Here is a 115,343-nt window from a genome sequence, read left to right as displayed (position 1 = left end):
GCGCCGATCAGCATCTCCGGCGAGACGGCCCACGCCGCGAGCACCGAGGCGACGCCGAAGCCTGCGGCGCCGATGAGCAGCAGCCTGCGGCGGCCGATCCGGTCGCCCAGGTTGCCCATCATCACCAGCAGGCCGGCCAGCACGAACGAGTACACGTCGATGATCCACAGCAGCTGCGGTGTGGTCGGCGCCAGATCGGCGCTGATCGCGGGCACGGCCAGGTCGAGCACGGTGGCGTCGACGGCGAGCAGCAGCAGGGCGAGGGCGAGCACGGCGAGGCCAGCCCAGTCGCGCGCGGTCGCGCGGGGCGGGGCTTCGGTTGTCGTCCCGGTTTTCCGGGGGTTCTGCACGGTTGATGGGGTCATTGGCTTTCTCGACTTCCGTCGCACTCTTTCTTACCGTCCGGACGGTACAGTACCAGACCTTACCGTCCAGCCGGTATAGTTCGGCCGGTGACGGTGAACACCCGCGACCGCATCCTGGACGCCCTCGAATCCCTGCTCCTGGAAAAAGGCATGTCGCATGTGACATTGGAGAGCGTCGCGACGAAGGCAGGCGTCTCCAAGGGCGGCCTGCTCTATCACTTCAAGAGCAAGGACGCGCTGCTCGCCGGGCTGGTCCGGCGGCTCACCGAACGCGCGAACCAGCAGCTGACCGACGCCACCGCCCGTGGCCAGTCGGTCGCCGGGTGGTATCTGCAGACCCCGAATCCGGACGACGCGACCGACGCGGTGGAGCTGGAGCTCTACCGCTCCATGCTGGCCACCATGCGCACCATCGACGCCGCGACCGACGCGGACACCGACGAGGTGCAGCAGGCGCTGATGGACATGATGAGCTCCTGGTCCGACGACCTGGACACCGAGATCGCGGACCCGGTGCAGGCCGACCTCATCCGGCTGGTCGGCGACGGTGTGTACCTGCGGGCCCTGCTCGGTCTGCCGCAGATCGACCCGGCCCGCTACCGCCGCGTGGTGCAACGCCTGCTGGCCCCGCCGAGCGCCGAGTAACCGCGAAGGCGCTGCACCGACCGCGAATCGGGCGCTGACCGTTAGACTCGGCCCGTGCTACCTGCCGCCGACCCGGCCGGTGCCGTCGGGGCGGGAGCAGATCCGGTACCAGGGTCCCCTGGCACGACGGTGCCGATCCGTCCGATGACCTTCCGCGAACTCCTCGATGTGCCGTTCGCGCTCATCCAGGCGAATCTGCTCGCGCTGGCCTGGTCCAGCGTGCTCGCCCTGGTCGCCGCCGAGCTGCTGGTCGTGGCGATCACCGCGGGGACCTCGACGCTGACCGACGGCTCGGACGCCGCGGTCGCCTGGGCCGCCATCCTGTCGACCATGGCCTGCGCATGGCTACTGCGATTCGTGCTGCGCGGCACCACCGTTGCGATCGGCCTCGCGAGCGTGGCGGGTGCCCCGATCGGCTGGCGCACCGCGCTGCGCCGGGCCGGCGCGACGGCCGGGCCGTTGCTGATGTTCCAGGTGCTCTACACCCTGGTCGGGGTCGGTGTGCTCGCCTTGTCCAGCCTGCTGATCATCACCTTTCCGTTCGGCGTGGCCTGGCTGGGGCAGCTGCGGGCCAAGCGCTTCGTCGCGGTGCCGGTCATGTTCGTCGAGCGGGCCGCGCATCGACCGGCGGTGGAGCGCTCGAAACTCCTTGTCGCCGGCGCCGAATGGCAGACGGCCGCGCTGTGGTTCGCGCAGCGCTGTCTGCTGGTCCTGTTGTCCGTGCCGCTGCTGGGGATTCCGTGGTATCTCTCGGATTTCTCCGGCACCCACCGGTGGCAGGTGATCGTGCTGCTCACCACGGGCGTGCTGATGATCGTCGCGTTCGGCGAGGTCGTCGAGGCGGCGACCAGGGTGGTGTCCTACATCGACCGCCGCTGCCGCCGTGAGGGATTGGACATTCACGTCCCGGGTCGCGAGGTGCGATGAACGAGCACGACCCAGCGCCCCCGGCTCAGCCGCGCCTCGGTGCCGCGGCCGAGCATCGCGCGGCGGCCGAAAACGCCGCACAGCACCGCGATTTCGACAGCGCGCTGCGCGAACGCTTCCGCGCCGTGCTGCGCGGGCTGGAACAGCGCGGCGTGCTGGAGGTGCGGCGGTCGCGCACCGCACGCGAGACCGCCGACGACGTAACCACCGCACTACCGCTCGAGGTCGCCGCCGAATTCCACCCGGCGGCACACAGTTTCGACGAGGTCGTCTACGGCGGACGGCGGGCGACCGAAGACGAGTACCGCAGACTCGAATACGCCGACCGGTTCTCCGCGGCGGCACCACCGCCCGCACCGGAACCCACCGAGATCACCGCCACGGAGAAGGCACCGCGCACCCGCCGGAAGCTGCCGCCGCTGCCCGCGCTGTTGCGCAACCCCAAGTTCTGGGCCGGCCTCGCCGGCGCGGCGGTGCTACTCCTGCTGCTCTACGGCGCGTTGCAGTCGTGCAGTGCGCCGACGGCGCCGAAACCACCGCCACCACCACCGGACATCCCGAACCCCGAGCCGCCGCGCGACTTCGACGTACCCGGCTTCGGCACCGGTGACGATCCGATCTGGGACCGGCTGCCCGCTCCCGTCTTCTTCGGCGGGCTGCAATTCCTGATCGCCGCCGCACTGGTGGTGTGGTGGCGGGCGCGGCGCCGCGGCGCGCTGGTGCGCGAACCACGCCCGGTCGAGGTCGCGGCGAACGAGCTGCTCGCCGGGCAGGCGGCGCTGTATCGGCGCTCGAAGGACCACGAACATGTCGCGGCAAAGCTGCGGGCGGCGACCCTGCGCCGGATCCGCCCGCCGCTCGGGATGACCGCGGACACCCCACCCGACCGGCTCGTCGCCGCCGTGGCGGGCCGCACCGGTGCGCCACCCGAGCAGATCGGCCTCGCCCTCTTCGGCGCGGTACCGGACGCGCACACCCTGGAACTCGTTGCCACCCAACTCGACTGGATCGAATCGGAGGTCGGATGACCATCCCCACCACCAACACCAACCACACCCCCACTGCCGAGGAGGCGGGGGCGGCGTTCGCGGCGTTGCGCGGCGAGATCGGCAAGGCGGTGGTCGGCAACGACAACGCGGTCATCTTCCTGGTGCTCGCGCTGCTGTGCCGGGGCCACGTGCTGCTGGAAGGTGTTCCCGGCGTGGCGAAGACACTGCTGGTGCGGGCCTTGGCGACAGCACTGGAGCTGGATCATGCCCGGGTGCAGTTCACCCCGGACCTGATGCCGGGCGATGTCACCGGGTCGCAGATCTACGACCCGCACTCGGCCGAATTCACCTTCCGGCACGGCCCGGTGTTCACCAATCTGCTGCTGGCCGACGAGATCAACCGCACGCCACCGAAAACTCAATCGGCCCTGTTGGAATCGATGGAGGAGCGACAGGTCTCGGTCGATGGTCAACCACGGCCGCTGCCCGATCCGTTCGTCGTGATCGCCACCCAGAACCCGATCGAACAGGAAGGCACCTATCCGCTGCCGGAGGCGCAGCTGGACCGGTTCCTGTTCAAGGTCGACATCCAACTGCCAAGTCGCGACGACGAATTCCGCGTACTGCAGCGGCACGCCGCAGGTTTCGATCCGCGCGACCTGGCCGCGGCGGGCCTGCGCCCGGTGGCGGGTCCCGCGCACATCGCCGCGGCGCGGGCCGCGATCGGCAAGGTGACGATCAGCCCCGAGGTGCTCGCCTACGTGGTCGACCTGTGCCGGGCCACCCGCGTGTCCCCCGCTGTCCAGCACGGCGCGTCCACCCGCGGCGCCACCGCGCTGATGGCGGCTTCGCGCGCGTTCGCGTGGTTGAACGGGCGCGGCTTCGTGACCCCGGACGACGTCAAAACCCTTGCCGTGGCGGTCCTTCGGCACCGACTGCAGCTGCGGCCGGAGGCGGAGCTGGACGGGGTGACCACCGAGAGCGTCATGACGTCGCTGCTGCTTTCGGTCCCGGTCCCGGTGTAGCCCGTGGTCGTCACCGGTCGGCTGGCCGCCGTCGCAGGGCTGCTCGCGCTGCTGGTCACCTTCGTCGTCCCGTCGTTGCCCGGCGTGCTGATCGCGACCGCCGTGCTGGCCGCCGCCCTGCTGTTCGACCTCGGTTCGGTCGGCGGGGCAGGCGACCTCACGCTGTCCAGGCAGCCATTGACCACGGTTCGGCTCGGCCGGTCCACCGAGGTGGAACTCGTCGCAACCAACACCGGTGCGCGCATCATGCGCGGCACCGTGTGGGACGACTGGCCCGACAGCGCCCACGCCGAAAACCGCACGCACCACCTGGATCTGGCGCCCGCCACCCTGGTCCGCTTCCGCACCACGCTGACACCGGCGTATCGCGGCGACCGGGTGGCCGGGCAGGTCACCGTGCGGCTGATCGGCCCACTCGGCCTGGCGGGCAGGCAGACTCGCCACACTGTCGCGGCCCGCGTGCGCGCACTGCCACCGTTCCGCAGCGAGCGGCTGCTGCGCTCGAAAGTCAAACGCCTGCAACACCTCGAGGGCCGCAACGTGGCGAATATGCGGGGCCAGGGCACCGAGTTCGACTCGTTCCGCGAATACGTCGCGGGTGACGACGTGCGCGCCATCGACTGGCGCGCCACCGCACGCGCCACCGACGTGCTGGTGCGCACCTGGCGCCCGGAACGGCACCGGCACATGCTGATGCTGCTGGACACCGGCCGGGTCAGCGCGGGCCGGGTCGGTGCGGGCACCCGCCTGGACGCGAGCATCGAAGCCGCGCTGCTGCTCGGCGGTCTGGCCGCCGCCGCGGGCGACTCGGTCGACCTGCTCGCCTACGACCGCGAACCACGCGCCGAGGTCCGCGGGATCAGCGGAAAAAGCTTGCAGCTGAAGCTGATGCACGCGATGGCGGGCATCACCCCCGCCCTCGTCGACACCGACAGCGCGGCCCTGGTGCGCGCCGCCATCCAGCGCACCCGCCGGCGCAGCCTGGTCGTCTGGTTCACCAGCCTGGACGGCGCCGCCGTGGAGGAGAACCTGCTCCCGGTGCTGCCCACCCTGGCCCAGCGCCACCGCGTGCTGATCGTCTCGGTCACCGACCCCGAGGTCGCCGAGGCCGCCACCCGGCGCGGCACCCGCGCCGACCTCTACCCCGCGGCCGCCGCCGAGTCCATCCTCGCCGAACGGGCTTTGGTGCAGGAGTCCTTGCGGCGCAAAGGCATCGCGGTGGTCGCCGCAGCCCCGGACCGCCTGCCCGAAGCCCTCGCGGACGAATACCTCGAACTCAAACAGTCCGGCACGATGTAGTCCCGCCAAGTGCCCTTGTGGAAGTGGGCCGCGGAGGACTATGGAGCACATGTCTGATCTCGACGCATTTGTCCGTGGGCTGCCCAAGGCCGAGTTGCATCTGCACCTGGAAGGGACGCTGGAACCGGAGTTGAAGTTCCGGCTGGCCCAGCGCAATGGGATCGAGCTGGCGGAGAAGACGGTGGACGAGGTCAAGCAGACCTACCGGTTCCACGATCTGACCTCGTTCCTGCAGGTCTACTACCCCGCCATGCGAGTGCTGCTGGAGCCCGCGGACTTCCATGATCTGGCGTTCGACTATCTGACCAGGGCACACGCCCAGGGCATCCGGCATGTCGAGATGTTCTTCGACCCGCAGGCGCACACCGGTCGCGGTGTCCCGTTCGCCACCGTGCTGGACGGGTATCGGTCGGCGATCGTGCGGGCGCGGCGGGAGTTCGGGATCTCGGCCGAGCTGATCCTTTGTTTCCTGCGCGACCACTCCGCGGAATACGCCATGGCAACGCTGCTGGAAGCGCTCCCCTACCGCGACTGGATCATCGGCGTCGGGCTCGACTCGGATGAGCGCGGCAATCCGCCGAGCAAGTTCGCGGCCGTCTTCGCGCGGGCCCGCCGCGAAGGCTTCCTGCTGACCATGCACTGCGATATCGATCAACCGGACTCGATCGAGCACATTCGGCAGGCCCTGGAGGACATCGGGGTAGACCGGCTCGACCACGGCACGAACATCGTGGCGGACGACCGGCTGGTCGAGCTGGCCAAGGCCAAGGGCATCGCGTTCACCTGCTGTCCGGTCTCGAACTCGTTCGTCACCAGCCAGATGAAATCGGACGAGATCGTCGGGCTACTGGCGCGCGGGCTCACCGTGACCGTCAACAGTGACGATCCCGCGTACTTCGGCGCGTACGCGGCGGACAACTACCTTGCACTCGCCGAGCACGCAGGCCTCGACCTCGATCAGTTGGTGGCACTGGCGAAGAACTCGTTCCGCGCCTCGTGGATCACCCCGGCGCGCCTCGACCTGTTCCTTCGGGAGATCGACGACTACGTCGCCGCCAACCGTTACGGCGCCGAAGCCCGTGCACAGGACTAAGGACCCACCTGCATCGGCACCTGCCGGAAGACCGGGAACATCGGCGGCGGCAGCACCCGGCGTTGCCGCTCGGCGATGACCGCACCGAGTACCTGCAGCGGCGGATACCCCGTCGGCACCGGCACCTGCAGCCGCGCGCACACCGCGTCCACCAACGCGGTGCCCAGCTCGTGCTGCACCACGGGGGTGAGAGTGCGGAACCGGCTCAGATACTGGCGCACCGCGAGCGCCAGGTCGTCCGGCAGCATGGCCAGCGGCAGTGGCCCGGCCCAGCCCGCGAGCCACGGCGGCGCGACCGCGAGCAGCGGCGCGGGCAGCGGTCGCTGGGCATGCACGACCACGGTGCCCGCGAGCACATCACCGATCCGCCGCGCGTTCGGCGAGCACACCGAGGTGAGCACCGCGACAGCGCCGAACGCGCCGAGCATCCAGAAGTCGACGATCGCACCGGCCAGCCCGCGGGTGAGTGCGTGCCGGAAGTCGATCGGGCCACCGTCCGCGCGCACCACCCGCAGACCCAGCAGCAACTTGCCGAACGTGCGACCACGCCACACGGTTTCGCACGCCACCGGATAGCCCACCAGCACGCCGACGATGGTGACCATTACGGCCACGTCCAGCCACGCCGTGTCCGCGCCGCCGGGCAGCAGGACACTGATGGTCAGCACGAACAGCACGGCGGCCAGCATGAACTGCACCACCACGTCGATGAGGAAGGCGGTAGCCCTGGTGGGAATCCGGGCGATCGGCAACTCCAGCGCGACCGCTTCCCCGGTGGTGAATTCAGCCATGTCGATAGCATTCTCCCGAGCGGCGGTAGTGGGAGGCAAGCCTGTGGATGTTGACGCATACAGCTATGCACACCGGAGGGCCTGGGAACGCCTCGATTACCTGTCGACGCGGCGCAAGCTCACCGGTGCCGAGGCGGACGAGCTCGTCACCCTGTACCGGCGCACGTCGCAGCAGTTGGCCCGGTTGCAATCGCACAGCCCCGATCCGGAGCTGATCGCCGGGTTGAGCGCGCTGCTGGCCAGGGCGCGCGGCCGGGTGCTCGGCGGCCGGACCGACACCTGGCAGGAGATCGGCCGGTTCTTCACGCACCGGTTCCCGGCGGCCCTGTATCGGACGTGGCCGTGGTGGGCCGGGGTGGCGGCGGTGTTCCTGCTGGTGTCCACCGGACTGGCCGGCTGGGTGGCCCGATTCGATTCGGCCCGTACGGTTCTCGGTATTCCGCGGGACACCGGTGCGCTGACGGAGCGGGGCGGCGCCTTCGAGACCTATTACTCCGAACATCCCCAGGGTGCGTTCGCCGCGCAGGTGTGGACAAACAACGCCTGGGTGACCGCGATCGCCTTGTTCACCGGGGTGCTGATCCTGCCCGCGGTGTATCTGCTGTTCATGAACGCGCTCAATCTCGGTGTCTCGGCAGGCTTGATGGCGGAGGCGGGGCGGCTGGATTCGTTCTTCGGGTTCATCCTGCCGCACGGCACGCTCGAGCTGACCGCGATCTTCGTGGCCGGTGGCGTCGGCCTGAAACTCGGTTGGACGCTGATAGATCCGGGTCGGCTGAGCCGGGTGGAGGCGGTGGCGCGGCAGGGCCGGGCGACCGCGACGGTCGCGCTCGGGTTGGTCGCGGTGTTGCTGGTGTGCGGCTGCATCGAGGGGTTTGTGACGCCGAGCGCGCTGCCCGCGCCGGTGCGGATCGCCATCGGGTTCACCGCCGAGGCGTTGTTCCTGGTCTATGTGTTCGGCGTGGGCCGCCGTGTGGTATCGGCTCGGGCCGAGGGCGCACCGGGAGCGACCGGAGTTGTGTCGGGTGAGGGTCGGTAGACAACCTCGAGCACACACTGAGCGACACGGGTTCGGACACGCGACAGCAACGCTGTGTCACAGAGCGGTTTCGGTGTCCCCCAATTGAGTTCCGCTGGCCGCAGCGAGTCGAGCTCAGCTGCGGCCAGCGTTACCGTTGACTCTACACAATCGTTATCCCGATGCAACCCTCCTCGCTCGTGTCAAGCGTATAAAGCAGCACGCCAGCAAACCCTGGTGGCGGCATCGTTTTTCACCGTTCCAGCTAACTCGCAGCTGCGACTTCGAAGCGGTTTCGAAGGACTCGGAAGTACGCGCTCGGGCGAATCCGCAGGTCTGCCCATATCCACTTCGTGGCGATACAAACATTCTTCGAACCATTAGCTGCGCCCTCGACATAGACCTCTCCATCCCCCGGCCGCACGGGGGATGACCTGCGAGTTCGTCGCGAAAAATCAAGGTAGCCAGACAACGGATGAACGGAAAGCGACCATAGGTTTGTTTACAGCGTAATTAACACGATGCATACCCGGTAGGACCATCCGTACACGTGCATGTGTCTTGTCAAGATCAGGAATAACCAGACACCGAAAGGCGACGAGCGGAGCGTCGCGAGCGGGCCGGTTCAGCACCTCGGCCGCAACCTCAAGACGGGATGTGATCTTCGCCTCACCGGTCGCGGTACCTCCGGCGAAAACGGCGAAAACGACACTGCGGCAAGCGTTCCCCACTTCGGACACACCGGGACAACACGCCGATCAGGACGCCAACTGGGGCTGCACAACCACCGTGTTCGGGTATCGCTCCGGAACGTGCGGCGCGGTCGTCCACAGCCTGGGAGTCGCGCACGCTCCACCGTTGTGGACAGGATCGGCACGGTCCACACCCGCCCGCCACGCCGCCGACCACCGCCATCGATGTCCACACCTGGGCACCACCTCGTCATCCACAGCGACGGCGTTATCGCGAGTGCTTGCCCACAGGATTGTCCCCATCCATTCGGACGCTCATACACAGGCCGCAGCCAGGCGCTTCGGAGTCGATAGCGCCCACATCGCTCGAGGTCGGGCCGGCAACGCGCAGATGAACGGCGTTCGGCCATCCCGAAACAACACACAGCATCATCCACAGCCGCGAGCGCCCACCGCCAAACCTGGTGCACCGCAATAATGCGCCCACGACAGGGCGCGACACAGGTTGGCTCGCATCCGTGCTCCTCGAGCAGCGCACAGATCTATCCACAAGGTGCTCACTCCTCATCAGCTTGTGCATAAACCGCGAACTCGACTGAGCGGCAGCGATATCCAGCGCCCGAAATGGCCGGGTGAAACCCCGGTGGCTCACCCGACGCGCAGAATCCCGGTGATCGTGCCCTGCAACACCTGACGGCCGTGGGTGATCAACGGCGAGGTCTGCAGCGGATCATCGACGAGGGTGCCCGGCAACGGACGACTGGCGGTCACCGCGCCGGTGTCCGGATCGACCACGATGAACGCATAACCGTCCAGCGGCGTCGTCGTCTCGAGCCCGACCCTGGCCACTGTGTACAGCGCTGCGTCGGCTGTGGATAAATGCGGCACCGCCGCACTGCGCACCGTGTTCTCCCACACTGTGCGGCAACCGTTCTCGTCCACATCCACCCTGGTCATGCCACCGGTGAACACCGCGGACGCGGGCACCGCCGGTCCCGCGCCTTCGGGCACGGCCGGATACGGATAGCCGTAGGTGCTCGCCACGAACAGCGAGCGGCCGATGCCGACCGGTGAATTCTCGCTCCCCGCACCGCCCTTCGTGAGGACTGGTTGCGAACATACGAATTGTCCGCTTCCGGAACGGAATACCAGCGCATTGACCTGACCGTCGGCGTTGTCGACAATGGCTAGAAAGTCGGCACCGGAGTCCGGTCCGAAGTAGGTGGGTGTCGATCCGGTACCCCAGCTGAGCTGCCCCGGCTTTCGGGCCGGGCCGCGTTCGTACGCCGCGCGCCAGAGCACCTCGGGCCGGCCCGACGAATCGGCCCGCAGTTCGTAGAGCGCATGCGTGGTCGCCACGGCGATCCGCCCGCTCGGTGCCGCCGAAATGCTGTTGGCCACTTGCTCGCCGGCGGGCAACGCCACCGTCGCCGCTGCCCCGGACGGCGCGACCGCCCCGACAACGCCCTTACCGGTGGCAAACCAGATGGTGCCCGCCCAATCCGGCACCAACCCGGTCACGTTGTCGCCCAGCGGAATCACCGCCGACAGATCGGCCACCTGTTCGCTGACCAACCGCCACTTACCCGCCGCATCGCGGGCATGCCCCACCCGAAGCAGCCGGTTGTCCCCGTCTACGACGACGAGCCGGTCGTTGTTGTCCAGATACGCGTACACGCCACCGAGCAGACTGCCCTTGCTGAGCGGGAGCGCCGCCAGCGAATGCCCGATCGGTCCTGGCGCAGCGGGGTCGATCAGGTGCACGGTCGGCACCTGACCGACGATCGCCGTGCACAACGCGACCACCAGATTGTCCGAGCCCTGCAGCAGCGTCGGGCACGCCGAGGCGAGTGGATAGGCCGAGACCGACACGGCACCCGCGCCGGGCCCGGCCAGCGGAGTTGCGTCCGACGAACCGGCGTCCCCATGCATCGTCGCGGTGCCGAGCGGCCCGAGATGCGGATTGGGCGGTGCTAGTGGCCCCCACGGTCCGGTCGCCGAGGCGGGTGTCGCGGGCAGCAGCGCCATCGAACAGGCGGCGAGGAAAATCAGCGGTGCGCGCATGGCGGACTTTCGGGTCGACAACACAGCATCCGATCGAACCGAAACGAACGCCTTCGGCACAGTATTCGAAACGTCGATGATCCAAATGCCACCGGGCTCCCCGCACCTTCGCGGGCCCGAGGCGACAACGCGAGTGCGCCTACGATTGCGCCATGAACGGTCTGCGTGCCCGGTTGTTGTCCACCTTGGCCGGTCAGCTCGGCAATCCACACGGACTGCTCGGCAAGGGTGTGGCGTTCATGCTCAATCGCGGCAACAAGCGCGCCATCGCCGCCGCGGTGACGGCTGCCGCGATCACCGAGGGCGAGACCGCGGCCGACCTCGGATTCGGTGGTGGCGCCGGGCTTTCCCTGCTGCTCGACCGCGTCGGGGCCGACGGCATCGTGCATGGGATAGAGCTCTCCGCCGACATGCTCGCCCGCGCCCGCGCCGGCTACCCGCGTGAAACCGCCTCGGGCCGACTGCGTCTCACCGAGGGTTCGCTCACCGCGCTGCCGCTCGCCGACGACAGCCTCGACGCCGCGATCACGGTCAACACCGTCTACTTCGTGCCGGAGCTGGACGCGGTCTGCACCGAGCTCGCCCGCGTCATCCGGCCCGGCGGCAGGCTGGTCATCGGCATCGGCGACCCGGACGCCATGGCGAAGCTGCCGTTCACGCAGTACGGCTTCACGCTGCGCCCGGTCGCCGACGTCGTTGCCGCGCTGGAGCAGTCGGGCTGCACCGTCACCCACCAGCAGCTGCCGAACCCGCCGATTCCGCATCATCTGCTGATCGCGACGAAGCCCGCGTAACTCCGTGCCCAACTACATCAACGCGCCGCCGTCGATCCGGATCTCGGTACCGGTCATGTAGCGGCCGTCGTCCGAGGCGACCATCGCGACCACACCGGCGATGTCCTCCGGACTACCGAGCGCACCGCCGTTGAGCCAGCCGGTCATCCGCGCGAACAGCTTCGGATCGAAACCTTCCGGCTGATCCAGAATCGATTTCGTGGTGATACCGCTGGTGATCCCCGCGGGCACGATGTTCACCGCGCGCAGACCCTGCTTGGCGTACTCCAGTGCGATCGCGTGGGTGAACGCGTTGACGCCGCCCTTCGACGCCGCATACGCCGCGAGGTAGGGCGCGGCGCTGAAGGCCGCGGTCGAAGACACGTTGACGACCACCCCGTGCCCGGAGTCGACCAGCGCGGGCAGCGCGGCCTGGGTCATCAGGAAGGTACCGGTGAGATTCACCGAGATCACTTGATTCCAGGCGTCGAGCGGCATCTCGTGGGTGCGGGCCGGGCGCAGGATGCCCGCGGCGTTCACCAGCACGTCGAGTCCGCCGAGGAACTCGAGCGCCGTCGCGGTCGCGGTACCGACCGACGCCGGGTCCGCGATGTTCACCGCGACCGTTCGCAATCGCTCGGCGGCATCGCCCGCCTTCTCCGCCGTGGCCGCCAGCCCCGGTTCATCGATGTCGGCGGCGACCAGCTGGGCCCCCTCGTCCAGCAGCCGCAGGGCGATGCCCTGTCCGATGCCGGAGCCTGCTCCCGTCACCACCACGCGGCGGCCGTCATATCTGCGCATGCCAAGAATTAGAACAGGTTCTCATTGTGAGTCAAGACACTTCCGCAGTCTCGTTTCGCCGACACCGAACTGGAACACGTTCTAGTGTGAGCGGATGCCGCACGACGCGTTCCAACCGGCCATGCTCGGACCGGTTCAGCTGCGCAACCGGATCATCAAGGCCGCGACCTTCGAGGGACGCACGCCCGACGCCTTGGTCACCGACGAGCTCATCGACTTCCATCGCGCGGTCGCCGCGGGCGGTGCCGGCCTGACCACGGTCGCCTACTGCGCCGTCGCGCCCGAGGGCAGAACCGACCGGCACCAGATCTGGATGCGGCCCGAAGCGGTGCCCGGGTTGCGGCGGCTCACCGACGCGGTGCACAGCGAGGGCGGCGCGGTATCGGCGCAATTGGGCCACGCCGGCCCGGTGGCGAACGCCGCCTCCAATCGCGCGCCCGCCCTCGCGCCGAGCAAGCAGTTCAGTCCGATCAGCCTGCGACTCACCCACGCGGCGACCTCGGCCGACCTCCGGCGGATCATCGCCGCCCACGCCCGCGCCGCCCGGCTCGCGGTGGACGCCGGATTCGACGCCGTGGAACTGCATTTCGGGCACAACTATCTGATCAGCTCGTTCCTCAGCCCGGCCTTGAACAAGCGCTCGGACGAGTTCGGCGGCACCCTGGCCCACCGCGCCGAGCTGGCCAGGCAGACCGCGGACGCGGTGCGGCAGGAGGTCGGCGACGAGATCGCGGTACTCGCCAAGTTCAATATGGACGACGGCGTGCGCGGCGGCTTCGGCGGCGACGAAAGCCTGTCCGTCGCACGGTGGCTCGCACGCGACGGCAACCTCGACGCGCTCGAGCTCACCGTCGGCAGTTCGCTGCGCAATCCGATGTATCTGTTCCGCGGCGACGTGCCGCTGCGCGAGTTCGCCGACCAGTTCCCACCGCCGCAGCGCTGGGGTATTCGCTTCGCGGGCCGCCGATTTCTGCGCACCTATCCATACCAGGAGGCCTACTTGCTCGAGCAGGCGCTGCGCTTCCGAGCGGAACTGGACCTGCCGCTGGTGTTGCTCGGCGGCATCGCCTCGCGCGGCGCCGTCGAGACCGCGATGTCGCACGGCTTCGAGTTCGTCGCCATGGCTCGCGCGCTCCTGCACGATCCGGAGTTGGTCAACCGCCTGCGCGCCGACGCGGCGAGCGTGTCCGGGTGCACCCATTGCAATCGCTGCATGCCGACGATCTATCGGGGCACGCATTGTGTGCTGACCTCGCCCGTGCCGGATCCGGCGATCTAGTCCGAGACAGCGAGAAGGCCCGGTCCTGGTGGACCGGGCCTTCTTTCGGCGGGTCGAACCACAACGGTCGGCGATGTGGTTCACGGCGTCCGGTCGAAATGATCAGCCCGACACCGATTTCGCCATCCTCACCTGTCGTGCAATCAGGCGGGCTTGGCCGCGGAAGCAGTCAGCTCCGGACCGACGATCGACACCCATTCGTTCATCTCCGGGGAATCGTCCTTCGCGATTGCCGCGACATCCTGCCTATTGCAGCCGCTGCCGACGGGAACACCGTCGAAACGCTCCTGCAGCCACTGATATGTGCCCGGCACCGACAAGAATGCCTGCGAGTAGGCCTCGCCGATCTGGATGCGCCGGTAGGTGATCTGCCCGTCGTTCTGGCAGTAGGTATCCACCAGTCGGTCGGTCGCGTAGGCGGGCATGATCCAGTCACCCATCGACTGGAAGATATATGTCGGCCGATCGGGAGTCGCATTTCCCATCTTGACCTGATCGAGTACCTTGCTCGGCAGCGGCTCACGCGTCACATCCGGTGTATCGAACAGTCCCTTGATGTTCAGGTTGGGGAAACTCGAAACCGACCAGCCCTGGCACACATTGCTGTGTACGGTCCGCAGGCCCTGGCCCAGCGGATTCATGTGCTGATCCAGATACGTCTGCAATTCCGGGTATTCGCGACTCAGGCCGATGATGCCCGCGAACACCGTTCCGGCGGCGGGACCATTGTTCTGATAGTCGACCAGGTCCCGCAGGTCCGCGGCGGTGGAGCCGGAGACGGTGCCGACCAGGTTGACGTCCGGTGCGTAGGTCGCGCGCTGCTCAGCGGCGTGCATCGTCGGGATGGAACCACCCGAGTCGCCCCACAGGCCGACCTTGGTGTCGCGGCCCTGATGCAACTCCATCGGCTTGAAGTTCTCCGCAGCCCGGATGCCGTCGAGGGTGATCCGGCCCGCCAGCGGGCCCGCGGCGAAGGCGGAGAGCAGGCCTTCGTGATCGGGAATGGAGACGCCCCAACCCTTCGTGACCGCGTAAAGAGCCATCGGCAGCATGAAATTCGGGCCCATCGTGCCCGCGTAGTTCGGTGGCAGCGCCAACAGCTGGCTGGTGTAGGACGGCGCGCAGTGCGCCGCGACCGCGTCCTCCGGGATCTGCACCGACACCAAGTTCGTCGGCGCCTTGCCGCGCGGCTTCATCACCGTGGTGACCGCCGCGATCGGCTCGTCGCGACTGTTGTTCGACCGGTAGGACAGCTGCCACGCGTCCACGTCCGGCTGAATGATCGACTGGAACGCGGGATGCACTTCGCGCGCGGCGATGATCTCGCCCGGCTGCTTGGCCGCGACAACATCGCGCGGCGGATTGAGAAACACCTGATCCTCGGCGGGCATTGCCGGCGGAGTCAGTGCGGGCTGAATCGGTACATAGTCATCCGACGCGCACGGGCACGCCGCGGCAAAACCTGCGGTGGCCACTTGAATCACGACCGCGGCCCCCGCGGCCAACATCGTTGCCCGCCCATATCGGCGGTGCCGTGTTTTGAACATGTTCATACCTGATCCTTCAGCTGAGGGAGAGGTGCATGACAAGCCGCAACCGGAAGTCGCAGCACCAAATCCCCGACGAATGCAGGTATTTGCGAAGTGACCACTCCGGTGTGAGCCGCCGCAATCGTAGATGAACATTTGAATAATCCAGCGCGAAACGCGAGAGAGAACGCATTCAAATCGCCTCTACCACCCACAACACCGCTCCCCCCAACCCCCAATTAACTTCCGCCCGATACCTTTTCCGCACCTATCCGGCCCGAAATGTCCGATGTGAAAACACGTCACCGAACAAAGAGAACAGTCACGTACACAATCCGAAATAACCGAAAATAACGCCCACTGGGCGGATTTCACCTCGGACAAACCTGTGGATACCAGCAGTTGTGCACAGCTTGTGGATATGCCTCCGCACGTCGACCGCACGTGCCGACGAGAACCCAACTCCACCAACCCGAGTCACCAGCACCCCCACCGATCCCGGTACACCGAAACGAAACAACGCGGCCCTCGGACTCGAGTTCCCCCGAGAACACACCCGGCAGACCGACGATCGTGAAACTCACGAACAGCCGCGAAGGCGGTACAACTCACACCAGACGCAGCATCCTGGCACTCACGCACGTCGAGGCAATGTCCGCGCTCCACCGGTCACACGTTCACCTGCAGCGCCGACCACCCCACTCACGCAACCACACGCGGGGTAACCCATCGACCTGGGGGGTTCGGGGGGCGAAGCCCCGCCGAGCGGGTGTGGGGCTGCGCCCCACAAAGACAAAAGGACGAAACGAGAAAAGCTCGTGCTCTTGCGAGCACGAGCTTCCCCGAGTGAAGTGGGCGAAGGGGGACTTGAACCCCCACGTCCCGAAGGACACTGGCACCTGAAGCCAGCGCGTCTGCCATTCCGCCACTCGCCCGAGCGACTCGCAAGACAGTATCACGCAGTCCGCGCCGACACGAAATCGGCTGTGTGGGGCCGTGACGCGGGGGCTGGACAGGCGCGGGAACCCGCTGATCGTTCCAAGAGTTACAGGTGTGGACGATCGTGGATATCATGCAATGAACGTGCTCGATGGGCGACACGCCATATGCGTGTGTCGTTGTTACGTATCAGCAGAAGAGACGCTCACCGAAGGGAGGCCGGAATGGGCATCGTTTCACGGTTCGAGCGTCGTCTTCAGGGCGCCGTCGGTGATGTGTTCGCCAGGGTGTTCGGCGGCAACGTCGTGCCCCAGGAGGTGGAGGCGGCGCTGCAACGTGAGGCCGCTGATCATGTCCAAGAGCTCGACGGCGGGCACCTGTTGGCACCCAACAGCTATGTGATCACTATCAATTCCTCCGATCACCAGCAGTTGGACGCCGATCACGACCTCACCACCCGCGCGTTCGCCAAACACCTGCAGGATTACATCCGCGAGCAAGGCTGGCAGACCTACGGCGAAGTACACGTGGCGTTCGAGGCATCCCCTACGCTGCACACCGGACAGTTCAGGGCTAGCGGCCGGGTCGATCCGGACGTCGGCCGCGGAGCTACACCAGCTCACAGCCCTGAACGCACGCCACAACGACCTGCAAACCCGCAACCAGGAGCTGGCCCCATGACGCAGAACTCAGGCTACGACCCGAGCCGTGAGCCCGCGGAGTCCGATCCACGCAACCGCGGGTACGCCCCACCGCCTGCCGGTCGCGGCGGCGCGCAGAACGGCGCGTACCGCGAGGACTACGGTCGCGGCGCGGCGCCCTACGGCGCCGACTATCCGGCGCCGGAGGGTCAGCAGGGTTACGGCGACTACCAGAACGGCTACGACTACCAACAGGGTGGCCAGGCCTACGGGCAGCCGGGGTATCAGGAGCCGGGCTACGCCGCCCAGCAGCCGGGCTACGCCGATCGCGGTTACGGGCAGCCGGGTTATCAGGAGCCCGCGTACGGCCAGCCGGGCTATCAGGAACCGCCGGCCTACGGTCAGCCGGGCTACCAGGAGCCGGGCTACGGCCAGCAGGGTTACGCCCAGCAAGGTTACGGCGATCAGGCGTACGCGGATCCGGCCTACGGCCAGCAAGGCGCGGGCTACGCCCAGCCGGGCTACGGCCAGCAGGGTTACCAGGAGCCCGGTTACGGCGAGCAGGCCTACGCCGAGCCGGGTGCCTACGGCCAGGATGACCAGGGTGGTTACGGCCAGGCCTACTCGCAGCAGCCCGGCTACGGCGCGCAGCCGGGCTATGGCGCCGCGCCCGCGTATGCCGCTCCCCCACAGGCGGGTTCGGGCTACTCCGCGACTCTTCAGCTCGACGACGGCAGCGGCCGCACGTACCAGTTGCGTGAGGGCAGCAACATCATCGGGCGTGGCCAGGACGCGCATTTCCGGCTGCCCGACACCGGTGTCTCGCGCAGGCACATCGAGGTCCGCTGGGACGGGCAGACCGCCATGCTCTCGGATCTGGGTTCCACCAACGGCACGCTGGTCAACGGTTCTCCCGTGCAAGACTGGCAGCTCGCCGACGGGGACGTGATCCGCGCCGGGCACTCCGAGATCCTGATCCGTATCGTCTGATCCCGTAAGCTCGCGATGCAGGTCACGACTTGGCCATCAAGGATTCGTCGGTCGTATCGTGATCGAACTCGACCTACGGCCCTATGATGCTGCCAACACACGCACGGCACCGGAACCCGGGGTCGGCAAGACCAGCATGCTGGTGGGGGTGGTCGAACCGCACCTACGGCACCGACATACACGGTCGAACAGGAGGTGGAACGCCGTGCAGGGACTGATCCTGCAACTGACCCGTGCGGGGTTCCTGCTGCTGTTGTGGTTGTTCGTGTGGGCGGTGCTGCGCACCTTGCGCAGCGACATCTACGCGGCATCCGGCATACGGATACAGCCCAGGGCCGCACGCGGTTCCGCGGTGCTGCCCTCCTTCAGCCGGGGCCAGAAGGGCGCCAAATTTCTTGTGGTGACTCAAGGTTCACTCGCCGGCACCCGCATCTCGCTAGGCACCCAACCGGTGCTCATCGGGCGTGCGGACGACTCCACGCTGGTGCTCACCGATGATTACGCCTCGACCAGACATGCGCGACTGTCCCCGCGTGGCGATGATTGGTACGTCGAAGACCTCGGCTCGACGAACGGCACCTACCTCGATCGCGCGAAAGTCACCACTGCCGTGCGGGTTCCGCTCGGCACGCCTGTCCGGGTCGGCAAAACAGTGATCGAGTTGCGATCGTGACACTCGTTCTCCGCTACGCAGCGCGTAGCGACCGCGGTCTCGTCCGGGGCAACAACGAAGACTCCGTCTACGCCGGCGCGCGATTACTCGCGCTCGCCGACGGCATGGGTGGCCATGCCGCGGGCGAGGTGGCGTCGCAGTTGATGATCGCCGCCCTGGCCCATCTGGACGACGACGAGCCTGGCGACGATCTGCTCGGCAAGCTGGATTCGGCGACCAGGGAGGGCAACGCCGCCATCGCCGATCAGGTCGAGGAGGAGCCCGAACTCGACGGGATGGGCACCACGCTCACCGCAATCCTGTTCGCGGGCAAGAAGCTCGGCCTGGTGCACATCGGTGACTCCCGTGCCTATCTGCTGCGCGGCGGCGAACTGGCGCAGATCACCAGGGACGACACGTTCGTCCAGTCACTGGTGGACGAGGGCCGGATCACGCCCGAGCAGGCGCACACGCACCCGCAGCGCTCGCTGATCATGCGCGCGCTCACCGGCAACGAGATCGAGCCGACGCTGATCATGCGCGAGGCCCGCGCCGGGGACCGCTATCTGCTGTGCTCGGATGGTCTGTCCGATGTGGTGAGCGATGAGACCATCGCGAACACCATGCGCGAGGGCACCACCGACGAATGTGCCGACCGGCTCATCGAACTCGCGTTGCGCAGCGGCGGACCCGACAATGTCACCGTCGTCGTCGCGGACGTGATCGATCTCGACTACGGCCAGAGTCACCCGATCGTGGCCGGTGCCGCGTCCGGGGTGGACGAGGACACACCACCGCCGAACACCGCGGCCGGACGCGCGGCGGCCATGCGCCCGCCGCGGGCCGCGCCGCGCCGGGCCGCCGCGACACCCGAGCCGGAACCGAAGGGCAAGGCGCGCAAACTGCGCTGGTTCGTCCTCGCGTTCGCGCTGGTGCTGGCCGTCGGTGTCGGACTGCTGGTCGGCTACAAGATGATTCGCAGCAACTACTACGTCGGGGCCGACAACGGCTCCGTGGTGATCCTGCGCGGGCTACCCGGCTCGGTGCTCGGGTACTCGATCCACGACGTGAATCTCGTCGGCTGCGTCACCAAGACCGGGGAACTGTCCCTGGTCGACCCCGGCGGGGATCTGCCGTCGTCGTGCAAGCAGCTGAAGGTCACCGATCTCAAGCAGACCGGCCGCGAACAGGTCGGCAAGGGCCTGCCGCCCGGCTCGCTGGACCGGGCCAAGGACCAGATGCGCTCGATCGCGCAGGGCGAGCTGCTGCCGCCGTGCCCGGCGAAGACCTCGGTCCCCCAGCCCGGCGTGCTGCCGACCACCGAGCCGCCGCCGCCCGGGCCGGCCGCCCCGAGTACCGCGGCCGCCCCGACCTCCGAGCCCGCACCGCCGGCTCCGCCCGTCCCCGGCAACGGTGATGCGGGCACCGATCTCAAGACACCGACGAAGTCGGAAGCACCGGTTCCGCCGAACCCCCAGATCGCGGGGGAGAACTGCCGGGTGACGGACTGATGTCCGCGCCGGCACCGCCGTCCGCTGGGGCCTTTCCCAGTCCCCCGGCGGCTTCGCTCCCGCGCCACCGCCGAGCACCAGACGCAATGCCGAGCTGTTGCTGCTGGCCGGCGCGGCGGTGATCACCACGGCCTCACTGTTTTTGGTGGAGGCCAGCCAAGAGCAGTCGGTCACCTGGGATATCGCCAAGTACGGCCTGGCTTTTCTGGCGTTGTTCGGCGTCGCCCACCTCGCGGTGCGCCGGTTCGCGCCCTTCGCCGACCCGCTGCTGCTGCCGATCGTCGCGCTGCTCAACGGACTCGGACTGGTGCTGATCCACCGGCTCGACCTGGCCGATGAGCAGAACGCGGTCTACAACTCCTGGCCGATGCCGTCGCCCGACGCCAACCAGCAGATCCTGTGGACCACCCTCGGCATGATCGTGTTCATCGGGCTGCTGATCGCGCTGCGCGACTACCGCACGCTGGCCCGCTACGGCTACACCCTTGGTCTGATCGGATTGATCGCCTTGGCGCTGCCCGCCGTGCTGCCCAGCCGCTTCTCCGAGATCAACGGCTCCAAGAACTGGATCAAGATCACCGGATTCAGCATCCAGCCCGCGGAGTTCTCGAAGATCCTGCTGATCATCTTCTTCGCCTCGGTGCTGGTGGCCAAGCGCGATCTGTTCACCGCCGCCGGCAAGCACCTGCTCGGCATGGAGTTCCCACGCGGACGCGACCTCGGCCCGATCGTGGTGGTCTGGATCGTCTGTGTCGGCGTGCTCGTCTTCGAGAAGGACCTCGGCACCTCGCTGCTGATCTTCAGCACGGTGCTGGTGATGCTCTACATCGCCACCGAGCGGGTGGGCTGGCTGGTGATCGGCGGCGCGCTGCTCACCCTCGGATTCTTCTTCGCCTACCAGACTTTCGGGCACGTGAAGATCCGCACCCAGACCTGGCTGCATCCGTTCGACGACTACAACAACACCGGCTATCAGATCTCCCAGTCGCTGTTCGGGCTGGCGACCGGCGGACTCGCGGGGACCGGCCTCGGCAGCGGACGCCCGAACCAGGTGCCCTTCGCCAAGACCGACTTCATCATCACCACGATCGGTGAGGAGCTCGGCCTGATCGGGCTCACCGCGGTGCTGGTGCTGTTCCTGGTGTTCATCGTGCGCGGCCTGCGCACCGCCCTGGCCGTGCGCGACAGTTTCGGCAAGCTGCTGGCCGCAGGCCTCGCGTTCACCGTCGCGATCCAGCTGTTCGTCGTGGTCGGCGGTGTCACCAAACTGATTCCGCTGACCGGTCTCACCACACCCTTCATGTCCTACGGCGGCTCGTCGCTGCTGGCCAACTACGCGCTGCTCGCGCTGCTGATCAAGGTCTCGGACGCGGCACGCGCGCCGGCACCGGCCCGCAAGAGCGTGCCCGCAGCCCCGATCGCGGAGGCGGCCACCGAGCTGCTGCGCAAGCCCGACGCGGGCCGACCGGAAGCAGGGCCCGCCACATGAACACACCACTACGCCGGGTCGCGATCGCGGTGATGCTGATGATCGTCGCGTTGCTGGTCAACGCGACCTACGTCCAGGTGATCAAGGCCGACGACTACCGCACCGACCCGCGCAACTCCCGGGTGCTGCTCGACGAGTACTCGCGCCAGCGCGGGCAGATCTCCGCGGGCGGCACGGTGCTCGCCAACTCGGTGGCCACCGAGGACCGCTACAAGTACCTGCGCACCTACCCGAGCTCCCCCGAGGCGTTCGCACCTGTCACCGGCTTCTACTCGATGCAGTACGGCAGCAACGGGCTGGAGCGGGCCGAAGATTCGGTGCTCAACGGTTCCGACAGCCACCTGTTCGGCTCGCGGCTGGTCGACATGGTGTCCGGACGCGATCCGCGCGGCGGCAACGTGATCACCACCCTCGACCCGGCCATGCAGCAGGTGGCCTACGACCAGCTCACCAGCAAGGGCTACACCGGTTCGGTGGTGGCGATCGAGCCGAGCACCGGCCGGATCCTCACCATGGTGTCCACCCCGAGCTACGATCCGAACCAGCTGTCCGGCCACGACGGCGCCCGCGGCACCCAGACCTGGGAGGCGCTCAGCGCCGACGAGAAGCAGCCGATGCTGAATCGGGCTGTCTCGCAGACCTATCCGCCCGGCTCCACCTTCAAGGTGGTGGTCACCGCGGCCGCGCTGGCGAACAACATCGCGACGCCGGAGGATCAGTTCACCGCGGCGCCGAACATCACCCTGCCCGGCACGAGCACCACGCTGGAGAACTACAACGGCTCCAACTGTGGTGGCGGCCAGAGCGCCTCGCTCTACGAAGCGTTCCGGCTCTCCTGCAACACCGCGTTCGCCGAACTCGGTGTCAAGGTGGGGGCTGCGAAACTCAAGGACCAGGCCGCCGCCTTCGGCATCGGCGAGAACCGGGGCATCCCGGTCCCGGTCGCCGAGAGCACGGTCGGCACCATGCCGGACAACGCCGCGCTGGCCCAGAGCAGCATCGGACAGCGCGACGTGGCGCTGACTCCGCTGGACAACGCCGTGATCGCGGCGACGGTCGCCAACGGCGGCGTCCGGATGGAGCCGCATTTGGTCGACCAACTGCAGGGGCCCGACCTCAGTGAGTTGTCCAAGACCAAGCCGGTCTCGCTGGGCCAAGCGTTCAATGCCCAGGTAGCGTCATCGCTGACGAATCTGATGATCGCGTCGGAGGAGAACACCGGCGGTAGCAGGTCTTCCCGCTATCAGATCGCGTCCAAGACCGGCACCGCCGAGCACGGCAGCAATCCCCGCAATACCCCACCGCACGCCTGGTACATCGCCTTCGCGCCCGCGCAGAACCCGAAGATCGCCATCGCGGTGATCGTGGAGAACGGCGGCGACCGGGCACTCGGCGCGACGGGTGGCAAGGTGGCCGCGCCGATCGCACGCGCGGTCTTGGACGCCGGTCTGCGAGGGGGCTGAACGATATGGATGTGCGAGTGAAGGTACGGGGATGCTGAACAACGGTGCGATGATCGCCGACCGGTACCGGCTGCAGCGCCTGATCGCGACCGGCGGCATGGGCCAGGTCTGGGAGGCGCTGGACACCCGGCTGGACCGCCGGGTGGCGGTCAAGGTGCTCAAGTCGGAGTTCTCCGCCGACCCGACGTTCCGGCAACGGTTCCGCACCGAGGCAAGGACCACCGCCCAGCTGAACCACCCCGGCATCGCGGGGATCTACGACTACGGCGAGACCACCGACCCGCAGGGCAGCGAAACCGCCTATCTGGTCATGGAATTGGTGCAGGGCGAGCCGCTGAACACGGTGCTGAACCGGCTCGGCAGGCTCTCCGTTGGCCAGGGTCTCGACATGCTCGAGCAGACCGGTCGCGCGCTGGACGTGGCGCACCGGGCCGGGGTCGTGCACCGCGACGTGAAGCCGGGCAACATCCTGGTGACGCCGACCGGTCAGGTGAAGATCACCGACTTCGGCATCGCCAAGGCGGTCGACGCCTCGCCGGTGACCAAGACCGGCATGGTGATGGGCACCGCCCAGTACATCGCGCCGGAGCAGGCGGTCGGCGAGGACGCCACCGCCGCCAGCGATGTGTATTCACTCGGCGTGGTCGGCTACGAGGCGCTCGCCGGGACCAGGCCGTTCAGCGGCGACGGCGCGATCACCGTGGCGATGAAGCACGTGCGCGAAACGCCGCCGCCGATGCCGGGCGACCTGCCTGCCAACGTGCGTGAGCTCATCGAGATCACCATGGGCAAGGATCCGAAGGGCCGCTACTCGCGCGGCGGCGAATTCGCCGACGCGGTCGCCGCGGTGCGCGCGGGCCGCAGGCCGCCGACCCCGACCGGGGCCAACCCGTCCATGTCGATGACCGGCGCCACCCGGGTGCTGCCGCCGGGACCGACCGTCGCATTGCCCTCCACGCCATCGGAGTTCGACGGCGCGACCGTGCACTACTCCACGCCCGCAGGCGCGGCCCTCAACGACGCGGGCTACGCCAACGGCACCGGTGCGCCCGCGACCATGCTCAACAACGGGACCGGCGGCAATCAGCTGCCGCCGGAGAACGGCAAGAAGTACACCACCACGCAGAAGTGGATGGCCGCGCTCGGCGCGGGCGCGGTGCTGCTGCTCGCCATCGTGCTCTACCTGATGTTCGGTGGCGATACGAACCCGGATTCGAAGGTCCCGCCCGCCACCACGACCACGCAGGCGCCGAAGCCGCCACCGCCGCCGGTGACCAGCACGACGACGCCCAAACCCGTTCCGCCGCCGGTGGTGACCACGGAGCCGACCACCACCGAACCGACCACCACCACGCCGGAACCGACGACGACCACGCCGTCGCCGACCACCACGCCGCCGAGCAGTACCAAGCCGACGACGACAACACCGGCGACGACCCTGCCCCGAATCCCCACTATCGACATACCATTTCCGGGGAACAGTGCTCGAAGCTCCGCCACCCCCAGCGCGCCCAAAACCTCTTCGCAAGGACAACAATGACGACCCCGAAGAATCTCTCCTCCCGCTATGAGCTGGGCGAGATCATCGGGTTCGGCGGCATGTCCGAGGTGCACAAGGCGCGCGATCTGCGGCTCAGCCGGGACGTGGCGATCAAGGTGCTGCGGGCCGACCTGGCCCGCGACCCCACCTTCTATCTGCGGTTCAAGCGCGAGGCCCAGAACGCCGCCGCGCTGAATCATCCGGCCATCGTCGCGGTGTACGACACCGGCGAGGCCAAGGTCGACGACGGCCCGCTGCCCTACATCGTGATGGAGTACGTCGACGGCGACACGCTGCGCGACATCGTGCGCGGCCAAGGTCCGCTGCCGCCGCGCCGCGCCATGGAAGTCGTCGCGGACGTGTGTGCCGCATTGGATTTCAGCCATAAGGCCGGCATCGTGCACCGCGACATGAAGCCGGCCAACATCATGATCAACCGGGCCGGCGCGGTGAAGGTGATGGACTTCGGCATCGCCAGGGCGCTCGCCGACAGCTCCAACCCGATGACCCAGACGGCCGCGGTAATCGGTACCGCACAGTATCTTTCGCCCGAGCAGGCGCGCGGCGAGACGGTGGACGCCCGTTCGGACGTCTACTCCGTCGGTTGCGTGCTGTTCGAAATCCTCACCGGTGAGCCGCCTTTCACCGGTGACTCGCCGGTCGCGGTCGCCTACCAGCACGTCCGGGAGGACCCGCGGCTGCCGTCGCACGTGCATCCCGGGGTGCCGCGCGAGCTGGACTCGGTGATCCTCAAGGCGATGAGCAAGAACCCGGCCAACCGCTACCAGAGCGCGGCCGAGATGCGGGCCGACCTGATCCGGGTGCTCGGCGGGCAGAAGCCCATCGCGCCGATGGTGATGACCGACGAGGACCGCACCACCGTCTTCGGCTCGAACGAGCCCGCGCCGCGCAGCTACCGCACCGTCGAGCGCAACGACGACACCGCCGAGCAGGGTCCGCCCGAATCCGGCGGTCCGCGCCGCTCCATCTATGTCGCCGTCGCCGCGGCCGCCGGTGTCGCCGTGCTGCTCGCCTTGTTCTGGGTGTGGGTCGGACCGGGCAGCAAGCCGGAACAGGTTGCCGTACCCGACCTTTCGGGCAAGTCCGCGCAGCAGGCGGCCGATACGCTCCAGCAGGCCGGTTTCGCCGTCTCCATCCAGCAGAAACCGGACAGCAAGGTGGCCACCGGGAACGTCATCTCCACCGCACCGCTCGGCGGTGCGCGGGCGGACAAGGGCAGCAACGTCACCATTCAGGTGTCCACCGGCCCGGCCCAGGTGCAGGTGCCGAAGCTCGACGGGATGAGCCAGCAGGAGGCCGAAGCCGCATTGCGCAACGGCAACCTGCAAATGGATCCGAATGTGGTGCGTAAGCCGTCCAGCACGCAGGACACCGACAAGGTCATCGGGCAGGACCCGTCGGCGGGTTCTCGGGTGGATGTGGACCGGGCCATCGTCGTCACCATCGGCTCCGGCCCGGAATCGGTCCGGGTGCCGAACGTGATCGGTCAGGACATCGACGTTGCCCGGCCGAACCTGGTGGACAGCGCCGGATTCAAGATCTCGATCCAGGAGGTGCCGTCGTCGCGGCCCAAGGGCGAGGTGCTCTCGACCAGCCCCGCGGGCGGCGCGACGGCGGAGAAGGGCTCGACGGTCACCGTGCAGGTGTCCAGCGATCAGATCAAGATGCCGTCGCTGGTGGGTCTCACGGTCGCGCAGGCGGTGGACAAGCTGCGTGCGGAAGGCTGGACCGGCACGCAGAGCCAGATCAGCCAGTCCCCGCAGGGCACCTTCGACACGAGCAGCGTGGGCCGGATCCTCAGCCAGCAGCCGTCGGCCAGCGGTTCCATCCCGAAGAACGGGACCGTGTCGGTCGGTGTGGGCGTCCTCGGCCCGCCGTGAGGTAGCGGTATCGCCGAAACACCGACCGGTCGGTGTGATCGGCGGCAGAATTGGGTGTGCTCCATCCGGATCAGCAGTGCTGAGCAACGAGGAGGAAGCCTTATGACTACCGCCAGGGACATCATGAAACCCGGTGCGCAGTGGATCTCCAAGGAGGAGACCGTCGGGAAGGCCGCCCGGGTGATGGCCGAACTCGGCGTCGGATCACTGGTCATCGCCGACGACAACGATCGCATGTGCGGCATCATCACCGACCGCGACATTGTCGTGAAATGCGTTGCGCAGGGTCGTTCGCCGGCCACCACACGGGCCGAGGAACTCTGCGAGTCCACGCCACGCTGGGTCGCCGCCGACGCCGACGTCGAGGAGGTGCTCGACGAGATGGAGAGTCATCGGGTCAAGCGGATGCCGGTGATCGACAACAAGCGGCTGGTCGGCATGATCAGCGAGGCCGACCTGGCCAGGCACCTCGACGACAACCAGCTCGGTGAGTTCGTGACGGCGGTCTACGGGCGACCCTAGAACCCGGAGGTGAACTTCGACACCGGGCCCAGGCTTCTCGGCGGGTCGTGCACTCGGGTGGGCGTGCTGAGCACGAGGCCTCCGGTGTGCGGATTCTGCTCGGTCGCAAAACTCGCTGCCGGAGGCCTCGCCCGCGGCGGCGTATCGACGCGGCCGCGTGGGCCGCACTCGCACCGTCGCGATGTTTCGGTATCAAAGAGCCGCAGATGTCCGGTGATTTCGGTTCCACCTAACGCATTGCGGCGCCGGTTGTTTCACCGAAACAGCTGAATGCTGCTCAGTAGTGCTGGTAATCGGACCCGGGACCGGCCATGCAGGTCACTTCACCGATCGGCACCCAGCCTGTTATGTGCGCAAGGTGCACTATGTAGTAGTAGGTGTTTCCATCCTTTTTGTACAACTGGTACCCGTAGGGATAGCCATCTTCTTTGATTTCGGTGAACTGTCCGTTCTGCCCGCAGTGCAAGGGGGGCTTGAGCAGGCTTTGCGCCGAAGCAGTGCCGGCAGCCATGCTGCTCAACATAATGGCGGCGGCGGACGCGCCGACGACACTCGCGGCGAGCCTCCGAAGGTTTATCATGGCAGTGTTCCAATCTGTGTTGTGAACTGTGAATTGCTGCATGCGTGCAGCTCCGGGTGTTGGGGAGTGGCAGCTCCCCAACACCAGGTTCTATAAGATCTTGTGTTCTATAGGATCTGACGCGTCGATCCCGGAATCGGTTCCATCGAAGTCGGAAGTTTTCTCGACAGCTCAGAGTTGGCAGTCATCGACGTTCGATCACGAATCTCCAGCCGCCGCAACGACGGAGAACGTTGCGTGCTGAACCTTGGTTCGCCTCAGGACAACTCGAGGTGACCGTTCATCGACATCGCCTCCGCCGCCAGCTCGGTCAGCTCGATCACCTCGACGCCCTGCTCGCGCAGCTTCTCCACGCCGACACAGTTCGTCACGAACGTCGCCGGCTCGCGGCAGGCCAGCACGACCCGGGGAATTCCCGCCCGCAGGATCCGGTCGGTACACGGCGGCCGGGTCGCGGTGGCCCGCTGCGAACACGGTTCCAGCGTGGTGTAGATCGTCGCCCTGGCCAGCCGCGGATCGTCCGCGTCGAGCTTGTCCAGCGCCGACTCCTCGGCATGCACCTTCGCATCGCTCTCGCGCGAGTAGCCGGTGGCGATCTCCACATCGTCGGCCACGATCACCGCACCGACGGAGAACGCGGTCTCGCTCGGCGGGCACCGCCACGCGAGTTCGATGGCCCGCCGCATGTACCGAGTGTCGCGCTCGGCCATGGGTTCGGACTTCGGGCGGTAGCGCAAGACCGCGACGTCGCCGAACAGGGCGATGTCGATCAGCCGCATGCGGCGGTGCGGGGCGCCGGGATAGCTTGCGGCGTCGAGGAATCGCGGGGCTTCGGGGTCACCGACCAACAGTGGTGCGACCGCCAGGTGCAGTTCGTCGGCGAGGTCGTCGGCAAGAAAGGTGGTGTGGATGCGGGTGCCACCCTCGACCATGAGGCGGGCGATGCCGCGGCGACCGAGATCGTCCAGGAGGGCGCCGAAGTCGAGTTCGGCGCCGAGCGAGACGATTTCGGCAAGGTCGGACAGGCGATCGGCGAGCCGCGTTGCGCCCGCCTCGGTCGTGTACACCAGCTTGTCGCCGCCGTGCTGCCAGAACCGCAGGTCCGGGTCGAGGTCACCGCTCGCCGTGACGGTGATCTTCAGCGGGTACTCCGGTTTGCCCGCCTCGACCCGTGCGGTCCTGCGCTCGGCGCTGTCGACCAACAGCCGAGGGTTGTCGCGGCGCAGTGTTTCAGCGCCGATCAGGATCGCGTCGGAATCCGCACGCACCTGATCCACCCGGTCGAAATCCGCCGGGTCCGACAGCCGCAGACGCTCAGGGCTCGCGTCGTCGATGTATCCGTCGACGCTCACCGCGACCGACAGCAGCACATATGGACGGGTCACTGCCGCACCTCCGGTCGCTGACTGCGTCCCACATCTCCCGGTCGCCCACCGCGTCCGTTCACTGCACGCCTCCCGGTCGCTGACCACGTCCGCTCACTGCCACGCCTCCGGTCGCACACTGCGTCCGATCTACTGCAGCACCAGCGCGGCGACCTCCGCCTCGAGCATCTCCACCAGGCCCTCGGCCGGGCGCTCGCCACAGACGCCGAGCCAGTTGGCCAGCATCCGGTGCCCGCCCTGGGTCAGCACCGATTCGGGGTGGAACTGCACACCGTGGATCGGCAGGGTGCGATGCCGCATGGCCATCACGATGCCGGATTCGGTGCGTCCGAGCACCTCGAGCTCGTCGGGCAGCGTGTCTTCGGGGACGGTGAGCGAGTGGTAGCGCGTCGCGGTGAACGGGTCGGGCAGGCCGGCCAGCACACCGGCGCCGATGTGGAACACCGAACTGGTCTTGCCGTGCAGCAGCTCGGGCGCGCGGGTCACCGTCGCGCCGAAGGCTTCGCCGATGGCCTGATGGCCGAGGCACACGCCGAGCAGCGGCACGGTGTGGCGGGCGCAGGCTCGCACCAGGTCGATGCTGGCGCCCGCGCGATCGGGGGAACCGGGCCCGGGGCTGATCAGGATGCCGTCGAATTCGGCCACGACGGCGTCGACATCGGCCAGGTTCGGGTCGTCGTTGCGCCACACCACGGCCTCGGCACCCAGCTGCCCGAGGTACTGGACCAGGTTGAAGACGAAGCTGTCGTAATTGTCGACGACCAGAACACGCATGATCCGAGATTACGTCCCCGCACGGCACCGCGTCGCATCCAATACCAGTTGGGATAGCCTAGAGGCACACCGGAGGGCGCCAGAGCCTCGTCCACCGTGGCGAGCGAGCTCCGCACCACCACCCGCGCCTGCCCCGCCGGTACCGACCTGCACGCCGAATACGAGGACGTCATGCCCAAGTCGAAGGTCCGGAAGAAGACCGACTACACGATCAACCCTGCCAGCCGGACGCCGGTGAAGGTGAAAGCCGGGCCGTCGCCGGTCTGGTACGTCACCATCATGCTCGGTTTCATGCTCGCTGGGCTGGTGTGGCTGCTCGTCTATTACCTCGCCGCCGATCACATCAGCTGGATGAGTGATCTGAACGCGTGGAACTTCCTGATCGGATTCGGCCTCATGGTGGTCGGTCTGATCATGACCATGCGGTGGCGCTGACACCACATCTGGGCTGTTCCAGGTAACGCAGGCACCACATCTAGATTACAGACGTGTCATTCATGCACACCTGTGGATGAACCTGTGGACAACTCGAGGAGTGCTTGGGGAAAGTGACCCGTGACACCTGATTCTCCCGATCCACAGCCCCGCGAGGCCACGCCTCGGCTCGCCTGGACCACGCCGACACCGGCCCTCGTCGCGGTGACCGGTGGTGGCATCGTGCTGGCCGTCGCCGCGATCTTGTCCAACGAGGCCGCGAGCCGCCTGCTCATCGGACTGGCGGCGGCCGGGCTCCTGGTGCTGGCCGGGCTCGGCTTCCGGCAGCGACCACGGCTGACCGCCGTCGCGGGCACCGACCCGCGGTTGGTCGTGCGCACGCTGCTCGGCGCCGACGAATACACCCGCGACCAGATCATCCGCGCCAGGGTGGTCGACTACCGCCGCCTCGGCCGCAAGATGCCGATGCTGGAGATCGACGTCGACAACGACGGCACCGAGCGGCTACTGATCTTCGGCCGCTGGGATCTGGGTGCCCGCCCCGACGACGTCTACGACACCTTGGTACGCACCCTCCGGTTGTCCGGCGAGACCACCCGCTGACCCCATCTGCCCGCAAGCAGCAGCGACGCGGTCGTTGTGCTTCGCCACGCTATCCGGCTATCCCGTGTTTCACGTGAAGCCACACCACGAATGCCGGGTCACGCCAACGACATAGCGGTAGCGCCGATCACCCCGCACGACACCAGCGCGAGAACCGCGACAGCGACCCAGCCGACGAGCCGTGCGGTCTCTTGCGATTTCACGCGCAACCAGCCCGGCAGGAAGAGAATGCCCAGTGTCGCGAGCGTGCCCGCGGCCAGCCCGCCGAGATGTCCCCACAGGGAGATGCCCGGCAGCGAGAAACTGATGAAGACGTTGATGCCGATCAGGATCAGCATCTGATTCGGGTTCTGCCGCAGCCGGATCAGGATGACGGTGATCGCTCCGAACAGGCCGTATACCGCGCCCGATGCGCCTGCGGTGAAGCTGTCCTGCGCGAACACCATGACGGCGGCGGAACCGCCGAGCAGCGACACGAGATAGACCGCGAGGTAGCGCAGCCGCCCGAGCACCAGCTCGCCGTCCCGGCCGATCACATACAGCGCGAACATGTTGAGCAGTAGATGGATCGGACCGTAGTGCAGGAAGCCGGAGCCGATCACCCGCCACCACTCGCCGCCGGCCACCGCAGGTGGATAGAGCATCCAGTCGATGAACAGCGCCGAGGCCCGGTTCGCCATCAGGCTTTGCGCCTGCACCGCGGTGATCGCGTAGATCGCCACGTTGATCGCGATCAACGCGTAGGTCACGTAGGGCAGCGAGGCCCTGGCCACCGGTGCGCCTGCGACGGTGCGCACCGGCGCCACGTCACGCTGGCCTTGCCGCAGGCAGTCGACACAGTGCTGGCCGACCGCCGCGGGGTGCAGACATTCCGGGCAGGAGGGCCGTCCGCAGCGCGTGCACGCCAGGCCGGTCGGACGATTGGGATGGCGAACGCACGTCGGCGCAGGCGGCTGGGCGGTCATAAGCTCATTCGATCGTGATCTTGGTGATTTCGACAGGTTCCAGGGGGCGGTCATTGCGATCGGTCGCCGTCTTGGCGATGGCGTCGACGACCTTGCGCGACTCCGGATCGACGACCTCGCCGAAGATGCTGTGCTTGCGGTTGAGGTGTGGCTGCGGGCCGACGGTGATGAAGAACTGCGACCCGTTGGTACCCGGTCCGGCGTTGGCCATGGCCAGCAGATAGCCGCGGTCGAAGCGCAGTTCCGGGTGGAACTCGTCGCCGAACTCGTAGCCGGGTCCGCCGCGTCCGGTGCCGGTGGGGTCGCCGCCCTGAATCATGAACCCGTCCATCACCCGGTGGAACACGGCGCCGTCGTAGAACGGGCCGGTGCTGCCGCCGCTCGCGTTCGCGGTGGTGTACGGCGCCGAACCGTCGGCGAGCCCGATGAAGTTGCGGACCGTCTTGGGGGCGTGGTTACCGAAGAGCGAGATCTTGATGTCGCCGCGATTCGTGTGGAGCGTCGCCACAGCGGTCTGATTCGGTGAGGTCACGCCGCAATGCTACGGTCCCGCCGCCTGGGAACCGCAGCGCACCGGCCGGTACCACCCGTGTCGGGTTGCGTCGGTAGTCGAGTTCCGGTGCGCCAGGAGAAGTTACCGACGACGCAACGGTGGTCGTCCGCGCCGCAGGGTAAGTCGCCGTCTGGCCCGCCACCTGAGCCGATGGGTAGTCGCCACGGCGTACCCGGGCGAGCCGCTGAGCTGGAGCTACTGCATGAACGGCGCGGTTGTGCCAGCATGGGCCAATGACCATGGGGCCCCTACATGTATCCGCACGTACTCGTAACCGGCTCATTGTCGCGGCGGCCGTCGCGCTCGCGGGTGGCGTGGCCTGGCTGGTACGCAGCAAGCGGCCGCAGCCGCCCGCACCCGCCCCGGCGCCGCCGCGCATCGGCTACTCCCGCAACGGCTCCGCGCCCACACCGGTAGCCGGAGCAGGCGCGGAGAACGGCCGCTAAAAGGTTCAGCGACTGACGGTCTTCTTGTACTGCCGGACCGCCAGCGGTACGAAGATCGCCATGATCACCACCACCCAGATCAGCGTGGTCACCTCCGGATTGCGCAGCGACCACGCGGTGGGCGTGGGTGCCACCGCACTGGTGTTGCCGAAGAGATCGCGCGTCGCCTGGGTGAGTGCGGAGACGGGATTCCACTCGGCGATCACCCGCAGCACCGTCGGCAGCTTGTCGCTCGGCACGAAGGTGTTGCCGATGAAGGTCAGCGGGAACACCACGATGAAACTGGCGTTGTTGAAGACCTCCGGTGCCCGCACCAGCAGCCCGACGTAGGCCATGATCCAGGACACCGCGTAGGCGAACAGCAACAGCAACAGGAACGCCAGCACCGCGTCCAGGAACGAGCCACGGATCCGCCAGCCGATCGCCAGACCGGTCAGCGACATCACCGTCAGGCTGACCACGTTGATCACCACGTCGCTGAGTGTGCGCCCGATCAGCACGGCCGACGGCGCCATCGGCAGCGAACGGAAACGGTCGATGATGCCCTTCTGCATGTCCTCAGCCAGCGCCGCACCGGTGAACGACGCGCCGAACACCACGGTCTGCGCGAAGATGCCGCCGATCATGAACTCCCGGTAGCTCACCCCGGGGATCTCGATCGCCGAGCCGAAGATGTAGGCGAACAACAGCACGAACATGATCGGCGAGAGCGTGGAGAAGATCAGCACGTCGGGCACGCGCCTGATCTTGATGACCCCGCGCTTGGCGATGGTCAGGCTGTCGCTCACCACCATCGACAATTTGTCGCCGAGCGAGAGCCGCTCGTGCACCGGAGCCATGGTGGTCATCGGGTCGTTCCTTCCACTGCGGTCTGCCGCTCTGCCGCGGCGCGGCCGTTGTCGTTGATCAGTTCCTCGGCCTCGTGCCCGGTGAGGGTCAGGAAGACATCGTCGAGCGAGGGCCTGCGCAGGCCGACGTCGTTGATCCGCACGTCGTGTTCGGCGAGCTTGCCGATCGCCGCGACCAGCGCCTGCGATCCGTCGGCCACCGGGACGGTGAGGCGGCGCAGCCCGGGCTCGACGTGAATCTCGCCGTCGGCCAGGCCTTTCAGCGCCTGCATCGCGGTACCGAGGTTGTCGGCGTGGTCCACGGTGAGCTCGATCCGGTCACCGCCCACCAGGGTCTTGAGCTCGTCGGCGGTGCCGCGGGCGATGACCTTGCCGTGGTCGATCACCGCGATGGCGTCGGCCAGCCGGTCGGCCTCGTCCATGTACTGGGTGGTGAGCAGCAGCGTGGTGCCGCCCGCCACCAACTCCTCGATGACGTCCCACAGCGCGAGCCTGGCGCGTGGATCCAGGCCGGTGGTCGGCTCGTCGAGGAACAGCACCGGTGGGTTCGCCACCAGCGCACCCGCCAGATCGAGTCGCCTGCGCATACCGCCGGAGTACGTTTTCACCGGCCGGTCGGCGGCGTCGCTGAGCCGGAACCGCTCGAGCAGTTCGCGTGCGCGCTCCTTACTGCGCTGCACCCCCATGTGATACAGCCGGCCCACCATTTCCAAATTCTCGAAGCCGGTGAGATATTCGTCCACCGCGGCGTATTGGCCGGACGCGCCGATGCGGGAGCGCAGGGTTCGTGGCTCGCGCAGCACGTCGATGCCCGCGACGGTCGCCCGCCCGGCGTCCGGCACGAGCAGGGTGGTGAGCACCCGGACCGTGGTGGTCTTACCTGCGCCGTTGGGTCCGAGCAGCGCGGTGACGGTCCCCGCCGGGACCGAGAGGTCGAGTCCATCGAGGGCGACCAGATCGCCATATCGTTTGACCAGACCCTCGGCGACTATTGCGTCGGGCATGATTCTCCTGAGTTCGTGAGTTTTCGTGGGATGTATTTGCACGACGCCAGTGATCTGGTGCCGACCGAATTCGCTGGGCCAGGGAAAAGGCCGATACCCGAGTCAGTATTGCGCCACCCACCGACAATTTCATCCGATTTGCGCCGGTTTGCGATCTTGAAAAGGCGCGAGCCCGCCACCATCGAGCATCCGCCGGTGCCGCGGTTGCCCGATGTTGCCCTCAGAGTGCGCCGAGAGCGAGGGCGAGGTGTACGACACGGTGCGCAATCGCTCGTTCCTTCCGTTGGACGCGTGGCGAATTTTTCTCTCTACAATGTACAGAGTTCAGGGTGGGTTGCCCACCCCCGATTCGGCCCGGACGCGCCTCCCACAAACGAAGGCCGCACCTCGATCCAGGCGGTGCTCGGGGGTGCCGGATCGAAGTGCGACCGGTTCGATACTCCCGCGCGCGGCCCACCGAGTCGTGCGTAGCGGACTACCCGAATCGTCGTCGCGCGGTACTCGTGCACCGGGTTGCGCCCACGCGAAAGCGCCCGAGCCCCTTGCTCGCTCGGACCGTTCGATCGACCGGGACCCGCTGAACACGAACACATGTTCGCATCGGGGTACGACAGATTCCGACCGACGAATTACCGACGCACATCGCGTCGGTCGCCCACCGTGGGCGAATCGTCCTCGCGGGGCAGCGATTCTCCCCACACAGCGACCGGTCGGCTTGTTTTATCCGGCCGTAACCGGCCCGGGTCACAGCGCGTAACGAGCGGGTATCGACCTGCGCAACAGCGGTTTTGGCAAACACCAGGCCACCGCCGAACAGTGGCCCCCAGGAGGGCCCCACCTACCCGAAACGGTCACGAACTAGCAGAAAGTAAGCGGACCCAAAAAATCTTCAAAAGTGGCACTCCCCACGCGCACACAATCGGGAATCATCGCGTAGGATCATTCAAGTCGGCCCCTCCCCCCCGGGCCGACCTTACGCGGGCCTCGGCTAACTCCCCCCCTTCGCCGAGGCCCGCTCCCCATTTCCGGACCAGGTCAGACGGCCTGATTCTCCTCGGGTAACACCGATCGCCAGGCCGTAGCCAGACGCTGATCGCGCACCCGTCCGGCGATCCCGAGCAGCGGACGATCTCGCTCCCAGCGCTGTCCGGTCACCGAATCCACGGACGCCCACAGCGAATCCAGCTCCGCCAGCAACCGCTCGACGGACTCGAAGATGCCACCCAGCGCGATGTGCACGCCCGGCGAACTCGGCGCATCGAGATCGAGTCCACGTACCGCCGCTACCACGGTGAGCAGTCGCTCCAGCACGGAGCGCGACCAGCCCGCTCCGCGCGCCACCCGCACCAGCCAGCCGAGCGCGGCGGCCAGCACATGAATGTCCTCGATCGTGCGGAACGGCTTGAGGTAATCCAGGTAGCCGTCACCTGGTAACACCTCTGCCGCAACATCTGTCAGCGTGACCATGGCATGCGGGATCTCCGGGGCAAACGGAGTCTCGGGCAGACTCGTCACGTGCACCCCGGTCGCACGGGCGTCGACCACGGTGGCGCGCAACCGATTCCGGCCGTCCTCGGTCGCTCCCACGCTGGCCAGCACCACCAACCGCTGCGCCAGCTTGCCCAGCGTGGCAAAGGTTTTGGTCCCGTTGAGCCGGAACTCGCCGCCGTCCTCGGTCAGCGTGGTCCGGATCGCCGCGGGATGCCCGCCGCCCGCTTCGGTCGCACACAACGCGACCAGTTCGTCAGCGGGCAGATCCGGGATCAGCGTGCGTACCGCCTCCTGATACCCGGACAGGAACGCGTAACCGAGCCGGTCGGCCCCGAAGCCGCCCGCGATGGCGACATCGACCGGTTTGCCGAATCGGTTCGCGGCCACCCGATGTCGTGTCCAGGCCGCGCCGGCATCATCGAGCGGCGTCGAGGCGAGCGGTTCGGTCAGCAGGAAATCGAGCACGGAGTCCACCCGTGCACGGTAACCGTCAGGGCGAGGGAGAGCGGCGTGGTCACCCGGCGGCGCGTGCGGCCTCGGACCGGGCCTGCCAGATCCGGCTGCGCAGATCCCGGCCCCGAATCACCTGGATCCGCCACGGGTCCAGCCGCAGGATCTGCAGCTTCGGGTCCTGCGGTGAGTGCCAGAACTGGCCGAGGTCGTAGCCGGCGCCCGGCGGGCTGGTCTGCCGATACAGCTGCCACACCCGCTCTCTGATCTCGGGCGCGTCGGCCCACTCGGCCGTCGCGTCCACCGCCACCGAATTGTTGCCCGGTGCCCAGTAGGAGAAGTTCACATGTGGATTGGCGGCGATGTGTGCCGCTTTGACGGGGGTCTTGTAGGTGGCAAGCCAGCCGAGCGGCGTGCCGTCCGCGTGCTCCCAGACCGGGATCAGCACCCGCGTCCTCGGCCGATGCTGCTTGTCCACGGTCACCATGGTGGCGTAGCCGATCTGCCCGACGTAGGTGTCGAACTCCGTCTCGATGTCCGCGAAGACCGTCACCTTGCTCGTCATGCTGCCATTCCTTTCGTGCGACCGATCACAACGGACCGGCTACCTGTCGACGTGCGCACGTTCCGTTCGCTGCTGTCCCGAGCCGGTCCATTCGGTTACCTTTAGTAACTGACATCATCATGCGTCACCAATGGTGAACAGGGAAGACGGCACATTGAAGTCACTCGGTTACTCCGCGGATACCGACAACTCGATCGACCCGACCATCGGACGAACACCCGAATCGACGCCGGTGACCATCCGGCAACCTACGGCGCTGCACATGCGCGTTCCGCCGGCGAGCGGTAACACTGAGGAGGACCATCCGCCCCGAAAGGAGCCCGACCTGTGCCGAAACCGGACGAAGCTCGCAAGAGGGCACTTTTCGACAACGAGGCGCGACTGTCCTGGGTGCTGGCCGCACTGGCCGGATTGATCGGCGCGGCGGCGTTCATGCACACCGCTGGCTACTTCGTCACGTTCATGACCGGCAATACCGAGCGCGCCATCCTCGGCCACTTCAGTGATCAGAAGGACACGGCGGCCGCGGCGGCGGGGCTGCTCGCGTCGTTCGTCTCCGGCGTCGTGGTCGCCTCCTGGTGCCGCAGACGCTATTGGTCCGGGCATCCGCACGGGCCGACCCTGCTGACCACGTTCAGTTTGGCCACCGCGTCGATCATCGACATCGTCCGATTCCAGAACCCGGAGACCGCCGACATCGATTTCGTGCCGATCCTGTTCGTCGCGTTCGGCGTCGGCGCGCTGAACACCTCGTTCGTGAAGGACGGCGAGGTGTCGGTGCCGCTGAGCTATGTCACCGGGACCTTGGTCAAGCTGGCCCAGGGCATCGAACGCCATATGAGCGGCGGCGACTACGCCGACTGGCTCGGCTATTTCCTGCTCTATCTGAGCTTCGCGCTCGGCGCCCTGTTAGGTGGCCTGTTGAGCATGCTGGTCGCCGGCTGGGCGATGCTGATCACCGCCACCGTGGTCTGCCTGATCGTCACCGGCTACACCTACCTGCACCTCGACCGGCACGGGCCGCTGTCGGGCCGCTGACTCCTGTGCACTCGTCGGTCGGTCCGGTTACGGTTGCCGCGTGGAGGAGAAATTCGGGGTCGACGCCGATCAGTTCGCGGCGCTCGTCCTGCAGCAACTGACCGAGGCCGGCGAGCACGACGCGAAGTACGATCCGGACGAGTTCACGATCACCGTCGGCGACCTGGAGCTGTACCTGGGCAATGTCTTTCGGGAGGCCGCCCACCTCCCGGCCGACGATCGGGACGCCCGGATAGCCCGCTACATCGCGGGTGCCCAGGACGCCGACGCGCCGGAAACCTGGCTCGAGTGCCGCGCCTTGCTGCGACCCATCCTGCGCCCCAACGGCTTCGGGCTCAACACCCCCACCAAGGAGATGCTGCCGATCTCCCGCCCCGTATTCCCGTTCCTCGACGAACTGGTCGCGATCGACAAGCCCCATTCCCGCTCGATCGTCTCCGGCACGACACTGGAACGCTGGGGTATCGCCGCCGACGAGGTCTTCGCCGCGGCGCGCGAAAACCTCACGGCCCTAGTCGGTTCCCACGGCATCAAGGAAGCAGGCCTGCTGCATTTCGCCGACAACGGCGACGGCTACTGCACCTCCTGGCCGCTGATCCCCGGCTGGCTCGCCGGCTCCGGTGACGGCACCCACCGCCCCATCGCCTTCATGCCCGACGTCGACACCTTGCTCATCGCCCCCGACGACGGCGACCTCACGCCCCTCTTCGAGCATGTCGAGCAGCAGTACCGCGCCGCCGTCCGCCCCATCTCCCCGCAGGGATACACCGTCGACGACAACGGCACCGTCATCCCCCTCGACCAGGTACCCGACCACCGCCACCACGCCCTCGCCCTCCGTGCCCGATGCGGTTTGGCCATCACCGAATACGACGCCCAAACCGAGGCCTTAAAAACCGCGATGGAGCGCGACTTCGTCTACCCCCACCACGACGACCTCGACCCCGCCTTCGTCGCCTCGGTCCTCTACGTAGCCTCCGACGAAGGCCCCCACACCGTGACCGTCTGGGGCGAAGACGTCGAATACCTACTCCCCGAAGCCGACCGCATCCTCTTCTGCACCGAGGAGAACGGCGAAATGCAAACCCTCTTCGAAGTCCCCTTCGCCGCAGCAGCCGAAATCACCGGCCTGACACCGATTCCCGGCATGTCCCCCCGCCGCTACGAAATCCGCCACTGGCCCAACCCCGAAATCCTCACCCGCCTAGAGGCCGCCGCAGTACCGCACTGAGCCTCCGACCCCGGCGGCACGTAACCGCGTGCCCGCCCTGAGGGGTTCGGCGATTGGTAGCGGCTCGGCAAAACAGTCGGCTGCCAAACGGTTCAAACTGACGCCGGCTCGCTTACTTGCCCACGCCGTATTCGAGCGACCTAAGCGTCAGCGAGCCAAGGAAGTTACGTCAGATACGCGACCAGGAGCAGGGGTGCGGGGCGAAGCCCCGCAAACACCAATCCAGTGCACAACCCGAGAAGGCGCACCTGAGAAGGGGGGTCAGGGGGGCGAAGCCCCGCCGGACGGGGTGTGGGGGGCTCCGCCCCCACAAGACACGCGGAACAGAAAAGGCCCACGCCCTCCGTGGGCATGGGCCTGGTATCTGTGGAGCCTAGGGGAATCGAACCCCTAACCCCTGCCTTGCAAAGGCAGTGCTCTGCCAATTGAGCTAAGGCCCCGAGTCAGCGGGTGGTGACTTCGTGCCACAGGTCGGCGTCGGTGCGCTGGCGCAGCTTGGAGATGCCGATGAGAACCGCGACCACGGCGCCTACCGTGACAAGAAACTTCATGGTTCCCACCCTACTGTGATGTTCGGGAGTGGGCCTAGGAGGACTTGAACCTCCGACCTCTTCGTTATCAGCGAAGCGCTCTAACCGCCTGAGCTATAGGCCCGTATCGACTCTTGTTTTCTTCCACCTGAGCCGAGGCTAGAGATTACCCGACTTGCCCGCGAACGACCAAAACGGCTGGTAGCAGGGGTGCCGATCAACGAAAACGGCCGGCGCCGTCCCCGGTGGAGGGACGACGCCGGCCGCTGGGTGTTCGAAGCGCTAGTCGGGATCGGCGAGCGTCACCTGGATGCCGCCGACCAGATCACAGCACTGGTTGTAGATGAACGTGCCGACGGTGCCGAGCGCGGTGAACAGCACCACGTTGATCAGCCCGATGACGCCCGCATAGCCGAAGACCGTGCCCGCGTCGATGAGCCCGACCGACCCGCTGTCCTGGGACACCATGTCGGTGAAGGTGTTGTTCAACCGTTCCCACACGCCCATGCCCTCGAGCACGATGTACAGCAGGCCGACCGCGAGCATCCACACGAAGAACATGGCCACGCTGATCACCAGCGAGATCTTCAGGGTGGACCAGGGGTCGATCCGGCGGATCTGCACGGTGGCCCGCAGCGGCTCGCCGGTGGCGACGGCCGCGGCGACCGCGACCGGCACCGCGGGCGAGATGGGCGGCTGCTGGCCGGTGTGGTGTTCGGCCGACGGCGGCAGCGGGTGCCTGATCTCGGACAGGTCCGGCATGTCCTTGATCAGCTCGGGGCGCGCGATGCTGCGGGTCGGTCCGTCGATGCCGACGGACTTCACCATCGCCGCTTCCTTGCGGGCCGCCTTGGCGGCGAGGTCGGCGGTGGTGCGCGCGTTGGTCACGCCACCGCCCAGGCCGCCGCCCGAACTGCCTTGGCCCCCTGAGCCGCTCGGCCGTCCGGTGACCGGCGCCTGGCCCGGCCGGTACAGGTTGGACTGTGGTTCCCGCTGCGGCAGCTGCGCCCAGCCGTCCTGGAACGGCGATTGGCCACCGCCGTTGCCACCGGACTGATCCCCCGACTCGGGCGCACCGGGCTCTGAGTTGTTCATGCGGACAGTCTGATCGAACGGATCTTGGCCGCCGTGACCGGGAGCCTGCTCCGACCCCGATTGCTTGCCCGCGAAATCGCCTTGCTGGTCCTGCATTTCGCGTTGCTGCCCGCCCTGCTGGCCGCCGGATCGGTCGCCACCTTGCTGGCCACCGCCCTGCGGGCCACCGTGCTGCTGCTGGCTGCCGTGTTGCTGCCCGCCCTGCTGGCCAGCGGCGGACTGCCCACCACCCGCTTGGCCACCGTTCGGCTGGCCGCCTCCTGGCTGCCCGCCACCCGGTTGGCCGTTCTCGGCCGACGAGTTCGGCCGGGGGATCGGCCGCGGCGGAATCGGTGACGGTGCGATCCGCTCGGTCACACCGTTCGTCGGGTGCCGCTCGTCATTCGGCTGATTCGGAGTGGTCAATGGGAATCCTTAGATCCGTTCGTTGCCGCCGCTGTTGGGTTACTACTCAGAGGAACCGGTGTCGCTGTTTTCGCCGGCGAGCAGATCGGGATCGGGCTCATCGGCATTGCGCGCGATAGCAAGCAACGTATCGCCCTCACCGAGGTTCATCAATCGCACGCCCTTGGTCTGTCGTCCAGCCTTGCGAACCTGCTTGGCCACCGTCCGGATGACACCACCACCGGACGTGATCGCATACAACTCATCCTCGTCCTCGACGATGAGTGCACCGACCAGGGTGCCACGCTTGGGGTCGTACTGGATGGTCAATACGCCTTTACCACCCCGACCCTGCGCGGTGTACTCCTCGATCGCAGTCCGCTTAGCGTAACCGCCGGCGGTGGCCACCAGCAGATATGTATCCGGCCGCACAACGTTCAACGACAAGAGTTCATCGGAGGCGTTGAACCGCATGCCCTGCACACCGGAGGTGGCGCGGCCCATCGGACGCAACGCCTCGTCGGTGGCGGAGAAGCGGATGGACTGGCCGAGCGCCGAGACCAGCAGCAGGTCGTCGTCGGACGAGCACAGCACGGCGCCGACCAGTTCGTCTTCGTCGCGCAGGTTCACCGCGACGATGCCGCCGGTGCGGTTGGAGTCGAAATCGGTCAGCTTCGACTTCTTCACCAGGCCGTTCTTGGTGGCGAGCACCAGGTACGGCGAGTCCTCGTAGGACTTGAGCTGGATGATCTGGGCGATCTTCTCGTCCGGCTGGAAGGCGAGCAGGTTCGCCACGTGCTGGCCGCGCGCGGTGCGGCTGGCCTCGGGCAGCTCGTAGGCCTTGGCGCGGTACACCCGGCCCTTGTTCGTGAAGAACAGCAGCCAGTCGTGGGTCGAGGAGATGAAGAAGTGCTTGACCAGGTCGTCCTGCTTGAGCCCGGCGCCCTGCACGCCCTTGCCGCCGCGCTTCTGGCTGCGGTAGAGGTCGGTCTTGGTGCGCTTGGCGTAGCCGGTCTCGGTGATCGTGACGACCACGTCCTCGCGGGCGATCAGATCTTCGTCGGCCACGTCACCGTCGGCGGCGATGATCCTGGTGCGCCGGTCGTCGCCGTACTTCTCGACGATCTCGGCCAGCTCGTCGCGCACGATGGCGCGCTGACGCTCCGGCTTGGCGAGGATGTCCTTCAAATCCGCGATCTCGAGTTCGATCTTGGCCAACTCGTCGACGATCTTCTGCCGCTCCAACGCCGAGAGGCGACGCAGCTGCATGTCGAGGATCGCGGTCGCCTGGATCTCGTCGATATCCAGCATCTGCATCAGGCCGGTGCGCGCGGTGTCGGTGTTGGCCGACCGCCGGATCAACGCGATGACCTCGTCGAGGGCGTCGAGCGCCTTGACCAGGCCGCGCAGGATGTGGGCCCGCTCCTCGGCCTTGCGCAGCAAGTACTTGGTGCGCCGGACGATGACGTCCAACTGGTGCTTGACGTAGTAGCGGATCATCTGGTCCAGCCGCAGTGTGCGCGGCACACCGTCGACGATGGACAGCATGTTGCAGCCGAAGCTGGTCTGCAGCTGGGTGTGCTTGTAGAGGTTGTTCAGCACGACCTTGGCGACGGCGTCCCGCTTGACGGTGACGACGATCCGCATGCCCGCGCGGTCCGAGGACTCGTCGTGGATGTCGGAGATGCCCGCGATCTTGCCGTCGCGCACCTGCTCGGCGATCGAGTTGATGAAGTTGTCGGTGTTGACCTGGTACGGCAGCTCGGTGATGACCAGGGTGGTGCGACCCTTGTTGTCTTCCTCGATCTCGACCACGCCGCGCATCCGGACCGAGCCGCGGCCGGTGGTGTAGGCGTCGTGAATGCCCTGGCTACCGACGATCAGACCGTAGGTCGGGAAGTCCGGGCCCTTCACCCGCTCCATGCAGGCGGCCAGGGTGGACTCTTCGTCGGCGTCGAAATTGTCCAGCGCCCAGTAGATCGCCTCGGCCAGCTCGCGCAGGTTGTGCGGCGGAATGTTGGTCGCCATGCCGACCGCGATGCCGTTGCTGCCGTTCATCAGCAGCGCGGGCACCCGGCTCGGCAGCACGGTCGGCTCCTGCGAGCGACCGTCGTAGTTCGGGATGAAATCGACCGTCTCGTGGTCGATCTCGCGCAGCATCTCCATCGCGAGCGGCGTCAGCCTGCACTCGGTGTACCGCATGGCGGCCGCGCCGTCGTTGCCGCGGGAACCGAAGTTGCCCTGGCCGTCGACCAGCGGGTAGCGCAGCGACCACGGCTGCGCCATACGCACGAGGGTGTCGTAGATCGAGCTGTCACCGTGCGGGTGGTAGTTACCCATGGTCTCGGCGACCGGGCGCGCGGACTTCACGTAGCCGCGGTCGGGCCGATACCCGTTGTCGTACATGGCGTACAGCACGCGCCGGTGCACCGGCTTGAGGCCGTCGCGCACCTCGGGCAGCGCGCGGCCGACGATCACGCTCATCGCGTAATCGATGTAGCTGTTCTGCATTTCCTGCTGGATGTCGACCGGATCGATCCGGTCGCCGCCGGTGCCTCCGTACGGAGGCAGCGTCGTGTCGGTCATGAAGTCTCCTTAGCGGGCCTGGTGCGGTTGCGGTGACGGGGCACGCGCACCGGCTTATACGTCGAGGAAGCGAACGTCCTTGGCATTACGGGTGATGAAGCTGCGGCGGGCCTCTACGTCCTCACCCATCAGCACGCTGAACAGCTCGTCGGCCGCGGCGGCGTCGTCCAGGGTGACCAGCTTGAGCACGCGCACCGACGGGTCCATGGTGGTCTCCCACAGTTCCTTGGCGTTCATCTCGCCGAGACCCTTGTAGCGCTGGACGCCGTCTTCCTTGTTGATCTTCTTGCCCGCCGCGAGGCCGGCTTCGAGGAGGCCGTCGCGTTCGCGGTCGGAGTAGGCGAACTCCGGATCGCTGCGCTGCCACTTGAGCTTGTACAGCGGCGGCTGAGCCAGATACACATGCCCCTGCTCGACCAGCGGACGCATGAACCGGAACAACAACGTCAGCAACAACGTCGCGATGTGCTGGCCGTCGACGTCGGCGTCGGCCATCAGCACGATCTTGTGATAACGCAACTTGGCGATATCGAACTCGTCATGGATACCGGTACCGAACGCGGTGATGATCGACTGGACTTCGTTGTTCTTCAGCACCCGATCGATCCGGGCCTTCTCGACATTGATGATCTTTCCGCGCAGCGGCAGGATCGCCTGATACATCGAGTCACGCCCGGACTTGGCCGACCCACCGGCGGAGTCACCCTCGACGATGTAGATCTCGGACCTACTCGGATCCTTGGACCGGCAATCCGCAAGCTTGCCCGGCAGACCACCCAGGTCGGTTGCGCTCTTGCGGCGCACCAACTCCCGGGCCTTGCGGGCGGCGACCCGCGCCTGCGCCGAGGAGACCGCCTTGTTCACGATGGTCTTCGCGTCAGCCGGGTTGGCTTCGAACCAGTGCGAGAGGTGCTCGTTGCACGCCTTCTGCACGAACGACTTGACCTCGGTGTTGCCGAGCTTGGTCTTGGTCTGGCCTTCGAACTGCGGCTCGGAGACCTTAACGCTCACGATGGCGGCCAAGCCCTCGCGGATGTCGTCACCGGTGAGGTTGCCGTCTTTCTCCTTGAGCAGCTTCTTGTCTTTGGCGTACTTGTTGACCACCGTGGTCAACGCCGCACGGAAGCCCTCCTCGTGCGTGCCGCCCTCGTGGGTGTTGATGGTGTTGGCGAAGGTGTGCACCGACTCGGAGTAGCCCGAGTTCCACTGCATGGCGACCTCGAGCTCGTGGCCGGTGCCCTTGCCGGTGAACCCGACGACCGAGTTGTGGATCGGCTGCTTGGTCCGGTTGATGTGGCGGACGAAGTCCTCCAGGCCACCTGGGTAGTGGTAGGTGCGCTGCTTGACCTTGTGCTCGACCGGCGCGGCGGCGTCTTCGGCCTCCGCGTGCTTCGGCGCGTCGGCCGTCTCGCTGACCACCTCGTCGGTGACCTCGGCGTCGGTGACGCGCTCGTCGGTGAGGGTGATGGTCAGCCCCTTGTTGAGGAACGCCATCTCCTGCAGCCTGCGGGCCACGGTCTCGAAGTTGTAAGTGGTCGTCTCGAAGATGTTCGGATCGGCCCAGAAGCGGATCGTGGTGCCGGTCTGCTTGGATGGATCGCCCTGGAGCAGCTTGCCGGGGACCGAATCCTTGTACGTCTGGGTCCAGTGGTACCCGTCGCGGTGGATCTCCGCCTCCAGCTGGGAGGACAGCGCGTTCACCACGGAGATACCGACGCCGTGCAGACCACCGGACACCGCGTAGGAGTCGGAGTCGAACTTGCCGCCCGCGTGCAGTTGCGTCATGACCACCTCGATGGTCGGGACACCCTGCGCGTGCATGGCCACCGGAATGCCTCGGCCGTCGTCGACCACCTCGACGCCGCCGTCGGCGAGCAGCGTGACATCGACCCGGGTGGCGTACCCGGCCATCGCCTCGTCGACGGAGTTGTCGACGACCTCCCAGATCAGGTGGTGCAGGCCACGCTCACCGGTGGAACCGATGTACATGCCGGGACGCTTGCGGACCGCCTCGAGTCCCTCGAGAACCGTGATGGACGAGGCGCCGTAATCCGCCTTGCCCGAGGAAGCGTTGGTCGAGCCCGATGCGTTGGAGTCGTTGGCAGCCACTGGTCGGTAGCTCTCCTTACTTGCTGATCCTCCTGGCGGGGCACTGCACAGCACGCGTTGGTCCCTGGCTATGACTGCTCGAGAAATACAGGGCCACGCGGGCTGTGCGGAACGCGCCGAAGGTGATCGCCGCTAGTTACGTCACCATCCTACTGGTACACCCAACCTACAGCGCACCTACGACACCCCTGACAGCTCCGTGAATGCGAGAAATCGGATTGCGGCGAGTCTGTTCCGCCCTCCGAGGCTTTAACTCGCCTCTGGGAGGATTCGGGCGGTGCGTGTTGCCGGGCCACCGGCGCCGCGCACGGCGACGGGGCGGAATGCCCGTATTTCAGGACTCGCGGGCCTAGCCGAGGAGTTACTCATCTCGCTCGCCAGCTGCCGCGCGGCGTCGGCTCCCGACCGCGGAACAGGCTGCGAGCAGGGCGGGAGATCAACTATTCGGGGCGGTACCGGGTTGCGCGGAGCCCGAAGGCGGTCGGCTGCGGGGCGCTGGGCTGTGCTCGGCACAATCCAGCTACTTACCGCTCGGGGGCGAAATCCGTTGGCGCATCGAGCGATACCGAGACGCGGCTTCACGTGGAACGCCCCGGTTCTATCCGTAGGTATCGCGGGGTCCGCGGCCTTTGACGTGACGTTCGCCCTTGCGCCAGCTGGGCGCGGCGGGGCCGGTGATCTTGAGCGACGTCACGACACCCGGTCCGACCGCGGCGTTGATCTTCGCCAGGATCTGACTCTGCAACATCCGCAATTGGGTTGCCCACGCGGTGGATTCGGCGGCGATGCTCAGCACGTTGTCCTTCAAGGTCAACGGCGTGGCATGGGACGCGATGTCCTCGCCGACGACGCCGGCCCACCGGCCGAACACCATCCCCTCGGCGACCTTGGTGGACCAGCCGCGATTCTTGGCCAGCGAGCCGGTCAGCTTGCCGAACGGCTGGGGATCGCGGGCATCCGGTCCGGCCCCCGACCAGCCGGTGCGCCTGCGCGCGCCGGTCCGCAGCTTCCGCTGTGGTGAGGATCGCCCCTGCCCGACCGACTTGCCGCTCGCCTTCGCCGCCGCGCGGGCCTCTTCCAGCGCCCGCCTGGCCAGATCGATACCGCGCAACTCCGGCTCTTTACCTGCCGGTTCGGCGCCTTGCTGATCGGTCACCAGGCTCCTCTCGTATCGCGCGGCCAGAGGGTCACTCTACGACAAGGCACCGACAAAACGGCCGCTCCGGGCACGGCACCCGACGCACTAGTTATCAACAGGACCTGTTGATAACCATGCTTTTCTGTGCATACGTCATAGTGCGAACGCGATCGTCACGGTGACGGTGTGGCGGGCTCGGCGATCCTGGAGGTTCGGCCGTCCGGTCCGCCGCTGGTTTCCACGCGCAGGGGCACGGCGGCGAGTTCGGCAGGCACGTCCTCGGGGACCGCCGCGGTGATCAGGACCTGTTCCGCGCCCGCCGCCACGGCCGCGAGGGCGGTGCGACGGCGGCGGTCGAGTTCGGCGAAGACGTCATCGAGCAACAGCACGGGTTCGGAGCCGGTGGCCCGCAGCAGCTCGAAGGCACCGAGGCGCAGCGCGAGGGCGAACGACCAGGATTCGCCGTGGCTGGCGAATCCCTTGGCCGGTGCGTCACCGAGGTTCAGGTCGAGCTCGTCGCGGTGCGGACCGACCAGGCACACACCACGTTCCAGCTCTTTCGGCCGGGCGGCGGCGAGCTCGCGCAGCATGATTGCCTCCAGCGCCTCGGTGTCGTCCGGCTGGGGTTCCCTTGCGGGGTCCAGGAATTCGGGCGGCAGCGTGGCGCTGCGGTAAGCGATTGCGGCAGGCCGGGATTCGGGGGCGATGGCGGCATAGGACTGCGCGAGGTACGGGTACAGATCGTGTACCAGGCGCAGCCGGTAGGTCAGCAGCACCGAGGCGTGCGTGGCCAGGTGGCCGTCCCACACGTCGAGGGTGCCCAGCTCGGTCTTCGATCTGGCTTGCCGCCCAGCGGATTTCAGCAGCGCCGAACGCTGCCGCAGCACTCGGTCGTAGTCGCTGCGGACGGCGGCGAGCCTGGGCAGGCGGGCTGTACACAACTCGTCCATGAACCGGCGGCGCTCCCCCGGATCGCCGCGCACCAGCGCGAGATCCTCCGGAGCGAACAGCACCGTCTGCAGGATGCCGAGAATCTCTCGTGGTCTGCGGGCCGGCGAGCGATTGATCTGGGCGCGGTTGGCGGCGCCCTGGTTCAACTCGATGTCGATCCGCAGTTCGCGGCCGCTGTTGACCACGGACGCGCCGATTCGTGCCTTGTCGGCACCCAGCCTGATCAGCGGGGCGTCGGCCGCGACCCGATGCGAGCCGAGGGTGGCCAGGTAGCCGATCGCCTCGAGCAGGTTGGTCTTGCCGTTGCCGTTCGAGCCGAGGAAAACCGTTCGGCCTGGGGATAATTCGAGTTCGGCGTGTTCCCAGGAGCGGAAGTCACGCAGTGACAGTGTTCGGATGAACATCCGCTATCCGGCCCCTACCTGCACGAATTCGGCCCCGCGATGTTGTGCACAACCCTTCGACATGGGCGCCGACGTTGCCGACGCCCACCCACAGAGTGTGGAAGACCTGTGCATGAACGGTGTCCACCTCGACCGTCGTGTTGCCGAATCCCATAGCGACGCTACTGGTTTCACAGCGGCCGAAGGAGACGAGCTCGGATCGCGGTCGTGCACAGGCGTTCAGCCCGGCAGCCGGACCGGCATCAACAGGTAGGTGTACGGACTGTCCAGCGCGGCGAACGCACCCGACTCGAGCACCTTCGGCTCCTCGTCGACCGCGGGCAGCAGCACCGCGGGGCGGCTCGGCGTGGTGAACCCGAAGGTGACCCGCTCGGCATGCAGCGCCGACAGGCCGTCGATCAGGTAGCCCGGATTGAACGCGATGGTCAGCGATTCGCCGCGGAAATCGGCTTCGAGCCATTCCTCGGCGCGACCGGCGTCGTCCCCACCGGCAGACAGTTGCAGGCCCTCGGTGGAGAACTCCAGGCGCACCTGGGCACCACGTTCGGCGACCAAGGCGACACGCTTGATGGCCTCGGTCAGCACCGACACCTGCAGGGTGGCGATGGAGGTGTGCTCCTTCGGCAGCAGCTGACGGAACTTCGGGAATTCGGCGTCGAGCAGCCGGGTGGTGGTCCGGCGGCCCGCGTTCACGATGCCGAGCAGTCCGTCCGAACCAGCACCGGTGCCGAGCGAAAGCTGCACGGGGGCATCGGAGGTGCCCAGGGTCTTGGCGGCCTCGGACAGCGTCCTGGCCGGGATGAGCACCGCGGTCTCGATGTTCGCGTCGGCGGGCGACCATTCGATGTGCCGGACCGCGAGGCGGAATCGGTCGGTGGCCGCGAGCACCACCTTCGAGCCCTCGATCTCGACGCGGATACCGGTGAGCATCGGCAGCGTGTCGTCCCGGCCCGCCGCGACGGCGACCTGGCCGACGGCGTTGGCGAACACGTCGACGCTCAGTTCGCCGGACTGCTGCGGTACCTCGGGAAGCTGGGGATAGTCCTCGACCGGCATGGTCGGCAGGGAGAACTTCGCACTGCCACAACTGATCAGCACGCGAGTGCCGTCGACGGACACGTCGACCGGCTTGTTCGACAGCGCCTTGGTGATGTCGGCGAGCAGCCTGCCGGAGACGAGCACCTCGCCGGGACCGGCGACCTCGGCGGCGACGCGCATCTGCGCGGAGACCTCGTAGTCGAAGCCGGAGACGGTCAACCCGCTGTCGTCGGCCACGAGCAGCACACCGCCGAGCACGGGCACGGGGGGCCGGGACGGGAGGCTACGTGCCACCCAGGCAACGGATTCCGCGAAGTCCTCTCGGGCGACCCGAAACTTCATGCTTGCAAGCTCCATCGCCCGATCTGTCCTCTCCCAGTTCCGTGAGCTGTTATGCGGTGGCCGGACATTCGTCCTCCAAGCCTGTCGGCTCGTTCAACGTTGGTTGTTCGCGAAGGGTGCTGGATCGGCCGCCATCAAAAGTGTGGCACAGGCGACCGACAACAAACCGTACCCGCGACTGGAGCTATGGCCTAGTCCGACCCGCTAGATGGCGGCTGGCGAGTCTTGGGCCGAGCAAGGAGCGACGGAGGTCCCGGGTTCCGTGTCAGCAGCGAGGTGGGTTGTCAGCGATCCGGTGAGTCGCCGTGTGCCTACGAGGCCATCCCTCGAGTCATGGATCGAGTCCGTGTGATCGATGGGTGTGCGATCGATGGGTATGCGTGACCGACGCATCGAGAATCCACTCCGGCTCTGCTCCTTGCCTGGGGACGGGAGTCCCTCGAGACGTGACCCTCTCCGACCGACTTTCCACACACCTGTTTTCAAGAGAGTTCTTCTAGAAGAAGAACTGAAGTAGTAGTAGGCACTGTGGAATCTGTGCACTGACGCCATATCCGCTGGTCAACGGGCGTGGTGCCGTGGGGATGAGCAGAGAGTGTCTCGAGGATGAACGAGGGGCGTCTGTGGAGTTCCGAAGTTGTCCCACATTCATCCTCGAGCGCTCCTCGAGTTGTTCCACCGAATTCACCCGGTTGTTCACACGTGTGTACCAATGCGTGGACAACTCGAGGAATCCTCGAGGACTCCACATGGACTCCTCGAGGATTCCCCAACCCCGTGACCGAACGCCGCGCTGGTCACTGCCTGTGCGCAAGTCGGGTTGGGGATGCTGGGGATGAAGGCCTGTTAGCGGAGACCGCACAGTCCATCCCCACACCTGTTAGCCAATCGGTGCACAAACCGGTGGATTCCTCGAGGACTCCACAAGGATTCCTCGAGGAATCCACAGGCCAAAAAAAGCACCGCCCCAGGTCAGGGCGGTGCTCGGTTGTTAGTAAAGCTCAGCGCGAGCGCTGTTTGATTCGGGCTGTTAGTTCTTGGACCTGGTCGTACACCCGACGACGCTCGGTCATCTCCTTGCGGATCTTCTTCTCCGCGTACATCACCGTGGTGTGGTCGCGGCCGAATGCCTGACCGATCTTCGGCAGGGACAGATCGGTGAGCTCGCGGCACAGATACATAGCGATCTGGCGGGCCTGCGCCAGCGGCCGCGCCTTGCCCGGCCCGGTCAGCTCCTCGAGCGTGGTGTTGAAGTACTCGGCGGTGACGGCCATGATCGTCGCCGCGTTGATCTCCAGCGCCGCCGTGTCGGGCATCAGGTCGCGCAGCACGACCTCGGCCAGCGGCAGATCCAGCGGCTGCCCGTTCAGCGAGGCGAACGCGGTCACCCGGATCAGCGCGCCCTCCAGTTCGCGGATATTGCGTTCGACCCTGGTGGCGATCAGTTCCATCACGTCGTGCGGCACGTCGAGGCGGTCCATCCGGGCCTTCTTGCGCAGGATGGCGATGCGGGTCTCCAGCTCGGGCGGCTGCACGTCGGTGATCAGACCCCACTCGAACCGGGTCCGCAGCCGTTCTTCCAGCGTGGCCAGCTGTTTGGGCGGGCGGTCCGAGGAGACGACGATCTGCTTGTTGGCGTTGTGCAGGGTGTTGAAGGTGTGGAAGAACTCTTCCTGGATACCTTCCTTGCCCTCGATGAACTGGATGTCGTCGACCAGCAGGATGTCGGTCTCGCGGTAGCGGCGCTTGAACGCCACCTTCCGGTCGTCACGCAGGCTGTTGATGAAGTCGTTGGTGAACTCCTCGGTCGAGACGTACTTCACCCGCATGCCGGGAAACAGCCGCTGGGCGTAGTGGCCGGCCGCGTGTAGTAGGTGCGTCTTGCCCAAACCCGAAGCGCCCCAGACGAACAGCGGGTTGTAGGCGCGTGCGGGGGCCTCCGCGATGGCGACCGCGGCGGCGTGCGCGAAGCGGTTGGACGCGCCGATGACGAACGTCTCGAAGGTGTACTTCGCGTTCAGGCTCGCCGAGGAACTGGACGGCGCCGAGCTCTCCTGCGACTTGGTGAAGTAGGTCGGCCAGGAATTACGGGCGTTGACCACGGGCTCGTCGTCGCGCTCGGCCCGCGGGTTCTCCGACTCGCGGACCGATTCGTGCGCGGCCGCCAGGCCGGGATCGTCGGACTGTGCCTCGCGCACGGGCGCCCGGACCGGCCCGCGCACGGCGGCGGGGCCTGGGTCGGGTGTGAACAACGACTCCTGGCCGGGCGGGATCGATTCGCGGCGCGGGGGCAGGCCCTGTTCGCGGCGCTGCGCCGGGGTGGGTTCGTGGCGCGGCGCGGACTGCAGGTCGGCTTGGGGGGCGTATTCGTCGCGGACCGGGTAGTCGTCGTGGCCGTAGTCCTGCCGGTCGTACTCGCCCGCGGACGCGTACTCCGGCGTGTACTCGGAGTCGGTGTAGTCGGAACCGCTGTTGTAGCTGGGGGTTTGTGCGTACTCGTTGGTCTGGGCGTAGCGCGGCTGCTGGTAATCGTCGCGGCCTTGGTATTCGCCGCCGGGGTAACCGGCTTGGCCGCGGCCGTTGTCGCCACGTCCGTCGCGCGGCCCACTGTCGCGGGGCCCGTTGTCCCGATGACCGTTGTCCCTGGGCCCATTGTCGCGGTGGCCGGTATCGCGGGGGCCGTTGTCGCGGTGCCCGTTGTCCCTGGAACGTTCGGGCGTGCTCGTCATCCTGGCGTGCCGGGGGTTGTTGCCCGGCCGTTCGGTGCTCTGGGCGGCCGGCGCGGCGATGCGCACGCCGAGCCCTTCCACCTGGGGGCCGAGGCGCCGGGCCAGTGACCGCAGGATCGGCTCGCGCAGATCGCGTTCGATGGCCTCTTGAGCCAACGAGGAAGGCACCGAGAGCAGGGCGAACCCCTGCGCCACCGTCAGCGGCTTGACCAGTTTCAGCCAGGCCTGCTGCGCTCGGGTCACCGGCGGAATGGCACCGTCGGATGAGCCGGTGGTCAGCTCGGCAACTACCTCGGGCCACACCGTGGCCAACACGTCCTGCTCGTCGTCCATGCAGTTTCCTCCCCGGAAGTAGGTCGATAGGAGCAGACGGTCGGGGCAGGCGGGGAGGTGGTGGTGACGACCATGCTCGATCGGTACCGTGATCCCGCATACGTCCGTAACCGGTCCGGACGCTGCCCGGATCCCCATCCCGGGCCGCGGCGTGGCACCGTCGGCCCTACGAATATGCCACTCCAGGGGTCTTTCCACACAATTATCCACAGATGTGGAGAACCCTGGGGAGTTGTGAAATACGACTGCGCGTCCCGTGTATAACGCTCTGACCTGCAGTTGTGTAGCAACCCTTCGGCAAAGCAGGTTGCCGATGCGGTCGGGCGTGGCTAGGGGTGTGGACGAACTCACGGTAATACTCACAGGGCCGGATAGTGATATGCACAGCCTTGGAGTGTGGCCGCAGAGGTTCCTGCTGGTCGGGCGATCGGGGCAGCCCGGGTGGGGCGAGTTTGACCCGCTCCGAGCCGATCAGTACCCTCGTACAGTCACCCTTTGGTGCGGTGGCGGTCTTGTGCTGACCGCGTGTGGGTCGTGATCGACCGACTGTGCGCCAAGACCGACGCGCCGATGATGACCAGACCTGCGATTCATCGCGAATACCTGTTTCACCGAAAAAGCTTCGGGCATCAACTGATGCCCACTGACTCGAGGAGTGTTGACCGTGGCCAAGGGCAAGCGGACGTTCCAGCCGAACAACCGTCGTCGGGCGCGCGTCCACGGCTTCCGTCTCCGGATGCGTACCCGTGCGGGTCGCGCCATCGTTTCGGCGCGCCGCCGCAAGGGCCGCGCCGAACTCACTGCCTGATCCTCGCTCGCGGACGCTCGGGTGTTGCCTGAGTCGTATCGGTTGCATCATCGTGCCGACTTCTCCCGGACGGTGCGCCGCGGCCAGCGAATCGGGAGGCGCGATGTTGTCGTGCACGTGCTCACACACGGGTATGACGGAGTCGTGGACGTAGATGGACGACATGATGATCCAGCCGGTGCGCTGGTCCGCGTAGGCGGGCCGCGCTTCGGGCTGATCGTCAGCAAGGCGGTGGGCAACGCGGTGATTCGACACCGTGTGGCCCGCCGCCTGCGTCATATGTGCGGCCAGATGATTCCCGAGCTGCCCGCCGACACCGATATCGTGATCCGTGCGCTGCCCGGTGCGGCCGACGCCTCCGCCGAGGAGCTGCTGCGCCAGCTGCGCGGCGCGGTGCGCAAGCTCGGTGTCGGCTCAGCAGGAGCCGGTCCGGCATGAGCCTGCCCGCGAAGATCGGCCGGTTACCGGCGAACGCACTGATCTTTCTGATCGAGTTGTATCGGACCTACGTCTCCCCCACCCGCATGCCGGTGTGCCGATTCACCCCGACCTGTAGCGAGTATGCGGTCACCGCATTGCGGACGCGCGGGCTGTTCGTCGGCCTCGGATTGGCAGCCGTGCGACTGGCCAAATGCGCGCCCTGGCACCCTGGTGGGTGGGACCCCGTTCCGGAGCGGAAGCGAAGCACCGTTCGCACCGCACCAGGGACCGTGGCAGCCACCGAGCCGGCGCCGCAGGAAACCAGCCTGCAGGCCGATCCGGTGTCGGAGCCGAACGCTTGGAAAGGATCACCGCGCGCGGTGATCGGCGATACGAACGACGGGAGTGCATAGAGCCGTGCTCGACTTCATTTATTATCCGGTGTCCTGGATCTTGTGGTTCTGGCACCGGGTTTTTGCCGCAGTGCCCGGCCTCGGTAAAGACAGTGGCCTTGCCTGGGCGCTGGCCGTCGTGTTCCTGGTGTTCACCCTCCGAGTGCTGCTCTATAAGCCGTTCGTGAAGCAGGTGCGCACCACCAAGCAGATGCAGGAGCTGCAGCCCCAGATCAAGGAGCTGCAGAAGAAGTACAAGAACGACCGCCAGAAGATGGCGGTCGAGATGCAGAAGCTGCAGAAGGATCACGGCTTCAACCCGCTGATGGGCTGCCTGCCGATCCTGGCGCAGGTGCCGGTGTTCCTCGGCCTGTTCCACGTTCTGCGCTCGTTCAACCGCACCGGTCATGGCTTCGGCCAGCTGGGGCTGTCGATCACCGAGAACGCGAACACGCCGAACTACGTGTTCAACGCGGCCGACGTCCAGTCCTTCCTGAGCGCCCGCATCTTCGGCGCGCCGATCTCCGCCTTTATCACCATCCCGAACTCCGAGCTGCAGGCCTTCGCCATCGACGGCGGCGTCCCGAGCAAGGTGGCCATCGCCGCCGTGGCGATCCCGCTGATGATCATCGCCGGTCTGGCCACCCACTTCAACGCGCGCGCCTCGGTCGCCCGGCAGACGCCGGAAGCGGCGGCCAACCCGCAGGCCGCGATGATGAACAAGCTTGCGCTGTGGGTCTTCCCGCTCGGCGTGATGGTCGGTGGTCCGTTCCTGCCGATCGCCATCCTCCTGTACTGGGTCTCCAACAACATCTGGACCTACGGCCAGCAGCACCTCGTCTTCGGCAAGATGGAGAAGGAAGAAGAGGCCAAGAAGCAGGCCAAGATCGAGCAGCGGGCGCAGAACGCGCCGAAGCCAGGCGCCAAGCCGGTCAATACCCGGAAGAAGACGGCTACCGACGCCGTCGAGGACGCCATCGACGCCGTGGACGCTTCGCCCTCCACCAACGGGACCGGCAAGACCACCGGCAAGGCCGCGGGACAGCGCAGGCCGGGTGGCCAGAAGCGTCCGGGCAACCGGGGCCGAGCGAACCAAAAACGCCGACGCTGATCGCATTTCGGTGGCCGGCGGGCCACCACGCTGAGCAACCCCTTGATCGCGCACCGTCCGGCGGCGAGCGCACGGCGAGCGTGATGAGCAGATGAAGGAAATCAAATGACAGTTGAGACCGACGGAGGGGACGCCACAGTGGCGACGACGATGGTGAACGCGGAAACGGACGCCGACGATGTCGTGAACGATGCCGAGGAAGCCCTGATCGAAGAGGGCGAAATCGCGGGCGACTACCTGGAGCAGTTGCTCGACGTGCTCGACTTCGACGGCGACATCGACCTCGACGTGGAGGGCGACCGCGCCATCGTGAGCATCGACGGTGGCCGGGATCTGTCAAAGCTGGTGGGCCGCAACGGCGAAACGCTGGACGCGCTACAGGAATTGACCCGGCTGGCGGTGCAGCAGGCGACCGGTGTGCGCAGCAGGCTGATGCTGGACGTGGCCGGTTGGCGCGCCAAGCGCCGCGAAGACCTGAGTGCGCTCGGCACCGCCGCCGCGCAGCGGGTGCTGGAGTCGGGTGCGCCGGAGTCGCTGGCGCCGATGACTCCGTTCGAGCGCAAGATCGTGCACGACGCGGTGGCGGTGATCGACGGCGTCAACAGCGAGAGCGAGGGCGTCGAGCCGAACCGGCATGTGGTGGTCGTCCCCGCCTGAGCGTCGGACACGTTAGGGCACGGCGCATTTCGTCACCCTGACGGGTAGTGGTTGGATAGGGCCTCTGGTCTTCGGATCGGGGGCCTTGTTCGTGTCCGGCAGCTGATTGTCTGTATGTCGCCGCTGATCGATTCGAGTTCGGAAGGATGTTTCACGTGGAACGAGATCTCGGTGGAGCCACCGCGTTGCCTGCCGAGCTGGAACCCCCAGCCTCGGCCGCCGCGGTGTTCGGCGACCGACTCGATCTCGCACGCCAGTACTGCGCGGCCCTCGCGACCGCAGGCGTCGAGCGCGGGCTCATCGGCCCCCGCGAGGTACCCCGCCTCTGGGATCGCCACATCCTCAACTGCGCGGTGATCGGCGAACTGATCGCCGAAGGTTCCTCCGTGGTCGACATCGGCAGCGGCGCCGGTCTCCCCGGCATCCCATTGGCCATCGCCCGCCCGGACCTTCGCATCACCCTGGTCGAACCGCTGTTGCGCCGCACCATCTTCCTGAGCGAGTTCATCGAGGCGGCCGGACTCGACGTCACCGTGGTGCGCGGCCGAGCCGAGCAGTCCGGCGTCATGAAAGAAGCGGGCGGCGCCGACGTCGTCACCTCCCGCGCCGTCGCCCCTCTCGGCAAGCTCGCCCAGTGGTCCCTACCCCTGCTCCGCGACCACGGCCGGATGCTCGCCCTCAAAGGTGTCAGTGCCGCCGAGGAACTCGAGCGCGACGGTGAGGCGCTCACGCGGGCCGGCGCAGGCAACGCGATGGTCGTCGAATGCGGCGCCGGTCTCGTCTCCACCCCCACCCTCATCATCAGCGCCGAACGACTCCCCCGGGCCGAGCGTGCGCATCGACCACGGAGCGAGAAGGCGACCGCGCGCCGAGAGGCGAGGGCGGCGAAGCGGGCTGACAAGCCTGCGGCGGGTCGGATCCGGAAGTCGAAGTAGAAGTGGTCGGGCGTTGCGATCCGCGTGTGCGGGTCGCAAGACTCGGCCGGTTTCACGTGAAGCATGGGGAGCTGCTGTTCCCCGCAACGGGATCGCTGCCGCGTTATTTGAGCAGTCCTGTCGGCGTATGAGCGAGTCGGTATGTACGACGCGTGCTGGGTGAGCCCGCGCGTTCGTTAGTCCGCAGCCGCTCGGGTCCGCGAGTGCATCATCCGCCCCTCCCCTGAGCGGAGCTGACACCATCGCCGATCAGACGAGCGGCGGCGGCAAGACGGCCATCGTGGTGAATCTCCCCGACTCCTCGTAGTGGTGGATCCCGGTCCCACGGATTCGTGCAGTCTCATAGCGCGTCCCGTTCGACCTGAACGAGCAACCCGCTGCTGAGTTCGCTCGTTCAGTCCACTGACGAACCGCACCGCACCGCCCCACCGCTCGCAGACTCCCGTCCGCACTAGGGAGGCGGACGGTGGGCCGGACCTCTGTCTGCGGATCGGCGCACCTGCCGACAACACATCGGTCACCCGCTGGAGCGCACCGGCAGTCCCCCGTACTCCGCCCGCATCCTTGACCCCAGTCGGGTCAAGACCCCGTCCGTTGAGGGGCAGACATGCGGCGCGACCGCTAGGCCCCGATGAGTGCGGCAGACAGCATCACTGGCGCTCGCAGAGCGATACCCGCGGAGCTCCTCGAGATAGCAGACAGCCCTCACGGATCCTCTACGGTCCAAGTCCTCCGAACCGGTGTACAGCAAGCGCCGAGTGGTGCCCGGACCCGCTGCGCCAGCGCCAGAGTCAATCGGGTGCGCGGATCTGCCGGACTGCCTCTCTCTGGGAGTTGCGTTGGTGCGTGAGTTTTGCACATGGGTCGGCTACGGCTCGTCGGTTTACCGGACCGGACAATGAGCGCATTTCTCTCGGCGTGCAGTTCGTTCCCGTGCGTTCAATGGTCCGTAGGTGCGTGGGCTGATCCTTAGCCCGAGGAGGATCGGGGGTCCGCACGAGAGGTGTCGAGGGTCGGCGGGGCTGAGGTGTGGCGTCGGCCTGAGAGGGGCCATTTGGGTGAGGCGTCCAGGGATCTGCGGATGATCTCGGTCGACAGGTCTGTGCCGCTGGTCTTCGACCGACTGAGGTGTGGAGAGTGGGCAGGTGTGTCCGCTGCTTCCTTCGCTGCACCCCACGTCGGGGCACGGCGGTTTCACGTGAAACGGATTGCGCATCAGGATCGGAACAGCGCGTTAGAGAAGATCGGGTGGTCGGACCCCCGCGCTCAATCGTTTGGCGCACCCCCGGCTAGTTCGCTTTTGCTTTGCAGCAACGGCCCGGTCCTGTCCAGATCGGCAGACGGTTCGGCAACGGAGTAAGTGATGCTCGGGAAGCGGTGCGCCCATCCCCGGGTAAGCCCGCTCGTTGTTTCACATGAAACAAGGAATTCGGGTTCCGGGTCCGATGGGGAGGCGGGAGCCCCGAGCTCCCCAGGCACTGAGTCACGTGACGCATCGCTGGGCGGGGATGGCGTGCTGCTTGGGTGCCCCGCCCAACATTGTCTGTGAACCCCCCACCCCATCTGGACTCGTCCGTCCCCGGCAGTTGGCTCGAACGCCGAAGCAACTCCGTCGAGGTTTCACGGGAAACGAAACTGCCTGTCCTCTGTCCGGCAAGGCGCCTCATGGTTCGAGAGGTGGTTTCACATGAAACGACGAGCTGGTCGCTTCCACAACCAAGATCGGCAACGTGACAAGTGGTCCAGTGCGGTGCGGGAAACCACTCACCGTGCCGACTTCCACCGCGACGATTGGACTGGCAACCCCCTTGGCAGATCCCGGGTTTCATGTGAAACATCGGGGATCGGCGGCCGAATTGGGTGAGATTGGCGTGTCCTGGATACATTGCCGCGATTCAGCTTTCCTATCCCGCTCGCGGCTGGCAAGCTAGTGGGCGTCGGGCGTGAGCGTAGGTGCCACGGAGGAATTGGTGTCGCGACGAGAGCTCCGCTCGGTCGATCGGGCGCCGCGAACCCGGTTGAGCATCATGTTCGAACCGACACCAGCTGTTTGATGACACGGCGCCGACGCTCGTCGGAAGCGTGATCTGAAGTTCTCGGGTTAGGAGCTGTCTATGTCGAGCGGTCCGGCGAATGTTTCACGGGAAACTACGTCGCGCGTGCCGGGAATGCTGGACTCCAGCAATTTCGACACGGAGACATTCGGAAGCACGCCGTTTGGGAACATCTCCCCTAGCGAGACCCCGATCGCGGCCGAAGCACAACGCGCCAGCCAGATTCTCCATCCAGGAAAGGTGACAGTGCAGAAACCGCACGAGCAGCGCATCATCACCATCGCCAATCAGAAGGGCGGCGTCGGTAAGACGACCACCGCGGTGAATCTCGCGGCCGCCCTGGCGCATCAGGGGATGACCGTCCTCGTGATCGATCTGGACCCGCAGGGCAACGCCAGCACCGCCCTCGGCATCGAGCACCACTCGGGTGTGCCGTCCAGCTACGAACTTCTGATCGGCGAGGTGTCGGTCAGGGACGCGATCCAGCAGAGCCCGCACAACGAGCGGTTGCTGTGCATCCCGGCGACCATCGATCTGGCCGGCGCGGAGATCGAACTGGTGTCGATGGTGGCCAGGGAGGGCCGACTCAAGGCCGCCATCCAGGAGGCCAACATCGCGGGCTACGACATCGATTACGTGATGATCGACTGCCCGCCGTCACTCGGCCTGCTGACCGTCAACGCGATGGTCGCCGCCAAGGAGGTGCTGATCCCGATCCAGTGCGAGTACTACGCGCTGGAGGGTGTCGGGCAGTTGCTCCGCAACATCGGCCTGGTGCAGGCGCACCTGAATCCCGACCTACACGTGTCGACCGTGATCCTCACGATGTACGACGGCCGGACCAAGCTGGCCGACCAGGTCGCCGAGGAGGTGCGCGGGCACTTCGGTGACGTGGTGCTGCGGTCGGTGATCCCGCGCAGCGTGAAGGTGTCCGAGGCGCCGGGCTACGGAATGACGGTGCTCGATTATGATCCAGGCTCCCGAGGCGCGATGAGCTACCTCGATGCCGGACGCGAAATGGCGGCCAGGGCAACGGCGATGGCGCATGCCGCGGCCGAAGCCGCGGAGTGAGCTGGCTGGATGAGAGCCGGGTCGGCAAGACCCGGTTTGGTGGCGGAACGAGGAAGGGGTCAGTGGACCGATGAGTCAGGCGAAGAAGGGTGGGCTAGGGCGCGGCCTTGCCGCGTTGATCCCGACGGGACCGGCGGCGGCGCCGGGGCTCAGCAGTCAAGCGGCCAGCGTCATCGGTCTGGACCCGATCGGGCCGCAGCCCGCTTCGGCCTATCTGCATCGGGTCCCGGACCCGGCGGAGGACGACCTCTCCCCCGGCGGCGCGACCTACCGCGAGATTCCGCCGGAACAGATCGAGCCCAACCCGAAGCAGCCGCGCCAGGTGTTCGAGGCGGAGGCGCTGGACGAGCTGGTGCACTCGATCAAGGAATTCGGCCTGATGCAGCCGATCGTGGTGCGTCGGGTCGAACCGGGTGTCGACAAGTATCAGCTCGTGATGGGCGAACGCCGGTGGCGCGCTTCGCAGGTCGCGGGGCTCGCCGCGATCCCGGCGATCGTCCGGGATACCGCCGACGAGTCGATGCTGCGCGATGCCTTGCTGGAGAACATCCACCGGGTGCAACTCAACCCGCTGGAAGAGGCGGCGGCCTATCAGCAGCTGCTCGAAGAGTTCGGCGTCACTCATGAGGTGCTCGCCGATCGCATCGGCCGTTCCCGCTCTGCGGTGACCAACATGATCCGTCTGCTGAAGCTGCCGATCTCGGTGCAGCGGCGGGTGGCGGCGGGCGTGCTCTCGGCCGGACATGCGCGTGCCCTACTCGGGCTGACCGCGGGAGCGGACGCGCAGGAAGAACTAGCCAAGCGCGTTGTCGCCGAGGGGCTCTCCGTGCGGAGCACCGAGGAGGCGGTCATCCTCGCGAACCAGGAGACGGCGCCCGCTCCGGACCCAGCCGCTCCGCCGACCCCGCAGCGCAAGCCGATTCACATGCCGGGTTTGCAGGATGTCGCCGACCGGTTGTCGGGTTCGTTCGACACCCGGGTCATCGTGAGCATGGGCAAGCGAAAAGGCCGGATCGTCGTCGAGTTCGGCTCGGTCGACGACCTCGAGCGGATCGTCAGCTTAATGGAACAGAGCAAGCGCGATTTGTGACAGAAGTGACCAAAATAGACTTGTGAAGGCGACAGGTACGAGCCCCGGGCCGAAACGTCACTGTGACGCAGCAGCTTCCGTGAGTTAGCGGAGCACACGACCCGCCCCGGACGGACCAGCACAAGTTCTTGACCAACAGCACAGCGACGTGGAATGAGGCGGGTTCTCTTGATCGCTTATTCTTGCTGGCAAGAAAATAGTGGTGCGGTGTGAGTGAACGAACCGCGGGTCAGTGTGCCTCGCGCACACTGAGGCCGAGCGCAAGCGAGGCGGCGACATGAGTGTGGACGAATCGGACAGCTGGAGGCTGAGCAGAGCAGTGTCGACCAGCGTCACGGCCCTAACCCTCGGCGGGCTCGACAAGCTCCCCGCGCACTCCCGGCGCTGCGTGTTCTGGGAGATGGATCCCGCCGTCGCCGAGGACTCCCGCGGCTTCAGCGACCCGGTCTTCGAGAAGGAAGCCTGGCTCTCCACCGTGCTGCTGGAGTGGGGCTCCTGCGGGCAGGTGGCGAACGTCGACGGCAATGTCGCGGGGTGTGCGCTGTACTCGCCGCCTAGCGCCGTGCCGCGGGCCACCCTCTTCCCCACCTCGCCGGTAAGCCCGGATGCGGTCCTGCTGACCACGCTGCAGGCCGAATTTCCGTATCAGGACGCGGAGGTTGCCCACCAGCTGATGCAGGCTGTGGTGGCCGATCTGGTGCGCCGCGGCGTGCGCGCGCTGGAGGCGTTCGGGATTCGTTCCGATCCGCCCTCACAGGCGCTGTCGGAGCGCTTCGGCTCGATGACGCTGATGGAGCGAATCATCTCGCCGATCAAGGGTTCCGGGGCGAACGCACCGGGTTCGAAGACCGAGTGCTCGCCGGAGACCTGCATGATCGAGGCGGACTTCCTGGAGGAGGTCGGCTTCAAAGTGGTCGCGCCGCACCACCGTTTTCCCCGGCTGCGCCTGGAACTCGACTCCGATCACTATTGGAAGGAAGACGTGGAGCGCGCGCTCGACCAGTTGCTCGCCGCTGCGGCGATGACGCCCCCGGCTCGGGTCGGCGTTCGCTGACCTCTGCCGGTTGAGGACAAAGCAGAGCCCCTGCCGATCAGATCGGCAGGGGCTCTTTGCTTCGATTGACTACATACGGTCGGCGGCGGCGAGTTCCTCCGCCAGCAGTTCCGCGAAAGTGTATGTGCCCGTTGGCTGGTCGTCCTGCCCGAGCAGGTACAGCCGCTTGACCGAGATCAGGATGGCCTCGGCGATCACATCGCGCATGCGCGGATTGGTGAGCACGGTGGCGTCGTATTCGTTTGTCAGATAACCGATATCGACCTGCACGGTCGGCATCTTGGTGAGCCGCAACAGATCCCAGGTCCTGGCGTGCGTCCGGCAGTCCTGCAGCGAGGTGCGCGCGACGACCTCACGCTGGATGAAGCCGGCCAGCACCTGACCGATCATCGACACCGAACCGTGCGAGTTGCCGAAGTAGAAGCCCGCGACACCGTTGGCCAGCGGGCTCGGGTTGGTCGCGCAGCGCAGCGAGATCATCAGGTCGGCATCGAAGGTGTTCGAGATTTCGGCGCGTTCCGCGTCGGTCGGGTTCTTGCCCCAGGATCGCGACAGGAAGGTTTCCATGCCGGTGGCCGCCATCCGGCCTTCGAGCCGACTTGCCAAGTCCCACAGGATTTCCGACTCGTACACGTCGCCGAATTCGGTGGGCACCGGATGCCCCTTGTCGGGTCCGCCGAGACCGGGATCGATGATGATCCGCTTGCCGGTGAGCTGCGGACCGGCCCGGTGCACCACTTCTTCCTCGGCGATCCGGTGCGGATTACCGCCGGTGACGCGGGCACCGAGTAGGTCGAGCGAGCGCAACGTATCCGGCCCGCAGATGCCGTCGGCGGCCAGCCCGATCTCCCGCTGGAAGGAGGACAGCCCCTCGTGCGTGTGCGGGCCGAAGTAGCCGTCCACCCGGTGCACGTAGAAGCCCAGATCCTGCAGCTTGCGCTGCAACGTCGCGACATCGTCGCCGTACAGCGGTGCGGAGAGCTGATAGATCAGCGTGCGGGCACCGAGCCGGTAGGACGCCTCTTTGAGCGCCCGATAGGTGGCCGGGCCGACCACGCCGTCGACGAGCAGGCCGCGATGCTGCTGGAACGCGCGGACGGCCGAGTCGAGACGGTGGTCGAAGGAGGCCTCGGTGTCTTTCCAGTACTCGCGAGCGTCGGCGTGTTCGGTATCGACGTGCGCGTGTAAGAACCCGAGACTTGCCAGGGTGCTCCGAACCTCTGCTACGGCTGGACCGCTATCGCCGTGACGAAGTCGGTGCATGCGTGAGAGCCCTTTCCTTCCGTCAATCCGGGTACCCACTCATGCGATGGGATACACCTTCGCACGACCGGCGTCGGTCGATTGTCTCAGACCCGGACGGGAATTCGGCATTCCCGGGTCCAGGCATCCTACGGCGCGTCGATCGATCTCGACGTCCTTTGGCGCCTATGGCATTACCGCGACAGGTGTCAGATTTCGCCGTCGAGTTCGCGCAAAAGGGCGGCTTTGCCCTTCGCTCCGACGATCTGCTTCACCGGCTTACCGCCGCGGAACAGCATCATAGTGGGCAGTGAGAGGATCTTGTAATCGCGGGCGGTGCCGGGGTTGGCGTCGACGTCCAATTTCGCGATGGTGAGCTTGTCCGCGTGCGTGCCCGCGATCTCCTCGAGCACCGGGGCGATCATCTTGCACGGCCCGCACCAGGTGGCCCAGAAATCGACGAGAACGGGCTTCTCGCTGAGCAGCACGTCGTCGGCGAACGAGGCGTCGGTGACGGTGATGGTCTTCTTGTCACCAACGCTGGTCTTGGCACTATCGGACATGGGGTTTCTCCTTGCTGAATCGCGGTGCACCCGTGGGGGTTCGTGGCCACGGAAGCTACCGCCCTAGGGCCCCGACGCTCCGTTGCCGGGCGACGGGGCTACCAGAGGGGTCAGTTGGCGGGTACGGCGACGTTCTGGCCGGCGTGGTCCAGGGTGTTGGAGCTGATGTCGCCCTGCTCGGCGAGCCAGCGCTCGGCGTCGATGGCCGCGCGACAGCCGGTGCCCGCCGCGGTGATCGCCTGACGGTAGGTGTGGTCGACCAGGTCGCCCGCGGCGAACACGCCGGGCACCTTCGTCGCGGTCGACGGGTGCACAACCTGGACGTAGCCTTCGTCGTCCAGTTCCACCTGGTCGCGGACCAGTTCGCTGCGCGGATCGTGGCCGATCGCGACGAACAGGCCGGTCGCGGCCAGCTCCGAGGTCTCCCCCGTGCGGGTGTCGCGCAGCACCAGGCTCGTCACGCTGCTGTCGCCCTTGACCTCGGCGACCTCGGCGTTGAGCACGAACTTGATCTTCTCGTTGGCCTTGGCTCGCTCCAGCATGATGCGCGAGGCCCGGAACTCCTCGCGGCGGTGCACGATGGTCACGCTGCTGGCGAACTTGGTGAGGAAGGTGGCCTCCTCCATCGCGGAGTCGCCGCCACCGACCACGACGATGTCCTGGTTCTTGAAGAAGAAGCCGTCGCAGGTGGCGCAGGCGCTCACGCCGCGGCCGAGCAGCCGCTGCTCACCGGGCACGTTGAGGTAGCGGGCGGCCGAACCCATGGCGAGGATCACCGCGTAGGCCTGGTAGGTCTCGTCGCCGACGGTGACGGTCTTGATCGGGCCGCTGAGGTCGAGCGCGTCCACGTCCTCGGTGCGGATGTCGGCACCGAAGCGCTTGGCCTGCTCGCGCATCTCTTCCATCAGGTCCGGGCCCATGATGCCCGCGCGGAAGCCGGGGAAGTTCTCTACTTCGGTGGTCGTCATCAGCGCACCACCGAATTGGGTGCCTTCGAAGACCAGCGGCTGGAGCTCGGCCCGGGCCGCGTACACGGCGGCCGTGTAGCCGGCCGGTCCGGAGCCGACGATGATCAGGTCGCGAACTGGCGCACTCATGAGGCCCTTCCGGGGAGAAATCAATGGACGTCTCGGTCAACAACAGGGTAATGGCTATTGTTCCTGGACCGGTCGGCTGCCACGTGAGGTTCGGCTCAGTGCCGTTTCGGGAGTGCTGAGCCACCCGGGGCCTCGATTGTCGGGTGCGTCACTCAACCGATGTCTTGCACGGTGAACTGCTGGGGATCGCCTGTGGTGCAACCGGTTCCGACGACCAGCGCGGTGATTTTGGGGGTACGCGGCCCGGTGAGCAGGATGAGCACCGCGTCTTTGCCGTGAAAGCGCATGTTGTTCGAGCCGAGAATGGTGCGGTCCAGCCCGTTGGCGCGCATGCAGCGCTCCCTGGCGGCCGCGCTGCCGAGCAGGCCGGTGGCGTCGTTGCGGCCGAGCGCGCTGAGCATCGCCGGCGCGCTGAGATCCTCGCCGAGGTGGGCGACGTCCGAGGTCGGCTGGGCGATGGGCGGGGCGTCGTTGCCGCGCACCGCGGTGAGCGCGATCGAGGCGCAGGCGACCACCGCTACCGCGGCGGCCGCGGCGGTGAGCCAGCGCAGCCTGCTCCGACGGCGGTCGTCTAGCGAGATCGGTGCGGTAGGTGGAGTGGAAACCACAGGGGCTGCGGTGTTTTCGGGCGGTGCCGCGCTTTCCGGTGGTGCCGAGACCGGCAGCCGATAGATGGTCGCGCCCTTTTCGGTGGGCTCCTCGTGCAGATCGAAACCGTCTACGAACTGTTCCAGCTCGGCGGCGAGGTCGTCGGGCATGCGGTGGATGATGCGGTCGCTGCGCCCGAGGGCGCGCAACTCGGCGCTGACCTCATCGAGCGCGTGCACGAAACGCAACGCCGCCCCGTCCTGCCGGACGACGGGCCACAGCTGCTCGCGCAACTCGGGTGTCACATTGTCGGCGTGCAGGTCGGCGAGCAGCTCGGCCGAGAACGGAGGCTGCGGCACGGACCGGGTTGCCATCGCACCTCCAGTATTCTCATCTGACATCGCGGGGGTCCCCTCGAGGGTGGGGAACTACATGGACATCGTCTACGGGTTCGTCACTATTAATGACGCAGCTCAACTACTTCCGGTTCCCCGGATCGCGCAGAAATTCCAGTCGTTCTTGGAGACGTTGCCGACCGCGGGCGCAGCGACTCTTGATCGTCCCCTCCGGAACACCGAGCATAGCGGCGGCTTCCGCCACGCTATACCCCTCGAGATCGATGGCAACGAGAGCGGTGCGCTGGTCCGGCGGCAGCGAGAACAGCGCCTGGTCGACCACCAGTGACATCTCCATCTCGGCCACCGCGTCCCGGTCGTCGCGGGGCTCGGGCATCGTCTCCGGGTCGAGGGAGACGGCCTTGCGGATCTTGTTGCGCCGGATCCGGTCCAGACAGGCGTTCACCACGATCGCGTGCAGCCAGCTGCGTACCTCCGCCTCGGCGCGGAACGAAGCGGCGGTGCGGTGGGCCGAGAGCAGGGCGTCCTGCAGCGAATCCGCCGCGTCCTCGCGCGTATAGGAGGTGCGCAGCGCGGTCTGCCACAGATGATCGTTGTGCCTGCGTAGCAGCTCGGCGAAGGCGTGCCGCTGGCCGCCCACATGCGCCTGCAGTAGCTCGACATCGGTGTAGTCGGCGCCCACGAACGAACTTTCGCGGTACGCGACCGACCGCGATGTCCCCCCGCGGTAGTCCTCGTTCAGTTCCGACGACAAAATGCCAACCCCTTGGACAGCGCTCACGGTGGCGACGGACATGGCTGACCATCGCCGAAATTTCGCAGCATCCAGGATCGAAACACCAGAACCCGGGAAGCTCCCCTGCTGAGAGCGCCAGGAGATCATATCGTCCGTCGCGATTCGTCAGCAACTAAACGAGGATGCGGTGGCAGACCTCCTGCGGAGAGGGCAGGGCGCCAACTTATTTCGCGAGCACATGGTTACTCGCCGGGTATCGGCCGACCGGGTCGATTTCACCAGCCGTCAGCCGCCGGCGTCACTGTCGTGGCACCTGAAGCCCCGGAGCGGCGGAACAGCTCAAGCCGCGGCGTCGAAACGTATATCGGCGATCGAAGTTTGGAATTGACCACCGGAGTTTCCCAGGCCGGTGATCCAGATGAGCACATAGCGAGCGGCTTGATCGGCGCGTACCGGTATGTCGGTGATGCCGTCGCCCAGCTTGGCCGTGCCGATCAGCTGTGTCTGATCCAGCGTCGGCTGCGCGGTGGGCGAGGTCCGGATCTCGACGGTGGTGCCCGGGCTCGGCGAGTTGATCGAGACGTTCGTCAACTTCGCCGGGCTCGGCAGCGTCGATAGCAGCCCGACCCCTTTCTTGAGGGCGGGGAACTGCTGGAAGTACTGATCCGTGCGCCACAGGGTGGCTGGATTCTGATCGAGCACCGCGTTGACATTGCCGACCCCGTCCGGGGTGCCCTCCGGGGAGAACACCGACTCGGCGGTGATCGGCACCGGCACCCCGCCCGAGGCGGTGGTCGGTCCGGCGGCCGCCGGGGTCGTCGGTGGCGCGCTGTCGGTGGTGAGGCCGATATTGCGTTGCTCGTTGAGCGGTGCGTCGGAGGCGCCCGGTGCGAACACGCTGACCATCCACCAGATCACGATGCCGACCACCAGCGCGGCCAGGATGCCGAGGCCGACCATGATCCACATCATCCGCTGGGATCTCTCGCGTTCGGCCGCGAGCAGATCCGGGTCGGCGAGCGACTCGTCGGGCGCGGCAGGCGTCGCCCGCTGGCCGAGCCGGAGCACCGGGATGAAATCGGTCTTCTGATCCACCACCGACGCCTGCTCGAGCACGTGCTGCACGGTCGCGGCGGTGCGTACGCCCTTGTTCGACTCCAGCGACCGCACCGCGACCGCCGAGATCTCGAAGGGCACCTCGGGTCTTATCTGGCGTGGTTCCACCGGCGTGCCGTCCGGGCCGAAGTCGGCGAGCCGCAACCCTCCGACAGTTGCGGCGGTGCCGGTGACGCCGCCGGAGCGGATCGGCCAGCGGGCGGTGATCAGCGCGTAGAGCATGGCGCCGAGGCCGCGCACATCGGACTGCGCGTCCGAGTCGGCCAGGGTGCCGGGGAAGGCGAGCACCGCGTCGCCGGTCGCGCTGATCCGCACCCGGTCCGGGTGGTCGATGGACAGCGAGCCACCGCCGCGGTGGGCCAGTTCGGCGGCCGACGCCAACGCACGGATCGCGCGGGCGGCACCGATCGGTGAGGGCACCGTTTCGGCCATCTCGCGCAGCGAGCGACCCGGGGTCCACTCGGCCACCACGATGCCGCCGGAACTACCGCGCACCACGTCGAGCACCCGGGCCAGGCCGGGTGAGTTGATCCGCCCGAGCCGCAGCGTGCGGGACAGAATGGCCTGCGGGCCGTCGTGGCCGGAGTTCTCGCTGGCCTTCTGATCGGCGTCGACGAAGGTCAGCGCGACCTCGCGGTCGAGCTTGATGTCGAGCGCCTGCCAGAACTTGAGGCCGCGTGCCCCGCCATGCCCGGCGAGCAGGCGGTATCGGCCGCCGGCCACCGACGCGCCGGGAATCAGCTTCGGTCCGCGCGGCGTACGCCGGGCACCGCCACCGAGCGGCGGCATCTCCGGCGAGCCGATCGGGATCATCCCGGTGTCGTACATCGGATCGCGCGCCGGGATCTGGCCCTGGCGATCGCGTGGTTCCGCGTCGTGTCCCTGCGGGGCCGCGTCGGGCCCTTGTCCGTCGTAGTCCGGTGCAGTCCCGTCGTGATCCCGAGCGTCGTAATCGGGCGGGCCGGTGCCGATCTCGCGGTTCGCGTACGCGGGATCCGACGGCTCTCCCCCGGGTGGCGGAGCGTCCGTCGAAAGCCCGCCTGCCGTGGTCGCAGAAGAATCAGCGGCTGGGACGCCGCCCACCGCGTCGTCGCTCACCCTCGGTCCTCCTTCGCCCTGGTATGTCGAGGTTCCGGCGATTTCGCCACTTGTGCTTCTCTGCCGAACAGGGTACGGGAACTCGCCCATGCCGGTGATGTCAACGGCATCGGCTCGGATCACGGGCAAGACCATGGTCTGAGCATCCATGTACGGGTCGTACCCAGGGTAGGCCAAATATGGATCTGGCCTGCGCAATACCTGAGTTGCGTACTGATCGTCGACCGGGCCGTCGAGATCGAGATCCGGCGCGGGCGGCGTCCAGCCGAGGCGGCGCGAGATCGCGACGGTGATCGCGACGATCTCCGGCACCCCGGCCAGGCGCATCAGGCCGAAGGCGACCGCGAACATGACGACCGCCGTGATGGCCACCCGAATGAGCGATCCCGGTCCGCCGAAGGACGCGGTCAGGCGGTCCAGGCCGAGCACCCGGTCCACGATCCACATGACGGCGCCACCGGCCACCGACGCGAAAAGCACCCGGGTAATGGTCCGGCTGACGTTCGACATGCGCAGGTCGCCGAGACTGCGGTGCAGCAGATAGCCGCCGACCACGGCGCCGACCGCGAATCCGAGACCGTTCGCGACGCCGAGCGCGATCACCACGTGCTCGGCATCGGTGATCATCGGGGCGATCGCCGAGAAGACGATCTTGGCGGCGGTGATGCCGAGGATGATCCAGGTCGGGATCCACGCCTGCTCCCTGGCGTAGAACACCCGCAGATGAATCAGCACCAGCGCGTAGGGGATCAGCGAGAACGCCGACCAGCTGACCGCGAGGCCGAGGCGCGAGGCGTCGTCGCTGCCGAAGTTGCCGTATCCGTAGAGCGCCTGCCCGACCTGTGGGCCGGCCAGCGTCAGGAAGGTGACCACCGGCAGCAGGGCGATCATGGTCAACCGGGTCGCGGCGGACAGGTCGTCCACCACCGCGGGGGTGTCGTCGGCGGCGGCGTTACGGCTCAACCGCGGCATGATCGCGGTGAGCACGGTGACGCCGAGGACGCCGTAGGGCAATTGCAGCAGCAGCCACGCGTTGTTGTAGATCGCCGGGCCCGCCGCGTCGGCGTGCGAGGAGATACGGGTGGCGAAGACGAAGCCGGCCTGACTGATCAGGACGTACAGGATGATGGCCGCGCCCATCCCGCCGAACTGCTTGAGCCGGTCGTCGACACCCCAGAGCGGCCGCAGATCGATGTGTTCACGGCGGATCGCGGGCACCAGGCTGATCGCCTGCACCACCACGCCCAGCGTGACGCCGACGCCGAGGACCAGCAGTTTCGGCTCGCCCATCCGCACCGGGTTCAGGCTGATCTCGCCCGGCATCAGCACATAGAGCCCGAGCACCGTGAGCACGACCAGGTTGTTGAGCACCGGCGCCCACGCGCCGGGTTTGAACTGCTGGCGGGTATTCAGGATGGCCGTCAGCAAGGCGGACATGCCGTAGAACAGGATCGCGGGCAACAGCAGGAACGCCAGTGCCGTGGTGAGCCCGGTGTTGACCTTGCCGTCGTCGGACAGGAACACGTATGTGGTCAGCAGCGGTGCGGCCGCGGTGGCCAGCAGCGCCGCGGTGGCGAGCACCACGAACGCGGCCGTGACGAGTCGCCGGACGAAGGCCGCCCCGTTGTCGGGGTCCTCCTGTTCCGCGCGCACCAGCGTCGGCACCACGATCGCGGTGAGCACCGCGCCGAGCACGAGTTCGGCGATCATGTTCGGGATCTGGCTGGCCACGGTGAACGCGCTGGCGATGGCCGGGCCGAGCACGGTGAGCAGCAGCAGCTGCTTACCGAAACCGGTCACTCGGCTGATCAGGGTTGCGAACGCTATCGAGCCGGAGTCGCTGAGCAGTCGGGCACTCGAGTTCGGCTTCTGCTCCGCAGCCTTGGTGGCGGCGGGCCACTCCTTGGTCCGTGGCCGGTTGCCCGCTTCTGGCTCGACGACCGCGGGCGCGGGTGGCCTGCGGCGCGGCGGCGGGTACGGCTCCGGCCGTGCTTGCGGCGGGGCGTAACGCGGCGGTGGCATCCGGCTGGACTGCGGCGGACCCGCGGGTTTCGGGCCGGGCTGCCCGGGTCGCGGTGTGCCGGTCGGGATCGGTCCGGATTGACCGGGTGCGGGTCGCGGGTCACCGACCGGGATCGCGCCGGGCTGACCGGTGGCGGGTCGCACCGGGCGTGCGTCGTTGCCGGGACTTGCGCCGGGCTGTCCGGGTGCAGGCCGTGCTGGGCGTGGATCGCTGGCGGGAATCGCGCCGGATTGGCCGGGGGCGGGCCTCGCGGCCGGGCGCGGAGGGCTGGCCGGGATCGCGCCGGATTGGCCGGGTCGCGGGGGGCTCGCGGGTATCGCGCCGGACTGACCGGGCGGCGGTCCAGGACGCTGACCGGGCGGAATCGGACGAGGCTGCTGGGGCGGCGCCGGGTATTGCCGCTGCCCGGGGTGCGGAGCGGGGGCGGGCCGTTGGGCCGGCGCCGGTGCGGGCGCCGGACGTTGGGGCGGCGCCGGTGGACGTTGCGGCGGTCCCGGCGGCATGCGCTGGCCCTGCCACGGCTGCGGCGGCCCAGACGGCCTGCTGATCTTCGGGACGCGGGGCGGTGGCTCGTACGGCCCGGCGTTCATGTCCGGGTCCTCGGCCTCCGCCTGTGGCGGTAGCCGTTCCCACGGGGCAACGGGCGCCCGACGGGCCGGTGGGCCGTCGCGCCGATCGGAGCCGGGCCGATGCGCCGATGAGTCATCGTCGCTCATCATGCCTCCTGCGCCCGGCGCGACGGTGCATCCCGGTCGGCTCGGCGAGCGGCGTCCACGCTGAATCGCTCACCGTTCCTCCTGGTAATGCCCATCACTCGCACCACCCCTGCGCCGGTGCGAGCTTTCCGCGATTGTCCTCCACTCTGCCACTGTGGTTTGGCGGACGTCCAAATCCGGTAGCAGCGGGCGCTGTTCGCCGGGCCGGGTCGAGCGATCGAACAGGACACAACGGGGGCGCTAGCTCACCGTCCCTCACTGTGCCTCCTGATGCTCCTGCTGTATGACTCGTTGCTTGGCGCGCCGGTACCGATTGACTCGACGCCGGGTGCTCGGGTCGAAACCTTCGTCGGCCGGATCCGGCTGACCGCGGAACCGGCGCCACAGGCGGCGTCCGGCCAACAGGAACAGCAGTATTCCGGCACATGCGGTAATTATTGCCAGGGCCTGACCATAGGCGTTCGAACGAACCGAAACAGAGGTGGCATTCCCCAGCGGAATGCCGTCGGGTGTGGTAAGGGATATCGGAATCACCAGGTTACGGCTGTCGCTCACCTCGGTCGGGATTTGGAACGAGCGTGTCCCCTTCGGCGGCAGCTGTTGCTCGTCGATATCGGTGATCTTCGTCTCGGCGGGGGCCTCGATGCGGAATTTGATCCGGACCGACACGGGCAAATCGTTACGCGCCACCAGCAGCAACGGGCTCTGTTCCGAGGCGAGGGTGTACACGCCGCCGGGCGGCAGCACGGTCACCGAGCTATAGATCTTGTCCAGCGCCCGCGTCGTCTGATCGATCCGCCGCTGGGCGAAGGTGTCCGCCTGAGTCGCGTCACCGGTCCGCCGATCGGACAGGCTCAGCACCCGGATCAGGTCGTCGCGCAGGGGATCGAGGAACTGGCGTGGCGTCGGTTCGGACTCCGGCACCTCGACCAGTGCGCGCATCAGCTCACTGATCCGGCGTCCCTGGTCGCGCACCGGCGCAAGGAACCGGTCCGGCACCGCGTCTTCGGCGGCCTGCGGCAGATAGTCCAGCTCGTAGGGGCGCGGGTCGGCCGGTTGCTCGACCAGCGACTGGAACGGGCGCGGCGTCGCGAGGTTGCCGCGCACCAGCAACTCGAGCTGGCGCAGCAGCGCGGTGCCCTCGTCCTTGCTCGCGCTCCACTGTTGCGGCGGCACGAGTAGCAGCGAACGCGGCTGGTCCGGCTGTGGATTGAGCGCGGTCCAGGAGATCGCGCCCAATGCGTCCTGCAACCGGGCGACACGGGAGTCGTTGGTGACCTCGTAGCGGACCTTGGCAGGGGTGAACGAGGGGGTCGGTGGGTTCGAGCCCACTGCGGCGAGCGCCGTCGCGGACCAGATGTCGAAGGTCGCCACGTGCAGCGACGGATCGACGGCCGGCGCGGGCGGATTCCCGTTCGGCGGCGGGTCGGCGACGGGCGGGGTGGCCGCGGCAGGCGGTGCCTGCGGCACGGCCGCGGTCACCTGAGGCAGTCGCACGACGTCCGGACCCGCGGGTGGCGTGGTCAGGCTCCCCGTGCTTTGCAGCGCGGTAGACCTGCTCTTGCTGTCGCCGCGGCTGATCGTCGACCGGGTCAGCTCGGACGTGCCCGCCGTGCCCTCCGCCGCGACGGCGGTGTCGGCGAGGACCGCGGTGCTGAAACCGTGACCGCGCAACAGGACTCCCGCGCCGCCATCGATGGTGCCCGCGTCCGGCAGGCTCACCCCGCGCACCGACTTGGTAAGCAGGATCGAGTCGACGATCTCGGCGGGCGCGTTCATCGCCCGTGCCGAGAGGTCCGGATCGTTCACCGCCGCCAGCGCGGCGAGGTCCACCTGCGCGAACGGCAGTGCCACGGTGCACATCGACCCGGCGAGCGCGCGCAACCGGTCGAGCCAGGTCTGGGCCTGCGCCGAGCCGGTACCCGGCCGGGTCGCGCCGTCCGGATCGGACGGGCTGGCCAGCACCCGGTAGCCCTTGGTCATCGCCTGCACGGTGACCAGCAGATCGGGGTCGACCGCCAGACAGACCGAGGCGGCAAGCGCGCGGTCGCGCAGGGGCGAGGTGTCGAACACCGTCTCCAACGCGCCGAGCAACTGGTCCAGGCGACCGCCCTTGGCGAGCGACGCGGCCAGCTCGTCGTCGGTGAGTTCGACCTTGCGGTCCGGTGACCCGGGGATGCCCGCCACCATGCGCGGCCGGTCGGCCAGCGGCCACAGCAGTGTCGTCGCGACCGGCGCATCGGTCGGCGCGGTGACCGCCTCCGCCGCATCGGCGTCTTTCGAGGCGGGCGGCACGCCGAGCACCGGCAGCAGGAACCTGGCGTCGTCGAGCCGGGCCGGATTGCCGTAGTCCGGTTTGCCGTTCACGTTCAGCAGCAGCGGGTACACACCCGGTTCGCTGATTCGCAGCGACGGTGCGCCGGTTCCGTCCGGGCGCAGCGGGATGGTCACGGTGAATTTGGTGCGCTCGCCCTTGTCGAGCTGCGTGGCGACCTCTTCGAACTCACCGAACACGTCGTAGTTGATCTGATCCTGCTGCAACGTGGCGCGCAGATCCCCCGGCGTCGCGACCGCGGCCGCCCGCTGCACCCGGACGGTGACGCCGGAGACCATGCGATCGCCGATGTTGGTGACCGTGCCCGAGACCGTGAGGGTCCGATCGCTGGTGGTGGTCACCGCGGTCGGCGTCACCGAATCCAGCGACAGCTTCAGGAAGGATTTGGCTGCCGAGCCGGAGCCGGTGGGCTGTGCCTGCGCGGCGGCAGGCGCCAGGATCGGCAGCGTCGATGCCGAACCCAGGATGGTCAGGGCCGCCACGATGATCCGGAACAGTGCCGACTGTGCGCCACGGGTCCGTCGCGCGGGCCGCGGCGCATCTGCCGCCCGGCCACCGCCCCCCACGGAATCGCTGTGCGATGCCGAAAAGTCTGGGGTCATCGCTTGCCGGTCTCCATCCGGTCGATCAGCTTGTTCGCCACTTCGGCCAGACGGCGTTCGTCCGCGTAGGCCAGTCGAGAATTCAACTCGCTCAACGGCACCCACGCCACCTGGGTGACTTCCACGTCGGCGTCGGACAATTCGCCGCCGGTGGAACGCAGTAGATAATGATGCACCGTTTTGTGTACCCGCCGGCCATCGGTGACGAACCAGTAATCGATGCTGCCCAGTTCCGCCACCACCACGCCGTTGATGCCGGTCTCCTCGGCCACCTCACGGATCGCGGTTTGCTCGGAGGTCTCCCCCTCTTCGATGTGGCCCTTCGGCAGCGACCACAGCAACCGTCCGCGCCGGTCCGTTCGGCCGATCAGTGCCGCGCTGCGCTTCTCCCGCGGACCGTCCAACCCGTCCACGACAAGCCCGCCAGCTGAGGTTTCCCGCACCGTACGCATGCGTGGTTTCGCCGCGTTGGCGGCCGAACCGCGGCGCCGAGGCTGGCGGCGTCGACTGTTCGCACGATCGGCCGGAGACACCAAAACATCCTACTGTGCGCATTTGCCAAACCTTCGGCACGGCGCTGAACTCGCCCACCCGTCGCTCGGCCACCGCCCCGCGTCGAATCACTACCCGATGCTGCTATATCCGGTCGCGAAGCAGCAGCGCCGCAGGCGCCGCAAAGGACACTCGGTAAGCTGCTGATTCGTGGTTTCGACCGAGTCCGAGGACGCAGAGCTGGATAGACGTACCCGATTGCTGGCTGCGGCGGCGGTGACGTTGGGCAGGCTGTCCGATGTGCTGGAACCGCTCGGCGCGATGTTCGCGGCGCGGGGGCACGAGTTGTATCTGGTCGGCGGTAGTGTCCGCGACGCGGTGCTCGGGCGGCTCGGCACGGATCTGGACTTCACCACCGACGCGCGCCCGGAGCAGGTGCAGGAGATGCTGCGCGGCTGGGCCGATCATCTGTGGGACACCGGTGGTTTGGCGTTCGGCACGGTGAGCGGGTCGAAGGGCGGCCAGCAGCTGGAGATCACCACCTTCCGCAGCGACAACTACGACCGGGTTTCGCGCAATCCCGAGGTCACCTTCGGTGACAATCTCGAGGACGACCTGGTGCGCCGCGACTTCACCGTGAACGCGATGGCGGTGCGGATCGGCGCGGACGGCGCGCTCGACTTCGTCGACCCGCTGGGCGGGATGGACGCGCTGCTTGCGGGCGTGCTGGATACGCCTGCGGCGCCGGAGGATTCGTTCAACGACGACCCGCTGCGCATGTTGCGCGCGGCCAGGTTCGTCGCCCAGCTTGGCTTCGAGCTACAGCCGAGGGTGCACACGGCGATCACCGCGATGGCCGAGCAGATCGACCGGATCACTGCGGAACGGGTCCGAGTGGAGCTGGACAAGCTGATCGGTGGCGCGCACCCGATCGACGGCATCAACATCATGTGCGAGACCGGCCTGGCCCAGCGGGTGCTGCCGGAGGTGCCCGCGATGAAGCTGGAGATCGACGAGCACCACCAGCACAAGGACGTCTACTGGCACTCGCTCACCGTGCTCCAGCAGGCGATCGATCTGGAGGACGGCGACCCGGACCTGGTGTTGCGCTGGGCGGCGCTGCTGCATGACATCGGTAAGCCGGACACCAAGCGCAACGAGCCGGGTGGCGGCGTCAGCTTCCACCACCACGAGGTGGTCGGCGCGAAGATGGTGCGCAAGCGGATGCGGGCGCTGAAGTATCCGAAGCAGTTCACCGAGGACGTGGCCCGGCTGGTGTTCCTGCACTTGCGTTTCCACGGTTACGGCAAGGGACAGTGGACCGATTCCGCGGTGCGCCGCTACGTGACCGACGCCGACGACCTGCTCCCTCGCCTGCACAAACTGGTCCGCGCCGACTGCACCACCCGTAACAAGCGCAGGGCCGCGGCATTGCGCAGTACTTACGACGAGCTGGAGTCACGGATCGCGAAGTTGCGCGAGCAGGAGGATCTGGCGAAGGTCCGCCCCGATCTGGACGGCAACGCGATCATGGAGTTGCTCGGCCTGCCACCGGGTCCCGAGGTCGGTAAGGCGTGGCGATTCCTGAAGGAGCTGCGGCTCGATCGCGGCCCGATGACCCGCGACGAGGCGGAGGCGGCCTTGAAGGAGTGGTGGAAAGCCCAGGCCTAGAAGATGATCAGCGTGGTTCCGGCGACGATGGCGGACCGGATCTGCGCCAGATCAAAGGACCCGGTGATCTCGGGCAGCTCGATCCGGAAACGCACCAGGTCACCGTCGCGAGTGGCGTGCACGATGCGTGCTTGATTCGGTAGTTGTTCCAGCAGCAATGCGGGCGTGCCGATCATTCGGCGCGGTATTCGCAGGCCCAGCCAGCTGGCTCGGTGGAGTTCCACGGTGACCCGGTTGTCGGTCACCGAGGCGTCCACCAGCGCGGTCAGCCGCCGGTGCCGGTGTTTCGCGCGGATCAGGCCGCTGGGGTCGATATCGAGTACCCAGTCCAGCGGCTGGCTGTTGATCCAGCCGACCAGCGCCGCCGTGGTGACCGTGCCGTCGAGGTCGAGTTGCGCGGCCCGCACCCTGGTCGGCACGCCGGGAACCAGGCGGACGCCGTGCGCGATCACCGTCACGGCCTCGATCGGATGGTCGTCCCAGCGCAGCCGGGACAGCACCGTCTTTGTCTGGAAGTGCGCGCCGCGCCTACGGACCTTCAGCACCTGCAGGGTGGCGTGCAGATCGTGCCCGAGCAGGGTCGCACTGACCTCCTGCCCACCGAATCGGCTGAGGATGCCCTCGCTGAGCACGGTCATCAGGGCGTCCGGCATCAGCGCCGTCACGGTGCCAGCGCCGAGGTCGGCGCCAGCGTCCACCCAGGAGGTGGTGACGGCGATCCATTGCTCCAGCCAGGACTGCTCGAACAGGCGCTTGCCGAGATCGACGGCCCGCAACGGCGACCAGGACTTCGGATCGAAATACGTGGCCATGATTGATCCGAGCGTACTGGTCGGCGCCGTACTCGACCATCGTGCTGTGACCCAGGTCGCGCCGGTCCGGCAGCAGCACCCGCTGAGCAGGCGTTCTTGCTTGTGGAACACCGCGCCGACGAGAATCGAAGTGCTGTCTACAACACACCGCCACGGAAAGGGTGCATATGCCGCTGGATCTGAACAGTGATCTCGGCGAGGGCTTCGGTCCGTGGCAGATGGGCGACGACGCGGCGATGCTGGACATCGTCACCAGTGCCAACATCGCCTGCGGATTCCACGCGGGCGACCCCTCGATCATGCGCCGGATCTGCGGGCTCGCCGTCGAGAAGGGGGTCAGGATCGGTGCCCATGTCGGTCACCGTGATCTGGCCGGCTTCGGCCGCCGTGAGATTGCCATCGACCCCGCCGAGCTGCGCGACGAGGTGCTGTATCAGATCGGCAGTCTCGACGCGTTCGCCAAGGCGGCGGGTGATCGGGTGCGGTACGTGAAACCACATGGCGCGCTCTACCATTCGGCCTCGCGCGAGCGGCACGTCGCGGACGCCGTACTGGCCGCGATCATCGACTACGATCCGGAACTCGCATTGCTCGGTCCGGCCGGTGGCGAGCTGGCGCACGCGGCCGAGGCGGCAAAGGTGCGCTTCGTCGGCGAGGGATTCGCCGACCGCGCGTATACGCCGGGTGGCATGCTCGCCGCGCGTGGTCTGCCTGGGGCCGTGCTGGATACCGATGCCGCGGTCGCGCAGGCGGTTTCGATCGCCATGTCAGGCTCCGCGCGCACGGTCGACGGGGTCGGCGAGGTCGCGGTGCACGCGGCCAGCATCTGCGTTCACGGCGATACGCCCGCTGCGGTCGAGATGGCCCGGCTCATCCGCACCGCCCTGGACGAGGTCGGGGTGCCGGTCGAACCGTTCGGCTGAGCATGACCCTCCGGATGCGGGGCGCGGTGCGATGACGGACCCGGACGAGGTCGACCCGGATCGGCCGATCCGGGCGGCCGGTGATTGCGCGCTGCTCATCACCCCGTCCCGGCACGACGACGTGGTGAAACTCGCTGCGGCCCTGCGTGCCCGCCCGCTGAGCGGGGTCCGCGACATTCTGCCCGCAGCGGAAACCGTTCTGGTGACTCTGCTCTCGCCGGAGCATGCCGACTGCATCCGCCAGCAGCTCGCCGCGTTGCTGCGCGCGCTGCGACAGCCTGCGGCAGAGCAGGATTCGGACATTGTTTCCCGTGGAACACTGTCGGACAACGATTCTCCGGACGACCCGCTGGTCATCCCGGTGCGCTACGACGGCGCCGACCTCGCCGCGGTCGCGCGGCTGCTCGGAATCGGCGAAGCCGAGGTGGTCGCCGCGCACACCGGAACGGTCTGGCAGTGCGCGTTCGTCGGATTCGCCCCGGGCTTCGGCTATCTGGAGTCACCGGACGGCCGGTTGACCGTGCCGCGGCGCCCGCAGGCCCGCACCACCATCCCGGCCGGCGCGGTCGCGCTGGCCGGTGGATACTCGGCGGTGTATCCACGCAGCACGCCCGGCGGCTGGCACCTCATCGGAACCACCGACCTGCGGATGTGGGACGTGGACCGCGATCCGCCCTCGCTGATCCACGCGGGCGGTTTCGTCCGGTTCGTCGAACAGTAGGGCTCGGCCGGGCTCAGTTCGGCGAATCCAGCTGAGCGTGCATGAGATACACGTTGTAGCTGTCCCAGGACGAGAGGGTGAAGTACACGTCCGTGCCCGTCGACCAGGGATGGATGAAGCCGCCGTAGGACTTCGGATAGTCAGCGGTCGAGACGAGCTGCACCGGCTCGGTCCAGCTGCCCTGCGGTTCGGCGGCATTGCGCAGCACGATCGCATTGCGGCCGGAGTCGAGATACACCATCTGCCACTGCGCGTTGTCCCGGTCGTAGCGCACCGACAACTCGCTGGCCAGGCCGAGAAACAGTGGAGTGGCCTGATTCTCCGCCGCGGGCGCCCAGCTGCCGTTCACCCAGTACTGGTAGGCCGACTTGTTGAGCACCTCGGTTTTCGGCACCCGGGCCAGCCCGACCACCCCGATGCGACCATTGGGCGTGCCGAACATATAGACATGCTCACCGTGCGGCACCATCGCCGCGACCTGGAAGCGACCGACGCCGAACACGTTGTCCCACTTGGCGTGCTGATCCTTGATCCAGGTGCGGCCGTTGTCGTCGGAGTAGGCGAGGCCGCCGTAATTGTTCGCCCACATGCCGGGGATGCGACTCCACCGATTCACCGACATGTAGCTCAGATACTGCCGGCCGTCGAGGGCGAAACCGGAGGTAGGAATGGTGGTGGTCTCCCAGTTCTTGAGTTTGCGGCTGCTCAGGATCTCGGCGGCGTGGCAGTGGCTGTCCTGCACCATGCTGTCGAGCGAAAGGCCGTCGGACAGTTCGCGATCGGTGCTGTAACCCAGGACGTTGCTGCGCCAGTCCTGGTGGTCCTCCCCCGCGCCGCCGACCTGCCAGCCTTCGCCGAAGGTGTCGCCGAACGCGACGGCGACCTCGCCCGGCTTGGTCTCCCACATCACGCCGAGGTCGGTGCCGTCCACCTGCCAGCGCAGGTCGGTGCGGTTCGGGGAGCCGTGCCCGGTGATCTGGCCGGTCAGCTCCACCGATGTGACGCGCGGCTCGGCCACCGCCGGGGCGAGCGGTCCTGGCTCGGCCGGGTGCACCACCGGCGGCGGCGCGGGCTGCGGTGCGTCGCCGGTGCCGCCGGGTACTGGTATCGGGATGGGTTCGATCTCCGGTTCGATCTCGATGCGCGGCACCTTGATCGGCTCGCCTGCCGCATTCGGGCGGGCGCCGGTGTCCGGGACCGGGCTCGGATCAGGGTCCACCTCAGGCGGTTTCGAGATGTCGCGGACCTCGGGGCACGGGTTCTGGCAGGGATCGACGGGCAGTGGTCCCGCGTCGATCCTGGTGTTGTCCTGGGCAGGCCCGGGCACCGTTATCGGGGTGAGTTGCGGGACCGGCACCGGAATCACAATCCGATCCGGCAGGGCGGGCTCGTGCTCACGGGTGCGTGGATCGAAACCGATCTCACCGCAACTGTTCATCGGCGGCGCCCACGGAAATGGGTCCGCCTGCGCGATCGGGCCGGGCATGGTCAACAACCCGCCGAGCACAGCGCCGAAGAAGGCGGGCGCACAAGAGGATTTGCTGCCGAATCGGTTCGTCACGGTGGCGGGCCTGCTATTCGGCGGTCGGGGTATGCGGAGACAGCCGGGTTCCCCAGCGGTCTAGCGGGTTTCGCATGTCCTCGAGATTCTTCGCCGGAAAACCCATGTCTGGTTGACTCCTGTCGAATCGGGCCGAAGCGAAAGAAACCTACCGGAATTATGTGTGCGAAATAGGGAACCGAATGTCGGTCGCGCGCGTCCAAACAGATATGAACGAGATCGAGTACGTGTTCGGCACGGGCGACGGCCCGGTACACGTCTGGTCCAGCGAAGCTGATCTGGAACTGGCCCGCTCGGGCACCGCCGACGCGGTCCAACTGGACTTCGACGGCGACGGTCTCGCCGACGACGCCATGTGGGACACCGCCGGCTCCGGCATCGCCGACGTGGCGGCTCTCGATCTGGACGACGACGGCGTCCTGGACCACTTCTATACCGATCCGACCGGCCTAGGCACCTGGAATCACCACATCACCGGCAGTACGGCCGACGCTGTCAGCGAACCGCTGGACTGGATCGTGCGCACCGATCACGTCGACGCCAAGCAGCACGCCGTCCCGGCCGACGCCGGTGCCGCACCGCCGCATCGGCTGTCCGAGCCGCCGGGTTTCGACGACGAACAGCTACCGCGAACCGATCCTCCCGCCACGACGAGCGACGAGCTACCTGGAACGGATCACCCGGCCACGACGACGGACGAGCTACCGGGAACCGACCAGCCCGCCGCGACGGCAGACGCCCTACCGCCGCAAGGCAATCCGCTCGACATACCCGACTACCTCGTCCAGCGAATGAATCCCACCGGCCGCCACCTGGACGACGATCCGATCATTACTTGACCTCACCGATATTCTTCGGCCGTCGCCGCACATTGATCGCGATGGCGGCAATACCCGCGCAATAGATTCCGGCACCCGTCAGAATCACCGGTAACGACCGCCCGTCGTCCGGAACAACCAGTGCCGCAGCGGCAATGGCCACGATGAACGCGATATTGAAGACCGTGTCCTGCAACGCGAATACCTGCCCACGGCGCGCGTCGTCGATATCGATCTGCATGACCGCGTCCCCGGTCAGTTTGATCGTCTGCCCGGCCAACCCGAGCAGGAACGCCCCGACCAGCAACAGCTGATGTGCGCGCGGCACCGCCGCCCCCGCCTCGGCGAGGGCGATCGGGGTGACCAGTGTCAGCTGCACCATCGTCGCCGTCACCAGCCCGGCCACCACCGTCTTCGACCGTCCGAGCCGCGGAATCAACAGCGGCGCAACGACGGCCGCCACCAGCATGCCCGCGGCGATGGCGGCGATGGCCACGCCGAAACCGAGCAGCCCGCTGTCCAACGCCGAACCTTCGGCAGGCGCCTGACGCAGCACCAGCACCATGATCAAGGTATTGATGCCGAACACGATGCGGTGCGTGCCGATACCCAGCATCGCGGTGGTCACCTGCACCGACTCCCACACCGCCGTCGCGCCGGTGCGCAGTCCGGTGGCGATGGCGTGGACTGTGCTCTCGCTCTCCGCCGTGTCCGCGTCCGGCCCGAGCACCCGAGGCGCGAACCCGGCCGCCAGCAGGGCGCTGACCACCGGCCCGACACAGCTCACCGCGACCGCGACCGCCGAGGCGAAGTCGCCCGCGCCGATCAACCCGATCACCGCCACCGAGGTGGCCGCGCCGACCCCGGCACAGCCCGAGGCCACCGTGGCGAGCACCGAATTCATCGGCACCAGCCAGTGCTGGTCGAGCACTCGCGGCAACGCCGCCGACACCCCCGACAACACGAACCGGCTGATCCCCACCACCGCCAGCGCCAGCAACAGCAGCGGCGTCTCCCCGACACCCGCCAGCAACCCCGCGCACACCAGCGCGATCAACGCCGCCCGCGTCACGTTCGCCACCAGCAGCACGGCGCGCCGATCCCACCGATCCAGCAGCGCCCCGGCATACGGCCCGATCAGCGAGTACGGCAACAACAAGACCGCGAAACCGGCCGCGATGGCCAGCGGATCGGTCTGCCGCTCGGGATTGAACAGAATCGCCCCGACAGCGCCGCCTGGAACATGCCGTCGCCGAACTGACCCGTGAATCGCACGAGGGCCAGGCGCAACACCCCGGGACTTTCCCGCAGCGCGGTCCACAGCGGCTGCGGCCGCTCGTCCGAATTAATGGAGCTCTCCGAGCGACCAGTGGTGGACACGCGGTGAGGCTACTGGTTTCGGGGTGATCACGCCGAATCAGTGCGAGTCGGCGACCAGCGCGCTGACCGCCTCGCGCATGTCCGGTGCCATCGGCAGCCGGTCGAGGGCGTCGGCGTCGATCCAGGCGAACGCGTCGTGTTCACCGGGTTCCAGGGCCACCTCGCCCGGTTCGACGTCCACCACGAAGCTGTACTTGCGCACCCTGGCCTTGGTCCGGGTGGCGTAGTCGATGCCGCCGAGGAAGTCGGTGATGCGGCGCACCCGCAGGCCGGTTTCCTCGAACAGCTCACGGGCGACGCATTCGGCGAACGTTTCGCCGGATTCGACTCCGCCGCCGGGTAGTTCGTACATGCCGCCGTGATAGTCGTCCGGGACCCGGCGCACCACCAGAAGTTTGCGGTCACGGAACACCGCGACGCCGACGACGAAATGGGCGATGCCGTCGCGGCGGGCCTCGCTGCGAAGTTGTCGCTCGATGCGCGTGAGCGTCTCGGGTCGCATCTCGTCGTCACCTCCGGTTGCGTTGCGGCGCATCATGTTACGAATCACGCATGAGTGTGGCACCGGCCGATGTCCGGCCCATCGGCGAGGTCACCTACCGGTTCGGCGAACCGGTCGGTTCTGCTCGCCTGACGTTCACCCGCTGGTCGCTCGCGTAAAATGCCGAGTGCAGGACAATTTACTAGGAATGTGGAGTACCGCCACGGATGTGCTCCTACCCTGAAAGGTGATCGGTGCACGGTCCCGAGAGGAGGACCATGATGTCCACACTCACGCCTGCGCCTCGCTGGCGCTCGGCTTCGGCGTGCGCGCCGCACACTGCGACATGATTCCCTCACTTCGTTCGCTCATGACACCACACATCGACGTCCATCGAGCAGGCGACCGCATGAAGACGCGGGTTTCCTGGCTGGATTCGAAGCATTCGTTCTCGTTCGGGGAGCACTACGATCCCGAGAACACCCACCACGGCTTGCTCCTCGTCAACAACGAGGATGTGGTGTCGCCCGGTCAGGGCTTCGACACGCATCCGCACCGGGACATGGAGATCGTGACCTGGGTGCTCGGCGGCAGCCTGGTGCATCAGGACTCGCTCGGCCACAGCGGCATCATCTATCCGGGATTGGCCCAGCGGATGAGCGCGGGCACCGGGATCCTGCACTCGGAGAAGAACGACGCGTGGCGCATCGACGGCGCCGAGCACGACGAACCGGTGCATTTCGTGCAGATGTGGGTGGTTCCCGACGAACCCGGCCTGACGCCCGGCTATCAGCAGCTCGAGATCGATGACGCGCTGGCGGCGGGCGGTTTGGTCACCGTGGCGGCAGGCCTGCCGCGCTACCGCGATCGCACCGCCATCGCCATCAACAGCAGCCACGCGGCGTTTCACGTGGCCAGGATGACCGGCGAGCCGGACGTCGCCATCGATCTGCCGGACGCTCCCTATCTGCACGTCTTCGTCGCGCGCGGCGAGGTGGAGATGGAGGGGGTCGGCACCCTGGACGAGGGCGATGCGGTCCGGCTGACCAGAAGCGGCGGCCAACGGGTGATCGCGCACCGGCCGTCGGAGATCCTGGTGTGGGAGATGCACGCGCGGTTGGGCGCTCAGTAGACCGGTCGCCGAATTCGGGGCCACCCGCGCGCCTACGGAGCGGACTCCGTTGGGCTGCGACAAAATGGGCATACCTCGCATTAACATCCGCTCGTAGCGCATGCGATCAGTAGGCGATCCTCGCGTACCCACCGGACACCTGGTCCGGACCGAGCGACGCGAGGCACCGACGGAGAGGAAATCCATGTCGCAATACCCGCCTCCCGGCCAGTACCCCCCGCCTCCCGGGTACCCGCCGCCGCCCGGCCAACAACCCGGGCAGCCGGCGTACTGGCAGGAGTCGCCGAAGGGTAAGGGCCTGGCGATTACCGCGCTGGTGCTCGGCATCCTCGCGTTGCTCAGCTTCTGGACGCTGGTGGGCGGGTATCTGTTCGGCGCCTTCGCCGTCATCTTCGGTGTGGTCGCGCTGGTGAAGACGCGGTCGGGTCGCGCGGGTGGCACGGGGATGGCGATCACCGGTCTGGTCCTGGGTGCGCTCGGCTTGATCGGCGCCATCGTGGTCACCGTCGTCGGCTACAGCTTCTTCGTCAACAGCGGCGGCAAGGACTTCGTCGACTGCGTGAACAAGGCGGGCGGCGATCAGTCCAAGATCGACGCGTGCGAGAGCGAATGGAACCAGCGGCTCGAGGACAAGTTCAGCGTCACGCTGACCCCGCCGCCCGTCCCCACGCCTCGCTGACCCGAGGGTCTAGCCGCCGCTGATCGCCGCGCAGGCTCGGGTGGCGGCCAGCACGTCGCCGAGCTCGCGGCGAAAGTCGCGCTCCGGCGCGGCGATCCACCTGCGGTAGCCGGTGCCCTCGTCGGTGGGCGAGGGCAGCACGATATGGCTGCCGGGCAGCGCGACCGCGGCGCAGACCCGGAACAGGTCGGCGAACAGTTCGGTGTCCAGATACGAGTTGTCGGTCGGGCCGGTCAGGAAGGTCCACCGGTCCGAGCGCGGATGCGCGATGATCGGGCCCGGCCGATCCTCGGGGGTGGTCTCGATCAGCCAGGCACGTACCCGGCGGCCGAGGGTGGCGGGCATGACGACCGCGCCAACCGCGCCTACTTCCAACATGATTCGGCCGAGCGCGGGGTCGACGACGCCGTAGAGGCCGTGGTCCTTGCGGTAGCTGCGACAGCGGGCGATGGCATCCTGCATCGTCGCGTAGTCGGTGGACGCCGGATAACTGCCTGCTTCAATGCGGGACAAACTCATGACGAACCTCGCCTCGATGCGGGTGGATCGCGTGAACTGGGTGAGAATCGACCGCTGGGCCCAGACCCTAATGCTGCGCAAGTGGGTTGACAATAGTCACACGCCGTTGTCCGGGTCGCGCGGCGGTACGATCGCCAGTCATGGCACCCGTCTCGCCCGCCGTTGCCCGCTGGGAACTGGTGCTGCGGCTGCGGGAGCTGCGCGAACAGCGCGGCTTCGACTCCGCGGGCTTCGCCAAACTGGTCGGCTTCACCCCGGCCAACTGGTCGCACGTGGAGAAGGGCCGACGCGTGCTCACCACCAACACCATCGGCCCGGTGCTCGAGCTGCTCGAGGTGGAGGCCGAGGAACGCGCGGAACTGCTCGCCCTGCTTGACGCCAGTAAGCAGCGCGGCTGGTGGACCAAGTCGTCCGCGCTGATCGGCCCCGAGTTACAGCGGTTGTACGGCATGGAATACGGCGCGCAGAGCATCCGCAGCTATGACAGCCTGGTGGTGCCGGGACTGTTGCAGACCGAGGCCTACGCCAGGGCGCTCATCAGTGCCGATGTGATGATCCGGCCGGTCCAGGTGGAGCAGCTGGTCGCCATCCGGATGCGCAGACAGGAGCGGTTGCGCGGCAGCGAGCCGGTCGAGCTGACGGCGGTGATCGGTGAGGGCACGCTGCTGCAACAGACCGGCGGACCCGACGTGCTGCGCGGGCAGCTGATCCATCTGGCCGAGCTGATCGACGAACTCGACACCGTCGAGGTGCGGGTCATCCCGTTCGCGGCCACCGCGGGTGCGGTGCTCGGCGGGTCGAGCTTCCATCTGATCGACTTCGCCGGCGAGCAGCTGCCGACCTTCGGCTGGGCGGAGAGCGCCGTCTTCGGCGGGGCGGTCGACGACCCGGAACTGGTCCGCGATCTGAGCTTCGCGTACGTGCGCGCACAGGAGCAATCGCTGCCGCATGACGAGTCATCGACCCTGATCAGGACGTATGCCCAGATGTAAAATCCTGCCATGGCCACCACCGCTACTCCCCGGTCGGTTTTCACTGACTGGTTCCGGTCGACTCGATCGAACAACGGCAATCAATGTGTCGAGGTTCGCTTCGATGGTGACGCGGTGCTCATCCGTGACAGCAAGTACCGCCGTGATCCGGCACACCGCCCCGCCGACGAGCCCATCATCACCGTCACCGCGCGCGAATGGTCCGCGTTCCTCGATGCCCTCCGCACGGCGCACCGACCGCCCGGCGCGCTGACCGCGTCCACCGCCGCCGACGGGCACACCACGCTGCGGCACGGCACGACCGTCCTGCGCTACACCCCGCAAGAGTGGGACGCCTTCCTGCTCGGCGTGCGCGACGGCGAGTTCGACCGCACCGCGCTCACCGTCTGAACGGGCACCGACCGCACCGAATACCCGACCGTCACCCCCGGTCGTCCGCAGCACGGGCCGACATCGCGCATGGTCGGCATACTGGAGATCGTGACTTCCGAGCTGACCAGTCCTTCCGGTATCGATCTGTCCTATCTCGACCAGGGCGTGCGGGTGCAGGACGACCTGTTCGCGCATGTCAACGGCAAATGGCTGGCCGACTACGAGATACCGGCCGATCGCGCGGTGGACGGCGCTCTGCGCACCCTGTACGACCAGGCCGAGCGCGACGTTCAGGTGATCATCCAGAACGCGGCCGCCGAGCAGGCCGAGCCGGGCAGCGATGCCCGCAAGATCGGCGACCTGTTCACCAGCTTCATGGACACCGAGACGGTGGCCGCGGCCGGCCTCGCGCCGATCTCGGCGGAGCTCGCCGCCATCCACGAGGTCGCCGACCGGAGCGCGTTCGCTGCGCTGCTCGGCACGTTGCAGCGCACCGGCGTCGGCGGGGCGATCGGCTGCTACGTCGACACCGATGACAAGAACTCCAGCCGCTACATCGTGCACGCCACCCAATCCGGCATCGGCCTGCCCGACGAGTCGTACTACCGCCAGGACGAATCCGCCGAGATCCGCACGGAGTACATCGCGCATATCGGCCGGATGTTCGCGCTGGCCGCCGCCGATCCCCGCATTGCCGCGCTGCTGCCGACGGAGCTGGACACGGTCGGGCAGCGGGTGTTCGAGCTGGAGCGCAAGCTCGCCGCCGGGCACTGGGACGTGGTCCGCCGCCGCGACGCCGAACTCAGCTACAACCTGACCACCTTCGATGCCCTGGTCGCCGATTACCCCGCATTCGATTGGGCGGCATGGACTTCGGCGCTCGCCGCGGGCGTCGACCGGCCCGGCCCCGAGTTGTTCGCCGAAGTCGTTGTCCGCCAGCCGGATTATCTACGTACCTTCGCCGAGGTGTGGTCGGCGGAGTCGCTGGCCGACTGGCAGGCCTGGGCCGCCTGGCGGCTGCTCCGTTCGCGCGCACCGTATCTCACCGATGCCGTGGTCGAGGAGAACTTCGGTTTCTACGGTCGCACGCTGACCGGCGCCCAGGAGAATCGGGAACGCTGGAAGCGCGGGGTCTCCCTGGTGCAGGACCTGCTCGGCGAGGCGGTCGGCAAACTGTATGTGGCCGAGCGTTTCCCGCCCGAGGCCAAGGCCAAGATGATCGAGCTGGTCGGCAACCTGCAGGAGGCCTACCGCCGCAATATCGCCCAGCTGGACTGGATGGGCCCCGATACCAGGGCGGCGGCGCTGGCCAAGCTGGAGAAGTTCACCCCGAAGATCGGCTACCCGGACAAGTGGCGCGACTATTCGGACGTGCTGATCGACCCGGCCGACCTGGTCGGCAATTACCGCAACGGCTACGCCGCCGACCACGACCGCGACCTGAGGAAGCTCGGCGGCCCGGTCGATCACGACGAATGGTTCATGACCCCGCAGACCGTGAATGCCTACTACAACCCGGGCATGAACGAAATCGTCTTCCCCGCCGCGATTCTGCAGCCGCCGATGTTCGACATGAACGCCGACGACGCCGCCAATTACGGCGGCATCGGCGCGGTGATCGGCCACGAGATCGGCCACGGTTTCGATGATCAGGGCGCCAAGTACGACGGCGACGGCAACATGGTCGACTGGTGGACCGATGACGACCGTACCGAATTCGGCAAGCGCACAAAGGCATTGATCGACCAGTACAACGTGCTCTCGCCGAAGGACCTGCCCGACGAGCACACCGTCAACGGTGAATTCACCATCGGTGAGAACATCGGCGACCTCGGCGGCCTGTCCATCGCCCTGCAGGCCTACCAGATCTCCCTCGACGGCGCCGAGGCTCCGGAGATCGACGGCCTCACCGGTCTGCAACGCGTCTTCTTCGGCTGGGCGCAGGTCTGGCGCACCAAGGCTCGTCCCGAGGAGGCCATCCGCAGGCTCACCGTCGACCCGCACTCGCCGCCGGAATTCCGCTGCAACGCGGTCGTCCGCAATATCGACAGCTTCCACGAAGCCTTCGATGTGCACCCCGGCGACGCGCTTTATCTGGATCCGGCGCAGCGCGTCAAGATTTGGTAGCCGCGGTAGGCGCGGGCATTACCGAGCAGGTAGTGTTCGCGCCATTCTGCGGCTAATTGCCGCCAGAGCAGCGACTTTTCGGATATGGATCCGTACTGTCGGCCGTGCACCGGAGGACGGCGGGCTCCCGCTTATACGGTCGACAAAGGGAGAGCTCATGGCGAGCGATATGTTCTACAGCGGGCCGGATCTGGCGACGCTGCACCGCGAGTACGCGGCCAAGGGCCGCATCGATGACGCCGCGCCGATCCGTAGTTCGCACGAGATCGTGATCGAGGCGCCCGCGGCGCGGGTGTGGGCCGTGCTCGCCGATGTACGGAACTGGCCGAGCTGGTATCCGGGCTTCGAACTGAAATCGCTCAGCGAGGTGAGCCCGGGTGGGACGTTTCAGTGGAAGCTCGGCAGCGGCGCGGTGAGCTCCACATTCGCCGTCGTCGCCGCGGACCGCGAACTGACCTGGTCCGGAAAGTCGTTGTGGATCAAGGCGATCGACCGGCATGTGCTCGAACCGCTGGACGACACCCGGACCAAGGTGACCGTGTCCGAGTCGATGGGCGGGCTGCTGCTGCCGCTGTTCTACAGCAACGACAAGGTACGCACGGTGCAGGAAGTGCGGCTGAGCGCGCTGAAGGCCGCAGCCGAAAAGGCTTGAGGATCAACGGGACCAGCCGCACCCGGCGAGCCGGGGCGCGCCGTCAGCGCAGGCGTTCCTCGGTTTCCGCGTCGAAGAAGAACACATCGTCCAGCTTGGGTCGCAGCCGCAGCTGATCGCCGAGTGCCACCTGGAAGCGACGGTCCACCCGGGCAACCACCTTGCCGGAGCGGCTGTTCCAGTCCTCGGCGATACCGTGGCTGTAGACGAACGACTCCGCGCCGAGTTCCTCGAGCAGTTCGGCGGCGACGGTGAGGCCGTCGGCGTCGGTGGTCACCTCCCACGACTCCGGGCGGATGCCGACCACCACTCGGTCGCCGGTTTTCGCGGTGCGCGGCAACGGGATACGCAGCTCGTCGAGGATCGCCGCGCCGTCGCGCACCGGTGCTTCCAGCAGGTTCATGCCCGGGGAACCGATGAACCCCGCGACGAAGGTGTTCACCGGGTTGTCGTACAGCTCGCGCGGCGCGGCGATCTGCTGCAGTTTGCCGTCGAGCAGCACCGCGACCCGGTCGCCCATGGTCATCGCCTCGACCTGATCGTGCGTGACGTACACCGTGGTGGTGCCGAGCCGTTTCTGCAGCGCGGCGATCTGCGACCGAGTGCTGACGCGTAGCTTCGCATCCAGGTTGGACAGCGGCTCGTCCATGCAGAACACCTGCGGCCTGCGCACGATCGCTCGCCCCATCGCGACCCGTTGCCGTTGTCCGCCGGACAGTTTGGCCGGTTTGCGGTCGAGCAGGTGCTCGAGTTCGAGCATCTTCGCCGCCTCTTGTACCCGGACCAAGGTATCGGCCTTGTTCATGCCCGCATTGCGCAGGGCGAAGCCCATGTTCTGCGCAACGGTCATGTTCGGGTACAGCGCGTAGCTCTGGAACACCATCGCCACATCCCGGGCGCGCGGCGGCAGCCCGGTGACGTCCTTGCCGCCGATCAGGATTCGGCCCGCCTCCACCGATTCCAGCCCGGCCAGCATGCGCAGGCTGGTCGACTTGCCGCAGCCCGACGGGCCGACGAGCACGATGAATTCCCCATCGGCGATGTCGATCTCCAGGCTGTCGACGGCGGGTGTCGGCGCACCGGGATACAGGTGCGTCACACCGTCGAACTGCACTGTGGCCATGGGCGTCGATCTCCTCGTGTGAACTCACGGTGGCGGCCACCCGGGGTGACCGCCACCGAGGTGCGGGTATTACTTGGGCAGCTTCGGGGTGATCTGCCGGTCGATGATGGCCTGCAGCTCGCGGGTGACATTGGCGAAAACCGTTGCCGGATCGGCGTTCTGCAAACCGATCTGCTCGAGTCCGGTGCCGATGATCTTGTCGCCACCCGGCACGAACACCCGGGCGTAGTCCTGCGACTTGGTCAGCGGCAGCTGATCGATGGCGACCTTGGCGTTCGGGTTCTTCGCGAGGAAGTCCTGCTCGCTCGGGTCGGTGATCGCCGACTTGCGCACCGGCATGTATCCGGTGGTCTGCGAGAAGTACGCGGTGTTCGCCGGGTTGGTGATGAACTCGATGAACTTGAGCGCGTTCATCTTTCGCTCATCGGAGATGCGCGCCGGAATCGCCAGGCCGGCGCCGCCGGTGGTGACGCCGGGCCCGTTCGGGTGCGGCAGGAACGCGGTGCCGAACTGCAGCTTGCCTTCCGCGTTCTGCTTGATGCCCTTGAGGTCGCCGGTGGAGGCGATGGTGGAGGCGATGACGCCGGTGCCGAAATCGACTGCGATCTGCGGCTTGATGCCCGCGTACTTCTTGGTGTGGATCATGTCGCGCAGGAACTGGCCCGCCGCGATGGTGCCGGGGTCGGTGAACTTCAGCTGCCATTCATCGGAGTAGGCGCCGCCGAAGGTCCAGTTCGGTCCCTGGAAGGTCCAGGCCAGGTAGTTTTCGGCATTGCCCCAGCCGTGCGCGAGTTTGCCGTCGCCGATGACGGCCTGAATCTTCGGGCCCCACTCGTCGAACTCGGGCCAGCTGTTCGGGCCACGGTCCGGCAGACCGGCTTTCGCCCAGACGTCCTTGTTGTAGTAGAACAGCGGCGTCGACCGGGAGTACGGCAGCGCGTAGTGCTTGCCGTTGAACAGGTAGTCCGCGGCCAGCGAGTCCACATAGTCGTCCAGCTTGACGCCCGCGTGCGCGAAGTGTCCGTCCAGCGGCTCGATGGAGCCGTTGAGGGCGTAGTTGAACCACCAGACATCGGAGAGCACAACGACATCGGGCAGCTCGCCGCCGGAGAGGGCCGCGTTGAACTTCTGCGACACCTCCTCGTAGTTCTTGCCCGCGTCGATCAGGTTGACCTTCAGGTCGGGGAACTTCTCGTGGAAGCGCTTGATCAGCTCGGTTTCCTGATCCTTCGAGCTGCCGGGGTGGTTGGACCAGAAGTTGATGGTGTTCGCGTCGCCGGACTGCTTGGCACCACCGCCGGTGCCCGCGCATGCGGTGAGCGCGGCGCCCGCGGCGACGGCGCCGGCCAGCCCGATGAATCCGCGCCGGGACAGCGCGGGGAACTGAGAAGTGGACACGTGATTTCTCCTGTATCTAACCCTTGACCGCACCCGAGGTGAGGCCTTTGATCATGTGGCGCTGCAGCAGCAGGAACACGATGAGAATCGGCAGCATGGTCAGCAACGTGCCCGACATCACCGGGCCCCAGTTGGTGACGCTCGGGTTCTCGGTGTTCTGCAAGAGGGTCAGGCCGACCGGCAGCGTGGCCACCTCGGGACCGTCGGCCATCAGGAACGGCCAGAGGTATTCGTTCCACTCGTTGACCAGCGTGACCACCGCGAAAGCGACCATGGTCGGCCCGGACATCGGCAGCACCACCCTGGTCAGCAGCCGCCACCAGTTGGCGCCGTCCATCCGGGCCGCCTCGATCACCTCCGACGGCAGCGACAGGAAATGGTTGCGCATCAGGAATGTTCCGAACGCGACGCCGCAGAGCGGAACGATGATGCCCACCAGGGTATTTCGCCAGCCGAGCTGCGAAACCAGCGCGTAGTTGGAGATCACGGTGATCTGGTTGGGCACCATCAGCGCCGAGATGATCACCAGGAACACCACCGACTTACCGGGGAACCGCAGGAACACCAGGCCGTACGCACTGAACACGCCGAGCACGAACTTCACCGCGGAGACGACCGCCGTGACGATCAGCGAGTTACCGAAGAAGGTCCAGAACGGCAGCTTGGTGGTGGCGTCCCGATAGTTCTCCGGGTGCCAGCTGTGCGGCCAGTACACCGCGGGCTGCACGTAGATGTCCGGGCGCGCCTTGAACGAGGTGATCACGATCCAGAACAACGGCACGCCGACGATGATCAGCACGCACACCATGGCGGCGTAGCCGAGCAGCAGCACCCCGCGCTGGCGACGTCGGTAGGAATCTGTCTCGGCCCCTGCGCTTTTCACTGCTCATTCCGATCCATGACGCGAACCTGCACCAGCGTGACGACCAACAGCACCAGGAACATGATGGTGGCCACGGTCGCGCCGTAGCCGGCGCGGAAATTACGGAAGGACTCTTCGTACACCTGGTAGACCATGGTGGTGGTGCCGGTGCCCAGCGGCCCGCCGCGGGTCATCACATTGATGATGTCGAAGACCTGCAACGAATTCAGCAGCACCGTGATCGACAGGAAGAACGTGGTCGGCCGCAGCTGGGGCAGCAGCACCTTGGTGAAGGTGGTCCACCGGCCTGCGCCGTCCATCTCGGCGGCCTCCATCAGCTCGGCCCGAACCCCTTGCAGCGCGGCCAGATAGATGACGAAGCTGTAGCCGAGGTTCTTCCAGATGTAGGTCACCGTCACCATGAACAGCGCCCAGTTCGGGTTCTGGTAGAAGTCCGGCACGGTGGCGACGCCGAAGCGGTGCAGCACATCCTGGACCAGGCCGAAGCTCGGGTCGAAGATGAACTGGAAGGCCACGCCGATGGCGGCGCCGGAGATCACGAACGGCGCGAAGATCGCCGAGCGGACCACATTGCGGCCGAACAGCTTCCGGTCCAGCAGCAGCGCGAGCGCGAGGCCGAGCACCATGCTGCCGACCACCGCCGCCAGCGTGAAAACCACCGTGTTGCTGACGATCTCCCAGGAGTCCGAGCGACCCCACCACTCGCGGTAGTTCGCTACCCCGATGAAGGTGGCCACCGGGTCGGAGATGTTCCAGTCGTAGAACGAGAGCCGGATGTTGTCGATCAACGGCCGATAGACGAACAGCGTGAGCAGCGCGAGATTCGGCACCACAAGGATCAGGAACAGGACGTAGTCCTGCCAGGGCCGGTTCCGCAAACCGCGTCCGCGCGGTTGGGGGAGTACACGTTCCGGCTTCGCTCGCACGCCGCGCACTCTACGGACAGGAGCAAACAGTCGGTTAACGCTGTCCGGCGGGGCACTGAACTTCTCGAGCACGCGCCCAGTGAATCAAGAAGCCGAACATCCCGATCAGCAATTTGCTTAATTGATCGTAATGTTCGGCTTCGTGACGTGTCTTCAGTTGTGCGGGAGCGCCTTAGTTCCAGTCGCCCGCGAGGCCGTCGCTGGTCCCGATCGAGCCACCCTTGGTGTTCTCGATGATGACCGGGTCACCCTTGCGCGAGTTCTCCATGAACCACTTGGCGTTCTCGGTGCTCACGTTGAGGCAGCCGTGGCTGACGTTGGAGTTGCCCTGCTGGCCGACCGACCACGGGGCCGCGTGCACGAAGATGCCGCTGTTGGAGATGCGGGTCGCGTACTCGACCTCGAGCTTGTAGCCCTCGGGGTCGGTGGTCGGCACGCCGTAGGTGGACGAATCCATGATCATCTTGCGCAGCTGCTCGCCGACGATATAGGTGCCGTTCGGGGTCTCGTGCTTGGTCTTGCCCATCGAGGTCGGCATGGTCTTCACCACCTCACCGTTGCGGGTGATGGTGATGGTCTTGGTGTTGTCGTCGGCCGTGCTGACGAACGCGTCGCCGATCTTGAAGGAGCTGCGCGTTCCGCCCGCCTCGACCTGCACGTCGGTGTTGTCCGGCCAGAAATCGTTCGGCCGCCAGCGCACCTGCTTGTCGCCGCGCCAGTAGAAGTGGCCCGGTGCGTCCTTCGAGGAGGTGACCTTGATGAACTTCTCGGCGGCGGCCTGATCGGCCACCGGCTCCTTGAAGTTGATGATGATCGGCTGGGCCACCCCGACCACCTCGCCGTCGGCGATGTTGATCGACGGTGGCGCGAAGTTCGGCTGCTGTGGCGCCGGGTCCTGCGCCGAACCGGCCGATCCGGAGCCGAGTCCGGGGAACGGTTCAGCGTCGGCGGGCGCGACGAGCAGAACGCCCGCCGCGATCGTCGCGGACAACAGGGCGCCCGCCCGCAGCCTGCGGGTCAGCTGTGCTCCCCGGCGGTGGGCAGGTAGCGACCCGGTGTGCGAAGCGGCATGCATAGGTTTCTCGTCCATTCCATCTCTCGGCGCACGCGCACAGGCGCACGCGTGTCTCGAGATCTCTCATCGGCGTGAAGCAGGCAGGGCTGCCCCACGGGTATTGACGGCCCGACCCTGCATCCTTCCTACCGTCCCGGTGCGGCTCGAAGCCAGTTGCGGTTCACAGTGATTCGTTCCGACCGTTCGGTGTGGCAGCGGTCACACAACCCGATAGTCGTTGTCCGGTTCGGCGAAAGCTACCGGTCACGTCGGCGAGTCCGGTGTGCGGATCGATGCCGCTGGTCGGTCGCTGTGCGGGGTCTGTCAAACGCCTTCGTGACGTAAATCACTCACTACGTCGAACGGAATTGGGCGATGCGGACCGGTTGCTATGTTGTGCGGCACCGACATCGGCGTACGCCCGTTCGCATACCGTGGCGCCAAGCGCAGCCGCACGCGGCTCACGATGGTAGCCAACGCGATTCGCAGTTCGTAGTCCGCCAGCGCCGCCCCGACACAGCGCCGATGCCCGCCGCCGTACGGGGCGTATTCGAACGGCCGGTACTTGCGCTCGAGGAACCGCTCCGGCCGGAAGCGCCGCGGCTCGGACCACACCTGCGGGTCCGAGTGCAGCAACGGCACCGCGATTCCCATCGTGTCCCCCGCCGCCAGTGCCACCCCGCGCAGCGTGAACGGCTCGGTCAGCCTGCGCACCACGATGGGCACCGGTGGATGCAGCCGCAGCGTCTCCTGGCACACGGCGTCGAGATAGGGCAGCGCCGCCAGCTCGACCGGGGTCGCGTCCGGTCCGGCCGCGCGCAACTCCGCGCGCAGCCGGGCCAGGGTGTCCGGTGCGCGGTGCAGCTGGAACAGGGCCCAGACCAGCGTCGTCGCGGTGGTTTCGTGCCCGGCGACCAGCAGGGTGCGCAGCTGGTCGCACAGATCGTCGTCGGTGATCGGGCTGCCGTCGTCATATCGAGTGCTCAGCAACATGCCCAGGATGTCGGTGGTCGGCGGCCCGGCCCTTCGGCGCTCGAGGTCGTCGAGGATCAACCGGTCCAGCCGAGTCCGGGCCGCGACGAATCGGTCCCACGGCGCGTGGCCGAACAGCCCGTGCCGCAACACCGGCACCAGCATGAGCGGCCCGGAAAAGGTGGCGAGGAATTCGCCGACCGCATGGGTGTATTCGGCCCGCCGCTCGGGGCTGTCCACTCCGAACACCGCGGTCAGGATCACCCGCAGCGTGATCGCCCGGGTGGCCGCCCGCGCATCGATGCGGGCGCCGGGCCGCCACGCCCGTCCGGTGTCGCCCGCGAGTTCCTGGTGCACCGAATCCTGAATGATTGCCCCGTATTCGCGGATCCGCGCACCGTGGAAGGCCGGGGTCAGCAGCGCGCGGTCGCGGCGATGCCGTTCGCCCGCGGTGAGGATCAGCGAGGCGGTGCCGACCAGCGGCTCGATCGGATTCGGTCGCGGCGGTGCGGTCGCGTCGACCGGCGCGCGGAACAGCTCGCGCGCACCCTCGGCTGCGCCGGTGAACAGCGCCGATCCGAAGCCGGGAAAGCGCACGAAGAACGGATCACCCTCGCGCCTTCGGCGCCAGCGGAAGTACCTGTCGAAGTCCAGGCCCGCGGCGAGCGCGTGCAGCACGATCAGCCGAGGTGGTTTCGGCACGGCGACGGCGCGCGACTCGCCTGCGCCGGGCTCGGCTGTGCCCACGTCCATATCTATAGGTACGAAGTCAACCGCGGTCGGGTTCGACACGGCCGCGAAGTTTCCGCGACGACCCGCGCGAAGTTTCCGCCGCACCCCGGTCGTGTAGTCCTAGCGACGGCCCAGTCGCCGAATGACGGAACCGCTAGCCCGCTGTTTCGTCGACGACCACCGTGGGTTTGATCCTGCGGACGGTATTGCGCGCGGTCGCCGCCAGCCGCGCCATCCTGGCGTCCCCGAGCGCGGTCACCGCGTTGCCGAGCCGGTTGGTGACGAACGCGACCGACATGCCCAACTCCGGATCGGCGTAGGCGCCCGACCCGCCGACACCGTAGTGGCCGAACGCTTTTCGCGGCTGCTGCTTGGACATCAGCACCGGCCGGTGGTAGCCGAGGGTGAACCGCAGCGGCAGCCCGAGCACGTAGTCTCGGCTCTCGGCGGGTTGCGCCTGGTTGATGGTCTCGATCGTCTCCGGCCGCAGCAGCCGCACGGCCGCCCCGCCACCCCGGTGCGTCGCGAAGACCTCGCCGTTGTTGGCCAGCGCCCCGTACATCCTGGCCAGCGCGCGGGCCGAGAAGACCCCGTTCCAGCCGGGCATCACCGCGTCGTGCACCCGGGGGTCGCGGACCAGCTCGTCGAAGCTCTCCGGCATGCCCGCCTCGGCGAGCCCGCGGATCGGGCGCACCCAGGACAGCACCGACGAGGCGGTGTTCCAGCGGATCCCCGGCGGACTGAGATGCGGAAAGATCTTGGCGATCCGGTAGCGCTCGGATTCCGGTACCCGGAACCAGAATTCGTCGAGCCCCAGCGGCACGGCGATCTCGCGACGCAGCACCTCGGTGAACGGGTCACCGGTGACGCGCTGCACGATCTCGGCGACCAGCCAGCCGAAGGTGATCGCGTGGTAGCCGGAGGTGCGGATGCGGCGCGGGTCGGGCGGACTGTCGGCCAGCGCCCGGATCACGGCGTCGTAGTCGAGGATGCCTTCCCGGCCGGGGACCAGGCCGCGCACCCGGTGCAGTCCCGCGCGGTGTGCGAGCACGTCGCGCACGGTGATGTCGTCCTTGCCGTGCGCGCCGAACTCGGGCCAGTACGTGGCGACCGGCGCGGCGTAGTCGACCAGGCCGCGTTCGGCCAGCCGGTGCAGCACGGTGGCGGCGACGCCCTTGCCGGTGGAGAAGGTCAGCGCGACGGTGCTGCCGTTCCAGCGCCGGTCTTTACCGGCCCAGCCCGCCCAGATGTCCAACGACGGGTGTGCCGTCGAGATAGATGGCCAGCGCCCCGCCGCCGCGGCTCGGTTGGGTGAACATGCCGAAGAATTGGTCGGCCAACCGGATGAAGCGCGGGTCGACCAGCATCTCTTTGGGCGCGGCGAGCTTGCCTGCCGCCGGGTCGGTGGCGCCGAAGTCGCCCGCTGCCGTTGCCGAAACCATGGGGTCGCCTCCTGACCACCGATCATCGGACCGTTACTCAGGGTAGCTGGTGCACCGGGGTCTGCCAGCGGCCGAAGGGCGTGCTGAGGCAGGTGTCGCCGGTGTGCGAATTCCAGGCGAAGGCACCGGTGCCCAGGCACACCACGGTGTTCTCGGCGGTCTGCACGGCCGCGCGCGAGCCGTCGAGGGCGACCGACGCGGCGATGAGCGGTGCGCCGGCGGGTCGCGAATCCCCTGCACTGTCGGCATTCCCAGCGCTGTCGATGGAGCTGCGCGCGATCGCGTCCTGACCGATGCCCAGCGCGATCGGAATCCCGCCCGCCCCATCGCTCGCGCCGACCCCACCCGCCATGCCGATGCCGATCGCTCTGGCGCCCAGGGTCGCGTTCGCGTACCCGACACCGTCGATTCCCAGTGATTTCGCTTGGCCGAGCAGGTCGCTGGCGGCGCGGCAGGCGGTGTGGCCGTCGATCACCGTGATGTCGGCGCCGTTTTCCGAGGTGCAGTGCACATCGGTTGCTGAGGCCACCGCGGGCCACACCGGAGAGGTGAGCACCGCGGCGGCCGAGCAGACGATCATGCTGATCAGCTTCACGGGTAACTCCTCTCCAACGCTGAAGACCACCATACCCAGATGGGTTGCTGGAACCCCGATTCCACGGTCGAGTCGACGTGTGCGCGCTCGATGGTGTATGCATGGCGTGTATTTCAAGCTCAGCTATATTTTGTTTACTTCGGATTCTTACGGGGGTTTGAGTTCGGAGCGTTACAGCTCGGGAGGACTGTTTCGTGTCTGGTCAACTGGCCTGGGGTCGGGTCGCGTTCGCGGCATTCGTCGCGGTGGCCGCCCTATCCGTGGTGGGCTGTAGCTCGACCATCAGCGGCCGCGCGCAGCCCGCGGTGGACAACGGCACCATCAATGCCGTGTCGATCACCAGCACGCCGAAGCCCTCGGGCAAACCGACCACCGGCAAGCCGACGCCGACCACCAAGGGCGGCAACACCGATTTCGAGGCCAGCGAGGGCGACTGCGTCACGCTCGGCGGCACCACCTCGAACGCCACCATCGCGAAGGCGTCCTGCGGCAGCCGCGCGGCCAATTACAAGGTGATCGGCAAGGCGCCCAAGAGCACCCAGTGCGTGAGCGACGCCGACAACTACTACGCCGAGACCCTCAACGGCATCGAGCAGGGCGCGTACTGCCTCGACATCGACTGGGTCGTCGGCGGTTGCATGGATGTCGGCGGTGACGACCCCAAGCGGATCGACTGCACCGGCACCGCCCCGACCAAGGGCGTCAAGGTGGTCAAGCGGGTGGACGGCGCCGACGACGTCAGCGTCTGCGGCAGTGGCACCGGCTATGTCTACGAGGAGCGCCGATTCGTCGTCTGCGTGCACGAGCTCTGACACTTTCGCCCAGCGGTGAACTCCCGAGCATTCCGACACCGGCCAGCTAAGTTGGCTCGGTGAGCACGATCGATCTTCCCCGGCTGAAGTCGTCCACCGGCCGCTGGATCCTGCTGGCCACCATCCTCGGTTCGTCGGTGGCCTCGCTCGATGCCACCGTGGTGAACATCGCGCTGCCCCGCATCGGGGAGTCGCTGCACACCGATGTCGCCGGGCTGCAGTGGACCTTGAACGGGTACACGCTGACGCTGGCCTCGTTCATCCTGCTCGGCGGCTCGCTCGGGGACCGGCTGGGCCGGCGCAAGGTGTTCGTCTGGGGCACCATCGGTTTCGCGATCGCGTCGGTGCTGTGCGGTGCCGCGATGAATATCGAGATGCTGGTGTTCGCTCGCATCCTGCAGGGCGTAGCCGGTGCCATGCTGACGCCGGGCAGCCTCGCGCTGATCTCGTCCTCCATCGACCGGCGGGACCAGGGCGCGGCGATCGGGTTGTGGTCAGGCTTCGGCGGGGTCGCCGGCGCGCTCGGGCCGTTCCTCGGCGGCTGGCTGATCGAGCTGGCCGGCTGGCGCTCCATCTTCTTCATCAATGTGCCGCTCACCCTCGTGGTGGTGCTCGTCGCGCTGAAACATGTGCCGGAGAGCCATGATCCGAACGCCAAGTCGCAGTTGGACGTGCCGGGCGCCCTGGTGGTCGCGGTCGCGCTCGGCGCGCTGACCTTCGGCCTGATCGAAACCATGCCGCTGCTGCTGGTCTCGGGGGTGCTGCTGCTCGCGGCGTTCGTGGTGATCGAGCTGCGCAGCGACCATCCGCTGGTGCCGCCGGTGCTGTTCGCGTCGCGGGTGTTCACCGCGGCGAACCTGGTCACCCTCGCCGTCTACGCGGCCCTCGGTGGCGTCTTCTTCCTGCTGGTCCTGGAATTGCAGCTGGTGGCGGGCTATTCGCCGCTGATGTCGGGTGTGGCCACCGTGCCGATCACGCTGATCATGCTGGTGCTCTCGGCGCCGGCCGGGCGCTGGGCGCAGGTGCACGGCCCGCGCATCCCGATGACCATCGGGCCGCTGCTCGCCGCGGGCGGGCTGGTGCTGCTGCTGCGCATCGGCCCGGACACCGTCTACCTCACCGACGTGCTGCCGGGCGTGGTCGTGTTCGGCTTCGGTCTCTCGGCCCTCGTCGCCCCGCTCACCGGCGCGGTGCTCGGTGCGGTGCCGTCCAGCGAGGCGGGCATCGCCTCCGGTGTGAACAATGCCGTCGCACGGACCGCACAGCTGCTCGCCGTCGCCGCGCTGCCCGGTCTGGCAGGCATCTCCGGCGCTCTCGGCGATCCCGTCGCTTTCCATCACGGCTTCGGCACCGCCCTGTGGATCTGCGTCGGGCTGCTGGTGGCGGGCGCGGTGCTCGCGGCGCTGCTGCTGCGCCAGCCGAAGCACCCCGCCACCCTGGACAGCGTGGACTGCCTGCCGCAGTGCGCGGTGTCCGGACCCGCGATCGCGCCGCACGGCTCGAAAGCGCCTGCTACAGACGAAAAATGAGCGGGCCCGCTGGCCCGCTCATCTTCGAACTGATCTCGGGAGTACATGGGTAACTCCCCGGGGACGGGCCAACCCAACACGACGCACAACCGCCGGCCGCCGATGTCCCCGTCGCGCTCCTAGGTCTGGCTTGAATCCGCGAAGCGGCCGATTAAATCGGCGTGAACCCTGCGCCGACACCGCCGCGGGCGTTGATGTCGCCCATGATGGTGCTCATGTTTGTGCCGACCTCGGGGCCGAAGCAGGCCAGGGCGAGGTAGGCGTTCACCATGCCGACGAGGGTGGAGCCGATGACGACCGGCGCACCGGAGTCACCTTCCACCACGCACATCTGGCTCCAGGTCTCCATGTTCGACGCGAACACGTCGCCATAGCTGATGCCGCAGGTGTTGCCGGTGGTGCGGCCTTCCTTGCACACGATCATCGGGAACTGCGGCGGTGCGCCGAGCCCGGTGATGGTGACGTTGCCGATCCGATTCACCGGGATGATCGCGCCCGGCTGGAACTCGATGACGGCGTAGTCGAGATCATGGTTGGAGTAGACGAACCGGCCGATCACACCGGCGCCGCGGTTGACCTCCGCGTACACCTCGGCACCGGGGTCGCCGCAGTGGCCCGCGGTCAGACCGACGAGCCGGCCCGCGTTGTCATGGCCGACGGTGGTGACGGTGCACTCGAATTGGTTGTCGATGATGATGCCGGAGCCGCCGCCCACAACCGGCGGGCCCGGCTCGGCCTGAGCGGCCCCCGCGCCCGTCCCGAGTAGCGCCGCACCGAGGGCTACGGCGAAGGCGGCGTTGGCCACCTTGGCGAGTTTGCTGAACATGTCCCTCCAGACGTCGGAAGCCCGCACGATATCAATTTGTCGCACCCATCGTGTCAGTATTCGGGTCCGGGCGCGTCATCTACTACGGGGTGTCCACGGCGGGCGAGCCTCAACCCCTTTTTTCGACATAAGGTTAATTATGTCTCTTATTATCCATAATAGCGACAAGCTATCAAAAGGGGCGATGTCCGTTTCGAGTTTGTCCTCGAACTGTAGTACAGCCCGTTCTGTTCGGTTCCGGAATCAAATGTCATTTTGCATGAATTCTATCCGAATAAATTGCCGCGATGATCTTGTCTGGGCGGTCGATTCGCCCGGTTGACCTGTAACTTGTTCCAGAGAATCCACCCTTCGTTTTGGGCTGTGACCCAATATCGGTGGCGGCCGCCATAGCGTTTCCACCACAGTGACGATCGTCTATGACTGCAATCACAGGAGGGTGGTGTGTTCTGGCTTACTACGTAGTAAGGTGCGTCAAGCAAACAAGTCGTCGGGGCAGCCAACCGGCGTCGAGAGGGGTTAGCCAGTGCAGTCGACCGAGAGTCCGCCAACAGGATCACGGATGAGTGATGTGGTCGATTGGACCAAGGGTTACTGGGCAGACCATCCGAAGGCTTCGCTGGAGACCTTCGGTCGCCAGATCACCATGGGGATCGCCGCGGTCGCCGAACTGTTCGTCGCCATCTTCCGGCGCCGCTTTCCGTTCCGCGAGTTCATCCGCCAGTGCGCGTTCATGGCCAGTGTCTCCGCGGCGCCGACGCTGCTGGTCGCCATCCCGATCGGCGTCATCGTCTCCATCCAGGTCGGCTCGATCGCAGGCCAGGTGGGTGCCACCTCCTTCATCGGCGCGGCCAACGGCCTCGGCATCATCCAGCAGGGTGCTCCCCTCGTCACCTCGCTGATGATCGCGGGCGCCGTCGGCTCCGCGGTGTGCGCCGACCTCGGCTCGCGCACCATCCGGGAAGAGATCGACGCCATGAAGGTGATGGGCGTCGACCCGATGCGCAGGCTGGTCGCCCCCCGGCTCGGCGCGGCGATGCTGGTCAGTGTGCTGCTCTGTGGCTTCGTCGTCTTCGTCGGCTTCCTGACCGGTTACATCTTCAATATTTTCGCCCAGGGTGGTACGCCGGGTTCCTACATCGGCACCTTCTCCTCGTTCGCGGTAACGCGCGATCTTCTTGTCGCACTGATCAAATCGCTGATTTTCGGTCTGCTCGCCGCGATCATCGCGTGTGATAATGGATTGAATGCGCGCGGTGGTCCCGGCGGCGTCGCCAACGCGGTGAATTCCGCGGTGGTGAGTTCCGCCATCATGTTGTTCGGGGTGAACCTCATCATCACCCAGGTGTACAACGCACTGCTCCCGTCACAGGTGGTCTGAGTGTCGTCGACATATGTTCCGCCGCTACTGCGGCCGTTCCAGCAGTTTCGCAAGGGTGCGCAGGCACCGGTCGATCTGCTCGCCAAGCTGGGCCACCAGGTGTTCTTCCTGCTGCGCTCGATCGGCTCGATCCCGTTGGCGCTCAAGCACTATCCCAAGGAAGTGTGGCGGCTGCTCTCCGACGTCTCCTGGGGCAACGGCAACCTGGTCGTCGGCGGCGGCACCATCGGCGTCGTGGTCATCCTCAGTGCGTTCGGCGGGATGACCGTCGGCATCCAGGGGTACAACTCGCTGAATCTGCTCGGCCTGAGCCCGATCACCGGCGCGGTCTCCGCGTTCGCCACCACCCGCGAACTCGGCCCGCTGCTCGCGACGATCGCCTTCGCCGCGCAGGCAGGCTGCCGATTCACCGCACAACTGGGCGCCATGCGCATCTCCGAGGAGATCGACGCGCTGGAGTCCATCGCGATCCGGCCGCTGCCTTACCTGATCAGCACCAGGATGTTCGCGGCGATGATCGCCATCATCCCGCTGTACTGCCTCGGCCTGGCCATGGCCTACCTGTCCTGCTCGCTGACCGTGCAACTCATCGGTGGCACTCCGGGCGGTACCTACCAGCACTACTTCTACCAATTCCTGGTACCGACGGACGTGATCTACTCCTTGCTCAAGGCGATCCTGTTCGTCGCGATCACCACGTTCATCCAGTGCTATTACGGCTTTTTCGCCTCCGGTGGACCGGAGGGGGTCGGCGTCGCGGCCGGCCGGGCGATCAAGGTGTGCATCATCGCGGTCGTCTTCGCGAACCTGTTCATGACTTTGGCGATCTGGGGAGTCAACCCCGGCATCAGGATCTCGGGGTAGCACCAGATGATCATCGATCCCAGTGGGCGTGGACCCACGATGCGTCAGCTACTGCTCGCGGGCGTCGGCGGCCTTGTCGTCCTCGCGCTGGTGCTCGGCTTCCTGATGGCCCGATACCAGGGCTACTTCGTCGAGAAGGTGAACGTCACCGCGAACCTCACCACCACCGGTGACGGGCTGCCGTCCGACGCCGACGTCAAGTTCCGCGGCGTGCTCGTCGGCGCGGTCAAAGAGGTCGAGGTCGCGGCCAAGGGCGAGCTGCAGAAGGTGAAGATCGAGGTGAAGCCGGAGTTCGCCTCCGGCGTGCCTGCCAACGTCACCGCCAGGGTGGTGCCGAGCAACCTGTTCGCGGTCACCTCGGTCGAGCTGGTCTTCAACGGCCCGGCCGATCAGTACCTGCGCGAGGGCTCGGTGATCGAGGAAGATCGCAGCAAAGGCACGCTCGCCCTGCAGGACACACTCACCACGGTCCGCAACATCCTCGACCGGATCGATCCGATGGAGTTCGGTCGCGTGCTCGGCACGCTGTCCCAGGCGCTCGACGGCAGCGGCCGGATGCCCGGCTCGACGGTCGAGCGGTTCGACCGCTGGCTGCAGTCGGTGGACGACTCGATCCCCGATCTGGGCGTGATGCTCGGTGACTTCTCCAGCTCGTTCCACGCGCTCAACGAATCCTCGCCGGAACTGCTCGACGTGCTCGGCACCTCGGTGGAGACCGCGCGGACCATCGCCGACCGGCGCAGCGAGCTGGTCGCCCTGATCACCGGGACGGGCAGCACCGTCGACTCCGTCAACGGTCTGTTCGCCCGCAACGGCGACGTCGGCAAGCAGGTCACCGAGGGCATCAGCGACATGTTCGGCGCGGTGGCCGCGGACCCCAACGCGATCACCCAGACGATCCTGAATCTGAGTGAGACGGTCCGTAAGTTCGACACCACGTTCACCTGGGGCCCGCAGAAGCAGCAGATGTGGAACGCGGGTGTCACGCTCACGCCGTACAAGCCGTACACCGTGGCCGACTGCCCGCGCTACGGCGAGCTGGCCGGACCGAGTTGCTTCACCGCGCCCGCGGTGAACGAATTGCCGCCGCTGCCCGACAAGTTGAAGCCGAGGGCGCTCGAGTCCGCGGCCGGGCTGCCGCCGGTGGTGCCGATGCCGGGGCTGCCGCTGATCCCCGGTGTCACCACGCCGGCTCCGCAGCCGGTCCAGGCCGGTGTGCCCGGTGCGCCGTTCGCGGGCACCCCGCTCGAGGGTCTGTTCCCGATGTTGCCCGGTCTGTTCGGCCAACCGGCCCCGCCCGCGCCGCAACCGGCTCCGCAACCGCAGGCAGCGCCCCCGGTCGTCCCTGCGGCAGGCGAGATTTCCTACCAGGGTGACGCGGCCATCACCAAGCTGCTCGGCCGCAAGCCGACCACCGCCGAATATCTGCTGCTGAGCTCGATTCTGAAGGGCGGGACCATGCATGTGGCCGAAAACGGGGTGGGCCGATGAGTATTCGTAAACCACTGATCGGCTTCGGCATCTTCGCGCTGGTGTCGATCCTCGTCACGGTGGTCGTCTGGAATACGTTGGCGCGCATCGTCGACGGCGATACCCGCACCTACTCGGCGACCTTCACCGATGTGCTCGGCCTGCACGAGGGTGACGACGTGCGGATGGCGGGCGTGCGGGTCGGCAAGATCGAGAAGATCGAGCTGGTCCGAGATCAGAAGCTGCGCAAGCAGGTGGCGAAGGTGAGCTTCGTCGTCCAGCGTGATCAAACCCTCTACGACGACACCAAAGCCCTTGTCCGCTACCAGAACTTGATCGGCCAGCGGTATGTGGCCTTGGCGCCGGGCAAGGCGTCCGGCCCGGCACCGCTGAAGGACAACGCGTCGATTCCGCTGGAGCGCACCGAGCCGTCGTTCGACGTCTCGGGTCTGCTCAACGGTTTTCAGCCGCTGTTCCAGGCGTTGCAGCCCGAGCAGGTGAACCGCCTCTCCGAGACCTTCATCCAGGCACTGCAGGGTGACGGAGTCTCGCTGAGCGCGTTCATCGTGCAGGCCGCGCAGCTGGCCACCGACTTCCAGCGGCGGGATGCGATCCTGGCCGATGTGATCACCAACCTCTCCGGTGTGATGGCGGGGTTGGCCAAACGAGGTGATGAATTGGAGACCCTGGTGACCCAGACCCGGGCCTTGATCGGTGGGTTGTACGAGCAGGGGCAGTCGCTGCAGACCTCGACCGTGCAGATCGCCAACGCGACCAGTTCGCTGGTGGACATGGTCGGCCACATCCAGCCCAAGCTGCAGACCGCCCAGAATTCCACCAGCGCGGCACTCACGCTGCTGCTGGACAACGGCGCGAAGCTCGATCAGATGGCGATCGACCTGCCCAACATCATCTCGATCGCGGGCAAGCACACGGCCGAGGGTGGCTACGCCAACGCCTACCTCTGCGGCTTGGACATCTCGCTCTACGGGGTGCTGTTCCCGCGCGGGTTCATCCACAACCTCGGCATCGGTGGCAAGGCTCAGTCGGCGGTGTGCCGCCCATGATGTCGAAGATGAAGGCAAGGTTCGACAACAACCGCTACTTCTGGCTGGGCATCCTCGGCGGTGCGCTCATCGTGGTGCTGCTGCTCGCCTCCAGCGCGGTCAAGCTGATCGGTGTCGGCGAGCAGACGGTGAAAGCCGAGTTCGTGCAGGCCGCGGGCATCAAGGTCGGCGATCGGGTCAACGTCGCGGGTGTGACGAGTGGCCGGGTGGACGGCGCGAAGCTCGAGGGCGACCACGTGCTGCTGACGCTGAGTGTCAAGAACGGTGTGAAGCTCGGCCCCGACGCGCGCGCGTCGATCAAGATGGCCACGCTGCTCGGCGCCAGGTACGTGGATCTGGATCCCGGCGACGGTTCCGGCTTGAAGGGCGGCCGGATCCCGTTGTCCAACACCGCCGTTCCGTACAACCTGGCCGATGTGGTGCAGGAAGGCACGCCGAAGTTCGAGGCGCTCGACACCAAGAAGCTGTCGGAGTCGCTGAACCTGATCAACCAGCAGATGGGCGATTCGCCGGAGCTGGTCGCACAGGCGCTCGACAGCGTCGGCGCGCTGGCCAAGGTGATGGATGCGCGTAAAGACGAGGTCAACAGCCTGCTCAAGGATCTGAACCGCGTCACCCAGATCCTCGGCGACAATCGCAACAGCGTGTTGTTGGTGATCACCCAGGGTGAGGCCATCGCGAACCGGGTGATGGAGCGCCAGGGTCTGCTGCGCCAGTTGCTCGACAACATCGCCGAGCTCACCAGGCAGCTGCAGGAGATCGGCGCGCAGAACGACAATCAGCTCGGCCCGACCATCGTGCAGCTCAACACCATGTCCGAGGGCCTGCAGAAGAACAAGGAAAATCTGGACCGGCTGTTGTCGCTGATGCCGCCGACCGTGCGCTACCTCGCGAACTCCTGGGGTGGCAACGGTCCGTACGGCTCGGTCGGCCTGCCGTGGATTTTCCCGGACAACTGGTTGTGCCGCGCCAACGTGATCGAGGGGTGCCAGTGATGACCTGGACGACGCAGAACCTGCGCAGAGTGGCCAAGACGCTCGTCGTCGGTGCCGCCGCGCTGACCGTCGGTAGCTGCTCGCTGGTGCCGAGTTCGGTGAACGACGCACTCGGCCGGACCATTCGGGTCACCGCCGACTTCGAGAACATCGCGGGCATCTACGAGGGCAACCCGATCACCGTGCTCGGGCTCGACGTCGGCAAGGTCGACAAGATCGTGCCGAAGGGCACCCTGGTCGAGGTGCACATGTCGATCAACAACGACGTGAAGATCCCGAAAGACGCGATGGCCGCGATCATTTCGCCGTCCATCGTCACCGACCGGCACGTCGAGCTCACCCCGGTCTACACCAAGGGCGACACCCTCACCGACGGCGCACATCTGCCGCTGGCCAAGACCAAGACGCCGGTCGAACTCGACACGATGATCAAGACCATCGATCAGTTCGCCGCCGCACTCAAGCCGGAGCCGGGCACCGAGGGCATCGGCCCGCTCTCCGGCCGGGTGCTGTACCCGATGGTGAACGGCAACGGCGAGAAGATGCGGGACACGCTCAACGCGTTGTCCGGTGCGCTGAAAGTCGGTGTGGACAACAAGGATGCGGTGTCCAACATCATCATCAAGCTGAACGAGCTCACGACCATGCTGGCCGACAACGACCAGTCGGTGCGCGACTTCAGCAACCGGATGACCCAGATGACCGGGCTGCTCGCCGAGCAGGCCCCCGGCCTGCAGGCGACGCTCGATCAGATCAACGACTTCCTGGCCAACACCAGCGGCACGCTCGGCCAGTACCAGGATCAGCTGGCCAGCGCCCTGGCCGGCTTGACCAACGTCACCGCCCAGCTGCGCGAGAACGCCTACGGCATCACCGAAGTCGTCGACGTGGCGCCGATGGTCTTCCAGAACATCGACCGGATCGTGAACCGGGAAGGGCGCTACGTCCGGCTGCACGCGATCATCGGCACGGCACTGTCCGGTGAGATGGTGAGCGTGTTCTGCGAGCGGATCCAGATGAAGGCGGACGGTTGCCGCACCGGAAACATGCAGGACTTCGGGCCCGATTACGGCCTGACCGCAGCGCTGCTCGGACTGACGAAATGACGTACCGAATGACGATCAAGGCACGCCGCGCACTGATCGCGGTCGCGGCGGTGGCGGGTGTGGGCATCACCTCGGGGTGTGGCCTCACGGTGGAGAAGCTGCCGCTGCCCAAACCCGGCGTATCCGGCGAAACCTACACCGTGCACGCCGTTTTCGAGAACGCGCTGAACCTGCCGGACCAGGCCAAGGTGAAGATCGGTGGCTCGGATGTCGGCGTGGTCTCCAACATCAAGACCAAGAACTTCCAGGCCGTCGTCGACCTGACGATCAGCAAAGATATCGAGCTGCCCAAGAACAGCACCGCCGAACTGCGCCAGGCCACGCCACTGGGTGACGTGTTCATCGCGGTGTCCAAGCCGAAGACCGAGCCGGGCACCGAGATGCTGCGCAGCGGAGACACACTCGGCCTCGACAAGACCTCGGCGGGTGCCACCGTCGAGCAGCTGCTGATCTCGATCTCCATGCTGTTCAACGGCGGTGGCGTCGCCAGCCTCGCCAGGCTCACCTCGGAGCTGGATTCGATCGTGGGTGGCCGTGGCGGCCAGTTGGCCCATCTGATCACCGAAATGACCGGTGTGGTCGGCAGTTTGAACGCCAACTCGGCGAGGGTCGACAGCGTGCTGAACGAATTCAGCGCGCTGGCCAACACCATCGAGTCCCGGCGCGCCGAGCTGGGCCAGGTGGCCGACACGCTGCCGCAGATGATCGGCGCCATCGCCGAGAACAACAGGGCCATCGGTGATCTGCTGACCAAGGTGTCGACCACCAGTGCGGCGCTCGGCGATTACGCGGACACCTCCGGCCAGCAGCTGGGCAGCCTGCTCGACAACACCCGCGCGCTGATGGACGCGCTGGCCGCCACCGGTGACAACCTCGGCATCCTGCTCGATCGGGCGCGCGAGATCCGGCCGAAGGTCGACGCGACCTTCAAGGGCAAGAGCTTCGCCGTCTACGCCACGCTGACCAACCTCGACCTCAGCGCGGTGACCGACCCGCAGCACGGCGGCCTGCATGATCTGCGCGACGTGCAGGATCTGGCGGGCAGCCTGATCCAGGTGCTGCAGATAGTGCAGAACCGGGTGGAGGGTGGCCACCGATGATCGCGAAACTGATGCAGCACAAGCTGGTGCTGTCGACCATCGGCCTGGTGCTGGTGTTCGTCATCGGGGCCAGCTATCTGATGATCAGCATCATGCGGGTGAACCCGTTGAAGTCCACCTACACCGTCACGGTGAATCTGGACCGGTCCGGTGGTCTGCAGCCGGGCAACGATGTGACCCTGCGCGGCTATCGGGTCGGCAAGGTCACCTCGATCAAGCTGACCGACCGCGGCCAGGCCATCGCCGCGGCGGCGGAGATCGAGAGCAAGTACAAGATTCCGGTGGACACCGCGATCTCGGTGCAGGCGCTCTCCGGCGCGGGCGAGCAGTACATCGACTTCCGCCCGGCCAGTGAGCAGTCGCCGTTCCTCGGCGACGGCGCGGTGATCAAATACGATGCGGCCAAGATCAAGACGCCGACCCCGGTCTGGTCGGTCCTCGACAACGCCAGCGCACTGATCGCGCAGGTCGATCCGGACAAGTTCGGCGTCATCCTGCACGAGCTCGACATCGCGCTCAGTGGCGGCCCGGATCAGTTGCGCGGCATGGTCAACGGCATCAGCCTGGCCATGGCCGGCTTCGACAATCTGCTGCCGCAGACCACGAACCTGATCGCGAACCTGCGCACCATCGCGAACACCACCTCCAACGCCCAGCCCGACCTCGGCACGCTGACCCGCAATTCCGGCGCGCTGTTCAATCAGTTCAACAACGCCAACGCTGAACTGCAGGGCATTCTCGAGCGCGCACCGGGGCAGTTGGCCAGCCTCGGCGCGGTGCTGGACAAGACCAGTGATCCGATCACCAGCCTGGCCACCAATTTCGCGGCGATGACCAAGGCCGCGCAGTTGCGCCTGCCCGCGCTGCGCGCGCTGTTCCCCTCGCTCGCGCTGGGTGCGGACGCGCTGGGCGTGCCCGCCCACGACGGTGAGTTCCACGCGATCCTCGACATCTGGCCGCGGCCGTTCTGCACCTACAACACTCCGCAGCTGCGCAACGAGGTCATCCAGGACGGCTCGATTCCCAAGTGGAACTACTGTGAGAATCCGCCGCCCGGCCAGGAGATCCGTGGTGCCGCCAACGCACCGCGCCCGAATGTGCCGAACAACGGCGCGCACATGCCGCCGGGTGTGGATCCGAACGAACGGACCCTGCCCCCGATCAAGTGAGTTGTACCCGGTCCCGCGGGGAAACCGTGGGTCCGGGCATACTCGCCGAGAGAACGCGTACGGTACGCCCGAGATGCGGGCCCGTCAGTCGATCGGTGCGCCCGCGCGCCGGGAAAGTGCAGGTTTGTATCGATGTCCACCGATGACGCTGACACCAACAAGGACGCCGAGGACGCGGTGACCGAGGACGCTGCGACCGAGAAGTCCGCCGCGGCTGCGGCGAAGCCTGAGCTGTCGAAGACAGAACCGGCAACGACCGAGAAGAAGGTGGCGGCCGAGAAGAAGCCCGCGGCCGAGAAGAAGGCTGCGGCAGCGTCGGAGGCCGGTGCGACGGCGAGTGGTCCGGCCGGCGCGAAGCGGTCCGCCTCGCTGCCGCTGATCGCCGCGTTCGCGGCCGGTGTGCTGGCGGTGGCCGCGATCACCGCGGTGGTGGTGTTCTTCCTGCAGGGCAAGGACCGCGGCGAGAAGCTGGACGCGATCCGCGACTCGACGCAGGCCGCCTGCACCTTCGGCAAGGACGTCTCGGTCTACGACTACACCAAGAACCTCGACGACTACTTCACCAAGGTGAAGTCCGGGGCGAGCGGCGAATTCCTCAAGGAGTTCGACGACGCGACCAAGGCGCTCAAGGACGCGATGGTGCAGGCGCAGGTCAAGTCCTGGGTCGACGACGTGCAGTGCGGCTACCAGTCCGGTGACAAGACCGAGGCCAAGGTGCTCGTCACGCTCACCCAGTACCGGACCAACTTCACCCAGTCGACGCCGGAGCGGCAGTTCGTCGTGGTGATCGCGCAGCTGACCAAGTCCGGGGACAAGTGGCTGGTCGAGAAGCTCGATTCGCCGATGCTGAAGGGCGCGGGCACCGGTCTGCCCGGCGCTCCGGGTGCTCCGGTGCCGGGCGAGGCCCCCGCGCCTGCCCCCGCGCCCGCGCCGAGTGGGCAGCCTGCACCGCAGCCGGGTAACTAGCCTGCGGTCGTAAGTCCGACGAGCGCCTCCGGCGGTGGGGCGAACCACCACCGCCGGAGGCTATTCGATCTGGTCGCGCACCGATCAGAACAGCGTCAGTGTCTGCGGCGCCGACGGCGCGGCCGCCTTCCCCGCGGCCTGCTCTCGTGGCGCTTCCGGCGCCGCCGGCGTTTCTTCCACAAGCACCGCGGGGATCTCCGCGGTGTTCGCCTCGGCGACAGCCGCTGTCGCGGCGGCCTTCCGAGCCGCTTCTCCGGCAAGCGCGTCGGCCTGCTCGTTGAAGTAGTTGCCGACATGTCCACGGACCCAGCGGAACCGGACGGGCCCGGGCCTGCTGGCGATCGCTTTGTCGATCTGCCGGATGAGTTCGACGTTCTTCACGGCGCCGCCGCTCGAGGTGCGCCAGCCGTTGAGTCGCCAGCTGGAGATCCACTCCGACGCGCACTTGATCGCGTAGAGCGAATCGCTTTCGATCAGTAGGGGTTCGGAGCCGGGATGGGCGAGAATCGCCTCCAGCACCGCGCGTAGCTCCGCGACCTGGTTGGTGCCGGAGGCGGCACCGCCGCTCAGCGAGGAGCCCTGATGATTGACCCAAGCCCAGCCGATGGCGCCGCCGGGGTTGCGGAGGCAGGATCCGTCGGTGCTCACGATGATCATGGCTGGCACCCTACGCAATCCGACCGACAAGATCGGTACCGTGGAATTCTTCTATCTCCCTTCGCAATTGGGACTCGGTGCGGCGGAGCGCCGATTTGACGGCGGAATCCACCAGACCGACACAGAGCCGCCCCGCCAAGCCACGCGGGGGGCTGTACTCCGCCTCGGACGTCAGCACCGACCGCCCGTATCCGAGCGGATCGAAGCGCAGCGTCAGGGTCCCGGACAAACGCCCACGCAGCGTATACCCGATCACCACGTTGCGACGATATTCGGTGACCTCGCATGTCATCCTCGGCCGCCACACCATCAGCCGTGCGGTGGTCGCGTACATCGCGCCGAGGCCGGAGTCGAGTTCACCGGTCGGTTCGAAGTCGGCGACCGCGAACATCCAATCCGGTACGAACAGATGGTTGTCCGTATAGGTGAAGGCGACCTCGACAGGCGCTCCGACGTCACTCGCGTACTTGATGCGGCCCATGAGGCCCTCCCGGTTCCACGACTGGCGTTAAAAGTACTACAGAACTCCTCTTTATTGGAGGGTTGCGCGGTATTCGGCGCGGCGGCTTTTCACAGTGCGACCGACCGGTTGCTCGGTTGCGCTGCGCTGGTCAGGTCACATATTGGACCGGTCGGTCGTGTTCTAGGTGCTGCCCAGCTGATCGACGATGTACTCGGCGATCGGCATCGCGGAGGTGGCCGCTGGCGACGGAGCGTTGAGCACGTGCACCGAGCGCGCGGTGCGCTCGATCATGAAGTCGTGCACGAGGGTGCCGTCGCGCAGCACCGCCTGCGCGCGGATGCCCGCCTCGCGTGGCCGCAGATCGGCGAGGGTCAGCTCGGGGCAGTAGCGCCTGCACTCGGCCAGATAGCCGCGCTTGAACAGCGAATTGCGTAGTTCACGCAGCCCGGTGCGCACGTTCGCCGCGGCCACCCGGTGCACACCGGGGAAACCGAGCACCGCTCGCGCGTCTCTGGCGTCGAAACTGCCTTTGCGATACCCCTCCCTGGCGAGTCCGAGCACGGCGTTCGGGCCGACGGTCAGCGCGCCATCGATTGTCGGGCTCAGATGCACGCCGAGGAACGGTAGCGTGGGATCGGGGATCGGGTAGATCAGCGTGCGCACCAGTCCAGCCCGCTCCGGCGGCAATTGGTAGTACTCGCCGCGGAACGGCACGATCCGGAAATCGTTGCGCAGGCCCGCCATTCGAGCCAGCCGGTCGGCCTGCAGGCCCGCGCACACCACGAGGGTGCGTGCCGTCCACGAGCCGGTCGGCCCCGCCGCGGTCACCGTCGCGTCGGTCTCGGCCAGCGAGGTGACCTCGGCGCCGAGGACCAGCTGCCCGCCTGCCCGGCGGACCTCATCGGCCAATGCGGTGGTGATCGCGGTGTAGTCGACGATGCCGGTGTCCGGCACGAACAGTGCGCCGACGCCGGTCACCCTCGGCTCGCGCCGATGCAGCTCGGCGGCGTCGAGCAGCTCGACCGCCACCCCGTTGGTGACCGAACGCTCGTGCAATGCCAGCATCCGTTGCCGCTCGGCCGCGTCGGTGGCGACCAGCAGCTTGCCGCAGACCTCGAAGGTAATCTTTTGTGCCGCAGCGAATTCCTTGGTCCAGCGGGCCCCGCGGCGGCACAGCCGGGCCTTCAGACTGTCCGGCGGATAGTAGATGCCCGAATGGATGACGCCGCTGTTGTGCCCCGTCTGGTGGGTGGCCAGTGCGGCGGCCTTCTCCAGGAGCACCAGGGTCGACCCCGGATGACGCTGCAGTAGTCGATGCGCCGTGGCCACCCCGACGATGCCGCCGCCGATCACGCAGAAGTCGTAGGTGCTGTTCGGCATACCGAGAACAGTAGGCCGAGAGTTATACCGAGACGGCGGGTTCCGGTCCGCGCTGGGTGCTCGCGCCAGGTGTCTGCTTCGTCGGCAGTGTG

General features: G+C 67.1%; 98 protein-coding genes, 3 tRNA genes and 2 pseudogenes (2 of these 103 running past the window's edge). 52 read left to right on the top strand and 51 right to left on the bottom strand.

Going from position 1 to position 115,343, the window contains the following annotated elements; translation table 11 throughout:
* Positions 1–365, bottom strand: the start of a protein-coding gene (locus DMB37_RS21175) for an MFS transporter (protein ID WP_135234197.1). The gene continues 1,183 nt to the left of window position 1, outside the view; 365 of the gene's 1,548 nt are visible here — the first part of the coding sequence; the start codon lies at positions 363–365; its stop codon lies beyond the left edge, outside the window.
* A gap of 87 nt (positions 366–452) precedes the next feature.
* On the opposite strand from DMB37_RS21175, the gene DMB37_RS21170 reads away from it, so the two are divergent.
* From DMB37_RS21170 to add, 6 genes are read left to right on the top strand one after another with little or no spacing between them, the layout of a single operon-like run.
* A complete protein-coding gene (locus DMB37_RS21170; RefSeq protein WP_135234196.1) occupies positions 453–1,010 on the top strand; it encodes a TetR/AcrR family transcriptional regulator in 558 nt (185 codons plus the stop codon).
* A gap of 54 nt (positions 1,011–1,064) precedes the next feature.
* Positions 1,065–1,937, top strand: a complete 873-nt coding sequence (locus tag DMB37_RS21165; RefSeq protein WP_240771595.1) for a hypothetical protein — start codon at positions 1,065–1,067, stop codon at positions 1,935–1,937.
* A complete protein-coding gene (locus DMB37_RS21160) occupies positions 1,934–2,965 on the top strand; it encodes a DUF4129 domain-containing protein (RefSeq protein WP_135234195.1) in 1,032 nt (343 codons plus the stop codon). The genes DMB37_RS21165 and DMB37_RS21160 overlap by 4 nt, the downstream gene beginning before the upstream one ends.
* Positions 2,962–3,951, top strand: coding sequence for a MoxR family ATPase (locus DMB37_RS21155; RefSeq protein ID WP_135234194.1), 990 nt, complete (start codon positions 2,962–2,964; stop codon positions 3,949–3,951). Before DMB37_RS21160 ends, DMB37_RS21155 begins: the two co-directional genes overlap by 4 nt.
* 3 nt (positions 3,952–3,954) lie before the next feature.
* Positions 3,955–5,250: a DUF58 domain-containing protein gene (locus DMB37_RS21150; RefSeq protein ID WP_135234193.1), complete on the top strand. Its 1,296-nt coding sequence runs from the start codon at positions 3,955–3,957 to the stop codon at positions 5,248–5,250.
* 49 nt (positions 5,251–5,299) lie between these two features.
* Positions 5,300–6,343: an adenosine deaminase gene (add, locus tag DMB37_RS21145; protein ID WP_135234192.1), complete on the top strand. Its 1,044-nt coding sequence runs from the start codon at positions 5,300–5,302 to the stop codon at positions 6,341–6,343.
* On the opposite strand, the gene DMB37_RS21140 is transcribed toward add, so the two are convergent.
* Entirely contained in the window at positions 6,340–7,134 is a 795-nt protein-coding gene (locus DMB37_RS21140; protein ID WP_135234191.1) for an RDD family protein, read from the bottom strand. The genes add and DMB37_RS21140 overlap by 4 nt on opposite strands.
* Positions 7,135–7,177: 43 nt before the next feature.
* On the opposite strand from DMB37_RS21140, the gene DMB37_RS21135 reads away from it, so the two are divergent.
* Complete coding sequence (locus DMB37_RS21135) at positions 7,178–8,173, top strand: stage II sporulation protein M (protein WP_135234190.1); 996 nt, start codon at positions 7,178–7,180, stop codon at positions 8,171–8,173.
* A 1,319-nt stretch (positions 8,174–9,492) separates the two neighbouring features.
* Here the strand turns inward: DMB37_RS21135 and DMB37_RS21130 are convergent.
* The gene (locus tag DMB37_RS21130) at positions 9,493–10,908 is read right to left on the bottom strand and encodes a hypothetical protein (protein WP_135237723.1); all 1,416 of its coding nucleotides are present in this window, start codon (positions 10,906–10,908) and stop codon (positions 9,493–9,495) included.
* A 152-nt stretch (positions 10,909–11,060) separates the two neighbouring features.
* Between DMB37_RS21130 and DMB37_RS21125 the strand changes: the two genes are divergently transcribed.
* A complete protein-coding gene (locus tag DMB37_RS21125) occupies positions 11,061–11,702 on the top strand; it encodes a class I SAM-dependent methyltransferase (RefSeq protein ID WP_135234189.1) in 642 nt (213 codons plus the stop codon).
* A 12-nt stretch (positions 11,703–11,714) separates the two neighbouring features.
* Here the strand turns inward: DMB37_RS21125 and DMB37_RS21120 are convergent, their stop codons facing one another.
* Positions 11,715–12,482 (bottom strand): SDR family NAD(P)-dependent oxidoreductase, encoded by a 768-nt coding sequence (locus DMB37_RS21120; RefSeq protein WP_135234188.1) that lies wholly within the window; start codon positions 12,480–12,482, stop codon positions 11,715–11,717.
* A 94-nt stretch (positions 12,483–12,576) separates the two neighbouring features.
* On the opposite strand from DMB37_RS21120, the gene DMB37_RS21115 reads away from it, so the two are divergent.
* Complete coding sequence (locus DMB37_RS21115) at positions 12,577–13,761, top strand: NADH:flavin oxidoreductase (protein WP_135234187.1); 1,185 nt, start codon at positions 12,577–12,579, stop codon at positions 13,759–13,761.
* A 143-nt stretch (positions 13,762–13,904) separates the two neighbouring features.
* Here the strand turns inward: DMB37_RS21115 and DMB37_RS21110 are convergent, their stop codons facing one another.
* Complete coding sequence (locus DMB37_RS21110; RefSeq protein WP_240771594.1) at positions 13,905–15,314, bottom strand: lipase family protein; 1,410 nt, start codon at positions 15,312–15,314, stop codon at positions 13,905–13,907.
* A gap of 828 nt (positions 15,315–16,142) precedes the next feature.
* Positions 16,143–16,225: transfer RNA gene (locus DMB37_RS21105), tRNA-Leu, on the bottom strand.
* Between the two features lie 228 nt (positions 16,226–16,453).
* On the opposite strand from DMB37_RS21105, the gene DMB37_RS21100 reads away from it, so the two are divergent.
* The 8 genes from DMB37_RS21100 (at position 16,454) to DMB37_RS21065 (ending at position 26,938) form a co-directional block, all read left to right on the top strand.
* Complete coding sequence (locus DMB37_RS21100) at positions 16,454–17,860, top strand: DUF3662 and FHA domain-containing protein (RefSeq protein ID WP_167768899.1); 1,407 nt, start codon at positions 16,454–16,456, stop codon at positions 17,858–17,860.
* A gap of 205 nt (positions 17,861–18,065) precedes the next feature.
* Positions 18,066–18,533, top strand: coding sequence for an FHA domain-containing protein (locus DMB37_RS21095; protein ID WP_014980860.1), 468 nt, complete (start codon positions 18,066–18,068; stop codon positions 18,531–18,533).
* Positions 18,530–20,023 (top strand): PP2C family serine/threonine-protein phosphatase, encoded by a 1,494-nt coding sequence (locus DMB37_RS21090; RefSeq protein ID WP_135234185.1) that lies wholly within the window; start codon positions 18,530–18,532, stop codon positions 20,021–20,023. Before DMB37_RS21095 ends, DMB37_RS21090 begins: the two co-directional genes overlap by 4 nt.
* A 94-nt stretch (positions 20,024–20,117) precedes the next feature.
* Positions 20,118–21,512 carry an FtsW/RodA/SpoVE family cell cycle protein gene (locus tag DMB37_RS21085; protein WP_135234184.1) on the top strand — a complete coding sequence of 465 codons (1,395 nt, stop codon included), beginning with the start codon at positions 20,118–20,120 and terminating at the stop codon, positions 21,510–21,512.
* On the top strand, positions 21,509–22,975 hold the full coding sequence (locus tag DMB37_RS21080) for a penicillin-binding protein 2 (protein ID WP_135234183.1): 1,467 nt from the start codon (positions 21,509–21,511) through the stop codon (positions 22,973–22,975). The genes DMB37_RS21085 and DMB37_RS21080 overlap by 4 nt, the downstream gene beginning before the upstream one ends.
* Before the next feature lie 31 nt (positions 22,976–23,006).
* On the top strand, positions 23,007–24,515 hold the full coding sequence (locus DMB37_RS21075) for a protein kinase (protein ID WP_135234182.1): 1,509 nt from the start codon (positions 23,007–23,009) through the stop codon (positions 24,513–24,515).
* On the top strand, positions 24,512–26,416 hold the full coding sequence (gene pknB, locus DMB37_RS21070; protein ID WP_135234181.1) for a Stk1 family PASTA domain-containing Ser/Thr kinase: 1,905 nt from the start codon (positions 24,512–24,514) through the stop codon (positions 26,414–26,416). Before DMB37_RS21075 ends, pknB begins: the two co-directional genes overlap by 4 nt.
* 102 nt (positions 26,417–26,518) lie before the next feature.
* Complete coding sequence (locus DMB37_RS21065; RefSeq protein WP_135234180.1) at positions 26,519–26,938, top strand: CBS domain-containing protein; 420 nt, start codon at positions 26,519–26,521, stop codon at positions 26,936–26,938.
* A 277-nt stretch (positions 26,939–27,215) separates the two neighbouring features.
* Here DMB37_RS21065 and DMB37_RS21060 read toward each other — a convergent pair whose 3' ends face one another.
* From DMB37_RS21060 to DMB37_RS21050, 3 genes are all read right to left on the bottom strand, one after another.
* A complete protein-coding gene (locus DMB37_RS21060; RefSeq protein ID WP_135234179.1) occupies positions 27,216–27,560 on the bottom strand; it encodes a hypothetical protein in 345 nt (114 codons plus the stop codon).
* Positions 27,561–27,775: 215 nt separating this feature from the next.
* On the bottom strand, positions 27,776–28,903 hold the full coding sequence (locus DMB37_RS21055) for a dihydrofolate reductase family protein (protein ID WP_135234178.1): 1,128 nt from the start codon (positions 28,901–28,903) through the stop codon (positions 27,776–27,778).
* 129 nt (positions 28,904–29,032) lie between these two features.
* Complete coding sequence (locus DMB37_RS21050; protein WP_135234177.1) at positions 29,033–29,677, bottom strand: aminodeoxychorismate/anthranilate synthase component II; 645 nt, start codon at positions 29,675–29,677, stop codon at positions 29,033–29,035.
* 171 nt (positions 29,678–29,848) lie between these two features.
* Here DMB37_RS21050 and crgA point away from each other — a divergent pair, with 171 nt between their 5' ends.
* The gene (crgA, locus tag DMB37_RS21045; protein WP_107659880.1) at positions 29,849–30,112 is read left to right on the top strand and encodes a cell division protein CrgA; all 264 of its coding nucleotides are present in this window, start codon (positions 29,849–29,851) and stop codon (positions 30,110–30,112) included.
* 120 nt (positions 30,113–30,232) lie between these two features.
* The gene (locus tag DMB37_RS21040; RefSeq protein WP_135234176.1) at positions 30,233–30,715 is read left to right on the top strand and encodes a PH domain-containing protein; all 483 of its coding nucleotides are present in this window, start codon (positions 30,233–30,235) and stop codon (positions 30,713–30,715) included.
* Between the two features lie 98 nt (positions 30,716–30,813).
* Here DMB37_RS21040 and DMB37_RS21035 read toward each other — a convergent pair whose 3' ends face one another.
* Both DMB37_RS21035 and DMB37_RS21030 read right to left on the bottom strand, forming a co-directional pair.
* Positions 30,814–31,680, bottom strand: a complete 867-nt coding sequence (locus DMB37_RS21035; RefSeq protein WP_135234175.1) for a rhomboid family intramembrane serine protease — start codon at positions 31,678–31,680, stop codon at positions 30,814–30,816.
* A 4-nt stretch (positions 31,681–31,684) separates the two neighbouring features.
* Positions 31,685–32,212, bottom strand: a complete 528-nt coding sequence (locus DMB37_RS21030) for a peptidylprolyl isomerase (protein ID WP_135234174.1) — start codon at positions 32,210–32,212, stop codon at positions 31,685–31,687.
* Positions 32,213–32,466: 254 nt separating this feature from the next.
* Here DMB37_RS21030 and DMB37_RS21025 point away from each other — a divergent pair, with 254 nt between their 5' ends.
* A complete protein-coding gene (locus tag DMB37_RS21025; RefSeq protein ID WP_135234173.1) occupies positions 32,467–32,679 on the top strand; it encodes a hypothetical protein in 213 nt (70 codons plus the stop codon).
* A 5-nt stretch (positions 32,680–32,684) separates the two neighbouring features.
* Here the strand turns inward: DMB37_RS21025 and DMB37_RS21020 are convergent, their stop codons facing one another.
* The 4 genes from DMB37_RS21020 to DMB37_RS21005 all read right to left on the bottom strand — a co-directional run bounded on the left by DMB37_RS21020 (position 32,685) and on the right by DMB37_RS21005 (position 37,037).
* On the bottom strand, positions 32,685–33,527 hold the full coding sequence (locus tag DMB37_RS21020) for an ABC transporter permease (RefSeq protein WP_135234172.1): 843 nt from the start codon (positions 33,525–33,527) through the stop codon (positions 32,685–32,687).
* A complete protein-coding gene (locus DMB37_RS21015; RefSeq protein ID WP_135234171.1) occupies positions 33,524–34,531 on the bottom strand; it encodes an ATP-binding cassette domain-containing protein in 1,008 nt (335 codons plus the stop codon). Before DMB37_RS21015 ends, DMB37_RS21020 begins: the two co-directional genes overlap by 4 nt.
* 1,035 nt (positions 34,532–35,566) lie before the next feature.
* Positions 35,567–36,496: an acyl-CoA dehydrogenase family protein gene (locus DMB37_RS21010; RefSeq protein ID WP_135234170.1), complete on the bottom strand. Its 930-nt coding sequence runs from the start codon at positions 36,494–36,496 to the stop codon at positions 35,567–35,569.
* 40 nt (positions 36,497–36,536) lie between these two features.
* A complete protein-coding gene (locus DMB37_RS21005; protein ID WP_135234169.1) occupies positions 36,537–37,037 on the bottom strand; it encodes a pyridoxamine 5'-phosphate oxidase family protein in 501 nt (166 codons plus the stop codon).
* Between the two features lie 327 nt (positions 37,038–37,364).
* Between DMB37_RS21005 and DMB37_RS21000 the strand changes: the two genes are divergently transcribed.
* Both DMB37_RS21000 and DMB37_RS40610 read left to right on the top strand, forming a co-directional pair.
* Positions 37,365–38,075, top strand: coding sequence for a YoaK family protein (locus DMB37_RS21000; RefSeq protein WP_135234168.1), 711 nt, complete (start codon positions 37,365–37,367; stop codon positions 38,073–38,075).
* Positions 38,076–38,115: 40 nt separating this feature from the next.
* A complete protein-coding gene (locus DMB37_RS40610) occupies positions 38,116–39,306 on the top strand; it encodes a hypothetical protein (RefSeq protein WP_167768898.1) in 1,191 nt (396 codons plus the stop codon).
* Positions 39,307–39,673: 367 nt separating this feature from the next.
* On the opposite strand, the gene DMB37_RS20995 is transcribed toward DMB37_RS40610, so the two are convergent.
* From DMB37_RS20995 to dnaA, 10 genes are all read right to left on the bottom strand, one after another.
* Positions 39,674–39,746 (bottom strand) — tRNA-Ala (locus tag DMB37_RS20995).
* A 3-nt stretch (positions 39,747–39,749) separates the two neighbouring features.
* Positions 39,750–39,857, bottom strand: coding sequence for a DLW-39 family protein (locus DMB37_RS41400; RefSeq protein WP_222595215.1), 108 nt, complete (start codon positions 39,855–39,857; stop codon positions 39,750–39,752).
* A gap of 29 nt (positions 39,858–39,886) precedes the next feature.
* A tRNA-Ile gene (locus tag DMB37_RS20990) sits at positions 39,887–39,960 on the bottom strand.
* Between the two features lie 158 nt (positions 39,961–40,118).
* The gene (locus DMB37_RS20985) at positions 40,119–41,336 is read right to left on the bottom strand and encodes a DUF3566 domain-containing protein (protein ID WP_167768897.1); all 1,218 of its coding nucleotides are present in this window, start codon (positions 41,334–41,336) and stop codon (positions 40,119–40,121) included.
* 42 nt (positions 41,337–41,378) lie between these two features.
* Complete coding sequence (gene gyrA / locus DMB37_RS20980; RefSeq protein ID WP_135234167.1) at positions 41,379–43,901, bottom strand: DNA gyrase subunit A; 2,523 nt, start codon at positions 43,899–43,901, stop codon at positions 41,379–41,381.
* A 54-nt stretch (positions 43,902–43,955) separates the two neighbouring features.
* Entirely contained in the window at positions 43,956–46,010 is a 2,055-nt protein-coding gene (gene gyrB / locus DMB37_RS20975) for a DNA topoisomerase (ATP-hydrolyzing) subunit B (protein ID WP_135234166.1), read from the bottom strand.
* 598 nt (positions 46,011–46,608) lie between these two features.
* Positions 46,609–47,169 carry a DUF721 family protein gene (locus tag DMB37_RS20970; protein ID WP_135234165.1) on the bottom strand — a complete coding sequence of 187 codons (561 nt, stop codon included), beginning with the start codon at positions 47,167–47,169 and terminating at the stop codon, positions 46,609–46,611.
* Between the two features lie 152 nt (positions 47,170–47,321).
* Positions 47,322–48,503: a DNA replication/repair protein RecF gene (recF, locus tag DMB37_RS20965; RefSeq protein WP_135234164.1), complete on the bottom strand. Its 1,182-nt coding sequence runs from the start codon at positions 48,501–48,503 to the stop codon at positions 47,322–47,324.
* Between the two features lie 219 nt (positions 48,504–48,722).
* Positions 48,723–49,898 carry a DNA polymerase III subunit beta gene (gene dnaN / locus DMB37_RS20960; RefSeq protein WP_107653500.1) on the bottom strand — a complete coding sequence of 392 codons (1,176 nt, stop codon included), beginning with the start codon at positions 49,896–49,898 and terminating at the stop codon, positions 48,723–48,725.
* A 986-nt stretch (positions 49,899–50,884) separates the two neighbouring features.
* Complete coding sequence (gene dnaA / locus DMB37_RS20955; protein WP_135234163.1) at positions 50,885–52,945, bottom strand: chromosomal replication initiator protein DnaA; 2,061 nt, start codon at positions 52,943–52,945, stop codon at positions 50,885–50,887.
* Between the two features lie 664 nt (positions 52,946–53,609).
* Here dnaA and rpmH point away from each other — a divergent pair.
* The 9 genes from rpmH (at position 53,610) to DMB37_RS20910 (ending at position 62,537) form a co-directional block, all read left to right on the top strand.
* Positions 53,610–53,753, top strand: coding sequence for a 50S ribosomal protein L34 (gene rpmH / locus DMB37_RS20950; RefSeq protein ID WP_005516618.1), 144 nt, complete (start codon positions 53,610–53,612; stop codon positions 53,751–53,753).
* Between the two features lie 21 nt (positions 53,754–53,774).
* Positions 53,775–54,191 carry a ribonuclease P protein component gene (gene rnpA, locus DMB37_RS20945; RefSeq protein WP_135234162.1) on the top strand — a complete coding sequence of 139 codons (417 nt, stop codon included), beginning with the start codon at positions 53,775–53,777 and terminating at the stop codon, positions 54,189–54,191.
* A complete protein-coding gene (yidD, locus tag DMB37_RS20940; protein ID WP_135234161.1) occupies positions 54,188–54,586 on the top strand; it encodes a membrane protein insertion efficiency factor YidD in 399 nt (132 codons plus the stop codon). Before rnpA ends, yidD begins: the two co-directional genes overlap by 4 nt.
* 4 nt (positions 54,587–54,590) lie before the next feature.
* Entirely contained in the window at positions 54,591–55,676 is a 1,086-nt protein-coding gene (gene yidC / locus DMB37_RS20935) for a membrane protein insertase YidC (RefSeq protein ID WP_135234160.1), read from the top strand.
* A 150-nt stretch (positions 55,677–55,826) separates the two neighbouring features.
* On the top strand, positions 55,827–56,333 hold the full coding sequence (locus DMB37_RS20930) for a protein jag (protein ID WP_370465417.1): 507 nt from the start codon (positions 55,827–55,829) through the stop codon (positions 56,331–56,333).
* A 146-nt stretch (positions 56,334–56,479) separates the two neighbouring features.
* Positions 56,480–57,268, top strand: a complete 789-nt coding sequence (gene rsmG, locus DMB37_RS20925; RefSeq protein WP_135234159.1) for a 16S rRNA (guanine(527)-N(7))-methyltransferase RsmG — start codon at positions 56,480–56,482, stop codon at positions 57,266–57,268.
* Positions 57,269–59,436: 2,168 nt separating this feature from the next.
* Complete coding sequence (locus DMB37_RS20920) at positions 59,437–60,393, top strand: ParA family protein (protein WP_228540497.1); 957 nt, start codon at positions 59,437–59,439, stop codon at positions 60,391–60,393.
* A 70-nt stretch (positions 60,394–60,463) separates the two neighbouring features.
* A complete protein-coding gene (locus DMB37_RS20915) occupies positions 60,464–61,483 on the top strand; it encodes a ParB/RepB/Spo0J family partition protein (protein ID WP_135234158.1) in 1,020 nt (339 codons plus the stop codon).
* A 319-nt stretch (positions 61,484–61,802) separates the two neighbouring features.
* Positions 61,803–62,537 (top strand): GNAT family N-acetyltransferase, encoded by a 735-nt coding sequence (locus DMB37_RS20910; protein WP_135237720.1) that lies wholly within the window; start codon positions 61,803–61,805, stop codon positions 62,535–62,537.
* 69 nt (positions 62,538–62,606) lie between these two features.
* Here DMB37_RS20910 and DMB37_RS20905 read toward each other — a convergent pair whose 3' ends face one another.
* From DMB37_RS20905 to DMB37_RS20870, 8 genes are all read right to left on the bottom strand, one after another.
* Positions 62,607–63,800 carry an N-acetylmuramoyl-L-alanine amidase gene (locus DMB37_RS20905; RefSeq protein WP_107653490.1) on the bottom strand — a complete coding sequence of 398 codons (1,194 nt, stop codon included), beginning with the start codon at positions 63,798–63,800 and terminating at the stop codon, positions 62,607–62,609.
* A 188-nt stretch (positions 63,801–63,988) separates the two neighbouring features.
* Positions 63,989–64,342 (bottom strand): thioredoxin, encoded by a 354-nt coding sequence (gene trxA / locus DMB37_RS20900; RefSeq protein ID WP_135234157.1) that lies wholly within the window; start codon positions 64,340–64,342, stop codon positions 63,989–63,991.
* Positions 64,343–64,452: 110 nt separating this feature from the next.
* Positions 64,453–65,439 carry a thioredoxin-disulfide reductase gene (trxB, locus tag DMB37_RS20895; protein WP_135234156.1) on the bottom strand — a complete coding sequence of 329 codons (987 nt, stop codon included), beginning with the start codon at positions 65,437–65,439 and terminating at the stop codon, positions 64,453–64,455.
* Between the two features lie 152 nt (positions 65,440–65,591).
* Entirely contained in the window at positions 65,592–66,401 is an 810-nt protein-coding gene (locus DMB37_RS20890; protein ID WP_135234155.1) for a hypothetical protein, read from the bottom strand.
* Positions 66,402–66,504: 103 nt separating this feature from the next.
* Positions 66,505–67,179 carry an RNA polymerase sigma factor SigM gene (sigM, locus tag DMB37_RS20885; protein ID WP_240771593.1) on the bottom strand — a complete coding sequence of 225 codons (675 nt, stop codon included), beginning with the start codon at positions 67,177–67,179 and terminating at the stop codon, positions 66,505–66,507.
* Between the two features lie 279 nt (positions 67,180–67,458).
* Positions 67,459–71,355, bottom strand: coding sequence for a murein biosynthesis integral membrane protein MurJ (locus DMB37_RS20880; RefSeq protein WP_135237719.1), 3,897 nt, complete (start codon positions 71,353–71,355; stop codon positions 67,459–67,461).
* A 972-nt stretch (positions 71,356–72,327) separates the two neighbouring features.
* Positions 72,328–74,889, bottom strand: a complete 2,562-nt coding sequence (locus DMB37_RS20875; protein ID WP_240771591.1) for a DUF6049 family protein — start codon at positions 74,887–74,889, stop codon at positions 72,328–72,330.
* A 116-nt stretch (positions 74,890–75,005) separates the two neighbouring features.
* Complete coding sequence (locus DMB37_RS20870; RefSeq protein ID WP_107659875.1) at positions 75,006–75,542, bottom strand: NUDIX hydrolase; 537 nt, start codon at positions 75,540–75,542, stop codon at positions 75,006–75,008.
* Between the two features lie 169 nt (positions 75,543–75,711).
* On the opposite strand from DMB37_RS20870, the gene DMB37_RS20865 reads away from it, so the two are divergent.
* Complete coding sequence (locus tag DMB37_RS20865) at positions 75,712–77,172, top strand: CCA tRNA nucleotidyltransferase (RefSeq protein ID WP_135234153.1); 1,461 nt, start codon at positions 75,712–75,714, stop codon at positions 77,170–77,172.
* Here the strand turns inward: DMB37_RS20865 and DMB37_RS20860 are convergent.
* Positions 77,169–77,984, bottom strand: a complete 816-nt coding sequence (locus tag DMB37_RS20860) for a hypothetical protein (RefSeq protein WP_135234152.1) — start codon at positions 77,982–77,984, stop codon at positions 77,169–77,171. The genes DMB37_RS20865 and DMB37_RS20860 overlap by 4 nt on opposite strands.
* Positions 77,985–78,151: 167 nt before the next feature.
* On the opposite strand from DMB37_RS20860, the gene DMB37_RS20855 reads away from it, so the two are divergent.
* On the top strand, positions 78,152–78,907 hold the full coding sequence (locus DMB37_RS20855) for a LamB/YcsF family protein (RefSeq protein WP_135234151.1): 756 nt from the start codon (positions 78,152–78,154) through the stop codon (positions 78,905–78,907).
* Between the two features lie 31 nt (positions 78,908–78,938).
* A complete protein-coding gene (locus DMB37_RS20850) occupies positions 78,939–79,628 on the top strand; it encodes an allophanate hydrolase subunit 1 (protein ID WP_135234150.1) in 690 nt (229 codons plus the stop codon).
* 13 nt (positions 79,629–79,641) lie between these two features.
* On the opposite strand, the gene DMB37_RS20845 is transcribed toward DMB37_RS20850, so the two are convergent.
* On the bottom strand, positions 79,642–81,114 hold the full coding sequence (locus tag DMB37_RS20845; RefSeq protein WP_135237717.1) for a DUF4185 domain-containing protein: 1,473 nt from the start codon (positions 81,112–81,114) through the stop codon (positions 79,642–79,644).
* A 284-nt stretch (positions 81,115–81,398) separates the two neighbouring features.
* Between DMB37_RS20845 and DMB37_RS20840 the strand changes: the two genes are divergently transcribed.
* On the top strand, positions 81,399–82,028 hold the full coding sequence (locus DMB37_RS20840) for a hypothetical protein (protein ID WP_135234149.1): 630 nt from the start codon (positions 81,399–81,401) through the stop codon (positions 82,026–82,028).
* Here DMB37_RS20840 and DMB37_RS20835 read toward each other — a convergent pair.
* Both DMB37_RS20835 and DMB37_RS20830 read right to left on the bottom strand, forming a co-directional pair.
* Positions 82,021–83,357: pseudogene (locus DMB37_RS20835) on the bottom strand (MFS transporter). The gene DMB37_RS20840 and the pseudogene DMB37_RS20835 overlap by 8 nt on opposite strands.
* A gap of 67 nt (positions 83,358–83,424) precedes the next feature.
* The gene (locus DMB37_RS20830; RefSeq protein ID WP_107659871.1) at positions 83,425–83,889 is read right to left on the bottom strand and encodes an NUDIX hydrolase; all 465 of its coding nucleotides are present in this window, start codon (positions 83,887–83,889) and stop codon (positions 83,425–83,427) included.
* 325 nt (positions 83,890–84,214) lie between these two features.
* Between DMB37_RS20830 and DMB37_RS20825 the strand changes: the two genes are divergently transcribed.
* Both DMB37_RS20825 and DMB37_RS20820 read left to right on the top strand, forming a co-directional pair.
* On the top strand, positions 84,215–85,000 hold the full coding sequence (locus DMB37_RS20825) for a pirin-like bicupin family protein (protein ID WP_135237716.1): 786 nt from the start codon (positions 84,215–84,217) through the stop codon (positions 84,998–85,000).
* 184 nt (positions 85,001–85,184) lie between these two features.
* Entirely contained in the window at positions 85,185–85,679 is a 495-nt protein-coding gene (locus DMB37_RS20820) for a DUF4190 domain-containing protein (RefSeq protein WP_135234148.1), read from the top strand.
* 9 nt (positions 85,680–85,688) lie between these two features.
* Here the strand turns inward: DMB37_RS20820 and DMB37_RS20815 are convergent, their stop codons facing one another.
* Entirely contained in the window at positions 85,689–86,198 is a 510-nt protein-coding gene (locus DMB37_RS20815; RefSeq protein ID WP_135234147.1) for a hypothetical protein, read from the bottom strand.
* A gap of 140 nt (positions 86,199–86,338) precedes the next feature.
* On the opposite strand from DMB37_RS20815, the gene DMB37_RS20810 reads away from it, so the two are divergent.
* The 4 genes from DMB37_RS20810 to DMB37_RS20795 all read left to right on the top strand — a co-directional run bounded on the left by DMB37_RS20810 (position 86,339) and on the right by DMB37_RS20795 (position 90,341).
* Positions 86,339–87,190: a helix-turn-helix transcriptional regulator gene (locus tag DMB37_RS20810; RefSeq protein ID WP_135234146.1), complete on the top strand. Its 852-nt coding sequence runs from the start codon at positions 86,339–86,341 to the stop codon at positions 87,188–87,190.
* 9 nt (positions 87,191–87,199) lie between these two features.
* Positions 87,200–87,580 (top strand): DUF397 domain-containing protein, encoded by a 381-nt coding sequence (locus DMB37_RS20805; protein ID WP_135234145.1) that lies wholly within the window; start codon positions 87,200–87,202, stop codon positions 87,578–87,580.
* 69 nt (positions 87,581–87,649) lie between these two features.
* Positions 87,650–89,689: a M13 family metallopeptidase gene (locus DMB37_RS20800; RefSeq protein WP_135234144.1), complete on the top strand. Its 2,040-nt coding sequence runs from the start codon at positions 87,650–87,652 to the stop codon at positions 89,687–89,689.
* A 157-nt stretch (positions 89,690–89,846) separates the two neighbouring features.
* The gene (locus DMB37_RS20795) at positions 89,847–90,341 is read left to right on the top strand and encodes an SRPBCC family protein (RefSeq protein WP_135234143.1); all 495 of its coding nucleotides are present in this window, start codon (positions 89,847–89,849) and stop codon (positions 90,339–90,341) included.
* A 43-nt stretch (positions 90,342–90,384) separates the two neighbouring features.
* On the opposite strand, the gene DMB37_RS20790 is transcribed toward DMB37_RS20795, so the two are convergent.
* The 8 genes and pseudogenes from DMB37_RS20790 to DMB37_RS20755 all read right to left on the bottom strand — a co-directional run bounded on the left by DMB37_RS20790 (position 90,385) and on the right by DMB37_RS20755 (position 99,466).
* Positions 90,385–91,464: an ABC transporter ATP-binding protein gene (locus DMB37_RS20790; RefSeq protein WP_135234142.1), complete on the bottom strand. Its 1,080-nt coding sequence runs from the start codon at positions 91,462–91,464 to the stop codon at positions 90,385–90,387.
* Positions 91,465–91,533: 69 nt separating this feature from the next.
* Complete coding sequence (locus tag DMB37_RS20785; RefSeq protein ID WP_135234141.1) at positions 91,534–92,862, bottom strand: ABC transporter substrate-binding protein; 1,329 nt, start codon at positions 92,860–92,862, stop codon at positions 91,534–91,536.
* A 16-nt stretch (positions 92,863–92,878) separates the two neighbouring features.
* Positions 92,879–93,745 (bottom strand): carbohydrate ABC transporter permease, encoded by an 867-nt coding sequence (locus DMB37_RS20780; protein WP_135234140.1) that lies wholly within the window; start codon positions 93,743–93,745, stop codon positions 92,879–92,881.
* On the bottom strand, positions 93,742–94,671 hold the full coding sequence (locus DMB37_RS20775; RefSeq protein WP_135234139.1) for a carbohydrate ABC transporter permease: 930 nt from the start codon (positions 94,669–94,671) through the stop codon (positions 93,742–93,744). Before DMB37_RS20775 ends, DMB37_RS20780 begins: the two co-directional genes overlap by 4 nt.
* A 172-nt stretch (positions 94,672–94,843) precedes the next feature.
* The gene (locus tag DMB37_RS20770) at positions 94,844–95,761 is read right to left on the bottom strand and encodes a L,D-transpeptidase (RefSeq protein WP_240771590.1); all 918 of its coding nucleotides are present in this window, start codon (positions 95,759–95,761) and stop codon (positions 94,844–94,846) included.
* 288 nt (positions 95,762–96,049) lie between these two features.
* On the bottom strand, positions 96,050–97,444 hold the full coding sequence (locus DMB37_RS20765) for a cytochrome P450 (protein WP_240771589.1): 1,395 nt from the start codon (positions 97,442–97,444) through the stop codon (positions 96,050–96,052).
* Positions 97,445–97,583: 139 nt separating this feature from the next.
* Positions 97,584–98,796 (bottom strand): annotated as a pseudogene (locus DMB37_RS20760) (serine hydrolase domain-containing protein).
* 112 nt (positions 98,797–98,908) lie between these two features.
* Entirely contained in the window at positions 98,909–99,466 is a 558-nt protein-coding gene (locus tag DMB37_RS20755; RefSeq protein ID WP_135234137.1) for a DUF6764 family protein, read from the bottom strand.
* Positions 99,467–99,660: 194 nt separating this feature from the next.
* Here DMB37_RS20755 and DMB37_RS20750 point away from each other — a divergent pair, with 194 nt between their 5' ends.
* On the top strand, positions 99,661–100,278 hold the full coding sequence (locus DMB37_RS20750) for a hypothetical protein (protein ID WP_135234136.1): 618 nt from the start codon (positions 99,661–99,663) through the stop codon (positions 100,276–100,278).
* A gap of 59 nt (positions 100,279–100,337) precedes the next feature.
* Positions 100,338–101,807 (top strand): MFS transporter, encoded by a 1,470-nt coding sequence (locus DMB37_RS20745; RefSeq protein WP_135234135.1) that lies wholly within the window; start codon positions 100,338–100,340, stop codon positions 101,805–101,807.
* Between the two features lie 151 nt (positions 101,808–101,958).
* Here DMB37_RS20745 and DMB37_RS20740 read toward each other — a convergent pair whose 3' ends face one another.
* Positions 101,959–102,633, bottom strand: a complete 675-nt coding sequence (locus tag DMB37_RS20740) for a serine protease (RefSeq protein WP_135234134.1) — start codon at positions 102,631–102,633, stop codon at positions 101,959–101,961.
* Between the two features lie 562 nt (positions 102,634–103,195).
* Here DMB37_RS20740 and DMB37_RS20735 point away from each other — a divergent pair.
* From DMB37_RS20735 to DMB37_RS20695, 9 genes are all read left to right on the top strand, one after another.
* Positions 103,196–104,014: an ABC transporter permease gene (locus DMB37_RS20735; protein WP_206054998.1), complete on the top strand. Its 819-nt coding sequence runs from the start codon at positions 103,196–103,198 to the stop codon at positions 104,012–104,014.
* The gene (locus DMB37_RS20730) at positions 104,015–104,878 is read left to right on the top strand and encodes an ABC transporter permease (protein ID WP_135234132.1); all 864 of its coding nucleotides are present in this window, start codon (positions 104,015–104,017) and stop codon (positions 104,876–104,878) included.
* 6 nt (positions 104,879–104,884) lie between these two features.
* Entirely contained in the window at positions 104,885–106,369 is a 1,485-nt protein-coding gene (locus tag DMB37_RS20725) for an MlaD family protein (protein ID WP_167768895.1), read from the top strand.
* Complete coding sequence (locus tag DMB37_RS20720; RefSeq protein WP_135234131.1) at positions 106,366–107,415, top strand: MCE family protein; 1,050 nt, start codon at positions 106,366–106,368, stop codon at positions 107,413–107,415. Before DMB37_RS20725 ends, DMB37_RS20720 begins: the two co-directional genes overlap by 4 nt.
* Positions 107,415–108,410 carry an MCE family protein gene (locus DMB37_RS20715; RefSeq protein ID WP_135237713.1) on the top strand — a complete coding sequence of 332 codons (996 nt, stop codon included), beginning with the start codon at positions 107,415–107,417 and terminating at the stop codon, positions 108,408–108,410. Before DMB37_RS20720 ends, DMB37_RS20715 begins: the two co-directional genes overlap by 1 nt.
* Positions 108,410–109,516, top strand: a complete 1,107-nt coding sequence (locus DMB37_RS20710) for an MlaD family protein (RefSeq protein ID WP_135234130.1) — start codon at positions 108,410–108,412, stop codon at positions 109,514–109,516. Before DMB37_RS20715 ends, DMB37_RS20710 begins: the two co-directional genes overlap by 1 nt.
* An 8-nt stretch (positions 109,517–109,524) precedes the next feature.
* Positions 109,525–110,616, top strand: a complete 1,092-nt coding sequence (locus DMB37_RS20705) for an MCE family protein (protein ID WP_135234129.1) — start codon at positions 109,525–109,527, stop codon at positions 110,614–110,616.
* Positions 110,613–111,785: an MlaD family protein gene (locus DMB37_RS20700; protein ID WP_135234128.1), complete on the top strand. Its 1,173-nt coding sequence runs from the start codon at positions 110,613–110,615 to the stop codon at positions 111,783–111,785. The genes DMB37_RS20705 and DMB37_RS20700 overlap by 4 nt, the downstream gene beginning before the upstream one ends.
* A gap of 132 nt (positions 111,786–111,917) precedes the next feature.
* Positions 111,918–112,751, top strand: a complete 834-nt coding sequence (locus DMB37_RS20695) for a hypothetical protein (protein ID WP_135234127.1) — start codon at positions 111,918–111,920, stop codon at positions 112,749–112,751.
* Between the two features lie 84 nt (positions 112,752–112,835).
* Here DMB37_RS20695 and DMB37_RS20690 read toward each other — a convergent pair whose 3' ends face one another.
* The 4 genes from DMB37_RS20690 to DMB37_RS20675 form a co-directional block, all read right to left on the bottom strand.
* Positions 112,836–113,408, bottom strand: a complete 573-nt coding sequence (locus DMB37_RS20690; RefSeq protein WP_135234126.1) for a ribonuclease H — start codon at positions 113,406–113,408, stop codon at positions 112,836–112,838.
* Between the two features lie 10 nt (positions 113,409–113,418).
* Positions 113,419–113,889, bottom strand: coding sequence for an SRPBCC family protein (locus DMB37_RS20685; RefSeq protein ID WP_135234125.1), 471 nt, complete (start codon positions 113,887–113,889; stop codon positions 113,419–113,421).
* 162 nt (positions 113,890–114,051) lie between these two features.
* Positions 114,052–115,251, bottom strand: a complete 1,200-nt coding sequence (lhgO, locus tag DMB37_RS20680; RefSeq protein WP_135234124.1) for an L-2-hydroxyglutarate oxidase — start codon at positions 115,249–115,251, stop codon at positions 114,052–114,054.
* Between the two features lie 22 nt (positions 115,252–115,273).
* A protein-coding gene (locus tag DMB37_RS20675; protein ID WP_135234123.1) for a hypothetical protein crosses the window boundary here: on the bottom strand, positions 115,274–115,343 show its 3' portion. Its footprint extends 626 nt past the window's final position; 70 of the gene's 696 nt are visible here — the last part of the coding sequence; the start codon falls outside the window, past its right edge — the gene reads right to left on this strand; the stop codon is at positions 115,274–115,276.

The organism is Nocardia sp. CS682 (assembly GCF_004634405.1).
GTDB lineage: Bacteria > Actinomycetota > Actinomycetes > Mycobacteriales > Mycobacteriaceae > Nocardia > Nocardia ninae.
This window is presented reverse-complemented; position numbering and strand designations above follow the sequence as displayed.

What these genes read in the sequence shown, in the direction of transcription:
- DMB37_RS21155 (WP_135234194.1), top strand. Translation starts at nt 2,962, where the DNA reads ATGACCATCCCCACCACCAACACCAACCACACCCCCACTGCCGAGGAG.
- DMB37_RS20805 (WP_135234145.1), top strand. Translation starts at nt 87,200, where the DNA reads ATGGCCACCACCGCTACTCCCCGGTCGGTTTTCACTGACTGGTTCCGG.
- dnaN (WP_107653500.1), bottom strand. Translation starts at nt 49,898, where the DNA reads ATGGAGCTTGCAAGCATGAAGTTTCGGGTCGCCCGAGAGGACTTCGCG.
- DMB37_RS20880 (WP_135237719.1), bottom strand. Translation starts at nt 71,355, where the DNA reads ATGCCACCGCCGCGTTACGCCCCGCCGCAAGCACGGCCGGAGCCGTAC.
- DMB37_RS20695 (WP_135234127.1), top strand. Translation starts at nt 111,918, where the DNA reads ATGTCCACCGATGACGCTGACACCAACAAGGACGCCGAGGACGCGGTG.
- DMB37_RS21140 (WP_135234191.1), bottom strand. Translation starts at nt 7,134, where the DNA reads ATGGCTGAATTCACCACCGGGGAAGCGGTCGCGCTGGAGTTGCCGATC.
- trxA (WP_135234157.1), bottom strand. Translation starts at nt 64,342, where the DNA reads ATGTCCGATAGTGCCAAGACCAGCGTTGGTGACAAGAAGACCATCACC.
- lhgO (WP_135234124.1), bottom strand. Translation starts at nt 115,251, where the DNA reads ATGCCGAACAGCACCTACGACTTCTGCGTGATCGGCGGCGGCATCGTC.
- DMB37_RS20790 (WP_135234142.1), bottom strand. Translation starts at nt 91,464, where the DNA reads ATGGCCACAGTGCAGTTCGACGGTGTGACGCACCTGTATCCCGGTGCG.
- DMB37_RS20815 (WP_135234147.1), bottom strand. Translation starts at nt 86,198, where the DNA reads ATGAGTTTGTCCCGCATTGAAGCAGGCAGTTATCCGGCGTCCACCGAC.
- DMB37_RS41400 (WP_222595215.1), bottom strand. Translation starts at nt 39,857, where the DNA reads ATGAAGTTTCTTGTCACGGTAGGCGCCGTGGTCGCGGTTCTCATCGGC.
- DMB37_RS21060 (WP_135234179.1), bottom strand. Translation starts at nt 27,560, where the DNA reads ATGCAGCAATTCACAGTTCACAACACAGATTGGAACACTGCCATGATA.
- DMB37_RS20845 (WP_135237717.1), bottom strand. Translation starts at nt 81,114, where the DNA reads ATGCCCGGCCCGATCGCGCAGGCGGACCCATTTCCGTGGGCGCCGCCG.
- DMB37_RS20850 (WP_135234150.1), top strand. Translation starts at nt 78,939, where the DNA reads ATGACGGACCCGGACGAGGTCGACCCGGATCGGCCGATCCGGGCGGCC.
- DMB37_RS21080 (WP_135234183.1), top strand. Translation starts at nt 21,509, where the DNA reads ATGAACACACCACTACGCCGGGTCGCGATCGCGGTGATGCTGATGATC.
- DMB37_RS21035 (WP_135234175.1), bottom strand. Translation starts at nt 31,680, where the DNA reads ATGACCGCCCAGCCGCCTGCGCCGACGTGCGTTCGCCATCCCAATCGT.
- DMB37_RS21065 (WP_135234180.1), top strand. Translation starts at nt 26,519, where the DNA reads ATGACTACCGCCAGGGACATCATGAAACCCGGTGCGCAGTGGATCTCC.
- DMB37_RS21160 (WP_135234195.1), top strand. Translation starts at nt 1,934, where the DNA reads ATGAACGAGCACGACCCAGCGCCCCCGGCTCAGCCGCGCCTCGGTGCC.
- DMB37_RS20915 (WP_135234158.1), top strand. Translation starts at nt 60,464, where the DNA reads ATGAGTCAGGCGAAGAAGGGTGGGCTAGGGCGCGGCCTTGCCGCGTTG.
- DMB37_RS20840 (WP_135234149.1), top strand. Translation starts at nt 81,399, where the DNA reads ATGAACGAGATCGAGTACGTGTTCGGCACGGGCGACGGCCCGGTACAC.
- DMB37_RS20820 (WP_135234148.1), top strand. Translation starts at nt 85,185, where the DNA reads ATGTCGCAATACCCGCCTCCCGGCCAGTACCCCCCGCCTCCCGGGTAC.
- DMB37_RS20740 (WP_135234134.1), bottom strand. Translation starts at nt 102,633, where the DNA reads ATGTTCAGCAAACTCGCCAAGGTGGCCAACGCCGCCTTCGCCGTAGCC.
- sigM (WP_240771593.1), bottom strand. Translation starts at nt 67,179, where the DNA reads ATGTCCGTCGCCACCGTGAGCGCTGTCCAAGGGGTTGGCATTTTGTCG.
- DMB37_RS20685 (WP_135234125.1), bottom strand. Translation starts at nt 113,889, where the DNA reads ATGGGCCGCATCAAGTACGCGAGTGACGTCGGAGCGCCTGTCGAGGTC.
- DMB37_RS20770 (WP_240771590.1), bottom strand. Translation starts at nt 95,761, where the DNA reads ATGGACGAGAAACCTATGCATGCCGCTTCGCACACCGGGTCGCTACCT.
- DMB37_RS20920 (WP_228540497.1), top strand. Translation starts at nt 59,437, where the DNA reads ATGCTGGACTCCAGCAATTTCGACACGGAGACATTCGGAAGCACGCCG.
- DMB37_RS20890 (WP_135234155.1), bottom strand. Translation starts at nt 66,401, where the DNA reads ATGGCAACCCGGTCCGTGCCGCAGCCTCCGTTCTCGGCCGAGCTGCTC.
- DMB37_RS20710 (WP_135234130.1), top strand. Translation starts at nt 108,410, where the DNA reads ATGACCTGGACGACGCAGAACCTGCGCAGAGTGGCCAAGACGCTCGTC.
- pknB (WP_135234181.1), top strand. Translation starts at nt 24,512, where the DNA reads ATGACGACCCCGAAGAATCTCTCCTCCCGCTATGAGCTGGGCGAGATC.
- DMB37_RS20795 (WP_135234143.1), top strand. Translation starts at nt 89,847, where the DNA reads ATGGCGAGCGATATGTTCTACAGCGGGCCGGATCTGGCGACGCTGCAC.
- DMB37_RS20800 (WP_135234144.1), top strand. Translation starts at nt 87,650, where the DNA reads ATGGTCGGCATACTGGAGATCGTGACTTCCGAGCTGACCAGTCCTTCC.
- dnaA (WP_135234163.1), bottom strand. Translation starts at nt 52,945, where the DNA reads ATGGACGACGAGCAGGACGTGTTGGCCACGGTGTGGCCCGAGGTAGTT.
- DMB37_RS21115 (WP_135234187.1), top strand. Translation starts at nt 12,577, where the DNA reads ATGCCGCACGACGCGTTCCAACCGGCCATGCTCGGACCGGTTCAGCTG.
- DMB37_RS21020 (WP_135234172.1), bottom strand. Translation starts at nt 33,527, where the DNA reads ATGACCACCATGGCTCCGGTGCACGAGCGGCTCTCGCTCGGCGACAAA.
- DMB37_RS20725 (WP_167768895.1), top strand. Translation starts at nt 104,885, where the DNA reads ATGATCATCGATCCCAGTGGGCGTGGACCCACGATGCGTCAGCTACTG.
- DMB37_RS20855 (WP_135234151.1), top strand. Translation starts at nt 78,152, where the DNA reads ATGCCGCTGGATCTGAACAGTGATCTCGGCGAGGGCTTCGGTCCGTGG.
- DMB37_RS21005 (WP_135234169.1), bottom strand. Translation starts at nt 37,037, where the DNA reads ATGACGAGCAAGGTGACGGTCTTCGCGGACATCGAGACGGAGTTCGAC.
- DMB37_RS20860 (WP_135234152.1), bottom strand. Translation starts at nt 77,984, where the DNA reads ATGGCCACGTATTTCGATCCGAAGTCCTGGTCGCCGTTGCGGGCCGTC.
- trxB (WP_135234156.1), bottom strand. Translation starts at nt 65,439, where the DNA reads ATGAGTGCGCCAGTTCGCGACCTGATCATCGTCGGCTCCGGACCGGCC.
- DMB37_RS21075 (WP_135234182.1), top strand. Translation starts at nt 23,007, where the DNA reads ATGCTGAACAACGGTGCGATGATCGCCGACCGGTACCGGCTGCAGCGC.
- DMB37_RS21015 (WP_135234171.1), bottom strand. Translation starts at nt 34,531, where the DNA reads ATGCCCGACGCAATAGTCGCCGAGGGTCTGGTCAAACGATATGGCGAT.
- DMB37_RS21100 (WP_167768899.1), top strand. Translation starts at nt 16,454, where the DNA reads ATGGGCATCGTTTCACGGTTCGAGCGTCGTCTTCAGGGCGCCGTCGGT.
- DMB37_RS21050 (WP_135234177.1), bottom strand. Translation starts at nt 29,677, where the DNA reads ATGCGTGTTCTGGTCGTCGACAATTACGACAGCTTCGTCTTCAACCTG.
- DMB37_RS20930 (WP_370465417.1), top strand. Translation starts at nt 55,827, where the DNA reads ATGGTGAACGCGGAAACGGACGCCGACGATGTCGTGAACGATGCCGAG.
- DMB37_RS20700 (WP_135234128.1), top strand. Translation starts at nt 110,613, where the DNA reads ATGATCGCGAAACTGATGCAGCACAAGCTGGTGCTGTCGACCATCGGC.
- DMB37_RS20735 (WP_206054998.1), top strand. Translation starts at nt 103,196, where the DNA reads ATGAGTGATGTGGTCGATTGGACCAAGGGTTACTGGGCAGACCATCCG.
- DMB37_RS20810 (WP_135234146.1), top strand. Translation starts at nt 86,339, where the DNA reads ATGGCACCCGTCTCGCCCGCCGTTGCCCGCTGGGAACTGGTGCTGCGG.
- DMB37_RS21110 (WP_240771594.1), bottom strand. Translation starts at nt 15,314, where the DNA reads ATGAACATGTTCAAAACACGGCACCGCCGATATGGGCGGGCAACGATG.
- DMB37_RS21025 (WP_135234173.1), top strand. Translation starts at nt 32,467, where the DNA reads ATGACCATGGGGCCCCTACATGTATCCGCACGTACTCGTAACCGGCTC.
- DMB37_RS20905 (WP_107653490.1), bottom strand. Translation starts at nt 63,800, where the DNA reads ATGCACCGACTTCGTCACGGCGATAGCGGTCCAGCCGTAGCAGAGGTT.
- DMB37_RS20825 (WP_135237716.1), top strand. Translation starts at nt 84,215, where the DNA reads ATGATTCCCTCACTTCGTTCGCTCATGACACCACACATCGACGTCCAT.
- gyrA (WP_135234167.1), bottom strand. Translation starts at nt 43,901, where the DNA reads ATGACCGACACGACGCTGCCTCCGTACGGAGGCACCGGCGGCGACCGG.
- recF (WP_135234164.1), bottom strand. Translation starts at nt 48,503, where the DNA reads ATGTTCATCCGAACACTGTCACTGCGTGACTTCCGCTCCTGGGAACAC.
- DMB37_RS20705 (WP_135234129.1), top strand. Translation starts at nt 109,525, where the DNA reads ATGACGATCAAGGCACGCCGCGCACTGATCGCGGTCGCGGCGGTGGCG.
- crgA (WP_107659880.1), top strand. Translation starts at nt 29,849, where the DNA reads ATGCCCAAGTCGAAGGTCCGGAAGAAGACCGACTACACGATCAACCCT.
- DMB37_RS21125 (WP_135234189.1), top strand. Translation starts at nt 11,061, where the DNA reads ATGAACGGTCTGCGTGCCCGGTTGTTGTCCACCTTGGCCGGTCAGCTC.
- yidD (WP_135234161.1), top strand. Translation starts at nt 54,188, where the DNA reads ATGAGCCTGCCCGCGAAGATCGGCCGGTTACCGGCGAACGCACTGATC.
- DMB37_RS20715 (WP_135237713.1), top strand. Translation starts at nt 107,415, where the DNA reads ATGTCGAAGATGAAGGCAAGGTTCGACAACAACCGCTACTTCTGGCTG.
- rsmG (WP_135234159.1), top strand. Translation starts at nt 56,480, where the DNA reads ATGTTTCACGTGGAACGAGATCTCGGTGGAGCCACCGCGTTGCCTGCC.
- DMB37_RS20690 (WP_135234126.1), bottom strand. Translation starts at nt 113,408, where the DNA reads ATGATCATCGTGAGCACCGACGGATCCTGCCTCCGCAACCCCGGCGGC.
- DMB37_RS21130 (WP_135237723.1), bottom strand. Translation starts at nt 10,908, where the DNA reads ATGCGCGCACCGCTGATTTTCCTCGCCGCCTGTTCGATGGCGCTGCTG.
- add (WP_135234192.1), top strand. Translation starts at nt 5,300, where the DNA reads ATGTCTGATCTCGACGCATTTGTCCGTGGGCTGCCCAAGGCCGAGTTG.
- DMB37_RS20720 (WP_135234131.1), top strand. Translation starts at nt 106,366, where the DNA reads ATGAGTATTCGTAAACCACTGATCGGCTTCGGCATCTTCGCGCTGGTG.
- DMB37_RS20830 (WP_107659871.1), bottom strand. Translation starts at nt 83,889, where the DNA reads ATGCGACCCGAGACGCTCACGCGCATCGAGCGACAACTTCGCAGCGAG.
- DMB37_RS21120 (WP_135234188.1), bottom strand. Translation starts at nt 12,482, where the DNA reads ATGCGCAGATATGACGGCCGCCGCGTGGTGGTGACGGGAGCAGGCTCC.